General features: G+C 43.3%; 108 protein-coding genes, 1 pseudogene and 1 riboswitch (1 of these 110 running past the window's edge). Of the genes and pseudogenes, 33 read left to right on the top strand and 76 right to left on the bottom strand.

Annotated elements, in window-relative coordinates; all coding sequences use genetic code 11:
* The 4 genes in view from BLR84_RS24935 to BLR84_RS24920 are tightly spaced (at most 18 nt apart) and all read left to right on the top strand, a layout consistent with a single transcriptional unit that may run on beyond the window.
* Positions 1-713: the 3' portion of an ABC transporter ATP-binding protein gene (locus BLR84_RS24935; protein ID WP_090472984.1), read on the top strand. It extends 250 nt beyond the left edge of the window; only the last 713 of its 963 coding nucleotides appear in the window; its start codon lies beyond the left edge, outside the window; its stop codon occupies positions 711-713.
* Positions 706-2,280 carry an ABC transporter permease/substrate-binding protein gene (locus BLR84_RS24930; RefSeq protein WP_090472983.1) on the top strand — a complete coding sequence of 525 codons (1,575 nt, stop codon included), beginning with the start codon at positions 706-708 and terminating at the stop codon, positions 2,278-2,280. The genes BLR84_RS24935 and BLR84_RS24930 overlap by 8 nt, the downstream gene beginning before the upstream one ends.
* A 4-nt stretch (positions 2,281-2,284) precedes the next feature.
* Entirely contained in the window at positions 2,285-3,433 is a 1,149-nt protein-coding gene (gene egtB, locus BLR84_RS24925; RefSeq protein WP_090472982.1) for an ergothioneine biosynthesis protein EgtB, read from the top strand.
* 18 nt (positions 3,434-3,451) lie between these two features.
* Positions 3,452-4,444 (top strand): L-histidine N(alpha)-methyltransferase, encoded by a 993-nt coding sequence (locus tag BLR84_RS24920; protein ID WP_090473102.1) that lies wholly within the window; start codon positions 3,452-3,454, stop codon positions 4,442-4,444.
* A 177-nt stretch (positions 4,445-4,621) separates the two neighbouring features.
* Here the strand turns inward: BLR84_RS24920 and BLR84_RS24915 are convergent, their stop codons facing one another.
* The gene (locus BLR84_RS24915; protein WP_090472981.1) at positions 4,622-5,443 is read right to left on the bottom strand and encodes a phytanoyl-CoA dioxygenase family protein; all 822 of its coding nucleotides are present in this window, start codon (positions 5,441-5,443) and stop codon (positions 4,622-4,624) included.
* Between the two features lie 126 nt (positions 5,444-5,569).
* Here BLR84_RS24915 and BLR84_RS24910 point away from each other — a divergent pair, with 126 nt between their 5' ends.
* Positions 5,570-6,466 carry an AraC family transcriptional regulator gene (locus BLR84_RS24910; protein ID WP_090472980.1) on the top strand — a complete coding sequence of 299 codons (897 nt, stop codon included), beginning with the start codon at positions 5,570-5,572 and terminating at the stop codon, positions 6,464-6,466.
* Between the two features lie 352 nt (positions 6,467-6,818).
* On the opposite strand, the gene BLR84_RS24905 is transcribed toward BLR84_RS24910, so the two are convergent.
* The 15 genes from BLR84_RS24905 to BLR84_RS24835 form a co-directional block, all read right to left on the bottom strand.
* On the bottom strand, positions 6,819-7,472 hold the full coding sequence (locus BLR84_RS24905; protein WP_090472979.1) for a response regulator transcription factor: 654 nt from the start codon (positions 7,470-7,472) through the stop codon (positions 6,819-6,821).
* Positions 7,473-7,672: 200 nt separating this feature from the next.
* Positions 7,673-8,455, bottom strand: a complete 783-nt coding sequence (locus BLR84_RS24900; protein ID WP_176852151.1) for a sensor histidine kinase — start codon at positions 8,453-8,455, stop codon at positions 7,673-7,675.
* Complete coding sequence (locus BLR84_RS24895; RefSeq protein ID WP_090472977.1) at positions 8,431-9,069, bottom strand: hypothetical protein; 639 nt, start codon at positions 9,067-9,069, stop codon at positions 8,431-8,433. The genes BLR84_RS24900 and BLR84_RS24895 overlap by 25 nt, the downstream gene beginning before the upstream one ends.
* A 22-nt stretch (positions 9,070-9,091) precedes the next feature.
* Complete coding sequence (locus BLR84_RS24890) at positions 9,092-9,601, bottom strand: hypothetical protein (RefSeq protein ID WP_090472976.1); 510 nt, start codon at positions 9,599-9,601, stop codon at positions 9,092-9,094.
* 398 nt (positions 9,602-9,999) lie between these two features.
* Complete coding sequence (locus BLR84_RS24885) at positions 10,000-10,557, bottom strand: hypothetical protein (protein ID WP_090472975.1); 558 nt, start codon at positions 10,555-10,557, stop codon at positions 10,000-10,002.
* Between the two features lie 88 nt (positions 10,558-10,645).
* Entirely contained in the window at positions 10,646-11,602 is a 957-nt protein-coding gene (gene metF, locus BLR84_RS24880; protein WP_090472974.1) for a methylenetetrahydrofolate reductase [NAD(P)H], read from the bottom strand.
* Positions 11,603-11,638: 36 nt separating this feature from the next.
* Positions 11,639-12,001, bottom strand: a complete 363-nt coding sequence (locus BLR84_RS24875; protein WP_090472973.1) for a four helix bundle protein — start codon at positions 11,999-12,001, stop codon at positions 11,639-11,641.
* A 47-nt stretch (positions 12,002-12,048) separates the two neighbouring features.
* The gene (gene metH / locus BLR84_RS24870) at positions 12,049-15,738 is read right to left on the bottom strand and encodes a methionine synthase (protein ID WP_090472972.1); all 3,690 of its coding nucleotides are present in this window, start codon (positions 15,736-15,738) and stop codon (positions 12,049-12,051) included.
* Positions 15,739-15,933: 195 nt separating this feature from the next.
* A riboswitch (SAM riboswitch) is annotated at positions 15,934-16,044 on the bottom strand.
* 420 nt (positions 16,045-16,464) lie between these two features.
* The gene (locus BLR84_RS24865; RefSeq protein WP_090472971.1) at positions 16,465-17,196 is read right to left on the bottom strand and encodes a Bax inhibitor-1/YccA family protein; all 732 of its coding nucleotides are present in this window, start codon (positions 17,194-17,196) and stop codon (positions 16,465-16,467) included.
* Positions 17,197-17,437: 241 nt separating this feature from the next.
* A complete protein-coding gene (locus BLR84_RS24860; protein ID WP_090472970.1) occupies positions 17,438-18,427 on the bottom strand; it encodes a YihY/virulence factor BrkB family protein in 990 nt (329 codons plus the stop codon).
* A gap of 212 nt (positions 18,428-18,639) precedes the next feature.
* Entirely contained in the window at positions 18,640-19,320 is a 681-nt protein-coding gene (locus tag BLR84_RS24855) for a M15 family metallopeptidase (RefSeq protein WP_090472969.1), read from the bottom strand.
* 10 nt (positions 19,321-19,330) lie between these two features.
* Entirely contained in the window at positions 19,331-20,560 is a 1,230-nt protein-coding gene (locus BLR84_RS24850; RefSeq protein ID WP_090472968.1) for an alanine dehydrogenase, read from the bottom strand.
* Positions 20,561-20,698: 138 nt separating this feature from the next.
* Positions 20,699-21,115, bottom strand: coding sequence for a tRNA (adenosine(37)-N6)-threonylcarbamoyltransferase complex ATPase subunit type 1 TsaE (gene tsaE, locus BLR84_RS24845; protein ID WP_090472967.1), 417 nt, complete (start codon positions 21,113-21,115; stop codon positions 20,699-20,701).
* Positions 21,116-21,379: 264 nt separating this feature from the next.
* Positions 21,380-23,893 carry a TonB-dependent receptor gene (locus BLR84_RS24840; protein WP_090472966.1) on the bottom strand — a complete coding sequence of 838 codons (2,514 nt, stop codon included), beginning with the start codon at positions 23,891-23,893 and terminating at the stop codon, positions 21,380-21,382.
* Positions 23,894-23,960: 67 nt separating this feature from the next.
* Positions 23,961-24,302 carry a hypothetical protein gene (locus BLR84_RS24835; RefSeq protein ID WP_090472965.1) on the bottom strand — a complete coding sequence of 114 codons (342 nt, stop codon included), beginning with the start codon at positions 24,300-24,302 and terminating at the stop codon, positions 23,961-23,963.
* A 193-nt stretch (positions 24,303-24,495) separates the two neighbouring features.
* Here BLR84_RS24835 and BLR84_RS24830 point away from each other — a divergent pair, with 193 nt between their 5' ends.
* From BLR84_RS24830 to BLR84_RS24820, 3 genes are all read left to right on the top strand, one after another.
* Entirely contained in the window at positions 24,496-24,843 is a 348-nt protein-coding gene (locus BLR84_RS24830; RefSeq protein WP_090472964.1) for a hypothetical protein, read from the top strand.
* Positions 24,844-24,993: 150 nt separating this feature from the next.
* Positions 24,994-25,680 (top strand): peptidylprolyl isomerase, encoded by a 687-nt coding sequence (locus BLR84_RS24825; RefSeq protein WP_090472963.1) that lies wholly within the window; start codon positions 24,994-24,996, stop codon positions 25,678-25,680.
* A gap of 178 nt (positions 25,681-25,858) precedes the next feature.
* The gene (locus BLR84_RS24820; protein ID WP_090472962.1) at positions 25,859-26,626 is read left to right on the top strand and encodes an exodeoxyribonuclease III; all 768 of its coding nucleotides are present in this window, start codon (positions 25,859-25,861) and stop codon (positions 26,624-26,626) included.
* A gap of 538 nt (positions 26,627-27,164) precedes the next feature.
* Here BLR84_RS24820 and BLR84_RS24815 read toward each other — a convergent pair.
* From BLR84_RS24815 to BLR84_RS24785, 7 genes are all read right to left on the bottom strand, one after another.
* Positions 27,165-27,533, bottom strand: coding sequence for a DoxX family protein (locus tag BLR84_RS24815; protein WP_090472961.1), 369 nt, complete (start codon positions 27,531-27,533; stop codon positions 27,165-27,167).
* A 491-nt stretch (positions 27,534-28,024) separates the two neighbouring features.
* The gene (efp, locus tag BLR84_RS24810; RefSeq protein WP_090472960.1) at positions 28,025-28,588 is read right to left on the bottom strand and encodes an elongation factor P; all 564 of its coding nucleotides are present in this window, start codon (positions 28,586-28,588) and stop codon (positions 28,025-28,027) included.
* Positions 28,589-28,724: 136 nt separating this feature from the next.
* Complete coding sequence (locus BLR84_RS24805; RefSeq protein ID WP_090472959.1) at positions 28,725-29,345, bottom strand: ABC transporter ATP-binding protein; 621 nt, start codon at positions 29,343-29,345, stop codon at positions 28,725-28,727.
* Positions 29,346-29,468: 123 nt separating this feature from the next.
* Positions 29,469-30,254: an acyl-ACP--UDP-N-acetylglucosamine O-acyltransferase gene (gene lpxA / locus BLR84_RS24800; RefSeq protein ID WP_076371333.1), complete on the bottom strand. Its 786-nt coding sequence runs from the start codon at positions 30,252-30,254 to the stop codon at positions 29,469-29,471.
* Positions 30,251-31,660 (bottom strand): bifunctional UDP-3-O-[3-hydroxymyristoyl] N-acetylglucosamine deacetylase/3-hydroxyacyl-ACP dehydratase, encoded by a 1,410-nt coding sequence (locus tag BLR84_RS24795; protein WP_090472958.1) that lies wholly within the window; start codon positions 31,658-31,660, stop codon positions 30,251-30,253. Before BLR84_RS24795 ends, lpxA begins: the two co-directional genes overlap by 4 nt.
* 100 nt (positions 31,661-31,760) lie before the next feature.
* A complete protein-coding gene (gene lpxD, locus BLR84_RS24790; RefSeq protein ID WP_090472957.1) occupies positions 31,761-32,804 on the bottom strand; it encodes a UDP-3-O-(3-hydroxymyristoyl)glucosamine N-acyltransferase in 1,044 nt (347 codons plus the stop codon).
* A gap of 151 nt (positions 32,805-32,955) precedes the next feature.
* Positions 32,956-34,182, bottom strand: coding sequence for an HD domain-containing protein (locus tag BLR84_RS24785; RefSeq protein ID WP_090472956.1), 1,227 nt, complete (start codon positions 34,180-34,182; stop codon positions 32,956-32,958).
* A 266-nt stretch (positions 34,183-34,448) separates the two neighbouring features.
* On the opposite strand from BLR84_RS24785, the gene BLR84_RS24780 reads away from it, so the two are divergent.
* On the top strand, positions 34,449-36,002 hold the full coding sequence (locus BLR84_RS24780) for a T9SS response regulator signal transducer PorX (protein ID WP_090472955.1): 1,554 nt from the start codon (positions 34,449-34,451) through the stop codon (positions 36,000-36,002).
* A gap of 186 nt (positions 36,003-36,188) precedes the next feature.
* On the opposite strand, the gene hisS is transcribed toward BLR84_RS24780, so the two are convergent.
* The gene (gene hisS, locus BLR84_RS24775; protein ID WP_090472954.1) at positions 36,189-37,646 is read right to left on the bottom strand and encodes a histidine--tRNA ligase; all 1,458 of its coding nucleotides are present in this window, start codon (positions 37,644-37,646) and stop codon (positions 36,189-36,191) included.
* Positions 37,647-37,784: 138 nt separating this feature from the next.
* On the opposite strand from hisS, the gene BLR84_RS24770 reads away from it, so the two are divergent.
* Positions 37,785-38,291, top strand: coding sequence for a GNAT family N-acetyltransferase (locus BLR84_RS24770; RefSeq protein ID WP_090472953.1), 507 nt, complete (start codon positions 37,785-37,787; stop codon positions 38,289-38,291).
* A 35-nt stretch (positions 38,292-38,326) separates the two neighbouring features.
* Here the strand turns inward: BLR84_RS24770 and BLR84_RS24765 are convergent, their stop codons facing one another.
* The 6 genes from BLR84_RS24765 to BLR84_RS24740 form a co-directional block, all read right to left on the bottom strand.
* Entirely contained in the window at positions 38,327-38,794 is a 468-nt protein-coding gene (locus BLR84_RS24765; RefSeq protein ID WP_090472952.1) for a low molecular weight protein-tyrosine-phosphatase, read from the bottom strand.
* A gap of 74 nt (positions 38,795-38,868) precedes the next feature.
* Complete coding sequence (locus BLR84_RS24760) at positions 38,869-39,663, bottom strand: S1/P1 nuclease (protein ID WP_090472951.1); 795 nt, start codon at positions 39,661-39,663, stop codon at positions 38,869-38,871.
* 81 nt (positions 39,664-39,744) lie between these two features.
* Positions 39,745-40,281 carry a fumarate hydratase gene (locus BLR84_RS24755; protein ID WP_143013993.1) on the bottom strand — a complete coding sequence of 179 codons (537 nt, stop codon included), beginning with the start codon at positions 40,279-40,281 and terminating at the stop codon, positions 39,745-39,747.
* A gap of 68 nt (positions 40,282-40,349) precedes the next feature.
* Entirely contained in the window at positions 40,350-41,747 is a 1,398-nt protein-coding gene (gene fumC / locus BLR84_RS24750) for a class II fumarate hydratase (RefSeq protein WP_090472949.1), read from the bottom strand.
* Positions 41,748-41,836: 89 nt separating this feature from the next.
* Positions 41,837-42,493 carry a DUF6624 domain-containing protein gene (locus BLR84_RS24745; RefSeq protein WP_090472948.1) on the bottom strand — a complete coding sequence of 219 codons (657 nt, stop codon included), beginning with the start codon at positions 42,491-42,493 and terminating at the stop codon, positions 41,837-41,839.
* Positions 42,494-42,543: 50 nt separating this feature from the next.
* The gene (locus tag BLR84_RS24740) at positions 42,544-43,548 is read right to left on the bottom strand and encodes a tetratricopeptide repeat protein (RefSeq protein ID WP_090472947.1); all 1,005 of its coding nucleotides are present in this window, start codon (positions 43,546-43,548) and stop codon (positions 42,544-42,546) included.
* 108 nt (positions 43,549-43,656) lie between these two features.
* Between BLR84_RS24740 and BLR84_RS24735 the strand changes: the two genes are divergently transcribed.
* The 3 genes from BLR84_RS24735 to BLR84_RS24725 all read left to right on the top strand — a co-directional run bounded on the left by BLR84_RS24735 (position 43,657) and on the right by BLR84_RS24725 (position 46,549).
* On the top strand, positions 43,657-44,871 hold the full coding sequence (locus BLR84_RS24735) for a serine hydrolase domain-containing protein (RefSeq protein WP_090472946.1): 1,215 nt from the start codon (positions 43,657-43,659) through the stop codon (positions 44,869-44,871).
* A gap of 123 nt (positions 44,872-44,994) precedes the next feature.
* A complete protein-coding gene (locus BLR84_RS24730; protein ID WP_090472945.1) occupies positions 44,995-45,300 on the top strand; it encodes a YbaB/EbfC family nucleoid-associated protein in 306 nt (101 codons plus the stop codon).
* A gap of 568 nt (positions 45,301-45,868) precedes the next feature.
* The gene (locus BLR84_RS24725) at positions 45,869-46,549 is read left to right on the top strand and encodes a metal-dependent hydrolase (protein ID WP_090472944.1); all 681 of its coding nucleotides are present in this window, start codon (positions 45,869-45,871) and stop codon (positions 46,547-46,549) included.
* 176 nt (positions 46,550-46,725) lie between these two features.
* On the opposite strand, the gene BLR84_RS24720 is transcribed toward BLR84_RS24725, so the two are convergent.
* From BLR84_RS24720 to BLR84_RS24695, 6 genes are all read right to left on the bottom strand, one after another.
* Complete coding sequence (locus tag BLR84_RS24720; RefSeq protein WP_090472943.1) at positions 46,726-46,908, bottom strand: hypothetical protein; 183 nt, start codon at positions 46,906-46,908, stop codon at positions 46,726-46,728.
* Positions 46,909-46,983: 75 nt separating this feature from the next.
* On the bottom strand, positions 46,984-48,246 hold the full coding sequence (locus BLR84_RS24715) for a glucose-1-phosphate adenylyltransferase (protein ID WP_090472942.1): 1,263 nt from the start codon (positions 48,244-48,246) through the stop codon (positions 46,984-46,986).
* Positions 48,236-49,669, bottom strand: coding sequence for a glycogen synthase (locus tag BLR84_RS24710; RefSeq protein ID WP_090472941.1), 1,434 nt, complete (start codon positions 49,667-49,669; stop codon positions 48,236-48,238). Before BLR84_RS24710 ends, BLR84_RS24715 begins: the two co-directional genes overlap by 11 nt.
* A 991-nt stretch (positions 49,670-50,660) precedes the next feature.
* On the bottom strand, positions 50,661-53,468 hold the full coding sequence (polA, locus tag BLR84_RS24705) for a DNA polymerase I (protein ID WP_090472940.1): 2,808 nt from the start codon (positions 53,466-53,468) through the stop codon (positions 50,661-50,663).
* A 152-nt stretch (positions 53,469-53,620) separates the two neighbouring features.
* Complete coding sequence (locus BLR84_RS24700; RefSeq protein WP_090472939.1) at positions 53,621-54,202, bottom strand: DNA-3-methyladenine glycosylase I; 582 nt, start codon at positions 54,200-54,202, stop codon at positions 53,621-53,623.
* A 183-nt stretch (positions 54,203-54,385) separates the two neighbouring features.
* Positions 54,386-54,730, bottom strand: a complete 345-nt coding sequence (locus tag BLR84_RS24695; protein ID WP_090472938.1) for a carboxymuconolactone decarboxylase family protein — start codon at positions 54,728-54,730, stop codon at positions 54,386-54,388.
* A 422-nt stretch (positions 54,731-55,152) separates the two neighbouring features.
* On the opposite strand from BLR84_RS24695, the gene BLR84_RS24690 reads away from it, so the two are divergent.
* Together BLR84_RS24690 and BLR84_RS24685 are read left to right on the top strand one after the other, a co-directional pair.
* Positions 55,153-56,409, top strand: a complete 1,257-nt coding sequence (locus BLR84_RS24690) for a hypothetical protein (RefSeq protein WP_090472937.1) — start codon at positions 55,153-55,155, stop codon at positions 56,407-56,409.
* A gap of 97 nt (positions 56,410-56,506) precedes the next feature.
* Complete coding sequence (locus tag BLR84_RS24685; RefSeq protein ID WP_090473101.1) at positions 56,507-56,866, top strand: VOC family protein; 360 nt, start codon at positions 56,507-56,509, stop codon at positions 56,864-56,866.
* On the opposite strand, the gene BLR84_RS24680 is transcribed toward BLR84_RS24685, so the two are convergent.
* From BLR84_RS24680 to BLR84_RS24605, 14 genes are all read right to left on the bottom strand, one after another.
* Positions 56,861-57,193: an MGMT family protein gene (locus tag BLR84_RS24680; RefSeq protein ID WP_090472936.1), complete on the bottom strand. Its 333-nt coding sequence runs from the start codon at positions 57,191-57,193 to the stop codon at positions 56,861-56,863. The genes BLR84_RS24685 and BLR84_RS24680 overlap by 6 nt on opposite strands.
* Positions 57,194-57,379: 186 nt before the next feature.
* Complete coding sequence (gene trmB, locus BLR84_RS24675) at positions 57,380-58,030, bottom strand: tRNA (guanosine(46)-N7)-methyltransferase TrmB (RefSeq protein ID WP_090473100.1); 651 nt, start codon at positions 58,028-58,030, stop codon at positions 57,380-57,382.
* A 206-nt stretch (positions 58,031-58,236) separates the two neighbouring features.
* Complete coding sequence (locus tag BLR84_RS24670) at positions 58,237-58,680, bottom strand: hypothetical protein (protein WP_090472935.1); 444 nt, start codon at positions 58,678-58,680, stop codon at positions 58,237-58,239.
* A 3-nt stretch (positions 58,681-58,683) separates the two neighbouring features.
* Complete coding sequence (locus BLR84_RS24665; RefSeq protein ID WP_176852150.1) at positions 58,684-59,034, bottom strand: phage holin family protein; 351 nt, start codon at positions 59,032-59,034, stop codon at positions 58,684-58,686.
* Between the two features lie 143 nt (positions 59,035-59,177).
* On the bottom strand, positions 59,178-59,444 hold the full coding sequence (locus BLR84_RS24660) for a YtxH domain-containing protein (RefSeq protein ID WP_076371278.1): 267 nt from the start codon (positions 59,442-59,444) through the stop codon (positions 59,178-59,180).
* A gap of 159 nt (positions 59,445-59,603) precedes the next feature.
* Positions 59,604-60,647 (bottom strand): AI-2E family transporter, encoded by a 1,044-nt coding sequence (locus tag BLR84_RS24655; protein ID WP_090472933.1) that lies wholly within the window; start codon positions 60,645-60,647, stop codon positions 59,604-59,606.
* Positions 60,648-60,805: 158 nt separating this feature from the next.
* Complete coding sequence (locus BLR84_RS24650; RefSeq protein WP_090472932.1) at positions 60,806-61,009, bottom strand: hypothetical protein; 204 nt, start codon at positions 61,007-61,009, stop codon at positions 60,806-60,808.
* 1 nt (position 61,010) lies between these two features.
* Positions 61,011-62,435, bottom strand: coding sequence for a sigma-54-dependent transcriptional regulator (locus tag BLR84_RS24645; protein WP_090472931.1), 1,425 nt, complete (start codon positions 62,433-62,435; stop codon positions 61,011-61,013).
* Between the two features lie 171 nt (positions 62,436-62,606).
* A complete protein-coding gene (locus BLR84_RS24635; RefSeq protein ID WP_090472929.1) occupies positions 62,607-63,212 on the bottom strand; it encodes a hypothetical protein in 606 nt (201 codons plus the stop codon).
* A 353-nt stretch (positions 63,213-63,565) separates the two neighbouring features.
* A complete protein-coding gene (locus BLR84_RS24630; RefSeq protein WP_090472928.1) occupies positions 63,566-64,348 on the bottom strand; it encodes an enoyl-CoA hydratase/isomerase family protein in 783 nt (260 codons plus the stop codon).
* Positions 64,349-64,361: 13 nt separating this feature from the next.
* On the bottom strand, positions 64,362-64,781 hold the full coding sequence (locus BLR84_RS24625; protein WP_090472927.1) for a cobalamin B12-binding domain-containing protein: 420 nt from the start codon (positions 64,779-64,781) through the stop codon (positions 64,362-64,364).
* 611 nt (positions 64,782-65,392) lie between these two features.
* Positions 65,393-65,791 (bottom strand): hypothetical protein, encoded by a 399-nt coding sequence (locus tag BLR84_RS24620; protein WP_090472926.1) that lies wholly within the window; start codon positions 65,789-65,791, stop codon positions 65,393-65,395.
* 812 nt (positions 65,792-66,603) lie between these two features.
* The gene (locus tag BLR84_RS24610; RefSeq protein ID WP_090472924.1) at positions 66,604-67,293 is read right to left on the bottom strand and encodes a response regulator transcription factor; all 690 of its coding nucleotides are present in this window, start codon (positions 67,291-67,293) and stop codon (positions 66,604-66,606) included.
* Position 67,294: 1 nt separating this feature from the next.
* On the bottom strand, positions 67,295-68,899 hold the full coding sequence (locus tag BLR84_RS24605; protein ID WP_143013992.1) for a sensor histidine kinase: 1,605 nt from the start codon (positions 68,897-68,899) through the stop codon (positions 67,295-67,297).
* Positions 68,900-69,355: 456 nt separating this feature from the next.
* Here BLR84_RS24605 and pdeM point away from each other — a divergent pair, with 456 nt between their 5' ends.
* The 5 genes from pdeM (at position 69,356) to BLR84_RS24580 (ending at position 74,496) form a co-directional block, all read left to right on the top strand.
* On the top strand, positions 69,356-70,021 hold the full coding sequence (gene pdeM, locus BLR84_RS24600) for a ligase-associated DNA damage response endonuclease PdeM (protein ID WP_255367040.1): 666 nt from the start codon (positions 69,356-69,358) through the stop codon (positions 70,019-70,021).
* Positions 70,022-70,415: 394 nt separating this feature from the next.
* The gene (locus BLR84_RS24595) at positions 70,416-71,198 is read left to right on the top strand and encodes a succinate dehydrogenase cytochrome b subunit (protein ID WP_090472922.1); all 783 of its coding nucleotides are present in this window, start codon (positions 70,416-70,418) and stop codon (positions 71,196-71,198) included.
* Between the two features lie 65 nt (positions 71,199-71,263).
* The gene (locus tag BLR84_RS24590; RefSeq protein WP_090472921.1) at positions 71,264-73,198 is read left to right on the top strand and encodes a fumarate reductase/succinate dehydrogenase flavoprotein subunit; all 1,935 of its coding nucleotides are present in this window, start codon (positions 71,264-71,266) and stop codon (positions 73,196-73,198) included.
* 102 nt (positions 73,199-73,300) lie between these two features.
* Positions 73,301-73,654, top strand: coding sequence for a four helix bundle protein (locus BLR84_RS24585; protein WP_090472920.1), 354 nt, complete (start codon positions 73,301-73,303; stop codon positions 73,652-73,654).
* 53 nt (positions 73,655-73,707) lie between these two features.
* Complete coding sequence (locus BLR84_RS24580; protein ID WP_090472919.1) at positions 73,708-74,496, top strand: succinate dehydrogenase/fumarate reductase iron-sulfur subunit; 789 nt, start codon at positions 73,708-73,710, stop codon at positions 74,494-74,496.
* A 144-nt stretch (positions 74,497-74,640) separates the two neighbouring features.
* Here the strand turns inward: BLR84_RS24580 and BLR84_RS24575 are convergent, their stop codons facing one another.
* The 5 genes from BLR84_RS24575 to thrA form a co-directional block, all read right to left on the bottom strand.
* On the bottom strand, positions 74,641-75,246 hold the full coding sequence (locus tag BLR84_RS24575) for an HAD family hydrolase (protein ID WP_090472918.1): 606 nt from the start codon (positions 75,244-75,246) through the stop codon (positions 74,641-74,643).
* Positions 75,243-75,602, bottom strand: coding sequence for a hypothetical protein (locus tag BLR84_RS24570; protein WP_143013991.1), 360 nt, complete (start codon positions 75,600-75,602; stop codon positions 75,243-75,245). Before BLR84_RS24570 ends, BLR84_RS24575 begins: the two co-directional genes overlap by 4 nt.
* Positions 75,603-75,770: 168 nt before the next feature.
* Complete coding sequence (thrC, locus tag BLR84_RS24565) at positions 75,771-77,081, bottom strand: threonine synthase (RefSeq protein WP_090472916.1); 1,311 nt, start codon at positions 77,079-77,081, stop codon at positions 75,771-75,773.
* A gap of 208 nt (positions 77,082-77,289) precedes the next feature.
* Positions 77,290-78,288 (bottom strand): homoserine kinase, encoded by a 999-nt coding sequence (locus tag BLR84_RS24560; protein ID WP_090472915.1) that lies wholly within the window; start codon positions 78,286-78,288, stop codon positions 77,290-77,292.
* Between the two features lie 45 nt (positions 78,289-78,333).
* Complete coding sequence (thrA, locus tag BLR84_RS24555; protein ID WP_090472914.1) at positions 78,334-80,784, bottom strand: bifunctional aspartate kinase/homoserine dehydrogenase I; 2,451 nt, start codon at positions 80,782-80,784, stop codon at positions 78,334-78,336.
* A 376-nt stretch (positions 80,785-81,160) separates the two neighbouring features.
* On the opposite strand from thrA, the gene rsgA reads away from it, so the two are divergent.
* Complete coding sequence (rsgA, locus tag BLR84_RS24550; protein WP_090472913.1) at positions 81,161-82,081, top strand: ribosome small subunit-dependent GTPase A; 921 nt, start codon at positions 81,161-81,163, stop codon at positions 82,079-82,081.
* 146 nt (positions 82,082-82,227) lie between these two features.
* Here rsgA and BLR84_RS24545 read toward each other — a convergent pair whose 3' ends face one another.
* The 3 genes from BLR84_RS24545 to BLR84_RS24535 form a co-directional block, all read right to left on the bottom strand.
* Positions 82,228-84,654 (bottom strand): hypothetical protein, encoded by a 2,427-nt coding sequence (locus tag BLR84_RS24545; RefSeq protein ID WP_143013990.1) that lies wholly within the window; start codon positions 84,652-84,654, stop codon positions 82,228-82,230.
* Complete coding sequence (locus tag BLR84_RS24540; RefSeq protein WP_090472911.1) at positions 84,617-85,621, bottom strand: hypothetical protein; 1,005 nt, start codon at positions 85,619-85,621, stop codon at positions 84,617-84,619. Before BLR84_RS24540 ends, BLR84_RS24545 begins: the two co-directional genes overlap by 38 nt.
* 83 nt (positions 85,622-85,704) lie before the next feature.
* Positions 85,705-86,940, bottom strand: coding sequence for a cystathionine gamma-synthase family protein (locus BLR84_RS24535; protein WP_090472910.1), 1,236 nt, complete (start codon positions 86,938-86,940; stop codon positions 85,705-85,707).
* 197 nt (positions 86,941-87,137) lie between these two features.
* On the opposite strand from BLR84_RS24535, the gene dtd reads away from it, so the two are divergent.
* From dtd to BLR84_RS24515, 4 genes are all read left to right on the top strand, one after another.
* The gene (dtd, locus tag BLR84_RS24530; protein ID WP_090472909.1) at positions 87,138-87,596 is read left to right on the top strand and encodes a D-aminoacyl-tRNA deacylase; all 459 of its coding nucleotides are present in this window, start codon (positions 87,138-87,140) and stop codon (positions 87,594-87,596) included.
* A 120-nt stretch (positions 87,597-87,716) separates the two neighbouring features.
* Positions 87,717-88,091 (top strand): GxxExxY protein, encoded by a 375-nt coding sequence (locus BLR84_RS24525; RefSeq protein WP_090472908.1) that lies wholly within the window; start codon positions 87,717-87,719, stop codon positions 88,089-88,091.
* A gap of 67 nt (positions 88,092-88,158) precedes the next feature.
* Complete coding sequence (locus tag BLR84_RS24520) at positions 88,159-88,485, top strand: nucleotide pyrophosphohydrolase (protein WP_090472907.1); 327 nt, start codon at positions 88,159-88,161, stop codon at positions 88,483-88,485.
* 115 nt (positions 88,486-88,600) lie between these two features.
* On the top strand, positions 88,601-89,482 hold the full coding sequence (locus tag BLR84_RS24515) for a DUF4349 domain-containing protein (RefSeq protein WP_090472906.1): 882 nt from the start codon (positions 88,601-88,603) through the stop codon (positions 89,480-89,482).
* Positions 89,483-89,630: 148 nt separating this feature from the next.
* Here BLR84_RS24515 and BLR84_RS24510 read toward each other — a convergent pair whose 3' ends face one another.
* From BLR84_RS24510 to BLR84_RS24440, 15 genes are all read right to left on the bottom strand, one after another.
* A complete protein-coding gene (locus tag BLR84_RS24510) occupies positions 89,631-90,347 on the bottom strand; it encodes a 2-phosphosulfolactate phosphatase (protein ID WP_090473098.1) in 717 nt (238 codons plus the stop codon).
* Positions 90,348-90,441: 94 nt separating this feature from the next.
* On the bottom strand, positions 90,442-91,521 hold the full coding sequence (gcvT, locus tag BLR84_RS24505; RefSeq protein ID WP_090472905.1) for a glycine cleavage system aminomethyltransferase GcvT: 1,080 nt from the start codon (positions 91,519-91,521) through the stop codon (positions 90,442-90,444).
* A 98-nt stretch (positions 91,522-91,619) separates the two neighbouring features.
* Entirely contained in the window at positions 91,620-92,819 is a 1,200-nt protein-coding gene (locus tag BLR84_RS24500) for a glycosyltransferase family 4 protein (RefSeq protein WP_090472904.1), read from the bottom strand.
* 57 nt (positions 92,820-92,876) lie between these two features.
* Positions 92,877-93,473, bottom strand: coding sequence for a ribonuclease HII (locus BLR84_RS24495; RefSeq protein ID WP_090472903.1), 597 nt, complete (start codon positions 93,471-93,473; stop codon positions 92,877-92,879).
* A gap of 170 nt (positions 93,474-93,643) precedes the next feature.
* Positions 93,644-94,882, bottom strand: coding sequence for a PP2C family protein-serine/threonine phosphatase (locus BLR84_RS24490; RefSeq protein WP_090472902.1), 1,239 nt, complete (start codon positions 94,880-94,882; stop codon positions 93,644-93,646).
* A 39-nt stretch (positions 94,883-94,921) separates the two neighbouring features.
* Positions 94,922-96,121 (bottom strand): ABC transporter permease, encoded by a 1,200-nt coding sequence (locus BLR84_RS24485; RefSeq protein WP_090472901.1) that lies wholly within the window; start codon positions 96,119-96,121, stop codon positions 94,922-94,924.
* 79 nt (positions 96,122-96,200) lie between these two features.
* Positions 96,201-97,331 carry a glycosyltransferase family 2 protein gene (locus BLR84_RS24480; RefSeq protein ID WP_090472900.1) on the bottom strand — a complete coding sequence of 377 codons (1,131 nt, stop codon included), beginning with the start codon at positions 97,329-97,331 and terminating at the stop codon, positions 96,201-96,203.
* The gene (locus BLR84_RS24475) at positions 97,315-98,289 is read right to left on the bottom strand and encodes a lysylphosphatidylglycerol synthase domain-containing protein (RefSeq protein ID WP_090472899.1); all 975 of its coding nucleotides are present in this window, start codon (positions 98,287-98,289) and stop codon (positions 97,315-97,317) included. Before BLR84_RS24475 ends, BLR84_RS24480 begins: the two co-directional genes overlap by 17 nt.
* A gap of 80 nt (positions 98,290-98,369) precedes the next feature.
* Positions 98,370-99,215, bottom strand: a complete 846-nt coding sequence (locus tag BLR84_RS24470; protein ID WP_090472898.1) for a dienelactone hydrolase family protein — start codon at positions 99,213-99,215, stop codon at positions 98,370-98,372.
* Between the two features lie 631 nt (positions 99,216-99,846).
* Positions 99,847-100,236, bottom strand: a complete 390-nt coding sequence (locus tag BLR84_RS24465) for an RNA recognition motif domain-containing protein (RefSeq protein WP_090472897.1) — start codon at positions 100,234-100,236, stop codon at positions 99,847-99,849.
* 214 nt (positions 100,237-100,450) lie between these two features.
* Positions 100,451-100,903, bottom strand: coding sequence for a 3-oxoacyl-ACP synthase (locus BLR84_RS24460; RefSeq protein ID WP_090472896.1), 453 nt, complete (start codon positions 100,901-100,903; stop codon positions 100,451-100,453).
* A 421-nt stretch (positions 100,904-101,324) separates the two neighbouring features.
* The gene (locus BLR84_RS24455; RefSeq protein WP_090472895.1) at positions 101,325-101,954 is read right to left on the bottom strand and encodes a gluconate 2-dehydrogenase subunit 3 family protein; all 630 of its coding nucleotides are present in this window, start codon (positions 101,952-101,954) and stop codon (positions 101,325-101,327) included.
* Positions 101,955-101,976: 22 nt separating this feature from the next.
* The gene (locus BLR84_RS24450) at positions 101,977-103,713 is read right to left on the bottom strand and encodes a GMC family oxidoreductase (protein ID WP_090472894.1); all 1,737 of its coding nucleotides are present in this window, start codon (positions 103,711-103,713) and stop codon (positions 101,977-101,979) included.
* A gap of 128 nt (positions 103,714-103,841) precedes the next feature.
* Complete coding sequence (locus BLR84_RS24445) at positions 103,842-104,513, bottom strand: 3-keto-disaccharide hydrolase (protein ID WP_090472893.1); 672 nt, start codon at positions 104,511-104,513, stop codon at positions 103,842-103,844.
* A 158-nt stretch (positions 104,514-104,671) separates the two neighbouring features.
* The gene (locus BLR84_RS24440; RefSeq protein WP_143013989.1) at positions 104,672-105,571 is read right to left on the bottom strand and encodes a hypothetical protein; all 900 of its coding nucleotides are present in this window, start codon (positions 105,569-105,571) and stop codon (positions 104,672-104,674) included.
* Positions 105,572-106,015: 444 nt separating this feature from the next.
* Between BLR84_RS24440 and BLR84_RS24435 the strand changes: the two genes are divergently transcribed.
* From BLR84_RS24435 to BLR84_RS24425, 3 genes are all read left to right on the top strand, one after another.
* Positions 106,016-106,444 (top strand): CBS domain-containing protein, encoded by a 429-nt coding sequence (locus tag BLR84_RS24435; RefSeq protein ID WP_090472891.1) that lies wholly within the window; start codon positions 106,016-106,018, stop codon positions 106,442-106,444.
* Positions 106,445-106,634: 190 nt separating this feature from the next.
* Complete coding sequence (locus BLR84_RS24430; RefSeq protein ID WP_176852149.1) at positions 106,635-107,873, top strand: DEAD/DEAH box helicase; 1,239 nt, start codon at positions 106,635-106,637, stop codon at positions 107,871-107,873.
* Positions 107,870-108,871 carry a glycoside hydrolase family 43 protein gene (locus BLR84_RS24425; protein ID WP_090472890.1) on the top strand — a complete coding sequence of 334 codons (1,002 nt, stop codon included), beginning with the start codon at positions 107,870-107,872 and terminating at the stop codon, positions 108,869-108,871. The genes BLR84_RS24430 and BLR84_RS24425 overlap by 4 nt, the downstream gene beginning before the upstream one ends.
* A gap of 754 nt (positions 108,872-109,625) precedes the next feature.
* Here BLR84_RS24425 and BLR84_RS24415 read toward each other — a convergent pair.
* The 3 genes from BLR84_RS24415 to epsC form a co-directional block, all read right to left on the bottom strand.
* On the bottom strand, positions 109,626-109,817 hold the full coding sequence (locus BLR84_RS24415) for a DUF5808 domain-containing protein (protein WP_090472888.1): 192 nt from the start codon (positions 109,815-109,817) through the stop codon (positions 109,626-109,628).
* Between the two features lie 36 nt (positions 109,818-109,853).
* Entirely contained in the window at positions 109,854-110,726 is an 873-nt protein-coding gene (gene cysM, locus BLR84_RS24410; protein ID WP_090472887.1) for a cysteine synthase CysM, read from the bottom strand.
* 160 nt (positions 110,727-110,886) lie between these two features.
* The gene (gene epsC / locus BLR84_RS24405) at positions 110,887-111,696 is read right to left on the bottom strand and encodes a serine O-acetyltransferase EpsC (RefSeq protein ID WP_090472886.1); all 810 of its coding nucleotides are present in this window, start codon (positions 111,694-111,696) and stop codon (positions 110,887-110,889) included.
* 442 nt (positions 111,697-112,138) lie between these two features.
* Here epsC and BLR84_RS24400 point away from each other — a divergent pair, with 442 nt between their 5' ends.
* From BLR84_RS24400 to arsB, 5 genes and pseudogenes are all read left to right on the top strand, one after another.
* The gene (locus BLR84_RS24400; protein WP_090472885.1) at positions 112,139-112,468 is read left to right on the top strand and encodes an ArsR/SmtB family transcription factor; all 330 of its coding nucleotides are present in this window, start codon (positions 112,139-112,141) and stop codon (positions 112,466-112,468) included.
* Positions 112,469-112,519: 51 nt separating this feature from the next.
* A complete protein-coding gene (locus BLR84_RS24395) occupies positions 112,520-113,086 on the top strand; it encodes a DUF6428 family protein (RefSeq protein WP_090472884.1) in 567 nt (188 codons plus the stop codon).
* Between the two features lie 18 nt (positions 113,087-113,104).
* A pseudogene (gene arsN2 / locus BLR84_RS30450) lies at positions 113,105-113,509 on the top strand (arsenic resistance N-acetyltransferase ArsN2); the annotation flags it as partial.
* Between the two features lie 30 nt (positions 113,510-113,539).
* Complete coding sequence (locus BLR84_RS30445) at positions 113,540-113,971, top strand: arsenate reductase ArsC (protein WP_255367044.1); 432 nt, start codon at positions 113,540-113,542, stop codon at positions 113,969-113,971.
* On the top strand, positions 113,961-115,028 hold the full coding sequence (gene arsB, locus BLR84_RS24385; protein ID WP_090472882.1) for an ACR3 family arsenite efflux transporter: 1,068 nt from the start codon (positions 113,961-113,963) through the stop codon (positions 115,026-115,028). Before BLR84_RS30445 ends, arsB begins: the two co-directional genes overlap by 11 nt.
* The last annotated feature ends 315 nt before the right edge of the window (positions 115,029-115,343 follow it).

Genomic DNA, 115,343 nt, shown 5'->3' with positions numbered 1-115,343 from the left:
ATGGCCTTTTCCCACATTATACTGTGGCTGAGAATATTGCTATAGTACCACAATTGCTAAAGTGGGATAAAAAGAAAATCTCCGACCGCACAGCCGAGCTGATGGAGAAACTACATCTCAGTTCTGATTACCTGCATGTTTATCCCAATGAATTAAGTGGCGGTCAGCAGCAGCGTATTGGCTTGGCCCGGGCTTTGATATCTGACCCGCCGGTTTTATTGATGGATGAACCTTTTGGCGCTTTGGATAATGTTACGCGGGCTGCTATCCATAAAGAATTTAAGGCGCTTGATGAGTTGAAAAGAAAAACTATTATCATGGTTACCCATGATGTGCAGGAAGCTTTTGAATTGGGCGATAGAATATGCCTCATGGATCAGGGAAAAATCGTACAATCAGGCACACCGGCCGATTTGCTGTTTAAGCCCACCAATAAATTTGTGAAGGATTTTCTGAAAGATCAGCGTCTACAGTTGGAATTTAAGGCGATGCGATTACTGGATATTTGGAATCTGTTGCCTAATCACCATAAGGAAACCCATACCTCCCCATTATCAGCCCATACGGACCTGTGGACAGCGCTGGAACACTTTAAGTTTACCGATTCAGAGACAGTCTGCATCAGCAAAGATAAAAACGAATTAAAAACCGTTGGGTTTGAGCAACTCATGTCGGCATTTAATCAATATAAAAACAAGCAAGGGCATGAATGAACATCAGCAAACCTTACTGGAATTCATGCAGCAGCAGGCCGATAAGCTGGCTGTACAAACCATGCAGCACATCGGGCTTACCTTTATTTCGCTCTTTTTCGCGGTGCTTGTGGGTTTGCCCCTGGGTATTATTATCGCCCGCAAAAGAAAGCTTTCCGGTACTGTTTTGGGCTTTGCCGGGATATTGCAAACCATCCCGAGTATAGCCCTGCTGGGCTTTATGATCCCCCTGTTGGGCATTGGACCAAAACCAGCCATTGTTGCTTTGTTATTGTATGCCCTACTTCCCATCATCCGGAATACCTATACCGGCATTACCGGTATCGACGCCGCGGTGAAAGAAGCGGCAATGGCCATGGGCATGAGTAAATGGCAAATATTGATCAAGGTAGAGCTACCCCTGGCTATGCCTGTTATTTTGGCGGGTATCCGCACCGCTACGGTCATCAATGTGGGTGTGGCAACATTGGCGTCTTTCATAGCAGCGGGCGGCTTAGGCGAGTTTATTTTCGGCGGCATATCGCTTAATAATACCAATATGATCTTGGCCGGAGCTATCCCGGCAGCTTTACTGGCCATTATTTTCGATTTCCTGCTATCACTGGTACAAAAGCTCAATTTCAGGAAATTAAAACGCAGTAGTTATGCTTTGCCCGTTGTATTGCTCTTGCTATCATCTTTTTATTTTATTCCTACTGCATACGGCAGTAAACTCACAGCGGGCTTTACACCCGAGTTTATGGGTCGGCAGGATGGCAACCTGGGGCTGGAGAGTAAATACGGTTTAAAGATACATACCATTGTGATAAGCGATGCCGTAATGTACAAGGCTGCTTATGAAAAAGAATTGGATGTGATCAGCGGATATTCTACCGACGGACGGTTAAAAGCTTACGGCCTGGTAGTTTTGAATGATGATAAAGGCATATTCCCACCTTATTATGCCGCGCCTATTGTAAGGGACGATGCATTGAAGAAATTCCCCGAGTTGGAAAAAACACTGAATTTGCTATCCGGCAAAATAAATGATTCCGTGATGACCGATTTAAATTACCGTACTGACTATCTTCACCAAAGCCCTGAAAGGGTGGCCAAAGACTTTTTAGTAAACCATAAACTGTTTAAACCAGCCCGCAAGAGCAATGAAGAGAATATTGTACGCATCGGCTCTAAAATATTTGGCGAACAATATATACTGGCCAATATGTACAGCATGCTTATAAAAGGATATACCAATTATGATGTATCAACAAAAACAGGACTGGGTGGTACCAAAATTTGCTTTGATGCTTTAACTAATGACCAGATAGATTTTTATCCGGAATACACGGGCACTGGTTTACTGGCCATATTACAAGCCTCAGCAAAAACAATAAATGAGGTAACAAAAAATAAGGATAGTACTTACAATTATGTGCAGCGGGAATTTAAAAAACAGTACCAGATAAGCTGGCTAAAGCCCATCGGGTTTAATAACGCTTATGCTTTAATGATGAGAGAGCAACAGGCCAAAAGTTTAAATATTAAAACAATTTCTAACCTCAAACGATATTTGAATAGTAAATAGTTCCATGAATTTAGTTGATTGTTATAAAAAAGTGCGTCAGCGTACCGAATATATTTGCAGTCCTTTGCAAACGGAAGACTACGTGGTGCAACCTGTTGTTGACGTTAGTCCGCCTAAATGGCACATCGGTCACACTACCTGGTTTTTTGAAACTTTTATTCTAAAGCCTTATTTTATGGGCTACCAGGAATTCAATCCTAACTACAATTATGTATTCAACAGCTATTACGAAACTGTTGGTAATCGCGTTATTCGTACAGACAGGGGCAATTTAAGCCGCCCAACGGTTAACGATATTTACCAATACAGGGCTTATGTAGATGAGGCCATGGAAAGATTTTTAAGCGTGGAACCTACTGCGGATGTTAAAGAGCTCCTGATACTGGGCTTCAATCACGAAGAACAACACCAGGAACTATTACTAACCGACATTAAATATATTTTAGGTCATAATCCTTTGTTTCCGCCATATTCAAGCGGCTACCACTCTCCAAAGGTAGAAGCCGTGGAAACTGATTTTATTAAAATAAACGAAGGCATTTATGAGATAGGGTTTACCGGTGAGGGATTTTGTTTTGACAATGAACTAAACCGGCATAAGGTTTATTTGAATAGTTATGAAATAAACCCAAACCTGGTAACCAATGCCGAGTATCTGGAGTTTATCAATAGCGGGGGCTATCATGATTTCCGTCATTGGCACGCCGAGGGATGGGATTGGGTTAAAACCAACAAGGTCGAATCACCGCTTTACTGGCATTTAATTGATGAGGAATGGCATAATTATACTTTCCACGGCCTGGAATTGCTTAACCCGAACAATCCGGTATGCCATATCTGTTATTTTGAAGCTTACGCGTATGCCTCGTGGAAAGGCCTTCGTTTACCTACCGAGTTTGAATGGGAAGCCGCGGCAACACAATTTAGCTGGGGCAAAAGCTGGGAGTGGACAGAAAGCTCTTACCTGCCTTACCCTGGCTTTGCGAAAGCCCCGGGCGCCATTGGCGAGTATAACGGCAAATTTATGGTGAACCAAAAAGTATTGCGAGGTGCTTCGGAAGCTACATCTCCGGGGCATAGCCGCATTACTTATCGCAATTTTTTTCAAACAAATTTACGCTGGCAATTTACTGGCATCAGGCTTGCAAGGTAATTGCATAAATACGGAGATATGGACTCAACCTTAGCACATACGGACTTGAACGGCCCATCAAAAACAAAAACCGATTTGTTTTTCAACGATGTAATAACCGGTTTAAAATCAACACCAAAGCGGTTAAATTCAAAATATTTTTATGACGCCAATGGCGATAAGCTTTTTCAGGAACTCATGAACAGCCCGGAATATTATCCAACCGATTGTGAGTTGGAGATATTTTCTGAAAAAACCGCCGAAATTGCAGATGCCCTTATTGCCGAAGGCGACGCCTTCGACCTGATTGAATTAGGCGCAGGGGATGCTACTAAATCAACTTACCTGCTTAAATATTTACTGGAGAAAAAGGCTGATTTCACCTATCTGCCTATCGATATTTCAGAAAATGTAATAGCCTATCTGAACATGACCTTGCCCGTTACTTTACCGGGCCTGCAAATTACAGGGCTAAACGGCGAATATTTTCATATGCTCACCAAAGCAGCCTCTATTTCTTCCAGGCGCAAGGTGGTTTTGTTCCTGGGATCGAATATTGGCAACATGCCTATAAATGATGCTATTGAATTTTGCAGGGAATTGCGTAAACATTTATCACCCGGCGATATGGCCTTGATTGGGATGGATCTTAAAAAAGACCCTAAAGTTGTGCTGGCTGCTTATAACGACAAAGAAGGTATTACCAAACGGTTTAACCTAAATCTGCTGGAGCGTATTAACCGTGAACTAAACTCCAATTTTGATATCTCTAAATTTGAACATTACCCTACCTATGATCCGGAAACAGGAGCCTGTAAAAGCTATCTGATCAGTACCGTTGATCAGCAGGTAACCATTAATGGTAAAGAAACTATCGGCTTTTTAAAAGACGAGTATATTTATATGGAGATATCTCAGAAATTCACCATTATGCAAGCCGATCAAATAGCTATCAATACGGGATTTGTGCCGGTAGGGCAATTCTTTGATACCAAAAAATGGTTTATTGACGCTATTTGGGTAGCCGCCTAATTGTTTGAACAGCCGGGCCATTTTATCGTAAAGGTGGGTTTACATGGTTTACACTTTTTATGGTTAACATAAATATAACTAATTAATAGTCAATAAATTAATTATATTTATCATCGAATAGTGGGTTTACAGTGTAAACCATCCTATAACCAGAAAATCATGGTTCAGACAAAAATATTATAATAATTTCGGGTTCAATTCCGAGTCGATCAGTCCGCCTATAGGTTTGCCCATGAGCCATTTGTGATGGTCATTTTTTTGCCATTCGTTTTTGTACGGAGTTATCCGGGCCCCATCGGCCACATAAATAATGGTCATTACCTCGCGCATCTGATCAGAATTATTACCCGGCGCGTTGTGTATGGTAAAACCCCGATGCCAGGTGGCATCACCGGCCTTCATGGTGTTGGCCCTACTAATTTCAAATTGCTTTTCCTTCACATAATCATCAAATAACGTTTCCGATTCATCAGAAATTTCATGATTAAAAACGGCGCCGTTAATATATGATCCCGAAGCAAAAGTTAGCATACCCATATCTACATCAATATCAACCAAAGGCATCCACATGGTTACCGTATTATGAGTATCAATAGGCCAATAGTACTGATCCTGATGCCAGGGGGTAGGCCCACCGCCTGGCTCCTTGAACAAAGCCTGATCATGATAAATCCTCACATTGTCAACCCCCATCAAATCAGCCGCTATTTTTGCCATCCGTTTGGCAGTAACAAACTTTTTACTGTCCGCATCAACCCGCCACAAGTTCATGATCTGTAAAAACGCCTTGCCGTAAGTATCCCTTTCTTCCAGTTTACGTTTTTCCGTATTATATCTTTCTGCAGCACCCACAATCACAGGCCTGTAGGCCTTTACCTCCTCTTCTGAAAGTACGTTTTTTATTAAGGTATGCCCTTTTTCAAGGAATTCCTGGATGTTTTCGGCTGATAATTTCTTAAGATCATCCAGCCCAGGCAGATAAGTAAATGCACTAATCATAATTTTATTAGCTTTTTTTTCAAAGGAAGCTTATCTTTATATAAAAAAAAATGAAATGAATGGCAGGAAAGTGGCGTATATTATCCACCACCCAATAAAATTCATTACTTTACGTTAAAATATGCAATGATCAAAGCCTCTTACGAAGTCCTTCAGCCCGCAAACAGTCAATCATTCCTCGTCAGGAAATTTGATAAACTGGCATTTGATGCCCCTTACCATTTTCATGATGAATACGAACTGACATGTGTTATAAGAGGCACCGGCAAACGCTATGTGGGCAGCCACATGGAAGATTTTGTTTCTGGCGATCTGGTATTGCTTGGCCCCAATCTTCCGCACTGTTGGAAACTGGAATCCGGAGAAATACCTATTGAGGACGCCAGCGCTATCGTGATACAGTTTAACGATGCTTTTTTGGGCGATGAGTTTTTTAACAAATTTGAATTACAGCATATTAAAAAGCTTTTTCAAAAAAGCGGCAGCGGCATTTTATTTCACTCCGATACCCAGAAGGAGGTAAAAGAACTTTTGTTGAGCCTGGCTAATGAGAAGAGCAATTTCAGGATACTGATATCCCTGCTGGAAATATTACAACGTATGGCTTCGTCTGACGAGTATATATTGCTTGATCAGCACCGGGTGATAGCTGAGCGCTCCCTGGCCGAGCGTGAGCGGATAAATCCGGTATTGGCTTACCTGGTTGAAAATTTCAGAAAGCAGGTTTCATTGGATGCTGCGGCAAGCATAGCTAACATGACCACCAACGCGTTTTGCAAGTACTTTAAAAAGGTTACCCGTAAAACATTTATGGAAACCATTATTGAGTACAGGCTGAACTATGCCATACAGCAGCTGGTACAAACAGATAAGCCCATATCAGAAATATCGTTTGAAAGCGGATTTGGCGATGTATCGCACTTTTACAAGATGTTTAAGGCTAAAATGCACCTGAGCCCTTTGAATTACCGCAAAAGATTTATGCGTAACCTGCTCAACGGCGATAAAAAACTATCTGCTTAACACCAAAGGCTACTATACAGTTTAAGTTACCCCACAAAATCTAAATGTGGACTAAACAGCACCTGGAAAGCAAGTTTATCATCAGGAGACTCCGCTGGAGTCCACGATTTCTTTAAATTTTAACTATAAACAGGGGGCCTCTATGAGGTCGAATGGTAGGCCTGGTATATCTTTAACTATAAACAGGAGGCCTTATGAGGCCAAATGGCAGGCCTGGTATTCTACTATAGGATAAAGCATTGCCGGCCCCAGCGGGGCCGCATGTTTATAGCGCTAAAAGAGCAGGTTCTTTGGCTCCGTAGGTGCCTCCTGTTGAGCTTTTAGGCTGGTGAATTTTGTGGATTAACTTAAACTAAACACTGATTATACCACGCTTTATAGCGTATATAACCAGGCCTACCAGGTTTTTGGAACAGGTTTTTTCAAACAAACGTGCCCGGTACCCTTCAACAGTTCGCACGCTCAGGAATATTTTGTCGGCAATTTCCTGGTTGGAGTATTCCTGGCAAACCAGTTTTAACACCTCAATTTCACGCTCATTAAGGTCGGCTTTATTGTTAGGAATAGTATCACTATGCTCATTTGTGACCAATTGCTTGATCAGTGTTATAGACAGGTGTTCATTAAAGTAAAAGCCCTTGTGATATACGGTAGATATGGCCTCAATGATCTCCTCGGGTTCGGCATTTTTCAGGAGATAGCCCGATGCCCCGGCCTTCATCATATCCACAATGTACTTGTCTTCATTAAACATGGATAGCGCCAGGATCTTGATGTGCTTATAATGCTGATGCACATAATCAGCAGTTTGGATGCCATCCATCTCGGGCATCTTGATATCCATCAATAATACATCCGGCGATTTATCCACCAATAAACCCACCAGCTCTTTGCCATTAGATGCTTCCAATATCAGGTCAAAATCCTCACAATCTTCTAACGTTGCTTTTAATCCGTTCCTGAAAATTTTATGATCATCAATAATGCCTAATTTTATCGTACTCATTGTGTAACAAATAGTTGGGCTAATATAGCAAATAGTTAGTATCAAGTCGCTAGTATCAAGTATCACGATTATCCGCGGCTTTAAAACAAATATACCTTATAATCAACATATTAGTATCAAGCATCACGATTATTAGCGACTTTATATACAGCACCATACAAGAATGTCTTGATACTTGATACTAGCGACTTGATACTAAATTATGCTATTTTTAATTTTATAGTGGTAAACGTACCAGCCGTGGGCTTGCTTATAATGTTAATTTCGCCGTTGATGAGTTGTACACGACTCTCCAGGTTTTTGATGCCAAAGCCTTGTTTTACTTCATTTAATTTAAACCCCACGCCATTATCCTTAAACTCCATGATCATAAAATCGCCTTCCTGTTTTACCGAAAGGTGGATAATGGTAGCATCGGCATGTTTAATGGCATTCCCAAAAAGTTCCTGGGCTATTCGGTATAGTGCCAGCTCAACTTCATTTGGAAAGCGCTGATCGTTTATTTTTTTTTCGAACCTTACCTTAATACGCGTGGCCTGCTCTACTTTATTGCCCAGGGCCTCCAGGGCTATCAGGAAGCCATAGTCGGTGAGTACCGGCGGCAAAACATTGTGGATAATATTGCGTATCTCCTGGATGCTTTCGTCAATAAGCCTCCGGGTATCTGCTAGCAGGGGCTGGGAGTTTTCATTGATGCAATTTTTATCAAGCCGGTGCATATTGAGCTTAATGGCTGATAGTACCTGCCCCACGCTATCATGCAGATCTTCGGCAAGGCGCTTGCGTTCGCTTTCCTGTGTTTCAAAAACAGCGTTCATCAAATCGCCTTGCCGTTGATCATGCAATGCACGTAATTCTCCTTGATTCTTCATCATTTTGCGCTGATAAATGATCACGAAGAAAAACAAACAAGTAATTAGTATAACAACTACTAATGTTCCGATAATGAGTACCGGGATCAAGTTGTTTTCTGTGGTTTGCAAAGTAATCCTATTGAATATAATATATTGGCAATAATGTTAGTTACACTGTTAATGATATAATAGTTAGGTCTATCCCCAAGAGGAATACGCGTAAATATCATAAAAAGAAAAATATTAACAGCAAAATAAAATAGCACACCCGCATTTATCCAAAAAAGCCCTTGTTTCTCTATATCAACATACTTTAACGGATTTAACAGTTGATAAAAATAAAAGAGCGATAGCATAATCATCATAATACCTTCTGCTGTTCTTGAAACAGAAGGATATTCCAGCATATTAAAATTATAATAGAATGTAATAGCTAGTGTTATTACTGCAAGAATAATAGTAATCTTTTTAAAACTCGACTTTAAAAATAATTTATAATAGATAACCGTAAAGAATATGACAGTTACTATAATATTAATATGCATTAATGGCATATTATTACTTATCCCCCATAATCCGGGTAAGATCCACATAATAGGATCAAAAAAAGATTCCACAAGAAAAAAAATAGCAGCTATTTTTAATACCTTATCGAGTCGTTTGTAATTATATAAAGCCGCAAGCACAGGAAATACTCCAGATACTGTAGAAATAACGTCTAAAGTAGTATCAATAACAGCCATATACTTTTACAGATGTTTTTTATTAATACCCTTGCGTCAAAGCGTTTTGCGGGCAGCCGGATGAGCCAGGACAAGGATGAGAATCATCTCCCAAAGAACTATCGTCTTTCGCCGCCATTAATTTATATGTCTTTTCATGTGTTGAATACGTTGTGGACATAACCGTTTCACCTTTCATATCAGCTGGTAGCATATCTTCGCCATCTTCGGTAACACCCGATATTACAAAGCGCATATCACCATCAGCATTGGCAATGGTCTTGATAAAGAAATTACCTATCGCTACAAAAAAGCGCTGAAAACCGCTTAGCTGCTGCCTGTTGGCATAATAAATACGAAGAGCAAGGCAGCCCGGCTGAGCAAGGATTTTATTTACAATAACCTGCCCAAAAAGCTGAGAAATAGCAGCCCCTTTAGGGATACGATGCCTGTGATTGGCTGTATACAATGCAGCGCTTTCAAGGCTTATGACGGCGCCTTCGTTGCCGGTAATAACACCTCTTGCTTGTTGTGTTTCTGTTGTTGTTTCCATGATTCTAATTAATAGGGTTTGGGATTAGTTGATAAAACTAACATTAATTAGTAATTAATTCAACAAACCCAAGCCGGGAACTAAAACTTATCCCAGCATTAACAATCACGTAACACACTCATAAACAATAAATAAGGAATTTTAATCAATCATAAGGCGCTGCAATATCACGTAATTTTACGTATCAAAAACTGTAATATTACGCGGGTAAAATATCTGCACTTATTATGCAATATAAAGCAATAATCCTAAATCCTTATACAATCGATACAAACACTTATTAACAATATTTAGTAAGCAAATATTGCCCTTATTGATTTTATTATTTAGGTTTATGATAACTATTAACTGATCCTATAAAATAAGGGCGATACTTTACAGCATCGCCCTTTTACATTTTAAAACAATCGTAATATATAGGAAAACTCATACACAATAAAAACAATTACCAGCACGGCATGGAACACCCGGTTGTTTACTTTCATGGCTACCATACACAGTACAAAGTGGGTAATGTTACGGATGGGGTATTCGATGCCGTAGTGATGTAGGTAAGTGCTGCCTTTGATCAGGGTGTCAATAATATCCAACAGATAGCTAAAGCCCAATATACCGAAGATCCATTTGCGGCGGGAATAAAAATAATCTTCGTAGTCTTTATAATCGTTCAGGTCATCGGGATATAGTAAAGCGCAAACACTATAGTATACCACTATGTAAATAATCACAAAAAGGTATTCGGCAAAAAGCCAGTGTTTAATATCGTGCAGGTTATACTCCCACCACCAAAAATGGAGCAGTAAGATAAACAGGTAAAACGACCACAGGGAATGTACCCAATAAGGTTTACTGCGCCCCGGGTGCTGAATTTGCTTGGCCGCCCCTCTGAGCAGGTGAGTAATACTCAAACCCAGTATAATACCAATTGCAGACTTAATGTGGCTGAAAATATCCATAGGCAAATGTTATGGAGGATAATAAAACTAAAAATATAAATTTTTAGTCAGCATTTTAACTCCAAAACATTTAGGGTACAGCCAATTACTAAAATATAGCCTCGGCTATACGCTTGGTTGGCCCGGCGTTGCTCATGGTATAAAAATGCAATACGGGTACACCAAACTTCACCAACTCCTTACATTGGTTGATCATCCATTCAATACCCATGTCTTTGACGTCTTTTTCTGATTTACAAGCATGAATAGCATCGCACAGATCTTCGGGCATATCAATATGGAAGGTTTTTGAAAGGTTAACCAACTGTTTTGATGTGGTGATAGGTTTTAAACCGGGTATAATAGGCACATGGATACCATTGGCCCGGCAGTTATTCACAAAATCAAAATATTTCTGATTATCAAAAAACATCTGGGTAACAATAAAACTGGCACCCATATCCACCTTTTGTTTCAGGTATTTAAAGTCGGTTTTAAGGTTTGGGGCCTCAAAATGTTTTTCGGGATAACCGGCCACACCAATGCAGAAATTGGTTTTGGCGATATTATCATAATCTTCATGTAAATAAACGCCGTTGTTCATGTTCACTACCTGCTGCAGCAGATCGGTAGCATAAGCATGCCCGTTGGGAGTAGGCACAAACGACGAATCACTATTCCGGGCATCTCCGCGCAATACCAGCACATTCTCGATACCCAAAAACTCCAGCTCTATCAGGGCGTTCTCTGTTTCGTCGCGCGTGAAACCACCACAAAGCAAATGCGGAACGGTATCTACCTTGTACCGGTTCATGATAGCTGCGCAAATGGCGATAGTGCCGGGACGTTTGCGATAACTTAGTTTTTCCAACAAACCATTAGGGTGCTGCTTATAAATGTAATCCTCACGCAGCGAGGTCACATCAATAAATGGCGGCTTAAACTCCATTAACGGATCAATAGCGTTGTATATGCCCTGGATGCTTTGTCCCTTTAGTGGTGGAATTAGCTCAAAAGAGAAAAGTGTTTTGCCGTTAGCGTTGGCTATGTGTTCGGTTATTTTCATTAGTATTTAGTGCGAGAAGCGAGTGAGAGTGTGTGATTAATTGGTTATTTGATTTTTTTGGTGATTTATTAATCCGGCTAATAACATCCTTATTTTTGTAAGCCGGTCAGTTAATAATTTTAGTGCTACTTCATCAATAAAACCCAGGTCAAAGGAAAGATAAAGTTGCGTTTCCAATTCATATGCTGAACCACGTGCGATAAAGAAAAACCGCATCGAATCTTTAGGGTGACTACGACCACAACCCTCCGCAATATTGGATGGAATAGAAATAACTGCTCTTTTTATTTGCGATTGTAATCCGTACATCTCCTCCTTAGGAAATGCCAAAGTAAGATCATAAACAATTTTAACTAATAGCCTTGCTTCCTTCCAGGCTTCTAAATCTGTAAATGTCATTTTTTTATTTATTGTCTGGCATCCCGCACTTCGCTCTCACACCCCACTTAATAGTTAATGTTCGGGCCAAGCCAGCGTTCAACCGTTTCGAGATCCATGTTCTTGCGAACAGCATAATCCACTACCTGGTCTTTGCTGATCTTACCTAAGCCAAAATACCTTGCTTGCGGGTGCGCGAAATAGAAACCGCTTACCGAGGCTGCCGGCAGCATAGCCAGACTTTCGGTGAGGTGCATATGGGCGTTATCTTCCGCTTTTAGCAGATCAAACAAAGTAGTTTTCTCGGTATGATCCGGGCAAGCGGGATAACCCGGTGCCGGACGGATACCCTGGTATTCTTCTTTGATCAGGTCTTCATTACTTAAACGTTCCCCTTTTGAATATCCCCAGTGCTCTTTACGTACCAATTCATGCATCTTTTCGGCAAAGGCTTCAGCCAGGCGATCGGCCAGGGCTTTGGCCATAATGCTGTTATAATCGTCATGGTCGCGCTCAAACTCTGCTACCAGCTCATCACAACCCAAACCCGTTGTTACAGCAAAGCCGCCCATGTAGTCAGGCACGCCGCTTTCTTTTGGGGCGATAAAATCTGATAACGCATAGTACGGCTCACCTTTCATTTTTTCGGTTTGCTGGCGCAGGGTATGTATACGGGTTAACAGCTGCGTACGACTTTCATCGGTATACAGTTCAATATCATCGCCCACACTATTGGCTGGCCAAAAACCGATCACCCCACTGGCTTTTAACAGTTTCTGATCTACAATCTTTTTCAGCAGTTCCTGTGCATCGTCAAACAGTTTTTTAGCCTCATCGCCCACAAATTTGTCGGCAAATATTTTCGGGTAGCTGCCACGCAGTTCCCAGGTATGGAAAAACGGTGTCCAGTCGATGTAGGGTACCAGCTCATCCAGCGGATATGATTCAAATACTTTTGTACCGATAAATGCGGGTTTTATAGCTACATCGCCATCCAGGCTGATCTGGAATTTTGATTTGCGGGCGTCATCTATAGTCACAAAACGCTTGTCCGATTTTTTGTTCAGATGCGCTTCACGGGCTTTGGCATACTCCTCTTTGATACCCTGAATATAGGCATCCCGGTTATCCTTGCTCATTAAATTACTGCACATGGTAACACTTCGCGAAGCATCTATACCATGTATCACCGGTCCGGAATAGTTCGGGTCAATCTTCACAGCCGCATGTATGCGTGATGTGGTAGCACCGCCCACAATCAGCGGGATGGTAAAGCCCTGCCGTTCCATTTCTTTGGCAAAGTGTACCATTTCATCCAACGATGGAGTGATCAATCCGCTTAAGCCAATAATGTCTACATTCTGGGCTTTGGCCTCTTCAATTATTCGTTGTGCAGGCACCATCACCCCCAGGTCAATGATCTCGAAGTTATTGCAGGCCAACACTACACCTACTATATTTTTACCGATATCATGCACATCGCCTTTAACGGTAGCCATTAATATTTTACCCGCATTGGCACGGTTCCCGCTTGAATCTTCACCGGCATCAATAACCCTTTGCTTCTCGAGTTCGATAAAGGGCAGCAGATAGGCCACCGCTTTTTTCATTACCCGGGCCGATTTTACCACCTGGGGCAAAAACATTTTACCCGCGCCAAACAGGTCGCCCACGATGTTCATGCCGTCCATCAGCGGCCCTTCTATCACTTCCAGCGGCTTGCTGTAAGCCAAACGGGCTTCTTCCACATCGGCATCCAGATATTCGATGATACCCTTTACCAGCGCGTGTGAAAGCCGCTCCTGAACGGGGCCATTGCGCCATTCTTCATTACGCACTATCTCTTTACCTTTACTTTTGATGGTATCGGCATATTCTACCAGGCGTTCGGTTCCATCCTCCCGGCGGTTCAGTAGTACATCCTCAACCAGCTCCAGCAGGGTTTTATCAATTTCCTGGTAAACCTCCAGCATACCGGCGTTCACAATACCCATATCCATACCCGCCCTGATGGCGTGGTATAAGAATGCCGAGTGCATAGCCTCGCGCACTACATTGTTGCCCCTAAAGGAGAATGAAATATTACTTACCCCACCGCTCACTTTGGCATAAGGCAGGTTTTGTTTTATCCAGCGGGTAGCTTCAATAAAGTCGACCGCGTAGTTATTATGTTCTTCGAGGCCGGTAGCCACGGTTAATATATTGGGGTCAAAAATGATGTCCTGTGGTGGAAAACCGACCTCATTTACCAGGATATCATACGAGCGTTTACAGATCTCGATACGACGCTGCAGAGAATCGGCCTGACCGGTTTCGTCAAAGGCCATCACTACTGTAGCTGCGCCATAGCTTAATATTTTACGGGCCTGCTCCCTGAACTTATCTTCACCCTCTTTTAGCGAGATAGAGTTCACGATACCTTTACCCTGGATACATTTTAAGCCAGCCTCGATAACCGTCCATTTAGAGGAGTCGATCATGATGGGGAGTTTGGCAATATCGGGTTCAGAAGCTACCAGGTTCAGGAATTTCACCATCACCGCTTCCGAATCGATCATACCCTCATCCATGTTGATATCGATCACCTGGGCGCCGCCTTCTACCTGTTGCAGGGCCACGGCCAGGGCTGCTTCATAATCTTCGGCCAGGATCAGTTTCGAGAATTTAGGCGATCCGGTAATGTTGGTACGCTCGCCCACGTTCACAAAAATACTCTCAGGAGTTATGGTAACCGCCTCTAAGCCGCTCAATCGCAGATTCGGATCAACAGAGGGGACTATTCTTGGTGAGTATTTAGCAGCTTTTTCGGCAATACATTTAATGTGTTCGGGCGTAGTGCCACAACAACCACCTACAATGTTTACCAGTCCGGCTTTTATAAAATCATCCAGCTGATGAGCGGTTTCGTGCGCGGTTTCGTCATACTGACCAAACTCATTGGGTAAACCAGCGTTGGGATAGGCAGATATAAACACATCGGCTTTTTCGGAAAGCTCGGCCAGGTGAGGGCGCATTTCTTTGGCGCCCAAAGCACAATTTAACCCTACCGAAAGCAGGTTGGCATGACGTACCGAGTTCCAGAAAGCCTCCACCGTTTGCCCGGATAGGGTACGACCAGAAGCATCTGTAATGGTACCGGAGATCATGATAGGCAAATGTTTACCCGACTCATTCGCGTACCGGTTAATGGCAAATAAAGCAGCCTTGGCGTTCAGGGTGTCAAATATGGTTTCTACCAGTAACAGGTCGCTCCCGCCGTCAACCAGGCCACGTACCTGGTCATAATAAGCTTCGGCCAGGTCATCAAATGTTACCGCACGATATCCCGGATCATTCACATCTGGTGATAATGAGGCTGTACGGTTAGTAGGCCCCACGGCGCCGGCCACAAAACGGGGCTTAGCCGGATTTTTGGCGGTATATTCCTCAGCCACTTCGCGGGCCAGGCGTGCACCCTCGTAGCTTAGCTCATAAGCCAGTTCTTCCAGCTTATAATCGGCCAGGGAAATTATTTGTGTGCTAAAAGTATTGGTCTCAATAATATCGGCACCGGCGTCCAGGTATTCGGCATGTATAGCCTTGATAATATCGGGGCGTGTAATGTTCAGCAGGTCGTTATTTCCTTGCAGGTCGGAGTTATGATCTTTAAAACGCTCCCCACGAAAATCCTGCTCGGTTAACTGGTACCGCTGTATCATGGTACCCATCGCCCCGTCAATTACCAGTATGCGTTTCTCTAATTCTTTTCTAATATCCATGTTTGAGATGTGAGATATGAGATTTGAGACTTGAGATCAGGACAAAATCCGTGATCTGAAACTCATTTCCCTATCTAATAAACAAGGTACTAAATGTGATAAACGCAAAAGCCGAAGCTGTCTCATATCTCACATCTAATATCTCAAATCTAAAAAAACAGCTTATCTCGAAAAGTCGGGTATATGACTGACTTTCGCTTATCTTTCCCAACGCTTTTTGTGTTGTTGAGTAGAATGTAGCACCTTGTATAGTACAGGTTGCTAAGACATCGCAGGGTCTAATCCCTCCGCCTTTCTCTATAAGCAATGCAAAGGTGCACAATAAAGCTTTAATATGCAATAGTTTTGCCCCCTTCTGTTGCATACGCCAAACGTGTTTACAATTGCATGAATATTCGGCCTGGGATATTGATGGATTATGTCATGAAAACTCAACGACTATGGCTCCTGAAAAACTTTTTAAACCTAAAATTTTAACACTTTTTTAGTCAAAAACGCGGGTAAAAGGTTTGCCCTTTGGTCATTTCAACAGCTTTTTAATGCCGTTTTAACACTTTTTAACAAATTTTTGATGGGGTTTTGAAGGTTTAAAAAGATTAATTTATTGGCTATCAAAGAACTACTTGCCAAATGGTCTCTTTTTGTGCCTGTTTGGGCCTTAACTAAACAGCCCGGTTCTCTTTGCAAAGAACCGGGCTGTTGTATAAAAATACCTTTTGTTGGCTATTATCTTCTTCTGCCGAATAAACGCAGGATCATCAGGAAAAGGTTGATGAAATCAAGATATAGGGTTAATCCACCCATCAATGCCATTTTTGAGGCCGATGCATCACCATATTCTAAACCCGCGCCAATGCGTTTTAGTTTTTGTACATCATAAGCGGTTAAGCCTACAAATACAGCTACACCTACATAGCTAATGATATAATCTAGGCGACTGCTGTGCATAAACATATTCAATAAAGATGCTACGATAATACCAATCAGTCCCATCATCAGGATTGGGCCAAATTTGGTCAAATCGGTATTAGTAGTATAACCGGCGATGGCCATTACACCAAATACTACCGATGTGGTAATAAATACGCCTAAAACAGAGCCTGCAGTAAAAACCAATAGTATATAGCTTAAGCTAATACCCATTATTGCTGAAAACGCAACAAAAAGGAACGCTAACACCCCGTAAGATAGTCGGTTAAAACCAAAAGAGATGATCAACACGAATGCAAGCGGTGCAAACATCGTAATAGTACCCAAACCGGTATTACGGCCTGTGGCCGGATCAATAAGCATATTAAGCAGGGCCTGATTCTGAGAAAATAAGAATGCACAAACTGCCGAAAGCCCCAGGGCAACAAACATCCATAAAAACACATTGGCTATGAATTTACGGGAAGCGTCTGTTTCGTTTAATTGTATTACGTTTTTATAAACGTATTCAGGATCTTTAGTTTCCATTTTATATTAAAATAAATTAATACTCAAATTTACGAATAAAATGTGAATATCATGTGAAGAGAGGGGGAGGAATAGAGTCAAGAGATAAGAGTCAAGACGGGTGTCAAGGAGCTCCGTTGAAGTATGGTGGACAGGCCTCTACGCTCCACCCTTCGACGGAGCTCAGGGTGACACCTCTTTTTTTATATTTTCTGTGTTGCCTTAGTAAGAAATCCTGAGTAACCTCAAATCCATGCTCCACCTATCCTTGTTCTTTGCTCTCCAAATCCTTGCTCTTCTTTAGCAGTTCAGGGTTTTGGGCGGGCAGCTCTTTTACATGCCGTTCTACTTCGGTTTGCTGTACGTGTACGGCATATTCCGCAGGTTCAATGTGGCTGCCGCTGGCTTCGGCATAAACCTGGGTAAACTCGGCGCCAATGTATAGTATGGCCGATGTATAATAGATCCACACCAAAATAACAATAAGCGAGCCCGCGGCACCATATACCGACCCCTGTGCTGTATATTGAATATACAGACCGATCAGGTATTGCCCCAGCATAAACAGCAAGGCGGTAAAAAACGCGCCACTACGTACATCCTTCCACTTGATCTTTACATCGGGCAAAAATTTAAATATGATCCCGAATAAAACGGAGATTACAATAAGTGTTACACCCAGGTTTATTCCCTGTACCAGTAATTTGGTAAACTTTAGGGCTGGCAATAATTCCTCTATTTTACCCCCGATAGCATCTATAATAAAATTAACCAACAACGAGGCCAGCAGCAAAAACCCCAGGCTGATAATGAGTGAAAATGATACAAAACGGTTTCGGAGCAGTTTGATCCAGCCGCTTTTGGGTTTGGCTTTCACCCGCCAGATGATATTTAATGAATCCTGTATCTCCACAAATATGCTGCTTGCACCCACCATTAAGGTAACAATACCTATAGCAAAACCAAACCCGCTTTTGCCGTTTAGTTTAAGGCTCGCTACCGTACTATGTATCTGGTTGGCCGCATTAGCGCCTACATAAGTACCTATTTGCTGGTAAAGCGTATCTGTTTTGGCAATAGGTACAAGGCCTACCACCGCTATCAGCAAAAACAAAAGCGGAGCTATCGAAAAAATGGTATAATAAGCCAGCGACGCGCTTAGCTTTAAGCCGTTATCGCTTATAAAGCCGCTAAAAGTAGCTACCAGTATTTTCCACAATCGTTTTAAACGTTCTTTACCTAAAAAATTCATTTGCGCTTATTTAATTGATGCATCGAACCAAAGCTTAGCAATTTTGATGCCTTCTTTAGGAGCAAGGATTTGGGGACTTTTGGAGCAAGGACTTTTTAGAGCAAGGAACAAGGATTTATGGAGCAAGGACAGGAATAAAGATTTTTCCAATCCTTACTCTTTATTCCCTTAATCCTTGCTCCAAAAGTCCCCAAATCCTTACTCCCAAAATCCTATAGTCCAGAAAAAGGGATATCGAGTAATTCGTAACTGGCCCAGCCGTTAAAATCGTAATGCCACCATTCGGTACTCAACACTTTAAAGCCATGGGCCTGCATTATTGTTTTTAATAATTCGCGATTGTCCAGCTGTTGTTTACTGAGGGTGGGATAATTGGCCGCGGCCTTTCTGCTAAAGCTATCAAAACCTGTAGGCATATCCAGTTCTTTTCCTGTTTTAAGGTCAATCAAACTCAGGTCAATCGCGCACCCCCGGTTATGTTTGGAGCCTTTACGCGGATCGGCCACAAAATTGGTATCACTGGCCATTTCATAAAATTTAATGGTAACCGAGTAAGGGCGGTAGGCGTCATAAATTTTAAGCCCCAGGCCACGGGTTTGCAGGTCGGCCTCTACCTGTTGCAAAGCTTTTACAACCGGCAGGCGGGCATAAGCCTTAGCCTGCTGATACATGCGCCTGTGCATAAAATTATTGGTGGTAGCATACCTGATATCCAACGCAATCTGCGGGATGTAACGCTTTATCTCGACCAGCTGTTTATCGGGATTAGCTTTGATTTGTTTTTTATACCGGGCCGGACCGCTTATTTTGGTGCTATCAATGTACTTGTAATGCTGCGCGCTGGCGTTTATACCGGCTAAAACAAAAAACAGTACGATGATATAACGATGCATAGGATAGGATTTACCGGTGCGACACGATGAGCAGATCCAGATCTTTACAGGGAATGGAAAAACGCTCGCCGATATGTTTATTGGTTAAATGCCCATGATAAATGTATACCGCATTACGCACACCCGACTTTTGCCATATCACGTTTTTAATACCGCCCTGATCGCCGATATCCAGCAGTATGGGGGCAAATATATTGGTAAGTGCATAAGTAGCTGTGCGGGCCACACGCGAAGCTATATTGGGTACACAGTAATGGATAACATCGTGCTTGCGGAACACCGGATGGGTATGATTGGTAACTTCTGATGTTTCAAAACAACCACCCTGATCTATACTCACATCGATGATTACCGAGTCGCGTTTCATACGACTTACAGTAGCTTCAGAAATGATACACGGACTGCGTCCATCCTCGGCCCTCATGGCGCCAATGGCCACATCACAGGTGGTAATGGCCTTTTCGAGCACAATAGGCTGTACTACCGAGGTAAAAACCCGGCTGCCAATGTTATTTTGCAAGCGGCGCAGTTTGTATATCGATGGATCAAAAACTTTTACTTCGGCACCCAGGGATATGGCGGTGCGGGCTGCGTATTCACCAACGGTACCTGCTCCCAGGATCACAATTTCGGTAGGGGGTACGCCCGTGATACCTCCCAGCATCAGGCCTTTGCCGTCAAACACATTGCTTAAATATTCGGCCGCTATCAATATTGATGTGGCGCCTACAATCTCGCTCATGGCACGTACCACGCTCAGGGTATTTCCCTCGTCACGCAGGTGTTCAAAGCTAAGCGCGGTAATTTTTTTGGCCATCAGCGCATGCAGACACTCGGCCTTTAAGGTGGCCAGTTGCAGGGCAGATATCAATATCTGTCCGGGTTTCATCAATTCGATCTCCTGCATGGTAGGGGGAGCTATTTTGATGATGATATCAGCCCCTTCGTATACTGATTTATGATCGTAAACAATGCGGGCACCCTGCTCGCTGTAATCCTTGTCAGAAAAATTGGCGGCCTGGCCCGCGTTGCTTTCTAAAATAACGTCGTGCCCGTTATTAACCAGCAAAGCTACCGACAGCGGGGTTAAGGGAATACGGTTCTCCTGGAACGAAACCTCCTTTGGAATGCCGATGTATAACTTATTCTTCTTATTCTTAACCTCCAGCATCGACTCCTGAGGCTGCATCATTGCCTGTTTGGCAATGTCAGAAAACCCACTGTATATCCCTGAACTCATGATGTTTTAATTGTGGCTGATGAAGATAAATATAATTAATGATTTATTGAATTATCGATTTAGTGAATTACTGCTTTTTTATGCATTCCAGAACCCCATCTGCACGTCTGATATCCGCACATTCGTTCTCTTGTTTTACTAAAAATTTTCAATATTAACCTGTCGCGAACCATCGTTTAAAGCTTTGATCCTGATGTTGGTATAATGCGGCGGCAGCAGGTCGGGTATCTTTTCGGGCCACTCAATAAAACAGTAGACGCCCGCGTAAAAGTATTCTTCATAACCCATATCCAGCGCTTCTGTTTGGTCTTTAAGCCGGTAAAAATCAAAATGATATATTTTATCTTTCGGGCCCTGGTACTCATTCACGATGGCAAACGTAGGGCTGGTAACCGCGTCCATTGTACCTAAAAAACTGCACAGGCTTTTGATCAGGGTGGTTTTGCCGGCCCCCATATCGCCATAAAAAAGAAATATCCTGTTATTGGCCGCTTGGGTTATGATCGCTTCGGCGGCGGCAGGCAGACCTGCCAGTGATTGAACAGTTAAGAGCATTTAATTTTATTATTTACTGGCCTGTCATCCTGAGCTTGTCGAAGGATCGCGCGGAGATGCCCCACGCACCATGGTTCGACAGGCTCACCATGACACCCCTTCTTTTACTTTTTCCCTCAAAAATACCTAAATACTTTGACCTTGTAAATCACAGAATCATCAAATATTTTGATGATTCCCTTTAAATGCTTTCACCAGTATACAAAAAAAGCTCTGCCTTTGACGGACAGAGCTTTTCATGTTTTTCAAAAGGTATAAAATAACTTATGATTTTTTACCGGTGTTGAAACCAAATGGTACAACCACCTTAAAGCTGATATTACGGCCCATATTAAAAATACCATGATTAATACCATCAGGGGCGGTAGGATTACCGAAATATTTAAGCCTGCTCATGTTTGATTGGTAATTTATATTAGCCAGGTTAGTGCCTTCAATAAACAGTTTCAAAACCGGCTGACCTGATTTGTTGACAATGTTACCACCAAAGCCTGCACTTAGCAAATTGTAACCCGCGGTGGCAGTCTCTGTACCGTAAGCGGAAAAGAAACGGTTTTGGGCGCTGTAATGATCAAAGCCAACAAAAACATACAGATTTTTAAAGTCGCCAAAGCCGCCGTTAAACGCTCCGCGCAATTCTGAGTGGGTATGCAATGGTGGGATGAACGGCAAGTATTTTAAGCTATCGGGCACTGGACCACCGTTTCCTTTGTTCTCACCGTAAGTTAAACTCAGTGAGTTTTCAAAATGCAACCATGGCAATGGGTGCAAATCGACATTAACTTCGCCGCCATAGATCCTGGCTTTGCTTTGTACATAGGTAAAAGTATTATAACCTTGGGTGATCACCGGACTGCCATCGGGGTTCAGCTCCTGCTGTTGAAATATGTAGTTAGAGATCTCATTATTAAACAACTCCACGCTGGCAGAGATATTTGGCAGTGTTAAGAACGCGCCGATATCCTGTTGAAAACTGAACTCCGGTTTAAAGTTCTTATCACCTACGTGATAGATCTGTGAACCTGGATCGGGGCCATTGGCAGATAGTTCGGCAATACTCGGCGCCCTGAAACCACGGGCAAGATTAGCCTTGAACAAAAACTGGTCGGATACATTGTAGGTTGCACCAAAACTGCCCGAAAAGCCGGTGAAAGTTTTGCTAAGGGCGTCAAACTGTGATGTAACGTTAGGCGCGGTGGTTGGGTTGGGACCTTTGTATAACTGAGGGAAGCCATGAGGCCCGCCAATAGTATCTACGTAAGCGGCATCGCCCTTGAAAGAGCGTGAATCAAAACGGGCACCGGCCGAAAGATCGAGTTTACCAAAGCTTTTCTTGATCACAAAGAAAGGCCCGATATCAAACTGGTGATAGGCCGGGATAGGAAAATCAGTGGCGCCATCGATCGTATTTTTACCATACTGACCATTTACACCAAAGGTGGTTTCATAATCATCGCCGATGTTAAAGTTGTATTTAACATCATAGGTGTAAGTGTGCAAATGCAGGTTTAAGCCTGGAATATCTCCATACTCAGGATGGGTATACTCCCGTCTGTGACTGAGTTGATAGCCCAGGTTAACCAGCAGGTTGCCATTACCTAAAATAAAGTTACTGTTGTTATAGATGCGGTAAAGCTGAACGCGTTGATGTAGGGTCGGGATGCGGTAGGAGTTTAGTTCAGATTCCGGAACGATAGCAGTGGCGCCGTCTTCGGTTATTTGCTTGGTGAATTTACGGGTAAGCGAGTCGCGGCTGCCATCTGGGATATCCTGCTTATCATCAAAAACAGAAGCGTGTAAATAAGAGTAGCCCCATGATTTGTTCAGACCCACCATTACACGGGCATCTTTTTCCTGATAACCGGTAGCATATACCCGGCCGTCTTGCTGGTTCTGATAATTCTTAGCTTCTTTAGCTGATATTACCGTTCCCCAGATCAGGCCGTTCTGGTTGCCCTGTAATCGGAAAGAGCCATTGAGCAAACCCTGGTTGGTACCATAAATACCTTGTACCGAACCTAATATTTTACCTTCAGGAACGGGTGCCGGGGTAATCAGGTTAACCACACCACCGATTGCGTCAGAACCATAGGTTAAACTGGCCGGGCCTTTGATGATCTCTACCCGGTCAATCGAGTTTTGATCAACTTCGATACCGTGCTCATCGCCCCATTGCTGACCTTCCTGGCGTATACCATCCTGTAAGGTAATTACCCGGTTATAGCCCAGGCCATGGATAAATGGCTTGGATACGTTTGGACCGGTAGTAACCGCGCTTACACCTGGCAGGGTAGCAATCTGATCAATAATATTACCCGAAGCTGCGCGCTGTTCCAGGTAGGCTTTACCTACGGCTATCATAGGTACGGGACTGCGTTTTATCTCGGTAGCTTTACTTACACCGGTTACCACTACTTCACCAGCCTCCAATGACGAAGCTTGCAGCTTTACATCAAACACAGATGTTTTTGAAAGATCAACCTTTTGGTTGAAAGTGGCATATCCAAGATAGCTTACCTGTACCAGGTAAACGCCACGGGGAACATGGTTTAACACGTATTTACCATTTACATCGGTAATAGCTCCGGTATGCAGATCGGGGATGCTTACGGTAGCACCAATAACGGGTTTGCCGTCGGCTTTGTCGGTAACCGTACCGGTTAAAGTGCCCACGGCCTCTTCAACAGCCGCGTTTTTTGTTGTAATTGTATGCGCATTCGCAAAAGCAGAAAAACCTATAAAAAGCAATAATAAGCTACTAATTAGCTTTAATTTCATAATAAAAGAATTTGGGGATCAATAAATACCACACCAATGGTGGCCTATTTTGCAGGAAAAAATGATATTATGAAAGTACGGGAGGGGCACGACCGGCAGCCAGCACGAGCGCAATGCTTACGAAGCTATAGTCGCTGGCTTTAAAAAAATGCAGGGTAGCTACTTGTGGCACTAAACAAAATGCCTGATCAATAACAGCTGCCTGGTGATGCATGGCATCGCACAGATAACATTTTTCCTTAACTGTTTGTTGTTGGTGGCTATGGTCGGCGGTTGCGTAAACCGAGCCGGTAGTTTTAACAAGAAGGTGTTGATGAGTATAAACAACATACTGACCGGCTATAAAGCAAATAAGCAATAGCCATGAGTATATTATATGTAACCTGTTTTTCTTCACCTTAAGTGTCATTAATCAAAAGATCACACAAAAATAGTTAATAAAATGTTAAAAATAACGCAACATTGTAACATTTATGATAACCGCACATTTGTTTATTAGCTTATAGTCGATAGTTCATGGTTCATAGCCTTTTACTATGAACTATCATCTATGAACCATCTGCCCTCAACTATGAACAAATTTATCACTTATATTTGCCGGTATGACACCTGCCGAAATTAATGTGAAATGGGATGCGCTGCAGCAACGTATTGCCCAGGATTTTGATAACGAAAAACCCGATCTGAAAGTAATGCTGTTTTTAATTGGTGTGCAGGAATTGGGCCAGGGACCACGCAAATTCAGCAAACGCCAGAAGGAAGAGCTGATGCATATTGCCAATTGCCGCCTTTTTAGTATGCTGGGTTTTTATGAGCTGGAGGGCCTTGACCAGGACGGTTGGCCGCATTGGAAAAGAACAAAGGTTATCCCTAATTATACCTTGCTGGAGCAGGAGATGATCCTCAAATCACTGATGATCAGTTATTTTGAAGAACTGGAGGGAAATTAGATGCTTTTTGCGGCTTCACTGCAAAAAGCGTAAAAACGTAAAAAATAACGTCATTGCGTAGCGTAGCAATCCCCGATTTGTAGAGCCGCTCTGTATATTAGGGATTGCCACGCTACGCTCGCAATGACGTACTAACCGATCTAACGATATATGAAAAAACTCTTTACTATAACTCTGCTCCTGCTGAGTATTGCCGCCTTTGCCGGGCCACCTAAAAACCAGTATGTACGCATTAGAACCAGTTATGGCGATTGTATCATCCGCTTATATAATGAAACGCCTCTGCACCGCGATAATTTTATAAAACTGGCAAAAAAAGGCTTTTATAACGGCACTTTATTTCACCGGGTGATACAGAACTTTATGATCCAGGGTGGCGACCCTGATTCAAAAAAGGCAATACCTGAATTGGAACTGGGCGATGGCGATGTGGGTTATACCGTACCTGCTGAGTTCAGGGACAGCCTGTTTCACAAGCGGGGTGTACTGGCCGCGGCACGCGACGAGAACCCGAAAAAAGCATCAAGCGGATGCCAGTTCTATATCACCGAAGGCAAACGTTTTACTGATGGCAAGCTGGATACACTGGAGAAAACCCGTTTGAAAGGCCGCAAGATACCGGCATGGCAAAGGGAATGGTATAAATCTGTTGGCGGGGTGCCTCATCTCGACCAAAATTATACTGTTTATGGTGAGGTAATTTCGGGGCTTGATATGGTGGACCGTATTGCTGCCGTAAAAAAGGATGCGTGTGATCGCCCACTAACGGATGTTCCTATGACAGTAGAGATTCTCAGTAAGAAAGAGTGCCGGCAATTGGATAAAATACTACGTTGATATCGGGTTTCGGATGTATTTGTTTGAACCATGATTAAGGGATTAAATGATGGCCCTGATTACGATTTGACTAGAAAATCCTTTTATTCCCTAATCAAGTAAATCGGGGTTCTGACAATTCCCAAAATCAAAAAAATCGTACCTTAGTCGTTCAAAAATCCAACATCTAAATTCCAAAATGAAAATAATAACCTATAATGTTAATGGTATCCGCTCGGCCATCAGTAAAAACTGGTTGGCCTGGTTACAGGCTACTGATGCCGATGTGGTTTGCCTCCAGGAAATTAAAGCGACCCCTGATGTATTAACCGATCTTGGACTGGTAGACCAGCTGGGGTACAAACACTACTGGTTCCCGGCCGAAAAAAAAGGATACAGTGGTACCGCTATCTTTAGTAAACAAACACCTAAACATATTGAATATGGCTGCGGCATCCCTGATTTTGACCGTGAAGGCCGTTGTATCCGCATTGATTTTGACGAAGTATCCGTCATGAGCGTTTATTTTCCGTCGGGTTCCAGCGGCGATGAGCGCCAGGTGTTTAAATACCGGTTTTTAGATGAATTTGGCAGATACCTTACACTGCTCAAAAGCCAATATCCCAAACTGGTGGTATGTGGTGATTATAATATCTGTCACCGTCCTATTGACATCCACAACCCTAAATCAAACGCCAACTCTTCCGGCTTTTTGCCCGAAGAACGCGAATGGATGGAGAAATTCATCGAAGGGGGCTTTATCGATACCTTCCGTCACCTGAACAAAGAACCGCATAATTATACCTGGTGGAGTTTCAGAGCGGGTTCAAGAGGCAAAAACTTAGGTTGGCGTATTGATTATGCCATGGCCAGTACCGAACTGGAGGCCACCATTAAACGTGCCGCCATTTTACCCGAAGCCAAACACTCCGATCATTGCCCGGTGTTGTTGGAGCTGGAGTTTTAGTCCCCCGGCCCCCTGAAGGGGGGGTGCATGAAACAATTAATAACCCACACGTCATTGCGAGGTACGAAGCAATCCCCGATAAGCAGATTCGCTCTGTATAGCATAGAGATTGCTTCGTACCTCGCAATGACGCGCGGAGACAGACATAAAAAGAAAGAGGCCGTCTCATAAGTAATTATGAGGCGGTTTCTTTTTATTGAGATAGTTTTGGCAGCTCATTAGGCAGTAAAGGTATATCTGCTTAAAAGCGGCTGTTTGCTTGTTGTGTAGGTTGATTTTTTGACGAAAAGGGACGAATAAGCCTTTAGGCTTTCCATTTTCTGAGGTTATGAGCGATAGAAAGTAACCCGATCTTGATCTATTTATTTAAGGATCATAATGAGTTCTGGTGATGTGTTATTTCACGCTGAATTTATAACTTCAAGTTGTTACAAAAGCAAGACGAAAGTACAAATGTTAATGCACTTCCGTCTGCTTCAAAATTGCCAAATAACCTGCTGGCTGATGCTGTTTTTTGCCCCTGGGAGGGAAGGTATTGCTATGCTAACGCAGCGAACCTAAGATATACCACAGCTGCTGACAGTATAAAAACTATAATCAACATTGGGAGCATTTTGTATTCTTGCTTTTTAGTATGAACAAACATACCTGCTACCATAATTATGCAAAAGCAAACGGCTGTGATTGGCGTTAAAATTGGCACAATACCTGTAAGCCACGGAATTATAATACCAAAACAACCTAACAACTCAAAAATTCCTAATATTCGGATTGGTATTATAGAATCATTCGGTGTCAAATGTCCGTCTGAAACGTGTTTTTTTTTGCTGCCACTTATTTTCCCATAACCAGGCATAATAAAAAAAGCAGCAAGAAGTCCCTGTATTATCCACAAAATTGTATTCATTTTTGTTCATTATGAAGTTAAAAATTAGCTATTGAAAACGTTGATGGATAAGCATAAAAAATTGCCTTGAAAAAAATCAAGGTTGCTCTCCAGTAGATTTTGTTTAAACAAAATCTCTTTTTTCTTAACTTCTTTCTAATCTTTTTTCGGATGGTCTAACCAAAGATTTACATCTTCCATGTAATGAACTTATTTGTGGTAATGATGCAAAGATAGTAAAATGATTATGCACCAACGGTTCGCCAAAAATGACGAGTTCAATCATTTCTGACCTGTATTGTTCCTTTTCCTTCATTTTCATTCAGGGCACGGACGGTGTTGTTTGATTGAAAAACTTTAATCTTGCAGTAAATCTATACCATGGAAGCTGCAATATCCCGCCCGGTTAATGAATATAAAGAGGCTATCCTTTTGAGACAGCCTCTTTCTTTTTATCATGTAACGTAATATGTAATTCAAAAGTTCTCCGCCAGCCGGCGAAGGTTAGGGGGCTACGCTTTCACACGCTCAACGTAAGTGCCGGTAGCGGTGTCTACTTTTACTTTATCACCAATGTTAATGAACAGTGGCACACGGATCTCGGCACCGGTTTCAACGGTAGCATTTTTTAGTGCGCCGCTTGAGGTATCGCCTTTAACAGCAGGCTCGGTGTAAGTAATTTCCAGTTCGGCAGAGCCTGGGATAGAACCCATGATCGGTTCTTCGCTTTCAAAAGCAACAATCACGTTCATGCCTTCTTTTAAAAATTTAACCGCGGGACCAAATAATTTTTTAGGGATACTATGCTGATCATAAGTAGTATTATCCATTACTACCAATGTTTCGCCCTCGTCATATAAATATTGATAATCGCTTGTTTCAACACGGGCAATATCTACCTCTTCGTCGGTACGGAAACGGTATTCAACCAATTTTCCTGATTTTACGTTACGCATACGGGCCTGGTAAAATGCACGTAAGTTACCTGGTGTACGGTGTAAAAACTCTTCAACCTGCACTAATTCGCCGTTAAAGCGAAGCACATTTCCATTCTTAACATCTGATGCTTTAGCCATAAAAAAATATTGAGGCCGCAAAATTAGAAATTTGATTTGAGATGTTAGATATGAGATTTGAGATTTTTTATAAAGCCAGATGAATAAATATTTGATAATCACATGTCTCAAATCTCATATCTAACATCTCAAATCTCTATTGTTTGTAATCCGAAATGCCCAGGCGTTCATTACAAAAGCCATACTCGTGCTCCTGGTTTGAGCAGATGATGGTTAGGCGGTTGTGCGCAAACTGCTCCACGAGGCCCAGGTACCAGTCAACACCCTGCGTATCCAGATTGGATGTGGGTTCATCCAACATCAGGATAGGGGTATCGGCACAAAAGGCCAGTATCAGCTTCAAACGCTGTTTCATACCTGATGAAAAATACCTGATCAGCTTGTTTTCGCTTTTGGCCAAACTTAACAAACCGATCAGTTCCTTTTTGTCGATACCGGGTTTGTATTGTTTAAATTTAAAGTGAAAATCAACCATCTCGGTGAGGGTAAACTCTTCTATCAGCTCCAGGTATGGTGCAGCAAGACTCAGATGCTGAAACACCTCCGTTGCCTCAACCGGTTTATCCTGAAAAGTATAGCTGATGGTACCTGCCGAGGGTGTGAGGCTGGCGTTTAAAACCTGCAGCAGTGTTGATTTGCCAGAGCCATTAGGGCCTAATATGGCGTAAGCCTGACCGCTGTTAAAAGTATAATCAACCCCCCTGAAGATCCAGTCGCGGTTAAATCTACGGCCGATGTTTTGAAGGGTGATGTTCATATTGTCTGAATCAGAATTTACAGAATTTCAAGATATACAGAATAATAAAAGATCCAATTAAAATCAGAATAGTAAGAATTCAGCTAATTCTAAAATTCTGTAAATTCTGATTCAGACTAAAAATTAAGTATTCCCAAAGCCCTTCATGATACCTCTTTGCGAGTTTTGCAAAAAGTTAATGATCTCATCGCGTTCGATGCTTGGGGTAAACTCGGCCTCGATAATATCAAGGGCCTTGCTCACATTATATTTTTTCAGGAATATGATCCTGTAGATCTCCTGGATCTCGTTAATGGTTGCTGCTGAAAAGCCTCTGCGGCGTAAACCAACGGAGTTGATACCTACGTATGATAGCGGCTCGCGACCCGCTTTGGTAAACGGAGGAACATCTTTACGTACCAGCGACCCACCAGATATCATACTGTGCGCGCCGATCTCTACAAACTGGTGTACGGCAGATGAGCCACCCACAAAAGCATAATCGTAAATATTGATATGTCCGGCCAGTTGTACCGAGTTGGCAATGATCACATTATCACCGATAACGCAATCATGCGCTACGTGCACATAAGCCATCAGCAGGCAATTACTGCCAATAGTGGTGGTATTTTTATCCAAGGCGGTACCCCGGTTAAGCGTAACGCACTCGCGTATGGTGGTATTATCACCTATAGATACGGTGCTTTGCTCGCCTTTATATTTCAGATCCTGCGGAGGGGCAGATACTACCGCGCCGGGGAATATGCGGCAGTTTTTACCGATGCGGGCGCCATCCATAATTACGGAGTTGGAGCCGATCCAGGTACCTTCGCCAATCTCCACATCCTTGTGGATAGTCACAAAAGGTTCAATCACCACGTTGTCGGCTATTTTAGCCTGCGGGTGTATGTATGCTAAGGGTTGGATCATGCTTCGTTGGTTTTATTAACTTTTACAATTTGCGCCATCAATTCGGCTTCTACCACAATACGTGAGCCAACCATACCAATACCTTTCATTTGGGCAATACCACGTCTGATAGGGGCAAGCAGGTTGCAATGGAATATGATGGTATCGCCAGGCACAACCTTGTCCTTAAAACGGGCGTTCTCTATCTTCAGGAAAAGGGTAATATAATTTTCTGGATCAGGTACAGTGTTTAGTACCAGGATACCACCGGTTTGCGCCATGGCTTCTATCTGCAATACGCCAGGAAAAAGCGGCGAACCCGGGAAATGCCCCATAAACAGGTCCTCGTTCATGGTCACATTCTTTAATCCTACCACATGGCTTTTTGACAGCTCCAGGATCTTATCGATCATCAGCATTGGCTGCCTGTGTGGCAATATCTTCATGATTTGAACGGTATCATATACCGGTGTCATGTTAGGGTCATACACCTTTACGTGTTTGCGGCTCTTTTCTTTTTTGATAAGCGCCTTTATCTTTTTCGCAAAAGCCACGTTAGCCGCGTGACCGGGCCTTGCGGCCATGATATGTCCTTTCAGCGGAACACCAACCAGGGCCAGGTCGCCTATCATATCCAGCAGTTTATGCCTTGCGGGCTCATTCTGGTGGCGTAATTCAATATTATTTAATATACCCTGCGGCGCTACTTTTATGTCTTTACGGTTAAAGAGTTTGGCCAGGTGGCTTAGTTCTTCCTCATCGACCTCTTTATCCACCACTACAATGGCGTTGTTCAGGTCGCCGCCTTTAATCAGGTCGTGCTTTAACAACATTTCCAGTTCATGCAAAAAGCAAAAGGTACGGCATGAGGCTATTTCCTTTTTAAATTCGGCAATGGTTGAGATACTGGCATGTTGACTGCCTAATACTTGTGAGTTATAATCAACCATGCAGGTAAAGCGGTAATCATCAAGCGGCATAGCCACCATCTCCACTTTACGGTCGGGCTCAGAGTAATGTATATTGTAAGGTATATGATAGTATTCGCGGTCGGCATCCTGTTCAATCAGGCCGGTTTCCATGATCACATCAACAAACTGTATAGAGCTGCCGTCCATAATGGGTGTTTCTGGGCCATCCATATCTATCAGCACATTGTCTATCTCCATACCTACCAGCGCAGCCAACACATGTTCAACCGTGTTTACGGTGGCCCCATTTTGTGAAATGGTGGTACCACGCGAAGTATCGGTCACATTATCAACATCGGCATCAATGATCGGCGCACCAGGCATATCAATCCTTCTGAATTTATAGCCATGGTTTTCTGCCGCCGGGTTAAAGGTCATGGTTACACGCTGACCAGTGTGTAAGCCTGTACCCGAAACCGATACCGGCGCTTTAATAGTTCTTTGTTTTACATTCATATTTACAACGTTCAGTCGTTCATTAGTTCAGTTGTTCATTGCTAAAATAATTCATCAGTAATCGCGGGAAAAACTTCCGTAAAACTAATGAACCTGCGAACTAATGATTACCTTTTCTGAGTTCTTCAATTAATTTTTCGAGTTCATAAACCTTGCGGTCAATCTCAGGCAACCTCCTTAATTTAGAGTGCGCCTTCAGATAATCCTTAAACGGCATATAAGGCGTACCGCCCCAAACCATACCCTCTTCGGTAATGGAGCTGTTGATGCCTGTTTGTGCTGATACCTGTGTGCGGCCGGCAATATTTAAATGACCGGAAATACCCACCTGGCCGCCAATAACGGCATTTTTGCCAATTTTTGTACTGCCGGATATACCCGCCTGGCCTGCAATAACCGTATGCTCGCCAACCTCAACATTGTGCGCTATTTGCACCAGGTTATCAATCTTTACACCTTTACCTATAAGGGTTGAGCCCATGGTGGCCCTGTCAATAGCGGTATTGGCTCCCACCTCAACATCATCCCCGATAACCACATTGCCAATCTGTGCAATTTTTGTATAAGTACCATCGGGATTGGGTGCAAAGCCAAAACCATCGCTGCCAATCACCGCTCCCGAATGTATGGTAACGTTATTACCTAGCACACAATCGAAATAAACAGTAGCCCCCGAAAACAAGGTAACATTATTGCCGATAGTAACATTATCGCCAATGTTAACATTAGGATATATTTTACAATTATCGCCAATTTTTGTGTTGGTGCCGATGTAAGCGAACGCGCCTATATAAGGGTCGGCGCCAATTTGAGCTGTTGGGTGTATAAAACAAGGCTCCTCGATGCCTTTTTTGTTTAGTTTAAGGGTATTATATTGTTCCAAAAGAACCGTAAACGCGCTGTAAGCATTTTCAACACGTATCAAAGTAGCCTTTACCGGCCCGCTAAGCTGCTGATCCTGATTGATGATAACCACAGAAGCGTTGGTGGTATATAAAAACTGTTCGTACTTGGGATTGGCCAAAAACGTAAGACTTCCGGCATCGCCATCTTCTATCTTAGCCAGCTTATCAACCTTCACAAAAGCATCGCCCTCAACAGTTCCGTTGAGTAATAAACTTATTTCCTGAGCACTAAATTGCATCGACAAATTTAAATGTTAAAATTAAAGCAGCAAATTATTAATTAGTTGTTAGTTATGCGTACCGGCTTTTGTATTAAATATTAATCATATCTTCATTTATCGGGCCAAAAGTCAGTGCTCAGCGTTAGGACACCTTGCCGGTCATTTACCCCTACAACAAATCTTTACTATAACAGGTAATATGTTTTTTAACCGTTTTGATCAGCGCTTCCAGGTTTGAGTTGTCGCTGGCTTTGGTTATATCACATACCTCTCCATCTTTCATCAGTATGCCTATATTACCATCCCCGGCTGTATAAGCATTGTTACGTATGGATGTGGTAAAAACAAAATAGGAGGCATCCTGCTCGCTGATACCATATTTTTCCATCGCCTTTTTGGTTAGCTGCGCCACAAATGCGGCATCCGGTTCTTCATTAGTAATATCAACATGGTAAAGATTTCGCTGAACCAGGTTTTTGGCCAGGGTTGACAACAAAAAATCCGGGTGGCTGGCCCAAACTTTCACTGCCGACATAATATCGGCATCATCCAAACTCGCGAAAATATCCAGGTGATGATCCTCTTTCTTAAAAACCTCCCGGCTGATATTGCTTTGGATAAAATGCTTCAGTGCGGGTGTGGCAAACAGATCCTCACCCTGTAATATCAACTCGCGACCGCGTTTAAATACTTTCACCAGCAATTCCTCACCGGCTATAACGGTTTTATGCAGATAAACCTGCCAGTACATGAGCCTGCGTGCTATCAAAAATTTTTCGATAGAGTAAATCCCTTTGGCTTCTACCACCACATGATCGTCTTTCACGTTCAGCATCTTGATGATACGGTCTGAGCTGATCACCCCTTCGGATACACCGGTAAAAAAACTATCGCGGTTCAGGTAATCCAGCCTGTCCATATCCAACTGACTCGATACCAATTGATGCAAAAACCGGCGTGGATAAGTATCGTTAAATATATCAATCGCCATGGTTAAACTACCGCCAAACTGCTCGTTTAGTTTGTTCATCAACATGGCCGATATGTCTTCATGCGCTACACCTGCTATGATGGTACGCTCCAGCGCATGTGAAAACGGGCCATGACCAATATCGTGCAGTAATATGGCTATGGTTAAAGCTTCTTCCTCGTCATGACTGATCTGATGCCCTTTGTTACGCAGCGTTTCAATGGCCATGGCCATCAGGTGCATAGCGCCCAGGGCATGATGGAAACGGGTATGCAAGGCCCCCGGGTATACCAGGTGGGTCATACCTAACTGCTTGATATATCTTAACCGCTGAAAATAGGGGTGTTCTATCAGGTCAAATACCAGCTCGGTAGGGATACTGATAAAGCCATAAACAGGGTCGTTTATAATTTTCTTTTTATTCAAGTTGGATGTTTACGATGCAAAAATGTAAAACAAAGGTAAAATAAGCGCATGATGTTTGTTAATTTTTGTTAATACCTTTACTTATCAACAACAAATCGCTCCCTTTGAGGTTTATTGTCTGAATCAGAATTTACAAAATTTAAGAATTACCAGAATATCCTTGTTTAAAAGTGGATATTTGATCAACTTAATCTTATTCATACCATTCTGAAAATTTTCAAATTCGGAAAATTCTGATTCAGAATACTTTAAATACAGATACTACTATGCAAGACACCACCATTTTATGGGCCGATGACGAAATTGACCTTTTAAAGCCACATATACTTTTCCTGAACGAAAAAGGATACAAAGTAACTACCGTAACCAACGGCAACGACGCCGTTGACGCTTTTAAACAGCATTATTTCGACCTGGTTTTCCTGGATGAGAACATGCCGGGCTTAACCGGTCTGGAAACCCTGCAGCAGATCAAGAATCTGAATAATGATGTGCCCATTGTGTTGATCACCAAGAACGAGGAAGAATACCTGATGGAAGATGCCATCGGTTCCAAGATCGATGATTACCTGATTAAACCGGTGCATCCTAAACAGATTCTGCTCACCATAAAAAAGCTGACCGAAAACAAACGGCTGGTTACCGAAAAAACAACCATGGCCTACCAGATGGATTTCCGGACGCTGGGTATGACGCTTAACGACAACCTGAGCCACCAGGAATGGGTAGATGTATACAAAAAACTGATATACTGGGAGCTGGAGCTTGAAAAATTGGAAGACGCCGGTATGCACGAGATATTAACCCTGCAAAAAGCCGAAGCCAACGTGCAATTCTGTAAGTTTGTTGAGCGTAATTATTTAAACTGGATCAAAAATCCGGAATTTGCCCCAACCAGTTCTCCGCAACTCTTTAAAAAGAAAGTGTTCCCTAAACTGGATGGCAACGGTCCGCTGTTTTTTATCCTGATAGATAATTTGAGGTATGATCAGTTTAAGGTGATCAACCCTATTATATCTGAGTATTTCCGTTTGGAAGAAGAAGATACTTACTACAGTATTTTGCCTACCGCTACGCAATATGCCCGTAACTCCATATTCTCGGGCCTGATGCCTTTGGAAATGGAGAAACGCTACCCTACCATGTGGCAGAACGACGAGGACGAAGGTGGTAAGAATTTATATGAATCGGAGTTTATTGCTGATCACTTGAAACGTGTACTACGCAAAGAGTGCAAATACTCCTACCACAAAATACTGAACATTGATGAGGGTCGTGCCTTGAACGAGTCAGTAAGCAACCTGATGAACAACGAGCTGAACGTGGTGGTATACAACTTTGTGGATATGCTATCCCACGCCCGTACCGACATGCAGATGATCCGTGAGCTGGCGAGTGATGATGCCGCATACCGCTCACTCACATTATCATGGTTTGAACACTCGCCTTTATTTGACCTGCTGAAGTTTTTGGCCTCCAAACAGGTACGTGTGGTGATCACTACTGACCACGGTACCATCCGCGTTAAAAACCCAAGCAAAATTGTGGGCGACCGTAATACCAATACCAACCTGCGTTACAAACAAGGCAAAAACCTGAATTATAACGCCAAGGAGGTATTCCACATCCGCAACCCGCATGATGCCATGTTGCCTAAACTGCACCTGAGCTCGAGCTTTGTATTTGCCAAGGAAGACAGCTATTTTGTATATCCAAACAACTACAATCACTTTGTGAATTTTTATAACGAAACCTTCCAGCACGGCGGTATTTCGCTTGAGGAAATGATCATCCCGATAGTTACTTACGGGCCTAAATAACCCCCTAGCTTCCTGAAGGGGAGCTTTTGAAAAATAAAAACGGCCATCACTTTTTGAAAGTGATGGCCGTTTTGTTATTTATCCTGTCATGCCGAATTTATTTCGGCATCCCACACGCAAGGTTTACAACATGCTGGTTAATTGTCCTGTGAGATCCTGAAACAAGTTCAGGATGACCCGTATTTCTTAGTATTTACCAACCATACGCTTCACAATATCATCAGCACTCAGCTTTTCCTGTTCGCCGGTTTCCATGTTTTTGAAGGCCAACAAACCGCTTTGTATCTCCTCGCTGCCGATCACTACGGTGTAGGGGATATTTTTATTGTTGGCGTACTCCATCTGTTTTTTGATCTTGGCGCCAGCGGGGTAAAGCTCGGCATTGATATTCTGGCGACGTAGTTGTTGCAACAGGGGCAGGCCGTATAACTCGCCTTCTTTGTCGAAATTACAGATCAATACCTGTGTGCTTTGGTTGGCCGCGGCCGGGAATAAATTCAACTCTTCCAACACATCATAAATACGATCGGCACCAAAAGATATCCCAACACCGGTTAATCCTTTAAGACCGAACATGCCGGTCAAGTCATCATAACGGCCACCACCACCGATGCTGCCCATGTTTACTTCGTTGGTTTTTACTTCGAATATGGCGCCGGTATAATAGTTTAATCCGCGGGCAAGGGTAATGTCCAACTCCAGCTTAGCGGTTTGCAATGGGCATTTTTCGATATAGCCAAACACCGTTTCAATTTCGTCACAGCCTTTCAGTCCCACTTCCGACGAAGCCAGTGCCAGGCGCAGGCTTTGCAGCTTTTCGGTATTAGATCCTTCCAGTAAAATAACTGGTTTTATCTTGTCGATATCGGCCTCGGTAAAGCCACGTTCAAGCAATTCTTTGATCACGCCATCAAGTCCGATCTTATCCAGTTTATCTATAGCTACAGTTAAATCAATGATGTTATCAGCTTTATCTATAATTTGCGCGATACCTGATAGAATTTTTCTATTATTAATTTTAATGCTGAAATCTTTCAATCCAAGCTTGCTCAAAGCCTCGTCATAGATCATCACAAACTCGGCCTCGTTCAATAAAGAATCAGAACCAACTACATCTGCATCGCACTGGTAAAACTCTCGGTAACGACCACGCTGCGGCCTGTCGGCACGCCAAACCGGCTGTACCTGGAAACGCTTGAACGGGAAAGTGATCTCATTCTGGTGTTGTACTACGTAACGCGCGAAAGGCACGGTGAGGTCGTAACGGAGGGCTTTTTCGGGTTCTACAAGTTCCCTAATTTTCGATCTTAAATCAAAAACTTCTTGAAGATCAAATAACTTAATACAATCCCTGCCCTCTTCATCTTTATAAGAAATTTGCTTCAGTCGTTCCTCATATTCTTTTAATTTACTTTCATTCCAAAAATTGCCACTGTTCAATACTTTAAATATCAACTTATCCCCTTCATCTCCATATTTACCAGTAAGGGTTGACAGATTCTCCATCGTCGGTGTTTCTATCTGCTGATAGCCGTATTTACGGAACACGCTTTTAATGGTATCAAAAATATAGTTGCGTTTCACCATTTCGGTTGGTGAAAAATCGCGGGTGCCTTTGGGTACAGATGGTTTGATGGATGCCATGCCGCAAATGTACAAAAAAGCAAATTATGGCTTTATTATAATCCAGCCTCTGTAACACGTCCGCTTCAAGCCCAGTATTAACTTAAATGACACTCTTTTTACCTAAGCACTTGCGGAAAAAATATATTTTTGAGAACCATGAACATTATTGCCCAAACGCCGCGCTTGCTGATACGTGAATTTACACCCGAAGACGAAACCCTTTTACTTGACCTTGATGCTGATGCGCGTTTAACCCGCTACGTAAAAAAACGCACCGAGCAGGAAAGCAAAAAGGTTTTTAAGGATACTCTGCGGGATTATCAAAAGCAATCGGGTATGGGGCGCTGGGGTATCTTTAACCTCGCGGATAATGATTTTGTGGGTGTTTGCATCCTCAACTATAGTGAATTTGATAGCAACAGCATTGAACTGGGCTACCGCCTGCACCTCAAATACTGGGGATCGGGCATAGCTACGGAACTTGCCCAGGCATTGGTATCGTACGGGTTGAACGAAATCGGACTTAAAGAAATATGCGCGGTTACGCATCCCGAAAACAGGGCATCACAAAAGGTTTTATTTAAAGCAGGTTTTCAGCCGCACGGTCGTGCTTTTTGGTATGGCGAGGATCTTCCTTTTTTTAAGGTGAGCCACCCCCTCTAAATCTCCCCCGACGGGGAGACTTTAAAAAAAGCACTTTAAGTCCTCTCCTTTGGAGAGGGTTGGGTGAGGTTCTTCAACTCTTTAATAATATCCTTGCAACCACCTTCAATCAGTTCAAAAACGGGTTCAAATTGGTTATCATCGTAATAAGGATCAGGAACTACTTTATCGCCAAGCAATAGTTTTACTTTTTGGGCGTCATCGTCATCACGGGCCATGTTCAACACATCGCTCAGGTTGTTTTTATCCATCACAAAAATATGATCAAAACGATCAAAGTCTTTTGTTTTAAACTGACGGCAAACCTGTTTGCTGATGTCGATGCCGTGGTTACGTGCGGCACGAACAGAACGCTTGTCGGGTCCTTCGCCCACATGCCAGCTACCGGTACCAGCCGAATCCACCGTCCAGTTTAAACCCTGCTCATCACTCAGGTGCTGCATAATGCCTTCTGCCAGCGGCGAACGGCATATATTGCCCAGGCAAACCATTAGTATTTTCATTCGATTAAGCTTAAAGCACAAAGCCGAAGGCCAAAAGCTTTTTGCTTTAAGCTTTCGGCCTTTCGCTTAAAAATTTATCCAAATATCTTATTCAATACACCAGCAAGACGTACGCCTGCTTTCAGCATTTGATGATTCAATATGTCGATGTATTTAAAATTGTATTTATAGCTCAGGCTATCTCCGGTTTTGGTATCGGCGTATAATTTTTCGGCCAGTTGATTGCTTTCGAATAACCATTCGCTTATTGGGGCGCTTTGCAATTTGACACGCTCTGCCGCGGTGGAATGATTGATCATGGCTGCATATTCGGTATAGCTCAGTTGCTGAATATCGATCAGTCCGCTGTCCCAAACCGAATGCAGATTGCTTTCCTTACCAAACCATTGTACTTTAACATCGTTACCGCCCTTATCGTTGGTATGGCCGGTATGTAATGGCTGATGCACATCCTCCACAATATGGATCAGCATGTGCAGGTAGATCAATTTATTAGCCTTGGCAAGTCCCGGTTTTTTTAACTCCGCTATCAAGAAATTAAGCTTAGTATAGGCATCGGTAGCAGTATCCGCTTTTAAATAAGCCTGTAGCTCCGGATACGTATAGCCTTTATCCAGATCAATAAAATGCCAATTGTACATGTAGTTGTAGGCTGGGTCTGATTTAATAAAATCGGCCCAGTTACTACCAATGGCTATCGACTCATAACCTAAAATTCCTTGTATAGCTTTGCGCGCTTTGGGGGTTAAATAACTGTCGGCTATCTGTCCGCAAACACGGTGACCGGTAGGTCCCCAGGCCATACTTTGCAATGGAATATAAAATACAGCGATAAGCAGGATGATCTTTTTGAAAAATTGGGTTTTCATTATTTTAATTTTTTTAATGACAATAAAGCTATCATAAGTCTTTTATATTTTATTCAAATGAATACTCATGATGGATTATTGTTACAATGGTTTTGGTGAGCAGCTTGTTCGTTTTATTAAATGGGCGTTGATGGGTATAACGTTGGATGTACTGGCAAATTGGATAAGCGAATCCGTTTTTTGTTTCACCTTAAAATATTCTTCATAATCGCCGGAACGGAAGCAACCTTTCTCATCTTTATAACTGCCATCAGCATTACAAAATTCCCCTTTCAGGTGTATGGTATCCTGCCGTTGAGTATAGGTTCCTTTGATGTACTCGGCCCAGTGGCCGCTGTTCATACAGCTATCGGCGCCGTAATTTACTTTGCTATAGGAACTGATCTTTACAAAGAACGAATCGCAGCTGAATTTAAGATCATAAAGCGAATAGGCAACTAATCGTTTTTGCGCCGGTACAGAATCCTGGCGCCATTCGCCCTGAACATATTTTTCGCCCGGCTTTTGTTTATCCGGATTCATGGTACAAGAGTAGAAAGCCAAAAGCAGAAAGCTTAAAGCCAAAAGCTTAAAGCGCGAGGTGGAGGATGGAAAGTAAAAGCTAAAAGGCTTTGACATAAAATTTGCTATAAAAGCAGTAAATAAAAAGCCCCTCTCCTTCAGGAGAGGGGTTTGGGCTGAGGTTCTTATTTTAATGAACCTATCATATCTTCGGGCCTTACCCATTGGTCAAATTGCTCGTTGGTTAACAAGCCCAGGCCTATGGCGGCTTCGCGTAGTGATGTGCCTTCTTTCAGCGCAGTTTTGGCAATTTTAGCCGCGTTTTCGTAACCGATGTGCGGGTTAAGCGCGGTAACCAGCATCAGCGAGTTTTCCAGGTGCTTTTTAATGCCTTCGTAGTTAGGTTCAATACCAACTGCGCAGTGGTCGTTAAATGACACACAGGCATCACCAATTAAACGGGCCGACTGTAAAAAGTTGGCAGCCATTAAAGGCTTAAATACGTTCAGTTCGTAATGTCCGTTTGATCCGCCAATAGATATAGCCACATCATTACCCATTACCTGGGCTGCCACCATGGTAACCGCCTCGTTTTGGGTTGGATTAACCTTACCCGGCATAATTGACGACCCCGGCTCGTTATCAGGGATATGGATCTCGCCGATACCTGAACGCGGACCAGAAGCCAGCATCCGGATATCGTTAGCTATTTTCATTAGAGATACGGCTATCTGTTTCAATGCACCATGGCTTTCCACAATGGCATCATGCGCAGCAAGAGCCTCAAACTTATTTTCGGCTGTAATAAATGGCAAGCCTGTAAACTTGGCAATGTATTCGGCCACTTTTACATCATAACCTTTAGGGGTATTGATGCCTGTACCTACAGCGGTACCACCCAAAGCAAGCTCAGATAGGTGATCCAACGTATTACGCAAGGCTTTAAGACCGTGATTTAATTGCGATACATAACCTGAAAATTCCTGACCAAGTGTTAATGGCGTAGCATCCATCAGGTGGGTACGACCGATCTTTACCACGTTTTTAAACGCCTCTACTTTAGCCTGCAAGGTATCACGCAGTTTTTCAATACCGGGGATGGTTACATCGATCAGTATTTTGTAGGCCGCGATGTGCATAGCGGTTGGATAGGTATCATTTGATGATTGTGATTTGTTCACATCATCATTCGGGTGAATGAAGGTTTTGCCTTCGCCCAGTTTATTTCCCTGAAGCACATGTGAACGGTTGGCCACTACCTCGTTCACGTTCATGTTTGATTGTGTACCTGAGCCGGTTTGCCATATCACCAGCGGAAATTCGCTGGCTAAAGCGCCGGTTAATATTTCATCGCAAACCTGTGCTATCAGGTCGCGTTTTTCGGCGGGCAATACGCCTAGATCAGTATTGGTATAAGCGGCAGCTTTTTTCAGATAGGCAAACGCATCGATGATCTCTTTAGGCATAGATGCCTCCGGACCAATTTTAAAGTTATTGCGTGAACGCTCTGTTTGTGCTCCCCAGTATTTATCGGCAGGTACCTGTACCTCGCCCATGGTATCGTGTTCGGTTCTGAAACTCATGGTAGTATTAAAATTTTAGCAGGGCAAAGTTATGGTTTTATATGAAGTAAGGGAATGGCTAAGCGTAATCTTTTTAATACAGGAATTGGTTATCTAACCTCCGCTATGGTAATCACTTTATAATCCACATCCATCCTTTTCGCGTTCTGTTCAACCGTTTGATCAAAACCCGCCTTCTTGCGACGGGCATTTACATTGGCCACATCCTTAATAGGCCAAATGTACCAACCGATATCCTTTCCGTTTTTAAGTGGTAGGCATGAGGCCTGTGTGCCGTAGATCTGTTCTTTACCATGATTAGATAATTGCCTGTCAAGCATCATAGCATATAGCCTATAAGGCAATTCTCCCTTATCCGCAGCCTTTTTAATTATGGGTAAATATTTATCAATTTTAGACGAATGTTGAATTACATTCCATGCAGCTTCATTTGTGGGTTCACCTACCAATGTTTTGCCAGGATAGCCGAATTTTTTAAACACCTGTTCCACAAAATCAATATTCATCGAATCCAGGTGATGTTGCAATTTCCAATAATAATTCATCGCATGCGCAATTGAAAGAGATACACTTTTAGCTACAGAATCCCTTTTAGATGGCTCCATTAAAAAAGTTAATGCTTCCCGGTACTTCTGATCGAGCACAATCACACTGTCCATTTGCCGCTTCAAAGTAACATTCAGCTTATGCTGCCCAATGGCAGCATGGCAAACAAAAAGAAATAGAATAAGGATTACCAGTTTCATAGATTTAAGCTTGTGATTGATAACGTTATAAAGCTTAAAACTATTGCATCTCAAAACTTTCTTTCCTCACCAGCTACCCATACTTCCAATGCCTTGCGCTTGTCCTCATTCTGTTGCAGCCATTGCGTATCGGCAGCCTTATTAGCGCTCAGGTCCATCAACCGGGCAAAAGTGGGCATGTGTTCTGTTTGGGCTAGTTTGTAAAAGAACTCTGTGTAATAATTCGTGAAGAACTCATTCCCGGTTTGTTTTTCGGATAGCTGGCCTATGGCTATAAATATGGCCTTTAACTGGGCGGCCAGTAAATCGGCAGGGGAGGCATATCTTCTGTTGTTGGTAGTGGCAGCCGCGGTGAATATTGCTTTATTTAAGGCGATGTTAGCTGCATCTGTTTTCCCTTCAGTTTTTAGTACTCCTCCTTTTAAAATACTTTGCATATTGGTATAAGCCTCTGCAGAGCGTGGGCCATCGGGCTCCAGCAATAAAAAATTGCATAAGGCTAGCAGGGCAGGAGCACGTTTGTTTTGATGGAATGTTACCAAACCATATAACCGCTGACTATTGGCGTGCTTAGGATCAAGCTTAATAGCTTCCATGGCGGCCAGTTCAGCATCGGCATATTTACCGGACCTGAAATAGGCCAGCCCTATGTTAAAATACAAGGGCTGGTAATCCGGCTTTATATTTATTCCTGCTTTATAAGCATCTATAGCTTGTTGTGGTTGTTTAGCGGCATCATAAATGCTCCCCAGGAGCTCGTAGGCCGGCCCCGTAAAGTTGTTACTTGTTTTAACTACTTTATTTAAATATGGAACTCCATCCATACCCTTACCGGATGAAAATAGTGAAAAAGCTACCTGGTAATTAGCCTGGATATTTTCCGGATCAGCGGTTAGGGCTTGTTTGTATTTTTCAATAGCGGCGGTATAGTTATGCGCGTTGTTAAGCTCAATCCCCTCTTTTACCAACGCGCTTACATCTGCATTTTGGGCGTACGTGGCAATCGACAACAACAAAAATAAAATAATGAGTTTGAGTTTTTTACTTAAATCCATACCTAAACATACAAAGAGAATCTACTTTAAAGAAAAATTTAAAACTTTAATTCGTACCTGCGTTATAATTTCTAATTTTCGCATTCGTTTAAGTTGAGAAATTCATTTATGAGATTAGTGTACCAAAGCATTTTAACAGCTACCGCCTCCCTGCTGATATTAACATCCTGTTCGTCAAAAAACAATGATAAAAATAAAAGTGTAAGTCCCGCCGAAAGCAAACCTTTAGATACCGCCGCCCTGCTGGCCTATAACCCCAAAAACGCCGATAAAAAGATAGATGAGGTGATGAAAGAACTTCACCGCACCCGTGGCTTTAACGGCAACGTGCTGGTGGCTAAAAAAGGGAAAATAGTTTATGAAAATGCGATAGGCTGGGCCGACTATCTACACCGCGACAGCCTGAAACTAAGCTCGCAATTTGAACTGGCTTCTGTTACCAAAACCATGACCTCCACCGCCATTTTAATGCTGATGGAGCGCGGTAAGCTTACTCTTAACGATGACGTAAAGAAGTTCTTCCCAGATTTTCCATACGATGGCGTTACTATACGCCTGCTGCTTACGCATCGCTCGGGTATGATGAACTATGTATATTTTATTGATGAGATATACCGCAGTCAGCATTTGAACCAGAAAAAGGGGCTAACCAATGCCGAGGCCATGAAAATGATAGCCGACTATAAACCGCGCCCGTTTAATGTACCTAATAAACGTTTCCTGTATAATAACTCCAACTTTATGGTGCTGGGCGCTATTATTGAAAAAGTGAGCGGAGTGAGCTATGCCGATTTCATGAAACAGAATGTATTTGCCCCGGCCAGCATGGTGCATACCCATGTATATTCCAAAGCCGTGTACGACAAGATACCGGTTGACGTTGTAGGGCATGATCGCGGGCAATGGCGATATTCTGTAGCGCAAAATTTCCTGGACGGCCCGGTAGGCGATAAAGGCATTTACAGCACCGTTGGCGACTTATTTTTATTTGATCGTGCTTTGCGGGCTGGTCGTTTATTAAAGCAGGCCACGCTCGATTCGGCTTATGTACCGCGCAACCCGATGGTGCATGGCCACTTTAGTTATGGTTATGGCTGGCGTACGTTTACCGCGCCAGGACAGCAGGTTATTTACCATACCGGCTGGTGGCATGGTTTCAGGCACATTTATTTGCGCGATATGAAAAACGATATCACCATCGTATTGTTAACCAATTTAGCCAATGGCAGTTTGTTAAAACTGGACGATCTGTTTAAGGCCGCGGGTATGCCTGTTGTACGCAAAAGCGCTTACAGTGGCAACGGTGATACCACTGATGATTAAGGACCGGATGTGCAGATATGCAAATTTCAGATGTGCAGATGAAAACATTTACTCATCTACACCTCAGTTAATATCATCTGCACATCTGAAATTTGCACATTTGCACATCTAATTTTAAATACCATGTTTGATAAACTAATGGAAGCCCAGCAAAAGGCTGGCGAAGTAAAAAAACGCCTGGATGCCATCAGCGTATCCGGAGTGGCCGAAGGTGGTAAGATCACCGTTACTGCGAATGCCAATAAAGTAATACAATCCATCCATATCGATAGTGCTTTCCTGGCCGATGCCGATAAAGAAGAAATTGAAGAACTATTGGTAGTGGCCATGAACAAGGCGCTGGAGCAAGCCGAAAATATCAGTCAGAGCGAAATGGCAGCCATGACCAAAAATATGTTTGGCGATCTGGGCGGTATGTTTGGGAAATAAGCCCCCAAATTGGGTTTACATGGTTTACACTTTTCTGGGCTATCATTTTTATATTTAATTGATAATCAAGTAATTAATAATTATTTGTGCCGTTTTGTGGGTTTACACTGTAAACCATGTTTTAGGGCCTCCGCAAGAGACGTTGAGTAATAATCCATGATTAGGCATAGTATATTAATAATATTACAAAATGTGGCTGTCACCCTGAGCTCCGTCGAAGGGTAGAGCGCAGAGGCCTGCCCACCATGCTTCGACAGAAAGACAAGCCGCAGATTCGACTCACCCGGTCTGCGCTTTGCTGGACCATCCTCTCTCCGGCTTCGCCGCAAAGAGGGTTGAGAAAAAAGAAATGAAAATCCCCTCTATGCGCAAAGCGGAGAGAGGGGTGACGAGCGCAGCGATGTCGGGGTGAGTGGATATGCGTCTAATTTTCTCCTTATGTCTACTCACGGTCTATTACCCTAAAAGCGATCATCTTTGTAACTTTTCTGCCATGAGATACTTATGTGTTGCAACATTCAGTTATAAGTATTTAGCTTTGACCCATTCAAACAAATTAACGACTAAAATGAAAACTACCTATTACGGACAATCGACCATTGAGATAGAGGCAGGCGGCAAAAAATTGCTATTTGATCCTTTTATCACCCATAACGCATTGGCTAAAAATATTGACATCAATACCATTAAGCCAGATTATATCCTGGTATCCCATGGCCATGGCGACCACGTTGCCGACCTGATCGAGGTGCAAAAAAATAGCGGCGCTAAAGTGATCTGCATAGCCGAAATCGCTAATTGGTTGAACAGTAAAGGCATCGACAACGTGCACGGCATGAACATTGGCGGTGGGTTCAACTTCGAATTCGGACGGGTTAAAATGGTTAACGCCATACATTCCAGCACTATGCCCGATGGTGCAGCAGGCGGCAACCCTGCCGGCTTTGTGATCTATACCAACGAGGGTAAAAACATATACTTTGCCGGCGATACCGCGCTTACCTATGATATGAAATTGCTGGCAGATGATAACCTGGCCTGGGCTTATTTACCTATTGGGGATAACTATACCATGGGTGCCGACGACGCCATAAAAGCAAGCGAATTTATTAACTGTAAAAACATTATCGGTATGCACTATGATACGTTCCCGGTAATTGAGATTGATAAAGATGAAGTGGCGGAGAAATTTATCAAAGCCGGTCTTAACCTTAAGTTACCTGCGGTTGGCGAAACTATCGAGTTGTAAGAAGAATCTCCAGAACCGTCATGCCGAACTTGTTTCGGCATCCCACAAGCTGGTTGTAAACCTATGGGTGAATGTCCTGTGAGATCCTGAAACAAGTTCAGGATGACTTGGGAATTACCCAACAAAAAGGCCTCCTGGTAGTATCAGGAGGCCTTTTTGTTGGTGAAAGAGGGTCACTACGCTTTCGTAGTATCCTTTTTAGTAGAATCTTTCTTTTCTTTTTTGTGTTTCCACTTTTTCTTGCTCTTGGTTGTATCAGTTTGCATGGTACTGTGCACGGTTTTTACCGGTACTCCATAAGCAAAAACGCTTCCGAAAGAAATCGCTGTTAGGGCGATTATACAAAGTGCCTTTTTCATAGTTGTTACGTTTTAATTAAATAGTTTTACCTATCTATAACAAATCAAGCACCGATTGTTTGTGTTAATTTTTAATTAAATAATTGTTCCGTCTGGTATAACCGCGCGTTTTTTGATCACCACAATGCCATCCTGTACGGTGTGCGTGTCAAAATCACCATCAGGTAACGTTTTACCCATGTTTATTTTAACATCGTTACCGATGTAGGTATTTTTATCAATAATGGCATTTCTGATCTGGCACCGTTCACCTATACCCATTATCGGCTCCTTATTTAATTTCAGTTCGGCTATCTGCTCCAGGGTTTGATAACTGTCGTTACCCATTACATAGCAGTTTTCAATGATCGTTTCTACACCAATACGGGTACGGATCCCGATCAGCGAGCGTGTAATTCGTTTGGCATTAATGATACAACCATCGGCAATAATGGATTTTTCCATCGTTGTACCCGATATTTTTGATGGTGGCAGCATACGCGCCCTGGTGTAGATATGATTTTCGCCAAACAGGTTAAACTTGGGTATATCATCTGTTAAATCAAGGTTGGCCTCAAAAAACGATGGAATAGTACCAATATCTGTCCAATAGCCTTCATATTGAAAACTGGCCACCTTGTGTTCGTTGATGGATTGCGGGATGATCTCTTTACCAAAATCGGTACGGTCGTTGCCTTCCAGCAGCTCATACAAAAGCTTACGGTTAAAAATATAAATACCCATCGAAGCCAGGTAAACCCTGCCCTCGGCTTTCATTTCATCGCTTACCTCTGATGCCCAACTTTCAAAATCCGATTGTGGCTTTTCAATAAAAGCGGTAACCATACTATTCTCATCGGTTTTTAATATACCAAAACCCGGAACGTCGGCAGCATCAACCGGAATGGTAGCTATGGAAATATCGGCTCCTGTATCAATATGATGATTAATCATTTCCTCAAAATCCATTTGGTACAACTGATCGCCCGACAGGATCAGCACATATTCAAATTCATGAACAGCCAAATGGTGCAAACTTTGCCTCACTGCGTCGGCTGTACCCTGAAACCAGGCTCCGCTTGTTGGCGTTTGTTCGGCTGCCAAAATATCAACAAAAGCATCACTAAAGCTGCTAAAGTGATAAGTGTTTTTGATGTGCTTATTTAACGATGCCGAGTTAAATTGCGTTAATACATAAATACGGGTAATTCCTGAGTGCAGGCAATTGGAGATAGGAATATCAACCAACCGGTATTTGCCGGCAATAGGAACTGCGGGTTTAGAGCGTGTTGCCGTAAGGGGGGATAAACGACTGCCCTGGCCACCGCCAAGTACAATTGAAATTACTTTAGATGTCATATCTCGTAGGGTTTAAACTTTCATACAGATCAATATATTCTTTTGCCGAACGGTCCCACGAAAAATCGAGCGCCATCATGCGTTTGCGCAACTGTTGCAATTGAGCCTGGTTTTGATAAAGTGTACTGGCACGGAAAATAGCATAACCGATGTCATCAACGCTGGCATTATTAAAACGGATACCATAGCCATTCTCGTCGCCAAAATCAATTACCGAGTCGATGAGGCCACCGGTACTGCGCACCAGCGGCATAGTGCCATATCTTAAGGAATACAACTGGTTAAGACCACATGGTTCAACCCGCGAAGGCATCAGTAAAAAATCGGCACCGGCATAAATCAGGTGGGCTAATGCTTCGTCATACCCGATAAACACATTGCATTGACCGGGGTATTCCTCTTTCAATTCGAGCAGGGCGGTTTCCATTTCTTTATCACCAGAGCCCAGGATCAGGAAGCTAGCCTGCCCTTCGTTATCCGTAATACTGCGTTCAATGGCTTCCGGAAGCAGATCGGCTCCTTTTTCAACTACTAAACGACCAATAAATACAAAAAGAGGTTTATCAGCATCCAGGCCAAACCTTTCGCAGATCACGCTTTTATTAGCTTGCTTTCCTTTGGCTATTTGTTTGGCCGTAAATTTAGTGGCTATCATGGCATCCGTTTGCGGGTTCCATACATCGGTATCAATACCGTTGATAATACCGTAGCCTTTTCCGCTTTCTACCCAGAACAGATATTCCAGCCCGTTGGAGTTCACCGTAAGCTCATGCAGGTAAGTAGGCGATACTGTGGTATACTTCCAGCAGCATTTTACAGCCGCCGCCAGTGGGTTAATGCCACCGGCCCAATCCAGCAAACCTGTTTTTGTCAGGTCGATCTCGGGCAGGTAGGATAGATTATCCCAGCCAAAAGCGCCATGATACTGCCCGTTGTGAATGGTGAATACCGTAGGCGTATTAGCCAGTCGCTGGTATAATTTGGAGTGGTACAGTAGGAACGGTACCAGGCCGGAGTGATGATCATGACAATGGATCACATCGGGTGTTTGCCCGCTATAACTTATCCAATCTAAAAAAGCCAGCTGAAAAGCGATAAACTGCTCCCGTTCATCCGGATAGCTGTATACGTTTTCACGATCAAGCAGTCCGGGTATTTTTACCAGGTACAATTCAAAGCCCAGCTTATCCGTTTTTTCTTTTAATATCTCAAAAAAAAGCCTGCGGGTGCCCAATAAAGTAGCGGCGCTGAAAACCACTTCAAATTCGTTTTCACGGGTGAATTTGCGGTCGTAAAAAGGCATAACAACAGCCGCCTGCAAACCCGCCTGATTTTGGTATTTGGGCAATGCCCCAACCACATCAGCAAGCCCGCCAACTTTGGCAACGGGGTAACATTCGGCACTCAGATGGAATATTTTCATTAAGGTTTTATTGGTTCAATTTAAGCAAAGATTGCTAAAAGAGAAACCTATCTGAATTAATATAGTTTTTGAAATTTAGACAGATTATTGTAAAAAACTTATTAAGGTTTTGAGCCTTAAATTGCGGTATTTGCACCAAAAACATAGAAAATAGCAAGTGCGGGGTTGAGCCTCCGGGTACACTGAGCGGGCTTTGCTATTCTAAAAACTCTTATATTTTATCTTATCTGTAAATAAATTGCCGTCAACACTTGGGACGCCACCCTATTGGCACAAGTCTTAGGTTGAGAGAGTAATATATAACAAACAAGTAATATCTCTAAAGAGAAGGCTGTCACCCTGAGCTCCGTCGAAGGGTCGAGCGCAGAAGCATGCCCACCATGCTTCGACGGAGCTCATGACACCCGTCTAACCGCGGACTATTACTGTTGAGAGGTGGAGGTGAGCGCGGGCCGACTTGTGACTAACTCCAAGAACCAGGGGAACAAGCACAAGTCATCTCCCCACTAAACATCCGCACGAGACTTGCGCTAAAGAAGCGGTCTGATAACGCAGGCCGGAGGCCCGGGTAATAATGGTCACTCGGCTGGACTCGCAAGTGTTGGCAAGATATGAACACTATGTTAGGCTAAAGCCAATAACTGTTCCCTTATAGCCCGTTGGTTAAAACCAACGGCAATGAAAGATAAATCAACTGTTTTTTATTCATTGCCGTCCCATTTATGGGGCGGATAATAGCTGTATTTCCTGGCTTTAGCCTAAACAATCCTCCCAACACTTCCCGGCTGAAGCCGAGTGATGTATATTTACAGGCCTCCGGCCTGCGTTATCAGAATATCGTTATATTCTACCCGTGGATAGATATATTTAATTAGTAACTGCGGCCGGAGGCCGGGTAATAGTCGTCACTCGGCTGAAGCCGAGCGACTGTAGGATCTAATTTATAATCCCAGATTATATCTTATTTCTGGATTCTTACCTCTTGACTCTATTAGTGCGCTTCCAGCCAGTTCAATCCCGTGCCAATTTCCACCATAATAGGCACTTCGGTTTTGATAGCGGTTTTCATGTTGTGCATAATAATGGGTTTTATCAGCTCAATTTCGTGATTGGGCACATCAAACACCAACTCATCATGCACCTGCATGGTCATTTTGGCTTCCAGCTTTTGTGCTTTTATTTCCCGGTGGATGTTGATCATGGCTATCTTAATCATATCCGCTGCTGAGCCCTGTATAGGGGCGTTAATGGCATTTCGTTCGGCAAAACCACGTACGGTAGCATTAGCCGAATTAATATCTCGCAGATACCTGCGCCTGCCCATCAGTGTGGTTACATAACCGTTTTCGCGGGCAAAGTTCATGGTATCGGTCATGTATTGCTTAATACCGGGGAACTGGGCGAAGTACTGGTCAATGATATCGGCAGCCTCTTTACGCGGGATACCCAGGTTTTGCGATAAACCAAATGCCGACTGCCCGTAGATGATACCAAAGTTTACCGCTTTGGCATTGCGGCGCTGGTCGCTGGTTACTTCATTCAGGGCTATGCCGTATACGTTGGCGGCTGTTGCTGTGTGGATATCCAGGTTATCGATAAAGGCCTGCATCATGTTGGGATCTTTACTGATCTCGGCAATAATGCGCAGCTCTATCTGCGAATAATCGGCAGATACAATACTGTGCCCGCTATCGCGGGGAATAAAAGCTTTCCTCACTTCGCGACCACGCTCGGTACGGATAGGGATATTTTGTAAGTTAGGATTCACACTGCTCAAACGTCCGGTTGCTGCCACTGCCTGGTTGTAGGAAGTATGCACACGACCGGTTTTAGGGTTCACCATAGTTGGCAACGCATCTACATAAGTAGACTTGAGTTTTTGTAACTGGCGGAAATCCAGGATATCCCTAACAATATCGCTTTTGGCCGCCAGGGATAATAATACATCCTCGCCGGTTTGGTATTGCCCGGTTTTGGTTTTTTTGGCTTTGGGATCAAGCATCAGCTTTTCAAACAGCACCTCGCCCAGTTGTTTTGGCGATGCGATATTGAACCGCACACCAGCTTTTTCATATACTGTTTTTTCAAAGCCGGCAATGTCGGTTTCCAGTTGTTTGGAGAATTCACGCAGGGTATCGTGGTCAATTTTTACGCCCTCAAACTCCATATCGGCCAGCACATATATCAGTGGATGCTCAATTTCATTAATCAGCTTTTCACTCTCTACCTGTTTTAATTTAGGCTCAAAAATGGCCTTAAGCTGTAGGGTGATGTCTGCATCCTCTGCCGCGTATTCTTTTATTTTTTCGATCTCTACATCGCGCATATTGCCCTGGTTTTTCCCTTTGGGGCCAATAAGCGTAGTGATAGAAACCGGTTTATAACCCAGGTAGTTTTCTGAAAGGATATCCATACCATGACGGGTATCCGGATCGATCACATAGTGGGCCATCATGGTATCAAACAGGCTGCCTTTTACCTGGATGCCATACCATTTCAACACCAGGACATCATATTTAATATTTTGCCCTATTTTGCTGATGCCTTCATGCTCCAGTACCGGCTTAAATTCGGTCGCGATACTCCTGGCATCATCCTGATTTTCCGGAACGGGTACATACCAGGCCTCACCAGGTTTTATCGCGAAGGATAGGCCCACCAGCTCACAATTGTTGGCATCGGTGCCGGTAGTTTCGGTATCAAAGCAGATGGTTTGCTGTTTGAGCAATAGGGATATTAGCTCCGCGCGTTTCTCTAATGTATCCGCCAGGTGATACTCATGCGGTACGTTATCAATGTTTTTGGCAGCGGTGACAGGTGGTTCATAAATATCCTCCACATCAACAGTCATAGTGGTGCGGGCGGTGGCTACCGGATCGCCAAACAGATCTGTTTGAACTGAAACGGCCTTCATCTCGGTAACGCTGAAATCGTCGCCAAAAACACGGCGCCCTAAAGTACGAAACTCCAGTTCGGCAAAAAGTGGCTCCAGTAGGTCTTTGCTTGGCGCGCCCATTTCCAGGCCTTCTTCATCCAGTTCTACAGGCACATTTAACAGAATGGTAGCCAGCTTTTTAGATAACAGGCCCTGCTCCGCGAAATTTTCTACATTTTCACGCTGCTTGCCTTTTAACTCGTGGCTATGGGCAATGATCTCCTCCATCGACCCATATTGTTTGATGAGCGCTTTGGCTGTTTTTTCGCCAATACCGGGAATGCCGGGAATATTATCAACCGCATCGCCCCATAAACCCAAGATATCTATAACCTGTTCTACGCGTTCAATTTCCCATTTCTCCAGTACCTCCTTCACGCCCAGGATCTCCATTTCGTTACCCATACGGGCCGGCTTGTAGATGCGGATATTTTCGGATACCAACTGCGCGAAATCCTTATCGGGTGTCATGCAATACACCTGGTAGCCTTTTTGTTCGGCCTTTTTGGCCAGGGTTCCAATGATATCATCAGCCTCATAACCATCAGAAGTGATCACCGGGATGTTGAAACCCAGTATCACCTTGATCACATAAGGCAGGGCTTTGGACAGATCCTCGGGCATGGCCTCACGGTGAGCCTTGTATGCCTCATAATCGGTATGGCGTTCGGTTGGGGCTTCGGTATCAAATACTACAGCCATATGTGTTGGCTTTTCTTTTTTCAAAACATCCAGCAGAGTATTGGTAAAACCCATTACAGCAGAGGTGTTCAAGCCATTCGACGTAAACCGCGGACTTTTACTTAAAGCAAAATGCGCCCGGTAAATAAGGGCCATGCCATCCAAAAGAAATAGTTTTTTCATTGATATTTTACACTAATTGCACTTATTTATTCGAATTACACGAATTTAGGGTACAATGGTTATATGCAAAAATAGTATTTATAGACACAAAGGAATCATTTATCAGCTCTATAATTAATTCGTGCAATTCGATATCATTCGTGTAATTAGTGCTATCTAAAATCGCAGCTGGCCAGGTGATCATTCACCATACCGGTAGCTTGCATGTGCGCATAGCAAATGGTAGTGCCGAAAAATTTAAAGCCCCGTTTTTTCATATCCTTGCTGATGGCATCAGATATGGGCGTACTGGCAGGAATATTTCTTTCGGGGTGATTGATCAGGGACATGCCATCGGGCATAAAGCCGTACAGGTATTTATCAAACGAGCCAAACTCCTCCTGTATTTTGATAAACAAGCGGGCATTGCTAATAGCAGCCAGTATCTTTAGCCGATTACGGATGATACCAGTATCCTGCATCAGGTGCTCTACATCCTCATCCGTAAAGGCGGCTACTTTTTTTACGTCAAAGCCGGCAAACGCTTTCCGGTACCCTTCCCTGCGGCGCAAAATAGTGATCCAGCTTAAGCCAGCCTGTGCGGATTCGAGTATCAGAAATTCAAACAGCGTTTTATCATCATGAACTTCTTTTCCCCATTCTTTATCATGGTACTCCATGTACAGCGGATCAGTCCCAGCCCAGGAACAACGTTTTAAGTCGGAAGTCGAAAGTCTTGAGTCAGAAGTAGCCATATCTATTGATTTAAAGTTATAATATTCGTCATTGCGAGGCACGAAGCAATCCCTAACTATACAGAGCAAACTTACAGGGTTGCCTTGCCTATTGGGGATTGCTTCGTGCCTCGCAATGACGTGGTGGTGTTTTATCTGGAGTTAAAGTTAACTTCCAATTTACATACTCCAACCCGAAACTTGCTACGCTTCATTCAACTCATCCCAATACTCCACCGCTCTGCGGTAATGAGGTATTACGATGGAGCCGCCTACCAGGTTGGCTATCATGAATATCTCGTTCATTTCATCGCTGTTTACACCGGCTTCATGGCATTTGCCCAGGTGGTATTTGATGCAATCGTCGCAGCGTAAAACCATACTGGCTACCAGGCCCAGCATTTCTTTGGTTTTAACATCCAGCGCGCCATCGGCGTAGCTTGTGGTATCCAGCGCGAAAAAGCGTTTAATATTGGTGTTGGCGGTCTCCATGATCCTGTCGTTCATTTTGGTACGATAGGCGTCAAATTCTTCTACAAGTTTTCCCACGGGTGTTTAATTAGTGAATTACTGATTTATTGAATTAGTGATTTTTTAAAACTTTTTAAAGGTATGATTTTAACATTTTTTAGGCTAAAAAGGGGGCAAAAACGGACAAATAACCACTTAAAATTTATCCAAAACCATCGATTTTAACACTTTTTAACAAATTTTTGGCATATTCTAAAAGATTTAAAAAGTATCAATAAATTAATAATCAATTACATATACACCAAACTACCGGTTTTTGTTATCTTTTTTCCTTAATTAAACAGCCCTGCTTTCTGTAAAAAAGCAGGGCTATTATCCATACAAATTTACTAAATTAATTAGCATTTACGATTGCGGATTCATTAAATTTTTTAGATGAATTTTCGCGCCCGGTACTTCTGTTACTTTATTTGATACTTTTGTAAACCTAATTCTTATAAATGAAACAATTATTTTGCCTGCTGCTTTTGTTGTCACAGGCCCCGCTTTTTTTACACGCCCAAAGCAATTACAAACCCGGCTACGTTATTGACAGTAAAAATGACACCCTTAAAGGCTTTGTAGATTACCGCGAATGGGTCAGAAACCCTCGCGAGATCACCTTTAAACAAACGCAGACTGCCACCCCACAAAAGTTCACAGTGGTAAACGCCAATGGCTTCGCGATAACGAATGCCGAGTATTACGACAAATTTATAGTTAACATAAGCACCAGCCCGATTGAACTGGCTCAACTAAGCCACACGTTGGATACCGCTTACACCACCGATACCGTTTTCCTGAAGAACTTAGTTAATGGCAGAAACGTTTCGCTTTATATGTGGACAGACAAAGTGAAATCCTGCTATTATTTGCTTAACAAGCATACCCATACCATTGAATATCTGAGGCAATACCAGTATTTAAATGACGAGCGCCAGTCTGTTGCCAGTGTTAATGGCTACATCAACCAGTTATTAAGACTGGCCTATCAATATCTGCCAGGTGATACTAAAATTCTTACCAGGATACAGAAGGCCAATTATGCTGAAAGTGACCTTACATCAGTTGCCGTCGCGCTAAACGGCGGTAAAGCAAGCCAGCAAACCGTCACCTCCACCTCTGGTATTCGTTTTTTCGCAGGAGCGGGTGTTCGTTACAGTAAGCTTCAGTTTAATAGTTCTGCCGGCGCAGGCCCGTTTAGTAATGGTGTACATGACAATGTTTTTTCGCCAGTGATCGCAGCGGGGATGGATATCCTGGTTAATAAATATACAGAAAAGCTGCTTTTCAGACTGGAACTCACAGGGGCTATTAATCATTACCTGCTTTCTGAAGCCTTAACCGGTCTTAATTCTACCGTAAACGCCCTTGATGTTAAAATATATCACTTTGCTGCCATACCGCAGGTAATGTATAGTTTTTACTCTACCGATAAGTTGAAAGCTTTTATTGACCTGGGCCTGGCCATGAATATTTATAAATACAACAATTACAATTATTCAACCACTTACAACTTTGGCGCCGTTGTAAATCAAAGCAATTACCCCTCTTTTCAGAGTTTTGAATTTGCAGTGCCGGTAAAAGCAGGGGTACAGATCAATAAGCGGATAGAGGTTTACGGAACTTACTGGCTGCCATCATCACTCACCAAATACATTTATTATTCGGCAGATCAGTCTGCATTGCAAGCAGGCGTAAATTATATTTTCCGATAGCTGACCTATATTTCAGGGCCGTCTTTTTTATCTTTGGATTATCCGGGTAAAGAAGGCGGCTTTTTTGTACCTGTTGAATTTTATCAAACATAAGCCCATGATCAACTTTAAACGTGCCGACCATATACACATCTGTGTCACGCCCGAACGGCTGGAAGAAGCCAGGTTATTTTACACCGATATTATCGGACTGGAACCAACCAAGCGCCCGGATGTATTTTCATCGGCCGGATATTGGTTCAGGATAGCAGACATCGAACTGCATATCGGGGTAGAGGAAAGCCATCCGCGCTCTATCAGGCATACAGCCTTTGAAGTCAGCGACGCGCTGGCCGCGCGCAAATACCTGGAAAGCCATGGATTAGAAATAATGGAAGAACCATTGATCACCGGCCGCAAGCGTTTTGCTTTTATCGACCCGTTTGGTAACCGCATGGAGTTGCTGCAGCTATTATAAAGCCAGTTCGATATTCGGATCCCAGAACACGGTTTTAAAATCCTGTACCTGGTCGTCCTTTACCTGTACGCCTTCACTTTCCAGCAATTCAGCCATCAGGTTGCCGCCGAAATGAAATTTAGCGGTAAGTAAACCCTGGCGGTTCACTACCCGGTGGGCTGGCACTTTGGGCACTACCTTACCCGCCGCCTGCATGGCATAACCTACCATACGCGATGAGCCTTTTGTACCCAGATAGCTGGCAATGGCGCCATAGGAGGTTACCCTGCCCACCGGGATGAGGCGGGCCACCTGGTATACTTTATCGAAGAAATTAATGTCGTCCATGGTAAAAGCTAAAAGTCGAAAGCAGAAAGCTTAAAGCTAAATTACTATTTATAAATTCAAGAACCATGTCATTGCGAGCGTAGCGCGGCAATCTCCTCGCGTTTATACATGTGAGGAGATTGCTTCGTCGTTCCTCCTCGCAATGACATATTTTCTATTATACGATCAAACAGTTTTAGTACCCTCCTACGCAAACGAAAACTTAAGATAGTTAATGTTCTTATTATCCTTTAAATATTTCTTTTCGTAATATGTTTTGATCGACAACACCTCATCGGCATAAGGCGAATGATACAGGTCTTCGGTTCTGATGTGGAGCTTGAGTTTCAGTTCTTCTATCTTTTCGGCAGTATAAGCATGCAGACCATCATTGTCAGTTTTTAAATTCACACAACCGCCCGGTTTTAATATTTCGATATACTTGTTTAAAAATCGGGGAGAGGTGAGGCGTTTCTTTTCGCGGCTCAACTGGGGCTGCGGATCGGGGAAGGTAATCCAGATCTCATCCACTTCGCCGGCAGCAAAGTAGTCGAGCAGATTTTCTATCTGGATGCGCAAAAAGGCTACGTTGGGCACATTTTCTTCCAGCGCGGTTTTAGCGCCCCGCCAAATGCGGTTGCCTTTATAATCAATACCAATAAAATTTTTATCAGGAAACAACGTGGCCAGGTTCACGGTGTATTCGCCCTTACCGCAGGCCAGCTCCAACACTACCGGGTTATTGTTCTTAAAAAATCCTTTGCTCCATTCGCCTTTAAAAGGTTTACCGGCATCTAATTGTAATACATTGCTAAAAGTATCAATTTCAGCAAAACGTCTTATTTTATCTTTTCCCACTTTTTTAAATAATTGCAAAAATAGGCTTTTCTGCAAACTGTGGAAATTTGGGAGGTTTTGTTAAATCTGTGGAATAACCGCTTATTGTAGAGACGCATATTTGCGTCTCCCGCCAACCACGGCATCCGGGCAATAAAAAAGACGCAAATATGCGTCTCTACATCAATACTTAAGACTTTCTACTTCAGGCTTAAGACTTAAAAGCATTACATCACCACCGGTGGTGGTACATCGGGCATGCCTCCTTTACGAGGGGCTTCCGGTTTGCTTTTAATAACCGAAAGAACTGTCGATTTTACGGTATCCCATAAACCATGGATCGAATCGCCGCTGATGTAGTTAGAGGCTTTTTGAGATACCAATCCAACCAATGTTTTAACTAAAAAGTTGGAGCGCTTGAACAATGTTTTATTCAACGTAACCGGCAATACGATCCTGGATAACAAACCAAAAAAGTCCTGGTTAAAAATCCCAGGTTGATCATCGCCGGCATTTCTGTTACCTGAGTTCAATAACGACATAACGCTGGCAAATATGGCCGAAGGGCTACTAAAGCGCTTGGCTAATTCTGTACCTTGTTGCGCTTCAATAACGCGTATCCTCGCAATCTCTTCCTGCAGATCTGTAATATTTTTTATTGAAACGTCCATACTTTATTTTTTAAACAGTTTTTGTATGAAAAGGTTGATCAGCGGCTTTTCAATACGCTCCTTATTCATTTTTATAACAATGGCTATTATTAAATAAATAAGCGCTACACAGCCAAAACCTTCCCAATCTGAATTTAACAAATAGGCCAAATAAAAAGCTAAAGTAAGACTGGCAAACATGAAGGCCAGTACCATGCTTATAGCCGTAATGGCATCCGTGATCATACTGGCTAAAATTGAAGTTCCACCTTCAATTGCCTCATATTTCAAAAGCTTGAAACGCGTTTCGGCATATTCCTTCAGCTGGTCAACAATGGGAGGTAGTGGTGGTGGTGTTTCTTTTTTGGCTTCCATAGATGTAGTTTTATATTCGACAATAAGAATCAAGATATTAGAGTCAAGAATCAAGACAGAAGACATCGGCAAATCGCCAATTACGCTTCTTGATTCTTGACTCTAATATTCTTGGCTCTCTTTTACCGAAGGATGAGGTAAAATTAAGCGTGTTCCAGATCGTCCTGATACTCTTCTTCGGCTCCCCTGATCTTTGATTTTATATTTTCAACCACTTTATCTTTTAAACCTACCAGGTTATCGATCTCAGCTGCTGCGGTATCTTTGATTGATTCGCCCAGGTTTTTTAATGATTCGGTAAGCTTGTCGCGTGTTTCATTACCTTTATCTGGTGCAAACAAAATTCCCAGGGCTGCTCCTGCTGCCAAGCCTGCAAGCAATGCAACAACTACTTTTGTGTTATCATTCATTGTAATATAATTTTAAGTTGAACATTTGTTGTAATATGATTAAATATCCTGCCAAATATTACAGATCGGTCAATTTTTCTGCAATTTCTGTATAATTTATTTTTTTAACTCCCGATAGTGCTTTGTTCCTCTGTTCACAAAAGTGTTCAATTCAATCTGTCAGCTTTCGGGTGTTGTATGTATCCGTTCCAATCTGTCGGCTGCCATTCTGTTCGTTTCGTATATCTCCAGCAATAATAAAAAATAAGACAATAACACCGGTCCGAAAACCAAACCCAGTATCCCAAAAAGCGGCAACCCTATAAACACCCCTATAACAGATATAATAGGGTGCGTATTAGCAATACGCTTGTTAATGATCATGCGTAAAACATTATCAATATTACCAATAACCAGCAAGCCGTAAATCAGCAGTAAAACCCCTTTTAGCGTATGTCCCTGCGCAAATAATAAAATACTGGCAGGTATGGAAAGCGTTGGCGCGCCTACCACCGGCAAAAAAGATATAAAAGCCCCTATTACGCCCCAAAACACGGCATCGGGTATCCCAAACGCATAAAAGCCTATGGCCAGCAACGTACCCTGTATAACGGCTATTATTCCCTGCCCTAAAACGTTAGAATAAGTAGAATCGCGTAGGGCCGATGCAAATTTTAAGGCATGCTGCTCACGAAATGGGGCATATTTTAACAAACCGGCCTCAAATTCACGTATTTGCGTGAGCATAAAATACAACAGAAAGTACAATACCAGCAAGGTGATAATGATATTGGCCGCGCTGCTTAAAATGGACGGAAAAAGCTCGGTACCAAAAGACCCCAGCTTTTGAAGGGTATCTTCGGCAAAGTGGGGTTGGTTCAAATTGGTTGCCGCAAAGGCATCTATTTTAGATGTCCACTGTTCAATAGGTAAGGATTTAATGTCGATGCTCGATATTTTACCCACCACCATGATACTTAGCAACAGAAAGGGGATAACAATAACTATAAGGGATGCAAATATGATGAGCAAAGCCACCGCCACGCGATTCCATCCTTTGTTTTCGACCAGGTAAAGGTACAGCGACCTGAAAATGGTGAACAACACAATAGCCCCTAATATGGAACTGAATAAACCATGTAGCGCGTACAGCAAAAAACAACCCAGTATAATGATACTTACCAGGATAATGTTATTGCGTTGCTTATAATTAAAAATTGACATTTAGTATCAAGTAGTTAGTATCAAGTATCAGGACTTTAATTGTACAGTTGCCCAATAAAATTGTTTTGATAATGTTTGACAATTGGAATATCAGGCCTTGAGTGCCAATTTACAAATATCTTGATACTTGATACTAACTACTTGATACTTAAAAAATGTTAATCGGCGTTGTTTAGTAAATTGTTTATCTGGGTGGAGCTTGTTAAGATGGTATCCAGGTAAAATAAACAATCCTCGGAAAGATCGGGTATTTCATATTTCAACTGCTCCAGTGCCAGGTGGATATTGGAGAGCTGGTTTTTAATATCGTGCTTTAATTTACGCAAGTTGTCGTCAGCACTCCTTGCTTCCAGATCTTCCATTCTATTTCAGGTTGATGGCCTTCATTTTGTTGTACAACGTTTTACGGTCGATATTTAATATTTCGGCCGCCTTTGTTTTATTAAAATTCACTTCTCTTAAAACTTTAATAATGGTTTCGTATTCGGCTTCGAGGGCCGCGTTTTTCAGGTCATGGCGCGGCTCTTTTACTTCTGGTGCTTCATAGGCCTGGTGGTTGTAAGCCTGCTCAAACGAAGGTGCTTTAAAGTTGGAGATCTCCAGCGGCAATGCCTTCATCGTGATCTCGTTATCTTCGGCCAGTAAAGCCGCCCGCCTGATCACATTTTTCAGCTCGCGGATGTTGCCCGGCCACCGGTAGTTCATAAAACAATCAATCACTTCGGGTGCAAACGTGGTTACATTGCGGCCCAGCTCATTATTGGCTATTTTTAAAAAATGTTCGGCCAATAGCATAATATCGTTGCCCCGCTCGCGCAATGGCGGCATGTAGATGGTAAATTCATTAAAACGGTGGTACAGGTCTTCCCTGAACTTGCCTTTTAATATGCCATCCTGCAGACTTTCGTTGGTGGCTATAATAATGCGCACATCCAGATCGATCTCTTTGGTGCTGCCTATCCTTTTAACCTTGCGTTCCTGAACGGTGCGCAGCAGGGCGGCCTGGATCTCATAGGAGAGGTTGCCCACTTCGTCCAAAAACAAAGTACCGCCGTTGGCCATTTCAAAATGCCCTATTTTAGTATACAATGCACCAGTGAACGATCCTTTTTCGTGTCCAAAGAATTCGCTGGCTGCCAGCTCTTTGGTTAATGAACCGCAGTCCATCGCGATAAAAGGCTGATTATGGCGCTGACTGTTCAAATGTATACTTTTAGCAACCGACTCCTTGCCTGTACCGCTTTCGCCCAATATAATTACACTATAATTGGTGGGCGCCACCAGCTCTATCTGGCGTTGTAGTTCTTTGGATGATTTGCTGCTGCCGGCTACAAATTCGCTGGCGAACACCAGCTTTTTATTATCGCGGCTTTTTGATTTTTCAGTAACGATATTATTATCGATCCCTGTATCTTCAACCAGGGCGTAATGCGTTTCAACGGCCTTATTAATCGTATTTAATATTTCGTCGGGATATAAGGGCTTGGTGATATAATCATAAGCGCCCATTTTTATCAGCTCAACCGCCATTTTAATATCCGAGTAGCCCGTAATAATGATAACCCCGGTTTTAGGATATTGGGTTTTGATATTCCTGAGCATTTCGCGGCCATCGGTATCTTCTAACCTAAAATCGCATAACACCAGGTTAAATTCGTCATTTTTAAGGGCTTCCATGCCGCTTGTACCACTGGAGGCGGTACTCACATCAAAGCCGTTACGGGTTAAAAATTTAGATAGCAATAAAGCCACATTAACTTCATCATCAATGATGAGGATTTTCTTCATAAGAGCAATACTGATAACGGTAAATGTACTAAACGCGCTTAAGTTACAAACAATGTTGCTAATTTATGGAGCTTTATTTAAAAACAGGCCTTTAAACACAAAAAAGGCGCAAACAAAAAGGGCAGCCAATTGGCTGCCCTTTTTGTTAATTAGGTATATGTAGGGCCATATTTAGAAGCCGTATGCTACACGGATACCTAAAAAGCTTACTTTGCTTTGATCAACGCCAGTAGCATATTTTGTAGTTGCTTCATAACGGATACCAGCATCAATAAAGTTACCATTTGCACTGATAGGGAATTGAACACCTACTTGCGGAGCATAAACAAATGCGGTTGATTTATTAACACCAACATCTTTTTTGTTTAACAAAAATGCTGCACCAGCTTCACCTTGAACATAAAAGTTTGGAATAACAAAGTATTTTAAACCAGCTTTTACAGGGATCAATTGAAAGTTTGTAACATCAGCACCAGCAACACCACCGATATCTTTTTTACCAAATATGTTGTTATAACCTGCATTAACAGTAACAAATAATTGGTTTGAAATAACCGGGATATCCGCTTGTACCGAACCACCTAAATTCCATTTGTAGTTATCTTTAAAGTTACCCAATGGGATACCTGCGTCAACACCAATGCTGTAACGGATACCGTTGTTGGTGGTGGTTGATGTAGTAGTAGTTGTTGTTGGGGTAGTTGTTTGTGCTTTAGCGCCAAATGCAAATCCTGCAAATGCTAAAACCAGGGCCGAAATTTTAAATGTATTTTTCATAACAATTGTGTGTTTTTGATATATGTTTTTTAAACACAATGCAAAGTAAAGCACAGAATCATATATGATTTTTCATCCAAAAGTCACGAATATTTAATCGATTGATTAACAATGATTTATTTTTTGACCATTCGGGTATTTTGGTCAGGACAATGTCAAATTGAAAGTTTACACACCTATTTGTGTCAAATTAACATGGAATTAACATAGCTTTTCAGCCGGCAAAAAGCCCCTTTTCTGCGTGTTTTATAGCTAATTTCAGTTTTAAGAGATAAAGGGCTCTATAAATTACAATCCAAACAGCCTGGATCGTGAATACTGTTAACAAAATTTTAACACGACAGGTAAGCAGGTTACTCCCCTTTAAACGCGGCTTTACGTTTTTCCAAAAAGGCTGCAACGCCTTCTTTAAAATCTTTTGTGCCAAAGCATTTTCCAAATTGCGCTATCTCGATGCCGTAACCATCCACACCATCGGTAAATCCGGCGTTTACGGAGTTTATAGCTGCAGCAAGGGCCAGCGGCGCTCTCAGTAATATTTTTTGTAGCAACTCCTCAGCTTTGATCAATAGATCTTCCGGGCAAACCACATGCGTAACCAGGCCGTACTGATGGGCCTCCACAGCGGTGATCATATCGGCGGTCAATATCATTTCCAGCGCTTTGCCTTTTCCAATGAGTTGAGCCAGGCGCTGGGTACCACCGTATCCGGGTATTAAACCCAGGGTTACTTCGGGCAGACCCATTTTGGCGGTTTCGGAGGCTATACGGATATGACAGGACATAGCCAGTTCCAAACCGCCGCCCAAGGCAAAACCATTAATGGCCGCGATCACGGGTTTATTGCCATTGGCGATCAGGTTAAATACTTCTATTTGTCCTTTGCGGGCAAGGGCTGTGCCCTCATCAACATTCAGATTGGCAAATTCACTGATATCGGCACCAGCCACAAATGCTTTGGCGCCGGTTCCGGTGATTATAATACCACCAACAGCGGGATTTTTAAAAGCCGCATCAAAAGCTACATGCAATTCGGCAAGGGTATCCCTGTTCAGGGCATTAAGCTTGCTTTCGCGGTTAATGATGATGTATTGTATCCGTTCTTTATTTTCTATCAGCAGATTGTGAAATTCCATAGGGTTGTTTTATTTAAAAATTACGATGCTCATGCACCCAATCTGTAATATAAGCTACAATGTCCTGTGTGCTGGTTCCGGGCGGAAAAAGCTCGCCCACGCCCGATTGTTTCAGCGCTACCATATCTTCATGCGGGATAATGCCCCCGCCGGTAAGCAGCACATCATCCATCTCTTTTTCCCGGAGCAATTTAATAATGCGCGGAAAAACGGTCATATGCGCGCCAGATAATATGGATATGCCAATGGCGTCCACATCTTCCTGCAGGGCGGTATTCACCACCATTTCGGGGGTTTGGCGCAGGCCGGTATAAATTACTTCCATCCCGGCATCGCGCAGGGAGGTGGCAATAATGCGTGCGCCGCGGTCGTGCCCGTCAAGACCTACTTTAGCTACTAAAACGCGTATGGGGCGGTTAAAGGTATTACTCATGTAAAACCGTATTGGTTGCCGTAAAAGTAATAAGAAAGCCGGGAATATTTCGGATGTCGGATGTTCGATGTCGGATTTATATTACAGGACATCGAAGCTCATCTCCATCCGGCAAAAAAACAAACTTATAAAATTCAAACTGCCGTCTCTTAACAAAAACTTTTTAAAGCTCTATTTTAACACTTTTCGGATCAAAATGAGGGCAAAAACCGGTTAAAAACTGTTCAAAACTCAATCAAAACTCTCCATTTTAACACTTTTTAACAAATTTTTGATGGGTTTTGAAAGGTTTAAAAAGTATTATATAATTGATATTCAAATAACTACATCAACAACAGTTGATTTTTGAGCCTTTTTATCTCTTTAACCAAACAGCCCTGCTTACAATTTTCAAGTAAGCAGGGCTGTTTGGTGTATGTACTTAAAGATACAAAAAATATCCAGGGATTACAATAGAATACGTTATAATTTGTCTGGCGGCATCGACTCACCCGCCCATTGCTTCGTCCGGGCACCCTCTCTCCGGCTGCGCCGCAAAGAGGGGTTTGGGAGACTCTTTTTCTCAACGCGTCATTGCGCCTGATCGATAACTTACACCTTGTAAAAACAAACTACTGTCTTTTTAACCTGTAAGTATAATTATAACCCGTGCCTTTTTTCACCAGGATCAAACTATCACCTTTGGTGGTTGAGGTGTAGGTACCGTTCAGTAACAAGCCCCAGTCGAAATTGGCGGTATGTACCGTACTGTCTGTAAAAGCTATTTGATTGTTGCTGGTCACGTAGCTGCCTCTGCTCGAAACGCCGAAAGCGGTATTTAAAGTAGCCTCGTAGGTTTTACCTGTAATAACAACTTTGGCCGTAGCGTTAGTTGCACCAACGCTTGTGGATGTAAATGCACCGGTATACGTTCCGTCTAATTTTTGTGGGAGCGGGGTTGCCTCATTTTTGGAACAGGCAGCAAAACTTAACGTAGCAGAGAGTAAGATAAAAAAGATAGGGGTTTTCATAATTTGGTTTTTTAATCATTACGGACAATTGAGCAATGATGTAACAGGTTGATGAAAAATCCTTATCGGAGAGGCATGTATGGCGCAGACCCGCTCTTGGCCGCGGGAGGGCCTTTACTTCAGCTTGGTGGTCGGTGTTATTACCGTATCCATACATAGACTGCCGTATAGGGGGGCATACATGGTGCAGACCCGCTCTTGGCCGCGGGAGGGCCAGTCACGTTTTTCGTTGTTGTTTGTTTTTTTATAGGTACTCAAGATGGCTTCGCCGTATGTCGCCACAAAAGTAACCAAAAAGGCTTTCAGGAGGCTTCTTTGCCGCACTTGGCCTTTACCCTGCAAACCAGACAGAACCACGGGCTGCTAAACCTTACCTTTACTTCGTTCCCTCATTCCTCCGCTTCGGCAAGGTTTGCTAATGCCCCTACAGCCCCACAAGTCCATCATGTTCTGTCCGCTTTCTTCCGAAGCTTATCTGCTGACTAAGAGAATATTTGTTTTGTTTAATCAATAATTACCAAATCCTGGTAATCCCAAAATCCGATAAATCATGGTTCAAACAACTGCCCGCTTTCGTCCGAAGCTTATCTGCTGACGGAGAAAGGAAATTCATTAATTAAAGCGTGGTCAGCCACGGGGTTCACTTGGGCTAAAGCCCATAGCTATTTACTTGTAATCCGTTGGTTAAAACCAACGGCAATGAAGGGTAAATCAATTAGTTTTCCATTCATTGCCGTCCCATTTATGGGACGGATAATAGAAGCATTTGATGGCTTTAGCCAAAAACGATCTTCCGAACACCTGTAGTTCCATCACCAGACCAATTTGTACCCATGTCCTCTTACGGTAATAATCTGCACGTTGGGGTCGGCTTTTAAATGTGTTCGGAGTTTGCTGATAAATACATCCAGGCTCCGGGCATTAAAAAAGCTATCATCGCCCCAAATGGTTTCCAACAAGGTTTTTCGTGGTAATATATGGTGTTGATTTTTACACAACAGCCTCAAAATATCACTTTCACGGCTGGTTAATTGCCATTGATTGATGCCTTGCTGAACGGTATTTTTTAGCGGGTTAAACGTAATACTGCCTATCTGGTGACTTTCGCCCGCAGGCTTGCCGGTACTCAACAAACGGTTATCGCTCAGCAACACTTTAATGCGCACCACTAGTTCCTCTACACTAAAAGGCTTTTTTAAATAGTCGTTAGCGCCCGACTCAAACCCGGCCACCACATCCTTGGACTGTGATCGCGCCGTTAAAAAGATGATCGGTGTTATTTTGTCGGTTTCGCGTACCTGGCGGGCTACCTCAAAGCCATCCATCTTGGGCATCATAATATCCAGCACTAAAATATCGGGCCTGTCGCTTTTGTATTTTTGCAGAGCTTGTTCGCCATTGGCGCACAGTATTACCCCGAAGCCGTTTTCTTCCAGGCTTTCGCGCACTATATGGGCCAGGGCCTGCTCATCTTCGGCCAGCAATAAGCGTATTTTACTCATCTTACATCGGTATTGATATCATAAACTGACTACCCGTATTGACTTCGCTTTTTACAGCGACATGGCCGCCATGCGCTTCTGCAATATACTTCACATAACTTAAACCAAGCCCGGTACCTTTCACATTGTGCACATTACCGGTAGGTACCCGGTGAAATTTTTCAAAAATTCGCCCCAGGTGTGCCGCCGGGATGCCCATACCCTTATCGCTTACGGAAAAAACGATCATATTGCCATCCCGGTATACATCTATCTTGATATCGGCCGGCTCATTGGAATATTTAACTGCATTGTCCAAAACATTCAATATGGCGTTACCGAAGTGCAGTTTATCCGCCGCAATATAATCAACCTGATCCCTATTATTATAGGTGATGATAGCTGTTTCACCGGCTTTAGCTCTTTCGGCGGTTATCAGCTCATTCATCAGGGTATCAACCTGTATTTTTTCTTTCAGCAAAGTTATTTTATCGCGTTCAAAGGCCGCCACATCCAGTACTTTGCCCACCAGCTCGTTTAGTTTGGCCAGTTCATTCCTGGAGGTTTGCAGGTAGCGCTGTGTTTTTTCGGGATCATTCAGGGCATTAAATTTTTGCAGGCCTTCAATAGCGACGGTAATAGTAGCGATAGGCGTTTTTAATTCATGCGTCATGTTGTTTATAAAATCATCCTTTAACTCTCCCAGTGCTTTTTGCTGATTGATGGTTTTGATAATATAATAAAAGCAATATATGGTGAACAATACCAGCAGTGCCGATAATACGAGGGTGATCATCATTCCTTTGATAATGGCATATTGCGGATTGCTAAAAACAGCACGGGTATGCAAATGATTAAAAATGGAATGATCCAGGAAAACGAACCCGTGATAATCATATGGATAGTCGTTAGTTTCAGCGTAGCGCATACTGGGTGAGCCCGCCGGTGTCCCCTTTTCAGAAAACAGCAGATTAAAACCGGCGCGAATATTCATTTTATCAAGCGTGGTAGTAAAATACCTGTGCAGCTTTAAACTATCGGCCTGCCTGTAATTGGGCGGCAGCTCATACATACCGCTTTTTACAATTTGATGATGAGCGAATATGCTATCCTGTGGAATATTGCTATGCGCCTTAACATATGCCTTTATTTGGTCGTCATGAGCCGAAATATCTGACATTCCCCATAGCAGGGTAAGCTGGTTCATTAAAAAGGGCACATAAAAGGAGGTTTCGGTTATCAGCTCGGGCAAGGTTGCCCTATGGTTTATTTTGGTTCCGTAAAAATCAAGCGCGTTACTGGTGATGTGAAATGGTTCTCCTAACCATGAATGAGGAAGCGAGATACGGATGCTCAATTGTTTATGTATCGTATCGGCCTCATGAAGGGTGTCAATTTTAATGATGGTTCCAGGGGTAGAAAGCCGCTTCACCATGACAACCCTGATAGAATCAAAATAATCCTTTTTACAGCTGTCTAAAGCCTGTTGCATAGCCATATCAACATTGGTGTCGAAGTTTTTTTTATTTACCTGATAGGCATTGACACTCCAGTACAGCTGGAAAATGATGATGCCGCTTAACGACAGGGTGATTAAGATCAGTACAATTTTAAGTTTCCTTTTCATGATTAATGGATTGATGAAGATAAAAGTAAATACATCAATATCTGCCGGCACTTTCTGTTAACATTGCTTAACATTAAATAATAAAAATTAAGGTTGGGGGTTTAAAAAGAGGTGTCATGCTGAGCCTGTCGAAGCATGGTGGGCAGGCCTCTGCGCTCTACCCTTCGACGGGGCTCAGGGTGACAGCCTTTTCCATCCATCGTCTGTGTCCTCACAGACGATTTGCTTTTACGTTTGGGAGCAATAAGTTGCCTGTGAGGACACAGGCAACGGGAAGAAAATCGCAGAGCCGACTCACCCGGTCTGCGCTTCGCTGGACCACCCTTCTTCGCCTGCGGCGGAAAGAGGGTAAAAAAGCCCCTTCTATGCGCAAAGCGTAGAGAGGGGTGACGAGCGCAGCGATGTCGGGATGAGTCGATATACATCTCCGGAAATAAATTTTAACTTTGTTTTGTTATGATGATCTGTGTGGCAACTCCATTTACTTTACTCGGGCAAAACCTGTTGTTACTCCCTCAGAAAGCGATCTATTGGGAGCAGCAAAAGACCCTGATCATTGCCGATGTGCATTTGGGCAAGGTTGGTCATTTTCGCAAGGCGGGCATTGCCATTCCACGGGATATGGAGCAAAGCGACCTGGCTACCCTGTCGGACCTGATCCATGAATACCAGCCTCAAAAGTTATTGTTCCTGGGCGACCTTTTTCACAGTGATATGAATAACGACTGGGATTGGTTTATTCTTTGGCGAAGTCAGTTCCCCGGTCTGCAGATCATCCTGGTGCGGGGCAACCATGATATTATACCAGATAAGCACTACCAGCAATTAGATATCGAACTACATGATGAATTGCTGATGCACCCTTTTTTGATGCAACACCATCCATGTGACGATGCACGGCTGCAAAACGCGGAAGGCTACGTTTTTTGTGGACATATTCATCCGGGCGTTAATCTGAGCGGCCGCGGCAGGCAATCTATCACGCTGCCTTGTTTCGCCTTTGGCGGTAAACAGGCCGTGCTCCCTTCATTTGGTCAATTCACCGGCAAGGTGGCTATCCGCAATCAAAAAGCCGACAGGATCTTCGCGGTTTTGAAAGATAAAGTGCTGGCTATTGATTAAGAAAGAGAATCAAGAGATAAGAGTCAGGAGTCAAGAAAAAACTTTCGTACTTATTTCCGCGCGTCATTGCGAGGTACGAAGATAACCGACCGCAGGGAGCTCATTAATACAGATATAAAACAATCAAAATATTAATAATCCCCGATTAGCAGAGTCGCTCGGTATAGCATAGAGATTGCTTCGTACCTCGCAATGACGCGTTTTTTAGATTTTCCCCTTCCGATACAGCCTATCTTACCTCTTGATTCTTAATTCTTGACTCTTCCTTCCTGTGTAATTTGAATGTAATTTCTTAGATTGATTCTAAATAGACTTTTCACCTCCAATAAGCCGAAAGCATTTCTATCTTTTGGCATATAATAAATACTTTTGCCTAAAATAAATCTATTTCATAATGAGCGAATTCAAACAAACCTTTAACTCATCACTGGGAAAAAAGCTGATCATGGCTTTAACAGGCTTGTTTTTGTGTACTTTTTTAATTGTACACCTTGGGGGCAACCTGCTGTTGTTTAAGGACGATAATGGTTTTGGTTTTAATGTGTATGCAAACTTCCTGACACATTTTCCACCAATTGAGGTTATCGCGTGGCTCTTGTACGCGTCGATAGCGGTACATGCCATATATGCACTTATCTTAACTGTAAAAAACCGCAAAGCGCGTCCGGTAGGTTACGCCGTAGCGGCAAAATCAGATGCAAGCTGGTCATCAAAAAACATGGGGCTGTTAGGCTCAATCCTGCTTGTATTTATCGTGATACATATGGGCGATTTCTGGTTCAAATACAAATACACCCATGAAGTTGGCTTTAAGGAGTACCGCACCGACCTGGCTACAGACCAAACTACTGTATCAGACTATACACCTGTATCTGCCGATTTCAACCACTCTGTTTCTACCGAAAACAATGTAGAGATAGTAAGGGTAAAAGACCTGCATGCACGCGTGGCGCATACCTTTGGCAACATCTGGTATGTATTGATCTATGTAATTGCCATGGGTGCGTTATCCTTCCACCTGTTGCATGGTTTCCAGAGTGCTTTCCGCACCCTGGGATGGGTACATCGTAAGTATACACCTATAGTATACGGCATTGGCGCATGGTTCTTCGCGGTTATTATACCTATAGGTTTTGCCCTTATGCCTCTATGGTACTTTTTTATGCACAAAGGGTAATTTAAGTTGATTAAGTTAAATGGTTGAGTTACATCAGCCACTCACTAATATAAATTATACGAGAAATGAGTTTAGATGCTAAAATTCCTCAAGGCCCATTAGCCGAAAAATGGAGCAAGCATAAATTTAACCTGAAGCTGGTTAACCCTGCCAACAAGCGTAAATACGATATTATTATTGTAGGTACCGGTTTAGCGGGCGCATCGGCCGCGGCTTCACTGGCCGAGTTGGGTTATAACGTAAAATCTTTTTGCTTTCAGGATAGCCCACGCCGCGCGCACTCTATCGCGGCGCAGGGTGGTATCAACGCAGCAAAAAACTATCAGAATGATGGCGACAGTGTTTACCGTTTATTCTACGATACCATTAAAGGTGGCGATTACCGTGCCCGCGAAGGAAACGTTTACCGTCTGGCCGAGGTATCTGTAAATATCATCGATCAATGCGTGGCACAGGGTGTTCCTTTTGCCCGCGAATACGGTGGCTTGCTGGATAACCGCTCATTCGGTGGTTCGCAGGTATCACGTACATTTTATGCCCGCGGTCAAACAGGACAACAATTGCTGTTAGGCGCGTACTCAGCCTTAAACCGTCAGATACATGCCGGCAAAGTAAAAATGTATACCCGTACCGAAATGCTGGATGTGGTTGTGGTTGATGGTCATGCCAAAGGTATTGTTACCCGTAATATGCTTACCGGCGAAATTGAAACCCATGCAGGTCACGCGGTATTATTATGTACAGGCGGTTACAGCAACGTGTTCTACCTGTCGACCAATGCTATCGGTTCAAACGTAACAGCTGCCTGGAGGGCTCACAAACGAGGCGCTTTCTTTGGCAACCCATGCTATACCCAAATTCACCCAACCTGTATCCCGGTAACCGGCGATCATCAGTCGAAACTGACGCTGATGTCTGAGTCGTTACGTAACGACGGACGTGTTTGGGCGCCAAAAACTGTTGAGCTTGCCGAGCAATTGCGTAAAGGCACACTGAAAGCCGATCAGATCAAAGAAGACGACCGCGATTATTTCCTGGAACGTAAATATCCCGCCTTCGGTAACCTGGTTCCGCGCGACGTGGCTTCACGTAACGCTAAGGAAATGGTGGAAGATGGTCGTGGTGTTGGTGGTTCTGGTTTTGCCGTGTTCCTTGATTTTGCCGACGCTATTAAGCGCCTTGGCGAAGAAACTGTTAAAGCTAAGTATGGTAACCTGTTTGATATGTATATACAGATCACTGACGAGAACCCATACAAACAGCCGATGCGTATTTACCCTGCGGTACACTATACCATGGGCGGCCTGTGGGTTGATTATAACCTGATGACCACCATACCGGGTTTATATGCCCTGGGCGAGTGTAACTTCAGCGACCACGGTGCTAACCGCCTGGGTGCATCCGCACTAATGCAGGGTTTATCTGATGGTTACTTTGTGATCCCTTATACCCTTGGTGATTACCTCGCTAACATCGGCCCTAAAAAGGTGGATACTAATCATCCAGCTTTTGAGCAAACCCAAAAAGACGTTATTGAGCACGTTAATAAACTATTGGCTTTAAAAGGCACCAAAACGGTTAACGAATACCACCGCGATCTTGGCCACATCATGTGGGAGTATTGCGGTATGGCGCGTACCGAAGAAGGTTTGAAAAAAGCCAAAGGCTTGATCCAGGCCCTGAAAGCTGATTTCTGGAAAAACGCCATTGTAACCGGTGAGAATGAAGAAGTAAATGCTTCTTTAGAGCGCGCCGGTCGTATTGCCGACTTTATTGAACTGGGCGAATTAATGGTTGATGACGCTTTAATGCGTGAGGAATCATGCGGTGGCCACTTCAGGGTAGAGTCGCAAACACCAGATGGTGAAGCTAAACGTGATGATGAAAATTTTGCATTTGTTGCTGCCTGGGAGTTTAAAGGTGAAAACCAACCAGAAGTACTGAACAAAGAACCACTGGTGTTTGAATCAGTGCATTTATCACAAAGGAATTACGCGTAAGGTAGATTTGAGACGTGAGATTTGAGATTTGAGACAAAAAAATATACTACTTAAAACAGCTAAAGCTCTCACATCTCATATCTAAAATCTCACATCTAAAAAATGCATAATCTAAAGGAATTGAAAATTTGGCAAAAAGCGATTGATCTGGCGGTAGATGTATATAAAGCTACAGTAAGTTATCCAGCCGATGAACGGTTTGGATTAACCAGTCAGATAAGACGGGCCTCAGTTTCAATTTCTTCAAACATTGCAGAAGGAGCCGGCAGAAATTCAAAAAAGGAGTTCTGTAACTTTTTAGGTATAGCTAATGGTTCTGCTTATGAGTTACAAACACAATTGATTATATCAAATAAGTTAAATTTATTAAAAGATGATTTGTTGAATGACTTGCTTAAACAGATTGAAGAATTGCAAAAAATGAATTATGCATTTCAAAAGATGTTATTGAACTAGTAAACAAACAAAATGTCTCATATCTCAAATCTCATATCTCAAATCTAAATAGAATGAACGGAAATATGAACCTGACGCTTAAAGTATGGCGTCAAAAAAATGCGCAAGCCGCGGGCAAATTCGTAACCTATAAGGCCGAAAACATTTCGCCTGATATGTCATTCCTGGAAATGCTTGACGTGGTGAACGAAAGCTTAACCCATAAAGGCGATGAGCCCATTAACTTTGATCATGATTGCCGCGAAGGTATTTGCGGTATGTGTTCACTATATATCAATGGCCACCCACACGGCCCTAAAAGAGGCATTACTACTTGCCAGCTGCACATGCGTACCTTTCATGATGGCGAAACTATCACGATAGAGCCATGGCGCGCTTCGGCATTCCCGATTGTAAAAGATCTGGCTGTTGACCGCTCTGCGTTCGACCGTATTCAGCAGGCTGGTGGTTATGTATCGGTAAACACCGGTGGTGTGCCTGATGGTAATGCTATAGCCATACCAAAGGTTATTGCTGATGAGGCTTTCAACTCGGCTACCTGTATTGGTTGCGGCGCTTGTGTTGCTGCCTGTAAAAATGCTTCGGCTATGCTTTTCGTATCGGCCAAGGTTACACAGCTGGGTTTATTACCGCAAGGTCAGCCAGAGCGTTACCGTCGCGCACAATCTATGGTAGCGCAGATGGATGAAGAAGGTTTTGGTAACTGTACCAACACTGGTGCTTGCGAAGCGGAATGCCCTAAAGAAATTAAGCTAACCAATATCGCACGGATGAACAGTGATTTTTTAAGCGCTAAACTGTTCCGCCAGGAAGAAATTCACGAAGAACAACACGGTGGGTAATCCGCAATAGCGAACAATATGCAAAAAGGCTTTGGAGATTTTCCAAAGCCTTTTTTTTATGTGGTGTCATGCTGAGCCCGTCGAAGCATGGTGGGTGGGCCTCTGCGCGCGAGTCTTCGACAAGCTCAGACTGACAGGCCTATTCTACAACAAATCCAATGCTTCCAATTCCTTTTCCAATTCCCCGGCCGAGGTAAAGTGTATACTTTTAATACCTGCTTTTTCAGCGGCCAATATATTACGGTAGTTATCATCGATAAACAAGGCGGTTTGTGGATCAACCTGGTAACGATCAAGCAGGATCTGGTAAAACTCCGGTACAGGTTTACGCATCTTCTCGATACCTGATACCACAATGCCATCAAACCAGCCTAAAAAATCATAACGCGCCAAAGCCACCGGGAAAGTTTCGGCCGACCAGTTGGTGAGCGCGTATATTTTATATTTACCACTTGTTTTTAGCCTCCTGAACAGCTCCACTGTATCATGGAAGGGCTCACCCAGCATTTCTTCCCAACGACCGTAAAACGCACGAATATTGGCCTCGTGCTGCGGATGTTGAGCCACCAACAAATCGGTGCCTTCCTGTAAGGAGCGACCGGCATCCTGTTCCTCGTTCCAGTCAGACGTACAAACCGTTGCCAGAAAATCTTTCATTTCCTGCTCATTGGTAAACAAGGTACGGTACATGTAGTGCGGGTTCCAGTCGATCAAAACCGCACCCAGATCAAATATGATGGTATTGATCATTTCTTTTTATCGGAATGTTCGTAAACTTTAACATCAGTAACTACCGAATCCTTCAGGGAAAGGATCAGTTTTTTAACATACGTGGTTTTACCTTTTTTGGTTATCTCATCAATATCATACACCATTTCGGTGGTATTGCTCAGCTGCGGACGGTGCAGCAGGTGGATCACCTCCTGATATTTTAAACCCTTGAGTTTATAGCTTTTTAACAGGTCCTCCAGCATTTTATCCCTGTTGGGAAACTCCAGTCCATCGCCGTAATCCCAGTTTTCACGATCAAATTTTATGTTGCGTTTACAGGCCGCAAAAGACAGGGCGATTACACAGAATAGTAAGATTGCTTTTTTATTAAACATAGTGCCAAAAATCATTGATCAAATATAGCAAGATTCGATTAACGAGCTTTTTATAAAAGAAAATGTCATTGCGAGGAGGAACGACGAAGCAATCGCGAACAATACAAGGCGACCCTGTAGCGTATGCGATTGCCACGCTTCGCTCGCAATGACATAATGGAGAGTATTTTATTCAGCTCCTAACAAGTACGCCTTAAAATCTGCAAAATCCTTGCTCAACGGTACGGCCAGTTTTGTTTTATGCTGCAGCTCTTTTACCTGTTCTGGTATCTCGATCTTAGCGGTTATGGCTTCACTGAAAACATCCGGGAACTTGCAGGGGTGAGCTGTTGATAAGAACACGCCGGCGGTATCCACACTACTATGATCTTGTTGATAATCGGTAAGCGCCTGCCAGGCTATAGCTGTATGCGGGCACACTACATAGCCGTAGATATCAAATACCCAGTTAATGGCCTTTAGGGTTTCTTCGTCGTTATATTTAAAGCCGACAACCAGTTTTTTCAACTCGTCCATGTCATCTTTAAACAGATCGGCAATGCGCACCCAGTTGCTTGGGTTCCCCACATCCATAGCATTAGATAGGGTAGCTACCGATGGTTTTGGTTGATAAACACCTGTTTTTAAAAACTCCGGAACGGTATCATTATCGTTGGTCGCCGCGATGAATTTTTCGACAGGCAAACCCATTTTCCAGGCCAGTAAACCTGCGCCGATGTTACCAAAGTTTCCGCTCGGTACCGAGAAGATCACTTTTTTAACACCTTGTCTTAATAACTGGGCGTAAGCATTAAAGTAATAAAAGGTTTGGGGTACCAGACGTGCTATATTGATAGAATTGGCCGATGTTAAACGGAATTTCGCGTTCAGCTCGGCATCTGTAAAAGCTTGTTTTACCAATGCCTGGCAATCGTCAAAAGTACCGTCCACTTCCAGTGCGCGGATGTTTTGGCCGTTGGTAGTTAATTGCTGCTCCTGCACACCGCTTACTTTGCCTTGCGGGTATAATATGGTTACCCGCGTATTAGGTACACCTAAAAAGCCCAACGCTACTGCACCACCTGTATCGCCACTGGTAGCTACCAGTACGTCCAGTTGTTTTTCGCCTTCTTCTAAAAAATAGCTCATCACCCGGCTCATGAAACGGGCGCCGAAATCTTTAAAGGCCAGTGATGGGCCATGGAAAAGCTCCAGCACATGCACGTTATCATCTAGTTTTACCACAGGAGCCGGGAAGTTGATCGCATCATCGATCAGTGCTTTCAGATCAGCTTCCGGAATAGAATCGCCAAGTAAATTTTGCGCTACCTTAAACGCGATCTCGGGCAGGGAATATTTATCCAGGTTATTGATAAAATCCGCATCTAAGTGAGGGATGCTGTAAGGCATATATAAACCTTTATCCTGCGGCATGCTGTTAAAAACCGCGTCTTTAAAGGATACTTCTGATAAGGTGTTGTTGGTACTGTAGAGTTTCATTTTTTATTTCGGATGTCGAAATTTCGATTTTTCACTTTTGTTTACACCCAATGGTGTTCAAGAGAGCTTCGCTGTTTCGGATTTATTTAATGGCTGTCATGCTGAGCTCGTCGAAGCATGGTGGGCAGGCCTCTGCGCACGCCCTTCGACAGGCTCAGGATGACACCCCTTTATTTTTTGAATTTTAACTTTTGAATTTTGACTTAAATTAAAATCTCGCTATTACCTTCGGTCCGGCATCATTAATCGTGGATACATAAGTGTTCGAGCCAATTTTCAAGCCGGTTAAATGCTGCTGTAGTTTTTGTGTAATGAGCGCGGCCGTTTCTTCGTCCCTGGTAAATGCAAAAACAGATGGACCAGAACCGGAGATGCCAAAGCTCACCGCGCCCATGCCCATGGCTATCTCGCGCATTTTATAAAAATCAGGGATCAGCATGGAACGTACGGGCTCAACCAGTACATCTTTCATGCTGCGCCCTATCAGATCAATATCCTGCATAAATAAACCGCTTACCAGGCCGGCAATATTGCCCCATTGGGTCACGGCGTCTTTCATCTGTATATTCTTACGGATGATCTGGCGGGCCTCCCTTGTGGGCACGTCTACATCAGGGAATACGATGGCGCAGTAAAGATCCTTAGGATGCGGCAGCCTTACCACATCCAACGGCTCGTAGCTACGAATCAGTACAAAGCCACCAAATAAGGCCGGGGCAACGTTATCGGCATGACCCTGACCGCAAGCCATTTCCTCGCCTTTCATGGCAAAAGGCAGCAAATTTATCGGATCAGATTCATCGCCCAATAACGTTTTAATGGCAAACAAACCCGCAACGGTACTGGCCGAGCTGGAACCCAGTCCGCTGCCTATCGGCATTTTTTTGTGCAGTTCTATATCCAACCCAACATCGGTACGACCAATGCTCTGCAAATAATGCAGCACGCTTACGCTCACCGTGTTTTTGGCCGGATCAAGCGGCAGGCGACCGTCATCACCGGTAATTTTGCTGATGGTGATGCCTGGTTTATCAGTCATCCGCATGATCACCTCGTCGCCGGGTTCATTAACGGCAAAACCCAGTACATCAAAACCGCAAACCACGTTGGCTACTGTGGCCGGGGCAAAAACGTGAACCCCCCTGCCCCCTGAAGGGGGAGCTATATGCGAGGGGTTTTTTAATTCTTCTATTTTATTATCTTCCATTTTTTTATCAAACTATAGTTCCCCCTTCAGGGGGTTAGGGGGCTTTTAATTAGCGCCCAGATTTATCAGATCAGCAAACACACCGGCTGCGGTAACTTCAGCACCGGCACCAGGGCCTTTTACCACCAGCGGGCGTTCTTTATACCTATCGGTAGTGAAGGAGATGATATTATCACTGCCCGATAGCATATAGAAAGGGTGGTTTTCATCAACCATTTGCAGGGTGATGGTTACTTTACCATTCTCCAATTTGCCTATATAACGCAATACCTTGCCATCTTTTGCAGCCTGGTCTTTCAGTTTGGCAAAGTGGGCATCCTCTGTTTTTAGTGTGGCGTAAAAGTCATCTACCGATTTTGCTTCCAGGCTGGCTTTTGGCAATACGCTTTCGATCTCTACATCCGCTTCTTCCATAGCGTAACCGGCATCACGGGCCAGGATCAGCATTTTGCGCATAAAATCCTTGCCGCTCAGGTCATCGCGAGGATCGGGTTCGGTATAACCTTTTTCCTGTGCTTCTTTTACCACATCGTGGAAATTAGCATCGCCCTTAAAGTTATTAAAAATGAAGGAGATGGTACCCGACAGAATCGCTTCGATGCGCTGTACCCGGTCGCCACTGTTCATCAGGTTTTTTAGGGTGTTGATGATCGGCAAACCCGCACCTACGTTGGTCTCGTAGAAAAAGTCGACCCCATGACGGCGCGCGGTATCCTTAAAGGTTTTGTATTGCTGATAGCTGCCGGAGTTCCCTATTTTATTACAGGTGATCACCGAGATATTGGCTTTAAACACCTGCTCATAAAAACCTATCGGCACCGGGCTGGCGGTATTATCAATAAATACACAGTTGGGCAGGTTCATCTCTTTCATCTTGCTGATGAAGCTCTGAAGATCGGCCTCATAAGGCGAAGCCTGCAAATCATCCTGCCAGGTATCCAGTGATACGCCATCGCTGTTGAAAGTCATTTTGCGGGTATTGCTGATGCCCGCTATTTTTACCTGTATGCCATTATTATCTTTTAAATACTGGCTGTGGGCGTTCAATTGATTAAACAGTGTTTTACCGATGTTCCCTGTACCCAGGCAAAAGGCATGCAGCGTTTTGGTGAGCTGCACAAAAAAGGCATCATGCACGGCATTCAGCGCTTTAGAAAGATCATTAGCCGAGATAATCACCGAGATATTATATTCTGATGAGCCTTGCGCGATGGCCCTTACGTTAACGCCATTGCGGCCCAACGCATGGAACAATTTGCCCGACATGCCCGGGGTTTGTTTCATGTTTTCGCCCACGATGGCCAGTATGGCCAGGTTTTTTTCGATCACCAGGTGCTCCAGTTTTTTGGCCAGCAGCTCCAGTTCAAACTCTTGTTCTATCACCTGTTTGGCACGCTCGGTATCCTGTGGTTGTACCGCAAAGGTGATGCTATGCTCTGATGATGATTGGGTGATGAGGATCACATTGATCTGCTCACGGGCCAGCAACGAGAACAAGCGACCGCTAAAGCCCGATTTACCCACCATGCCGCTGCCTTCCAGGTTCAGAATGCTGATATTATTGATAGAAGAGATCCCTTTAATAGGCAGGCTTGACGCTTTACAATCATGACGGATCACCGTACCTTCAAACTCTGGTTCGAAGGTGTTTTTGATCACGATAGGGATCTTTTTCAGGAAAGCCGGGATCATGGTTGGCGGATAGATCACCTTGGCGCCGAAGTAGGAAAGCTCCATCGCCTCGGTATAGGTAAGCTCCGTTAACGAGAAGGCCTTTTTCACCATCCGCGGATCGGCGGTCATCATGCCGTTAACGTCTGTCCAGATCTGTATCTCCTTGGCATTAAGCGCCGAGCCGAATATAGCCGCGGTATAATCGCTGCCGCCTCGGCCCAGGGTAGTGGTTTGCCCCACATCATTACCTGCTATAAAGCCGGTTACAATGAGCATTTTATCTTTATTGGCCTCGTACAGGTTACGGATCAGCATTTCAGACAGCTCGGTATTCACTTTGGCATTACCAAAAGCGCTGTCGGTTTTGATCACTTCGGCAGCATCAACAAAAAGCACATCTTTAAAATGCTGAGCAGCTATTTTGCTCACCATAATGGTGGAGCAGCGCTCGCCATAGCTTAATATCTGGTCGCGGGTTTTGGGGGTCAATTCCCTGAGGGTCAGTACGCCCTGCAGCAACTCCTCCAGCTGGTTAAAATGAATTTTTAAACGGGTAAAAGCCGGATTTTGGTTTTGCACATCCAGTAGGCTTTTCACCACATCAAAGTGGCGTTTTTCCAGTTCGGCCAGGGCCGCGGTAAATTCCTTGCCTTCGGAGGCATCCTCGGCCATTGATGCCAGCAGGTTAGTTACCCCGCCCATGGCCGATAGTACCACTACCGGTTTTTCCGGTTTTTTAAATTCATCGCTCAGGATGTTTAAAAGAGTTTGGATGCTTGCTATTGATCCTACGGATGTACCGCCAAATTTTAGAACTTTCATTTATGGTTTAGTGTCAATAATATTTAAACAAAAAAGCCTTCCTCTTTGCGGAGGAAGGCTTTCATTTGGTTTCTTTTTTATGTTTTTACACCATACGATTATCTTCCTCCGAGGTTTATGCCGGTGGTAATAATAATGGTAATAATGGTGTTGTTAAGTGTCATATATAATGTCTGTAAAGTAAGTAGATTAATCTTTAAATAGCAAGGATTATTTTATTTTTTATGAAAAAGCGAATAAAAAGGCTGATTTGTATCATATAATTGCTTGAATGCTAAAAAAGCAGATACAAACTGCCGGCTTTTGCCATAATTTTTGAGCATTACACCCTAAAATAAAGCGATGGCAAATTAATTATTACTTTTGGGGCTATAATATGCAGGGATTAATCACCAAATCAACAGGAAGCTGGTACCAGGTACAAACCCCCGATGGGCAATGTATAGATTGCCGCATTAAGGGGAAATTCAGAATGAACGGGATCACCACCACCAACCCGGTGGCTGTTGGCGATGTGGTTGATTTTGAAATGGAGCCCAATAGCGAAAACGGCGTGATCACCAATCTCCAGCAGCGTAAAAATTATATTATCCGTAAGGCCATTAACCTGAGCAAGCAGGCGCAGATCATCGCCGCCAATCTCGACCAGGCCCTGCTGGTGGTTACCCTGGCATCGCCCCGTACCTCACTGGGCTTTATCGACCGTTTCCTGGTAACCGCCGAAGCTTATGATATACCCGCGCGATTGATATTTAACAAACTCGACCTGTTTAGCGATGAGGGCCTGGAGATACTGGCCGATTACAAGGCCATATATGAAAATATAGGCTACCCCTGCTTTGAGGTATCGGCGCTTGATGGCACCAATATCAACCAGGTGCAGGAATTGTTAAAGGATAAAGTAACCCTGTTCTCCGGACACTCGGGTGTGGGCAAATCAAGCCTGATCAACAGTCTGCTGCCCAGCCTCGACCTTCGTACGCACATGGTATCTGAATGGAGCGACAAAGGCATGCACACCACTACCTTCGCCGAAATGTTTGAACTGCCTCAAGGCGGTTTCATTATTGATACCCCCGGCATCCGCGAGTTAGGCGTAATCGATATTGAGAAACAGGAGCTGGGCCACTTTTTCCCCGAAATGCGCGAACGTATGAACGAGTGTCGCTTCAACAACTGCCGCCATATTAATGAGCCAGGCTGCGCCGTACTGGAAGCCCTCGAAAACGGCGAGATCGAACTATCCCGCTATGAAAGCTACCTGAGTATTTATCATGGTAACGATACCAGGGCGTAGTTCTCAGAATCAAGAAGTAAGAGTTAAGACAATAAAGTCCCGCCCGTCATCCTGAACTTGTTTCAGGATCTCTCAGGACAAGCCTTATGCGACCGGGCGTATGGGATGCCGAAACAAGTTCGGCATGACTTCATTCATATTATTAACTACTTTCTGCCAGCCTTCAAAAAGTCCCTCAAATAACTGCAATCATTTACCGCCAGTTTATAATAGGCTGTTTTGCCATAGTTTTTTTGCAATTCGGCAAAGTAAGGATTGCGCCTTACGGCTTTATCATAACCCTTTTCGGCATTTTGCAATTTGGTGTAATTATAATCCGGAAAATCGGAGTAGGATGGCAGCTTGATTTGCTTTTGACGGCATTTGGCAGCCATAAAGGTGCATTTGGCTTTAAACTCCGCACTGGCACTCAACTGCCTGGCTTGTAAAAACAGTTTTTCGGCATTGCTGGTTTTTATATAGTCGGCGTCATAATAGTATATGGATTTACGGCCATAATCTGTCGACGACCAATCATAGCTGATCAGGTACCAGGCATTACCATAGGTTGAGGTATTGTATAAAGCCGTAGCCATAGCGAAGTAACTGGTCGCGGCATTTTTAGGATCGGCTTTAATTTGTTTTTGATAAGCCACCATGGCCTGTGCAAACTGGCGCTTATTATATCCTTTACCGTTTTTATTTAACAGCAGTTTAGGGTAATCGGGCATCTGACTGATGAATGGATCGGCACCGGTTGCTTTTTCATCGTAAAAATTGGTTGGGAATTTATTCAAAGCTTTTTCATTAACCTGGTTTAAAGCAGCAACAGCTTCGGGATATTTATGCTCCCGCAGATAGGCGGTACCCAACAGCCCGTACAGATCATCCGTTTTATAAATAACCAGTTTCTTTGTCATAAAATTAAGATACGGGGTAGCTGGCGGGCTTTTTTTCCAGGCCACCAATTTATTGATGGCCGATGAATGCAGGTAGTTTTGCCAAAAGCTGATGGTTTGATAACTTAGCTCTATCACTTTTTTTATGGTGGCATCACCCTGCAGCATGGCCAAAGCGGCTTTACTGGTATCGCGCTGTTTAAGATAGACTGGCGCCATAATGTTCTGATAAAAATTGCGCGCGGTAGCTGCAAATGGATATTGCCCATAAAAACCCCAATCGCGACTGGAAGTATTGACTTTAACCTCATGGGCAACTTTTCCATCGAGCCATTTGAGCGATGGTAATAAAGCAGCTTCGTTTACCTCATTATATTGCTGCATGCCCTGCGCGGTAAGTAGCAGCTGGATGATCTGTTTTTGATCATTAAATTTATCGCTTAGCTTTTCGCCTTTAAGCGCGTCAAGGTAGGCCATACCGCCTTTGGTATCTTTTTGCATCCAGGCCATGTAGGCTTGTGCCAACTTAGCCAGGCCATATTCAGGGTATTTTTTTTCTGATGATAGTTGTTCACAAAAAGCATTCAACTGTTTCATGTGGTTTTGCGCACGGAGCCTGCTGCTATCGGCCAGTTTGCCGTAGTAAGAATTAACCAGGATAGAATTACCTTCCGTTGTGGGCGTAAGATATTCTTCTTCCAGTTTATTAATCTCACGCACCAGCAATACACCCACCATATCAGATGTTGGTTCATACTGATAAACTTGTTTTAAGGAGTGGCTATCTAACTCTGAATTACTGAAACCATCAATAGCCATAATCGCGGCCTTCTCGCTTTTACTGGTAGTTAAAGCCAAAACCTGCGCGCTTTTTACACGGATATAGTTATAATTACGATAGGCCTGCACGCGTCTTTCGGGATATTGGGCAAATACCTTCGAAAACAGGTAAGCGGCCTGTACCGTATCCTTCAGCCAGCGCTCTTCGCCAGCCTTTAACGCCAACGACCATCCTTTTACATGGCTGCCTGATTTATAATCTGCAATGTATTTATCGTACACATTAACCGCATCTTTATCATTGCCACCATAATGCAGCAGGCGTTGTGCCTGGTACAGGAAACGCAATTTGATGAATGGATCTTTCTCAGCAACCGCATATTGCATAGCTTCTTTGCCGGCGGCTTCCAGACTTGCGGTATCTTTGGGTTTGGGATCCCAGTAATCAGATTTTACATTCGCTATCGGTTCTACACTTTTGGCAAAACGATAATATTTCAACGCGCTTTTGTTCGATGGGAGCGCCTGCAAAAAAGTGTTATTCTTTAAACTATCTGGCAAGTTCCCTTTACCATCTAAGTATCCTACGTATAAAGCGGTATCGGCACTGCCTTTTAGTTGGTACATGGCTTTCTGTACGTCGGCCGCTTTAACGCTGCCACTTAAATACGCTGCCCATTCGCGCGAGTTAATTTCGGCCTCGCTTACCCGTTCATCATCGTCATACAGAAATTTATATCCTGTAAAATAAAAAGGCTCATACTCCTGCGTACGCTGTAGGTTGTTGTGGAAAAACGAAATGTAATAATCGTACGGATCAGCCTCCGGACCGCAGGCAATATTAATAGCAATTTCGGCAAAAAAGCAAATGATCAAACTAACGGAACAGATGAGTAGTTTTTTCGAGGTCGTCATAGGTATAGGTTTTTATAGTAGCTTCATCCAGGTGAAAATAAATAACGTTTACCGTATCCGCCTTTATAAGCGGCGATAAATAGCTGGCTGTAGCCTGCAAATTACCCGCCGATGCGTTTTCCCAGCGCAGCTCATCGTTGGTTTTTAAACCGTAATCTGGTAAATTGGTTTTAGCCCGGTAAAGGTTATTTTTTATAAATATAAATTGATTTTTATTATTCAGATCATCGGATGAGATCCTTTTAGCTATACCGATATATTCCTTATTCCGGAAAGCTACGGCCCAGCTGAACAGAGGTAAACCGATATCAACAGGCATGGGATAAGCGGTCACATTATCGCCCAGGTATTTTTTTAATTCGCTTATTTCCAGGATGGAGTTTTGCTCCCCGTACTTGCGCAGGTTGCCCATATTGTAGCACATCAGCATTACGCGATTTACAGGAGGGATACCACTCCCTTTTTGATTTTTTAACTGATGCAGCCGCAGGGTAGCCGAAATAGTTTTTGTTTTCAGTTCTTTAACCTGGCGCAATTGCCCAAGCAGATAAAAATAATTTTCGCGGGTTGAGGCCGTCCAATCGCAATCTATCTGTAATTCGGTAAAAGAGGTTTTGCCGGCCTGCTGCACTTTCCCATTTACAAAGCGAACAATGTTACCAGCCAATGCATCAAGCTGTGGGCGAGTCGTAGTTTTTAGTACATTGTTAACGATGAATATTACGGGCACCATCTCCACCGTATCCGGAAGCTTGTTTTGAAATGTTATGGGCGATACCGGGGCCGGATTGATGCCACTCTCGTCCATATCCACATCCATGATACGCATATACAGTTTATGCGCGTGCAGCCTGTTCAGATAGCCGGATTCGGTTTGGTTACTTTTATAAACCGTTTTCCAGAAATAAAAAGAAGTGTTGATAACCCGGTTGTGCCGGCAAGAAGAGAAGCAAGATTCAAGAATCAAGACTGTAAGAAAAAGGACTAAGGTTTTTTGTGCCGATCTCATCCCTGTATCTTCTCTTGATTCCTGACTCCGGTATCTTCGGTCTAATCCAAGGCAGCTTTAAAATCAGCCATCAGGTCTTCCAGGTCTTCGATACCTATCGAAAGGCGGATCATGGTTTCCGGGATACCCATTTCGGCGCGTTTATCGGCACCCAACTCAAAAAATATAGTTTGAGCAACCGGGATAGATAACGTACGGGTATCGCCCAGGTTGCTTGATTTTACAACCAGTTTCAGCTTATTTAAAAAGGCAAGGCAATCAATACTTTCATCCAGCTCGATGCTCATCAAACCGCCAAATTTTTTGAATAGTTTGCCTGCACGCTCATGCTGAGGATGGCTTGCAACCCCCGGGTAAAATACCTGTTTGATCTTAGGATGCGCCTCAAAATACTGAGCAAGCGCCAATGCATTGCTACAGGCGCGCTCCAAACGCAGGGCCAGTGTTTCGGCCCCAACAGAAATAGTATGCGCGGCTTCGGGCGATAATGTACCGCCAGAATCTCTTAGTCCTTTTTTGCGAATCTGGGTAAGGCCTAATGTCTCAGGTTTTACTTGTTTTTTAAAGGTCTCGAAAATATTAGGATAAGTAGTCCAGTTAAATAATCCGGTATCTGTAACACAGCCGCCCAGCGCATCGCCATGGCCACCAATGTATTTAGTTAAGGAGTTGATCACCAAACTTGCTTTAACATCAATAGGGTTAAACAAGTAAGGCGAGGTCATGGTGTTATCCACAACATATATGATCCCTTTTTGTGCGCAAAGCTCACCAATAGCTTCCAGGTCGGCAACCTGTGTAGCTGGGTTAGCAATGGTTTCAACAAACACCATTTTGGTGCTGGCTTTAACTTCGCTGCGTACATTTTCAACATCGGTAGCATCCACAAAAGAAATATCCAAACCCATATCAATATAAGTTTGAAAGATACTGCGGGTGTTACCAAACAGGAATGAACTGGCTACAATATGATCGCCATGTTTTATAAGGGCCATTACCGTTGCCGAAATAGCCGCCATACCGGTTGAAAAAGCGATAGACGATAATCCTTTTTCCATATTGGTAACCTTATGCTCCAAGGCGGTAACAGTAGGGTTACCCTGGCGCGAATAAGCGTATCCTTTTTTCTTGTTCTGGAAAATATCAACCAGGTCCTGCACATCCTCATGCCCATAAGTTACCGAAGTATGTATGGGTTTGTGTAATGATCCATGCTCTGGTTTACCTAAGCGGTCGGAGTGTAAAATGGTGGTGGTAAAGCCTCTTTTTGTTGTCATTTTGTACCTATTAATTAAAAAACATAATAGCGGTTGCGAACTTAGTTTTTTTTGAGCAAAAAATAACGGTTTTGTTGCATAAGAAACAGGATATGAGAATCAAGAGACAAGAAAAAGCCATGAATTAAATAAAAAATCCTGTTTCTTATCTCATGATTCTTGACTCTTACTAACTTGCTGCTTTAAAATTTAAAACAATGAGAGCTGTTTTACAACGCGTTACTGAGGCCAACTGCAAGGTTGATGGCAAGATCACAGGCGAGATCAAACTGGGTTTCCTGGTTTTATTGGGCATTGAAGAGGCCGATACTGATGATGATTTGAATTGGCTGGCCAATAAAATTACAGGCATGCGTGTTTTTGGAGACGAAAACGGGCTGATGAACAAAGCGCTGGCTGATGTTGACGGGGAGATCCTGCTTATCTCGCAATTTACCCTGTTTGCCCAGACAAAAAAGGGCAACCGGCCGTCCTTTATTAAGGCAGCCAGACCAGATAAAGCTATACCGATGTATGAGCAAATGATCAAAACATTGGAAACACTTACCGGCAAAAAGATAGCTACGGGTATTTTCGGTGCTGATATGAAGATCAGCCTGGTGAACGACGGACCTGTCACCATCATCATGGATACAAGGGATAAAGATGACCACTAATTACACGGATTGGATCGAATTACACTAATTTTTTTATTCGTGAAATTGGTCTTAATTAGTGAAATTAGTGTCCACCGTTATTCGTGAAATTCGATCCCATTCGTGTAATTAGTGTTAATCATGGCTGATTTGTTATTTAAGGAAGAGTCCTATAAAATTATTGGTGCCTGCTTCGAGGTACATAAAATACTTGGTCATGGATTTAAAGAAGCCGTTTATAAAGACGCTTTGGAATTTGAGTTTATCAGATCAGGAATTCCTTTCATCCGGGAAAAGCCTTACACCATCTTTTATAAAGAACAAAAGCTTAAACACTTCTTTGTTGCCGATTTTGTGGTTTATGATAATATCATTCTCGAAATAAAGATCAGCAACGTCATCGGTGAACCGCACATTAAACAAACGCTAAACTACCTAAAAGCCTCAGGTCTCAGATTGGGTGTCGTTATTAATTTCGGTGCACCGTCTTTAACTTATCAAAGAGTAATATTCTAATAATCAGGCTATATACCAGCCAATTCGTGTAATTCGACAAAATTCGTGTAATTAGTAAAAAAATTTTATGGAAATTAAAGAAGCGCAGCATCTTGTAGATAAGTGGATAAAAACCATGGGTATCCGGTATTTTAATGAGCTCACCAATACAGCCATTTTGATGGAAGAGGTGGGTGAAGTGGCCCGCATTATGGCGAGGCAGTATGGTGAGCAATCATTTAAAAAATCGGATACAGAGGTTAACCTGGCAGATGAAATGGCAGATGTGTTGTTTGTATTGATATGCCTTGCTAACCAAACCGGAATTGACCTCACGGATGCGCTGGAGAAGAATATGGAAAAGAAAAGCATCCGTGATGCCGACCGGCATAAGAACAATGAAAAGCTGAAATAAAGCAGCAAAACAGAATTATATTTTGAAATAATAATTTATTGGGAATTTAATTTTGTTTTTATGTATATTTACAAGGCTGATCAGAATTTATGGTAACATATTAATTAGCCTTGTTATGAAAGTTTACCTTATTTCCATCTCTTTCTTAATCGCTCTATCGGCTTGTGGACACAAAGCCGATCAACATTTTAAGGTAACTGAAGTTGCTTTAGCCCCGCCAGTAGTAAAAGCAGATAATGAAGTGCTTGAAAAAGCTCCTGTTGCACAGTATGATGCGATTGAAGAGCCATCCGGCAACTCAAATACCACTGATCAAGTTCGTGACACCACAAAAAAGATCATTAAAAGCGGTACTATTCAGTTTGAAGCCAGCAACATTAATGCTGCCCGCAAAAAGATCCTGCAATCGCTCAAAAAATATGGGGGCTATGTGGATGAGGATAATCAGACTACCAACAGCGATATAAACCGTAAAGAGTATAATTTAAAAATAAGTATCCCGGCTAAGTATTTTGATTTTCTGGTTGATTCGGTGTCTGCATCGGCCGATAAGATCGATACCAAAAATATTTCTATAACGGATGTTACCACCCGGTATATCGATATGAAAACCCGGTTGGATAATAAAAAGATCCTTGAAACCCGTTATCTCGAACTGCTTAAAAAAGGAACAAAGATCTCGGACCTGCTGGAGATTGAAAATAAGCTGACCGGGATCCGCAGCGATATTGAATCGGCCCAGGGACAGCTGAATTACCTGAATAAACAAGTAGCTTACAGTTCCCTGGATATCACTTTTTATACAAAAGCAACTACCCAGAATATTGATGATCAGTTTACTTATAAATTTAAATCCTCCATCACTACCGGATGGGACTTTTTAAAAAACCTGTTTTTCGGGATAATTTCAATCTGGCCTCTCCTGGTAATTGCAGGGATTATTTACTTCATGTTAAAAAGCTGGAGAAAGAGAAGAAGGGTAAAAAAAGAGGCGTAAGGCCTCTATCATCTCCACGCGTCATTGCGAGGTACGAAGCAATCTCTACGTAGGCAGTCAACTATGCAAACTTGCTCTGTACAGCATAGAGATTGCTTCGTACCTCGCAATGACGTGATGGTTGTACTATACTAAAGCAGAACTTTACCTAAACCAACCTCACCAACCGCTCTCCCTCCAACACAGGGATTGCGGTTGTAATATCGATTTGCAAGCAAAATTCAATATCTTTTTCGATGCCTAATTTCTTAAGCCGCTCGCCATGGGATGTTTTCTTCAGATAAAGATTAATATCATCCTTACCTAACTGAAAAAGATCATTGGCGGCAATGGCGGCATCATCCAATACAAAATCTTCGGTTTTTAGCTGTTCAATTACGGCACCGGCAAACAGGGTGTCTTCCAGGTTAAAATTATTTTTCCAGCCGGCACATACCAGTAATATATTTTCGTGCTGGGTTTTTAACCAGTTACTTAATGCAGTAAGATTTAAAAATGAGCCAATAACAATACGTTTGGCGCTACGTGATAAATGCAGCGCGTGCGTGCCGTTGGTAGTAGTAAGCACCACCGTTTTACCCGCCACCTTTTCGGCAGTGTAGGAGAATGGCGAGTTGCCAAAATCAAAGCCCTCTACTACTTTTCCATCACGCTCTGCTGCCAGAAGGTAATCCAGCCCTTTCTCTCTATACGCGGAACACTCTTCAACCTGTGATACCGGGATAATAGCCTCAGCACCGTTTTCAATACCATAACATATAGATGATGTTGCCCTGAAAATATCAATAACCACTACAATGTATTCTTCTACATTATAAAGCGACAGCAATGCCGGGGTAAGGCAAACGTTTAAATTTTTAGTCATTTGTGATTTGGTCATTATATCATTTAGTCATCAGGTCATTATTGCAATGAGCCAACAAAAATGACTTAATGACCAAATGACCCGAAGAAAATGACTACTTATAGAAAGGCGGCTTTACAATTTTAGCCTTCACTTTGTTATCCCTGATGCTGATGTATATGTCAGCGCCTTCTTTGGCAAACTCGGTATTTATATAACCCATGCCAATGGCTTTTTGTAATGATGGCGATTGTGTTCCGGATGTTACCCTGCCTATATTGTTACCATCGGCATCAACAATAGGGTAGTCGTGACGGGGGATACCTCGTTCGATCATTTCAAAGCCTACCAGCTTGCGGCTCACACCGGCTTGTTTTTGCTGTTGCAGCGCCTCGGAATTGGTAAATGTTTTGCTGAATTTTGTTACCCAACCCAAACCGGCTTCCAGCGGAGAAGTGGCATCATCAATATCATTACCATATAAGCAGAAGCCCATTTCCAGGCGTAAGGTATCACGTGCGCCCAAACCAATTGGTTTAATGCCGAATGGTTCGCCGGCTTTAAAGATAGCCTCCCAGATCTGATCGGCATATTGGTTATCGAAATAGATCTCAAAACCACCTGCACCGGTATATCCCGTAGCAGATATGATCACATTATCAATGCCGGCAAACTTTCCTCTGTTAAAGGTGTAATACTCCATAGATACCAGGTCGACATCGGTAAGGCTTTGCAATGCTTCAGCTGCTTTGGGGCCTTGGATAGCCAGCAGCGAGGTGCGATCTGATATATTCTTCATCTCCACACCCATGGTGTTATATTTAGATATCCAGTTCCAGTCTTTTTCAATATTGGAGGCATTTACCACCAGCATATAGGTTTTTTCATCTAAACGATAAACCAGCAGGTCATCCACAATACCACCATCCTCATTAGGTAGGCAGGAGTATTGTACTTTGCCGTCATATAATTTGGAAGCATCGTTGCTGGTAACCTGTTGTATCAAGTCAAGGGCATGGTCGCCTTTTAAAATAAATTCGCCCATGTGACTTACATCAAATACACCTACCGCTTTACGTACAGTTTCGTGTTCGGCGTTTATCCCGGCATATTGCACAGGCATATTGTAACCAGCAAAGGGTACCATTTTGGCACCGGCTTTAATGTGTGTATCTGTTAAGGCAGTGTTCTTCATCGTTAACGTTTATGGCGCAAAAGTAATTATTCTGACGGGAATTTCTAAGGCCCAATGAGCCTTGATTTTTGAGGTCAAATTTTAAGCGGACTTAAGGACTAACTCAGCTTCTCATAAAACTGCGCCAAGTCATGACTTACCGCGTTTACATCGTGCTGCTGTTCAACCAGCTTTCGCGCGTTTGTGCCTATAGTACGGCAATATTCTTCATCGGTAATGCAACGCTCAATGGCATCATAAAACTCTTCCTGGTTATTGGCTATGATAATATTGGTGCCGTTTTCGAAATTTATACCTTCGGCCCCGATGGATGTGGAAATGATGCACTTTTTCATGGCCATACCCTCCACAATTTTCACCCGCATACCCCCGCCCGATAAAAGTGGCACAATCATAATAGCTTTACTATTTACAAATTCAAACGCATCGTCCACTTCGCCCTGGATAAATATTTTACCCATCACTTCGTAATCGTCAAAGCGTTCTGGAATGTTGTGACCGGCTACATAAAACTTTACGCGCAGATCACCATCAGTAAGGTCCTTGTGAAAATTGTCAATAAACCACTCGATACCTTCGCGATTAGGCAACCAGTCTAGCGATCCCAGGAAAAACAAGCTTGGAAATTCTGTTTTTTCAAAATCGGGCCGGTACAGGGTAAGATCGATCCCTACCGGGAATATTTCAACCGGGATAGTGGTTCCATATGATAGGATGGTATTTTTATCTTCGGTTGTAAAAACGGCAATAGCATCCACTTTATTGAGTTGCTGTAGCTCATAATCCTTTACCCGTCGGGCCAGCATACGCAGATACCATTTTTTAAACAGGTCGCTTTTTTGCTGCGCCAGCCGTTGCCATACCTGGTGCTCAATATTATGTGAGCGATAAATCAGTTTGGCCCTGGAATGCTTACGTATAGCCGCTAAGTAAGGTGTTACAAACAAACCTTCAAACTGCACAATATCATAAGCCGTTTGCCGAAGCTCGCGGATTAATAGTTTTTCGAACTCAGCGTCGTAATACCGGTCAATATCATTTGATTTTTTGCTGATCAGGTTTATTAGTCCATCCAGCATAGATATACTGATGTCGATATTATAGGTGGTATAATTTATTTTAGTCAGCAGGTCATCCGTTACTTCATGTGGGCTTCCGTTATATTTTTTGGCGTTCAACGCCACCAACGATACCTTATGTCCAAGCGCAACCAGGCCTTTTATGGTGTTACACACCACAATGGCATAGCCTCCGTTTTGCGGAAACGGCACTCGGTGAGTTAAAATAAGGATTTTCAATTGGATATCTGGTTTGGTGCAAAAATACCAACCAAAACGCCGTAATCAAAGGTATCGTTAAAAAATACTTAACTGCGGATCGGTAACACGGAAAGTACGGCGATGATATGGGGTATATCCTATCTTCATGACCGTTTCGCGGTGTTTAATAGTAGGGTAGCCTTTATTGCTATGCCAATCATACTCAGGATGCTCGGCTGCTATTTGCAGCATAAAATCGTCACGATAGGTTTTGGCCAATATAGATGCCGCTGCTATACTGAAAAATTTACCGTCGCCTTTGATGATACATTCATGCGGAATGTTAGGATATTTTTTAAAACGGTTGCCATCAATAATCAAAAACTGGGGGGCCAAATGCAGCTTTTCGATAGCCCGGTGCATGGCCAGGAAAGAGGCATTTAAAATATTGATCTTGTCGATCTCCTGGTTATCAACCGATGCTACGGCGTAAGCAATAGCATTTTGCTCTATCTCGGTACGCAGTTGATATCGTACATCCTCAGATAATTGTTTGGAGTCATTCAGCAAATGATGGTCAAAATCTGGCGGAAGTATTACCGCGGCAGCAAACACAGGTCCGGCCAAACAGCCACGCCCTGCTTCATCACATCCCGCTTCAATCAAATCATACTGGTACCTGGCTGATAACATATGGGCAAATATATGTGTTTGGGATTTGGGGAGCAAGGACTTGGGGAGTAAGGATCATGGAACAAAGATTTTTGGAATAAGGAGCAAAGATTACTTAGGAAAGGAATAAAGATAAGGGCTTTTGTCTTTGATCCAAAAGTCCTTATTCCTTGCTCCAAAAATCTTCCCACCTAAAAGATCCTTAAAGTAAGCAGGGTAATATCATCAATGGATTTGCTTTTAACTACGTGGTTTAAATGCTCCAGGAGGGTATCATTAAAATTATCGGGCGATAAATGTCCATGAGTCTTTACAAAATCGAGCAGTTTATCTTCGTTCCAGATCTTGGTGTTGATGGTTTCAAAATCCATGAGCCCATCGGTATAGTTAAATATCAGGCTACCGGGTTCCATATCAATCTCACCCTCATTTAAAAACGGCAGTTCTTCAAAAACCCCGATCATGGTGGTGCCCAATTTTAAATGTATGGCTTCTCCATCTGAGTACAGGATGCTGGGGTTGTGGCCTGCATTAATATAGTTGAGCTTGCGTTTTTTTTCATTGTACCGGGCCAGGAACAGGGTTATAAACCTTTCGCCCTTGGTATTGCTCAACACTATTTTATTGAGGCGGTCAATAATATTGGTCAGGTCTTCCTCTACCGCGGCCCAGGCATGCAAGCTGGCCTGAAAGTTGGCCATAAGCAAAGCGGCCGAAATACCCTTGCCTGATACATCGGCAATGCACCACAAAAATTCGTTTTCGTTCAGCCGGATAAAGTCAAAATAATCACCGCCGATGTTTTGATGCGGTAGGTATTTGGCGCCTATTTCTACACTGTCATCCTTGTGCATGCGCAAGGGGATCAGCATATTCTGCACCTCAACGGCCAGCTCCATTTCGCGTTGAAAACGTTCTGATTGCAAACGTTCCCGAAACAGCTTCTTATTTTCCAACGCCACAATGATCACATTCATGAGCGTTTGAATAAAGTTCAGGTCGTTGTTAAGCATCTCGCCCGAGGTATTAAAATCGCCAATGAGGGCGTAGGCTAAAACTTTGCTTTTGTGATGTATGGGGATAAAGTAATTATATTTTTGGAGTAGGGGATCGTGATGATCAGTTATAGCAACGGGCGATTTAATCTTGCTCAGCTTATTACAGGCTCTACTCAACAGAATGGCAGATTCAATCTCACCGCCATATTTGGAGATACAGACAAACTTATTCTCCTTCTCAATAAAAAAGCGAAGTTTCCCAACCTGCAGATAACTCTGCAAGATCACTTCGAGCATTTGTATAAGTATAGGAGTAGCGGTGTTTTTATTAATGGCCCGGGTAATCTCTAACAGGGAGTTTAACTCCGACTGTCTTTTGAGCAACAAGCTGATTAATTCATCTTCACCAGAATTATCTTCTATGTATTGCATCTGTTGTTAGTAGTCACTGACTAAAGTAAAAAAATATTTTCAAATGCGTGTACTTTGTGATTTTATATCGAAGGCATCGCGCAAGCCAACGGTAACGAGGTTAAAAGCATATACCAATAACATAATGGCCAAACCCGGAATGATGGCAAGGTACGCCGAGTTCATGACAATATAGCCATAATGTTCTTTTATCATTCCGCCCCAGGTGGGCATGGGCGGCTGCGCGCCAAAACCTAAAAAGCTAAGTCCGGCCTCGAGCAGGATAGCCGAAGCAAAATTAGATGATGCCAGCACCAGGATGGGGCCGGTTATATTAGGTAAGATATGCCGGGTAATGATACGGGTATTGTTAAAACCCAGTGCCCTGGCCGCTTCAATATATTCTACCTGTTTAAGACTCATCACCTGGCCACGAACCAGGCGGGCTACTTCAACCCACATGGATAAGCCTACCGCTATAAATATTTGCCACAGTCCTTTGCCTAAAGCAAATGATATGGCAATAACCAACAATAGGGCGGGTAAGGACCATAATATATTCATCAGCCAGCTGAGGCAGGCATCTATCCAGCCACCAAAAAAGCCGGCAATGGCGCCTATGGTTACACCGAGCAACATACTGATCAGTACCGACATCAAGCCTACCGCCAGCGATATACGGGTACCCAGCAACATCCGGCTCAGCATATCCCGCCCGTAAATATCGGTGCCCAACCAAAAGGTGCGGGAAACAATCTGATCGGCCACTATCTTATCCGTAAAACGTTTATAGATCTCCTTGCTCCTGTTGACCGAAATGCCCGGGTTTAATAATACCGAACCATAATGGTACCGGGGCTTGATACCGTTCACCACTTCAAAAATATTATAGGCTTTTCTTTCGGGTTTGTCCTCATCGCCAATGTATTCATTTACAATGATAGAGTCCTGAACAAAACGATATCCGGTAATGGGAACATCCCGGTAAAACGAAGGTTGACCAAAAAGCATCCGGGTAAAGAAACCAACGGTATCAACCGGCTCACTTTTACGTACCTCTAGCATCATAAAAGAGGACCCTGGTTTCTTGATACTGAGCTGTATGGCCATATTATTGGCATGCGGACTCTGATCGGGCATGATCAAATAACCCAGTATGGCCACCAATAAGGTAAGTATAATAAAAACAAGCCCGGCAAGGGCAATCTTATTGCGTTTAAACGCCTGCCAGGTACGTTTTGATGGGGTAAGTTCTGCCAATAGTAATTTTGCTTTCGGCTAAATATCGCTTAAAAAGGATCAATTAACAAACGGGTAAATCAATCTTTACAATGGCTTGTTATTTCACCACCCTATCTTTCCACAAGTATTTGCGATTGTTGCCCATCAGCCCAATCACCACAAAATATACGATGTGCACGGGAATGAGCAAGATAAGCAAACTTACCAGGTAGGTACGCTTAAAAAATGTAGTTATAGGCAGCAGATAAAGGATCTCGAACAGGTATTTCAGTAAAAATTGAACCAGGAATAGCTTTAAAAAATACAGGTCATAAAAGCCCAATGCCGCGTTAACCAGTAACGAAACGTTAAATAACCAGATACACAAACCAAAGACTACCACTTTTTTATCCTTGTATTTGGTTGATTTGGAAGCCCAGCGCCGTCTTTGCTGCATAAACTCCTGCAGGGTATGCTTGGCGTGGGTATATACCACAGCCTCAGTTTGTTTTAAAAAGCCGATCCTGCCGGGATAACGTTCGGCAACTTTTTGCAATAACAGTTCATCATCACCCGATGCCAGATCATCAATACCGGCGAAGCCGCCAACCTCATAAAATACATCTTTTCGATAGGCAAAATTTGCCCCGTTACAGGTTGATGCCCGGCCATTGCCAATAAATGCGGCGCCAATGCCTATTAAGTAGCCAAACTCAAGGGTTTGCATCAGTTCGAACAGTGAACGCTCTTCAAAATAAGTTACCGGCGATGATACCATGGCCAGGTTATTGGTTTCGTAATAACCAACAATGGATGATAACCAGGCAGGCCCCATGCGGCAATCGGCATCGGTGGCAACCATGAGCTCGCCTGTGGATAATTTGATGGCTTCGGCAATAGCTTTTTTCTTATAGGAGTTGAGCGCGCGTTCTTCCTGCAATTGCAACAATTTAACGCCGCGGTCGGCATAACTGCTGATAATGGCTGCGGTATTATCCGTGGAGTGATCATCAACAATGATCACCTCGAACAAATGTTTGGGATAGTCCTGCGCTAAAACATCATCAATGGTTAAACTGATCCGCTCTTCCTCGTTACGGGCGGCTATCAATATGGTAACTTTGGTTTGGAAGGGTGTATTTTTTGCCGGAGTGACCTTTACCCTGCTCCATCCACGTATCAAATAAATTAATAATAGCAGGTAAATACCTGTTAAAAACAGCGAAACGAAACTATGCAGTGCGATCAAAGAATTTGAGTTTAAAAACGAATAAAGACCCTAAAATAGCCGGAATAATTAAATTTATGAGCCATATTGACGACACGCCGGCAATAATAGCTATTTTTTGATCGGTTACATAGGCAAACAAGTGCGAGGCGGTAAAACTGCGCACACCTACATCAAGCAGATCAAGTGAGGGCACGGCCGATGTCACAAAGAAATAAACAAACAGCATCATCACCATCGGAAAAAACGCGAACTGCGGAATAAGCAGGTGAAATACGATACAGTATTGAATGGTGAATGTAACATAGCGGGCCATGCTAAATCCCAGGATCCGAATCAGTTCATCGGTTTTGTACCGCCCCATGATCTCAAAAAACTTATTATATTTTTTGAGAAAGGCTATCCGGTTAAGCAAATTAATAATGCCTTTGATATGAAAAAAGCAGATCAGCAATATGGCCAGGGTTAAGGCCGATATCAGGATGATCACCACAAACAACCAGGTACTTACCTGAATGTATTTATAAAAAAGCCATACGATAGCAATCAGGCCTAAAAGGTTGGTCATAATAATTTGCCCAAAAGCCCCAACAGCCATGGCAAAAACACCATGAATACGTTTGCGATTAGGCAAAAACATAACCCGGCCACCGTATTCACCAACCCTGTTCGGTGTGGAAATAGCCCAGGTAAGTCCGCAAAAAACAGCCTCTATTGATTCCCATATAGAAATATTAACCAGTCTTTTAGCAAGATACTGCCACTTAAACGCCTCCAGTACCCAATTAACCACCATCAATAAAACCACTATGCCCATAACTACAAACACATGGGTACTATTTATTTGAGCGGTTAACGCTTGAAACTGTTTGAGGTCGTCATTTTTTTTATAAAACTGGTGATATATATACCAGCCGGCCATGATCAATACAGCCGCTTTAAGCGAAATGGAAACTATTTTTTTTGTAGAGGTAGTCAAAGGTAAATTTTATGCAATGTTACAAAAAAACCGGGCAAGCTTTTCGCTTGCCCGGTATAACATCACATTAGATGTTTTGTTTATTTTAAACGTGCTTTTAAAAAAACTATTGCATTGGCGTATGCATCTTTGGTTGCGTTGCTATCATAAATGGGGTTGCTTGGGTTTGCAAATCCATGATCAGCATCATATTGGTGCAGGTATAGTTTTTTACCTGCCTTTTTCATGTCCGTATCAAATTTGCCCACTACTTTGGGGTTTATCCATTGATCTTTATTGGCGAAGTTTCCCAACACATCGGCATTTAACGTTTTTAAGCGATTAACATCCTGCTCCGGCATCCCGTAGTACATTACGCAACCGGCGGCTTTTTTACCAGCCAATAAACTGGTCTGCAAGCTCCAGCCGCCACCAAAACACCAGCCAATGGTAGCAATATGTGCTTTAGGACCAGTATAAGCAATAGCTCCGTTGATGATAGCTTTTGCCCGATCTTCATTTACGGCCTGCATAAATTTGCCCGCGTCTTCTTTTGTGGTGGCCACTTTACCATCGTAAAGGTCAAGGTCGATCACATTGACGTTGCCCAAATCGTTGTATATCTTTTCAGATTCTTTCTTTACAAAGTCATTCAAACCCCACCATTCGTGTATCACCAGGATATAGTTATTGGTAGCCTTTTTCGCTTTCAGCAAATACGCGGTTGATTCTTTACCATCAGCGGTTTTATAGGTGATGGTTGTACCAATAGCACTTTGAAAATGAATGGGCAATGGATTTTTATGTGCTGCTCTGAATTTTTCGCTGGAGGCCAGCATGGCAAACTGCCTTGTTGCCGAAGGCTTGCCACAGCAAACCACCTTGCGCTGCGCAAAAGCAACAACGCCCAGGCAAAAAAACAAGGTTAAAAGAATTAATTTTTTCATAGATGATTTTTTTAGTGTTAATAAACTAAGCATTACACTGGCAATACGTTGTTAAACTATTAGGGTTGCGTAGTCGGGAAAATAAATTTTAAATAAACCCTAAAAGCTCGTTATTGCCGACCGGGTATTCTATGCTATGGCTTTACCTGGAGTTATAGATAATTCCCTTAATAATGTTTATTAACGTCCCCCGCAACATATCTCTCGTTTTCGGGCATGACCAGGCTTTCTTTGCTTTCCATAAAAACAGGCTTAATACGATGTTAAGTTAGGTATTTTTATTAAAAAGCATTAATAGTAAAAATGTTTTACATAACCACTGGCAGCAAAAAAGTGAAAGCAGAAGAGAGATTATACAAGTAAGCTAGCAGCTAATCATACAAGATAAGCCAAGTAAGCTTAATGATTTACAAACTTTGTTTTATTAAACAGAATTTTTTGAGAGGGTAGCAAAAAATAGATTTTTTGTTGGAATAAGGGGTGCAGCTAAGGTTTAGCTGACTAATACATATAGAAATATACTGCCGGTAAGTTAACCAGCCATTAAAAATGCCCCAAACCGATCTAAGACAGTACTTTTAAAACAAAACACCGGGTAATGTAGCCCCGGTGTTTTATTTTAACTTATAATTTACCAACGACCGCCACCGCCGCCGCCTCTGTTACTATCTTTTGAGTAGCCGCCGCCACCGCCACCACGGTTTCCACCGCCGTAGCCGCCACCGCCGCCACGGTTTCCACCGTAACCGCCACCACCGCCGCTTCTGCGGTCAGTTGCTTTTTTCTCTTCGGCCTGGCTTACTGCGATTGAACGACCTCTAACTTCAGAGCCATTTAAGCCGGTAATAGCCAATTGGGCAGCCTCATCATCAGGCATTTCAACAAATCCGAAACCCTTGCTTCTTCCGGATTCCCTGTCAATAATTATTTTTACGGTGCTTACTTCACCGTACGCTTCAAAAAGCTCTTTTAAATCGGCTTCCTCTAATTGAAAAGGAAGACTTCCTGCAAATATGTTCATCAATTTTTAATTTATAATAGCAAGGTTCTTTTTTTACTTGCCTCGTTTTGTTAACATCAAATATAGTAATAGATATTTGATGATTACTGCAAGAATTTGTGAATGAACGTTTTTATTTTTTTTAATAATTAAAATATCCTTTAACTAAAACAAAATAATACGCATTTGCGTTAAAGCTTTCCCCAAAACACCTGTATCTTTTGAGCCGAATCTCCTAATTTACAGCCTGAATGATATAAAGTTTGCCATTTAGGTTAAAACTATCACCAGCTGCTTTACCTATGAGCAGGGAGCCGATAGGAGAGGCCGCCGACACCGCAAAGTAGGTTTTTCCGTCAACAGAGAGACTTCCGGCGCTTATAGCCAGGTAAAAATTGCCATTATTCGTCGTGATCACACTGCCGGTTTCAGCTTTTGTGCTCTCACCATTGGTACTGATACGGTTAAGAGCCACCATTAATTTATTGGCTTCATTCAGTTGGGTTAAATTACGGTTGGTTTCCTGTTGCATCATGGCCCGGCCTGTTTCATACTTATCCCCGGCGCTGCTTTTGGTATCTTCGTTTGATGCTTTTTGTGCTTCTTTAATGCCCAATTCTGCCGCATCCATGCTTTTACGTACATAATTTACGCATTGATCATGCAATTTCTTTTTCAGATCGCTCATTTATATGATTAAATTTCACCAGTAAAAGATAGAAAAAGTTATCAGGAGCGTCTTTTCTCTATTTTTCAGGAAACAAATAAAGCAATTTATTATCAGGAGCGGTGACAAAATTGAGCATAAAATAAAAGCCCCCTTGCACTCGCTGCTTGGGGGCTTTAAACCTAAACCTTATCACTATTTGCAGGTGTGAACCTACAAAGTAGATAAACGTATCAAATTGCCAAAATGGTATATTGACCTGCCACTAATTGACAAAATAATGATAATTCAAATACGAAAACCACATCAATCACCTAATTATCAGACATTTGCAAATTTTCTTAAAGGTGAAAAAAATTGCCTTACTTGAATTTTATTGCAAAAAAACGCCGGGTAATTTTATCACCCGGCGTTTTGATATTATTTGTTAGCTGATGCTTTTTTATACATTCTCCATCCCGTAATGTTTCAGTATCTCTGGCGGTACGCCTGTCCATTTTCCGGGGGCATTACCTGCATAGCCAATATCTTTAACACCCATTTCGCTGGTGAAAAAACCTGATGCAGTTAAATCGCGCATGCGGTTAAAAAACGCTACACCCTGAGCCATATCTGGCGTTGCTTTACCCGGGTAAGCGATCAGGTCGATAAGCTCTATTTGTTGCGTATGACTGCTATCGGTAAATGTTTTGCCAAAGCGGTTCAGGCATTGCAGATCAAGCCAGCGCAAACCACCACGTAAGGGAGTTTGGTGCTGGGGTATGTCTTTTACAATAAATTCGATAAAATCAGGCACTTTGGCATCTGTCGCGCTGCCCGATTTTTCGTCCTTAGGGATAATAATATCCACCAATACGGTTATGGTAGCCATTTCCGCAGTTGTAAAGAATTTATCGGCATTCAGCTTTTTATCGCGTTCAACCTCAAAAGGCTGGCGACCAGCTTCGGGCGCTGTAGCTGTGGATGCAGCTTCTTCATCTGTTTTTTTAGTATCGGTTTTACAGGCTTCCAGTAATAATCCTGCTGAGAGTGTACCAAAGCCTATCGCTTTTAGGGAGTCACGTCTGTTCATAACTAATTTTTATTGGGGCTTGTTAAACGTTTAATTTTTTTCTTTCCTGTAAAATATATTCAGCGGTACGCATAGACAGGGCCAGGATAGTCCAGGTAGCGTTTTTATCGCCCTGCTGAACAAACGGAGCCGCATCAACTACAAACAGGTTTTTGCAATCATGTGCCTGACACCATTTATTTAAGGCCGATTTTTTAGGATCTTCGCCCATACGTATGGTTCCTACTTCGTGGATGATCTTGCCGGGGGCCTCTAAACCGTAGTTGGTATCGGCACCTTGCGGGGGACCGTAAATAGCACCTCCCATGTTATGCATAATCTCCTGGAAGGTTTCCTGCATGTGTTTGGCCTGCTTGATCTCGTCATCGGCCCATTTGTAATGGAAACGCAATACCGGGATACCATACTTATCAACCACATTAGGGTCAATTTCGCAATAATTATCATAGCGGGCTATAGCAGTACCACGGCCGGCCATACCAAACTGGGTACCATAAAAACGACGGTAATCATCTTTTAATGAAGCGCCATAACCACCTGCCTCTTTCTTTTTACCATTACGATCCGGTACCGCGCCATTCATATTATGGATGCCGCTTCCAAAACCGTATGATGGCATGTGTAAACCACCACCATATTCGATGTGGTAACCACGAGGGAAATCCAATTTTTTATTATCCAGCCACCATGGCGAGTAAATATGTACACTGCCCACACCATCTTCGTTGTAGCGTTTGCGATCCATCAGTTGCGGCAGGAAACCTCCGGCGCTTGATCCGGTTGAATCATGCAGATAACGACCTACTACACCGCTGTTATTGGCTAAACCACCCGGATGTGCTGCTGATTTGGAATTCAACAGGATCCTGGCCGATTCACCGGCGCTAGCCCCAAGTACTACCGTTTTGGCATTTACCTGGTATTCCTGCATATCTTCTTTACTGATGTATGATACACCTGTAGCCAATCCTTCTTTATTCGTCAATACCTCACGTACCATAGCATTGGTGATCACCTTTAGGTTACCTGTTTTTACCGCAGGGATAACCAAACATGATGATGCCGAGAAATCTCCATAAACTTTACAGCTACGACCACACTGTCCGCAGAAAAAACATGCGCCACGATCCTTATTACCAGGCAGAGCCTCAGTTAAAACCGAACCACGACCAGTAATGGTAGTTACACCTGCTTTTATTGCACCTTGTTTTATATAGAGTTCATTCAACCTTGGCTTTGGCGGAGGTAAAAAGATACCATCGGGCTCATTTTCTAAGCCTTCTTTGGTACCGTAAACACCTATCATACGGTCAACCTTATCATAATATGGCTTTACTTCCTCATAGGTAATTGGCCAGTCATCTGTAAGGCCATCTTTGGCTTTAAAATCATGCGGCCCCATACGTAATGAGATACGGCCCCAGTGGTTGGTACGACCGCCCAGCATACGCGAGCGGAACCAGAAAAATTCTGTTTTGTCTTTAGTGGTGTATGGTTCGCCTTCCAGTTCCCAACCGCCGTAAGCAGCGTCAAAATCACCAAAAGGACGGGTTGTACCCGCACCACGACGTGGCGACTCCCATGGCCATTTTAATTGTTGTGAGTCTTTGGCTGGGTCAAAGTATGCTCCGGCCTCCAGCATTAACACTTTTACACCGGCATTGGCTAACACATAACCAGCCATACCGCCACCAGCTCCCGAACCTACAATTACTACATCGTAAGTTTCTGCTGATTTCTTGATTTGTAAATCGCTCATATAATATCAGGTGTGTCCTCTGTTAAGAGAAGAAAAAATGCACGCACGGGCATGCATTTGCATTCATTTGGTTTTTATGGTATAAATATATTGAACGCAAAGCGTTACAACATAAACATTTTTAAATATTATAACTGCTTGATGTAAATATTGCGGAATGCAACCTCGTGGTTGTGGTCTTGCAGCGCGATATGGCCTTTTGGATATTTCGCGAAATCAGTCCAGTTTTTGAATTTACTGTTATTCAGCAATTCTTTCCACTCGTCGCTGCCAATTTCGGTTTCCACTATTTTAGTACCATTTAACCAAAAAGTAAGATGACCCTCTTTTTTACGCAATACTACCGAGTTCCATTCGCCGGCTGGTTTAGCCACATCGGCCGAAGGGGCTTTCATATCGTATAAAGAACCGGCAAGATGGTTTGCTTTTTTATTATCGCTGGCTTTGGCATTATCCAACACCTGCATTTCGATACCGGTAAGGTAAGTTTCGTTGAATTTAGGGTCTTCGTGTACACCAAAAATAATCCCGCTATTGCCTGTTTCAGAGATCTTCCAATCCAGTTTCAGCTCATAATTTTCGTATTCACCATCGGTAACCAGATCACCCTGACCTTCGGCTTTAGGGTCAAGTTGCAACGCGCCGTCAACAACTTTCCAGGCACCAGAACCGGTTTTTAAATAGGTATGCCAACCAGTGGTTGTTTTACCATCAAATAAGGGTTTAAAGCCTTTGGTTTGGGCCAATACCGCAAAATGAAGCACAGGGATAGCCATAAGGCTCAAAAGTGTCTTTTTCATTATAAATGTTTTAGATTTAATTAAGATATACCATTAGGTTGGGATAAATATATCTGCTTTTTTTCAATGCTAAAACGATTATATGAAAAATAAATTACAAACAGCTGTGAATAGCCGTGTAAAAATCTGGTTATATAAAAGCGCCCCCCTTTTTTGGTTTAATGTTTCCCAAAATTGAAAGAAAGGTCTGATGCCAAACCAACCGTTATGTAGCCATAACTATCCTCAAAAAACTGGTTATAATCATCCTGCCCGCGGTACCCCCCGCCAAACATCAGGGCGGTACTCGGCATAAAAGGAAACTGGTAATAATACTTTAAACTTACGTTAAGGCGCTTCTTGAAATCAACTGCCGAGTAATTGTCATACTTATCAGCAATGTAAGTAAAATCAAAACGGATACGCTGCCAGTTTTTATATACCTTTTTACCCTTCTCCAAGGGATCGTCATAGGCCTTAGCCAGGTTATACATACGACTGCCATTGATCCGGATAAATCCATAATGATCCTTTAATCCTTCAGACACGCCCAGGCCAAATAAGCCGGCGTGTACTTCAAGGGCTATATTATCGTAACGGTTAATAATCAGGTTCTCTTTATCGGTTCGTTTGCCTGTATAATAGGTAAGCGTATAAAAGTTGGTAGTAAATTTCCCGCTATCGCGATTAAAACTGCCATCGGGATTTAATGATGGCCCCCTTACGCCGTTAGAGTGATGCGAGTAGCCAAACGACAGGAACTCTGGTTTATAAGTATCCTCATTCAGCCTGTAAAACACGGTGAGCCCCGGCATAAAACTTGGTGATTTTACCGGCGCCCCTCTTGATGCCAGCAAACGTACTTTAACCCGTGCGGTAAACACGGTAAAAAACCGTGATTTAGGCGTTTGAAATAATATAAAGTTGGGTGCCAGATCGGCGGTTAACTGGGTTTTTACTTTGTTGAAATAATCATTACCCCCTTCGGATACCCGCAGGTTTTGTATAAAAATATTATCAAAAGCGTTATTGATCAGCCGCTGCTTTAACAGGGTGGAGTCGGCTGTGGTATCAGCCATTGATACATATGGCAATTTAGACGCGGTACTTTTAGCTATTGATATAGTTGGCAAACCAAGGCAAAGCAGGCAGCAAATTACTTTTAGGGCAGAGATTATATTAATATGGTAAGCGTTGTTTTTAAACCACGCTTTATGAGGTAAAAAATTGATCAATGTAGTATGTATTATTTTGACCGGTAGTAAATGAATTTTAAATCAATAATTTCCAGTCGTACTATGTTAAAATACTGTTAAAAACTATGGGGGCAATATTAGATATTATTCTTTTTTATGTGGCACATGCAGTGTCAAGCAAACGTAAAAGCTGTTTATTTGCCAATTAGATGACCAAGCTCTGATAAAATGCTGAATTGTTGATATTTATAGCCTCGGCATCGCTTGTTTTTCAATTCTGTTTGTTATATTTGGTTATAGCCAATTCTTCATTTTAACCTAAGAGCCATGATAAAAGTTTCAAATATCCTTGCCCGCAAAGGCGGCCGCATAGTTACCATTGATGCTGGTAAATCAGTTTTGGAAGCATTAAAATTAATGGCTGATGAAAACATCGGCTCGGTGGTTATATTGGAAGATGGCGAATATGCCGGTCTGCTTACCGAACGGGATTATGCCCGTAAAGTGATCCTGAAGGGGAAATCATCTCACGAAACCCTGGTAAGGGATATTATGAGTACCGGCTTACCCCGCATACTTCCCGATAACTCCATTGAAACCTGTATGCACATCATGAGCGAAAGCAATATCCGCTATCTGCCTGTTTTTATTGATGATGCGCTGTGCGGCATTATTTCTATCAATGACCTGGTTAAAGAAACCATATTGTCGCAATTAGAAACTATTGAGCAGTTAAAAAACTATATACACTCTTAGTGGGAGTAAGGATTTTGGGAACAAGGAGCAAGGACATTTAATCATACATCCTTGCTCCTTATTCCAAAAATATTTGCTCTTCATTCCATGCATCCTTACTCCAAATACCCTTATTCCTTGCTCCTTGCTCCAAAATTGCTGTAAAAACAACAATTTTTTATACCTTGCGTAACACACCAAGTAGAACATAGTGACGTTTCAGGATTTCAATTTCAACGAACAATTATTCGAGGGCATACAAAGTATGGGCTTCAACACCCCAACTCCTATACAGGAAATGGCCATACCCGTTGTTTTAAAAGGGCATGATCTTATTGCCTGCGCACAAACCGGTACCGGTAAAACCGGCGCTTATTTGCTGCCCATATTAAATTTCATCAGCAATAGTAATAAACACCATACCAGCGCGCTTGTATTGGCGCCTACACGTGAGCTTGCCCAGCAAATTGACCAACAGGTAGAGGGGCTGGCCTACTTTACAGGCATCAGCTCCATAGCCGTATTTGGCGGTGGCGATGGCGCTGTTTACGAGCAGCAACGCCGGGGTATCCAGAATAATGTAAATATTATTATAGCCACACCCGGCAGGCTGATTGCCCACCTTACATCGGGAGTTTTAAAGCTGAACCACCTTACCCATCTGATACTGGACGAAGCCGATCGCATGCTGGACATGGGTTTTTCTGACGATATCAAAAAGATCATCAGTTACCTGCCCAAAAACAGGCAAACGCTGCTTTTTTCGGCCACTATGCCAGGCCGCATCCGCGCACTAGCCAAGGCCATTATGAAAGAGCCGGAGCAAATCAATATCGCGCTATCGCAGCCCGCAGTAGGTATCGATCAGCAGATCTATCGTTTGCATGATCAGCAAAAGACACCTTTGCTGCAGCTTATCCTGCGCGATTCTGCCTATGCCAGCACTATTATTTTTGCTTCGCGTAAGGAGATCGTTAAATCATTATACAAAGAGCTCAAAGCCATAAAAATTAACGCCAACGCTTTTCACTCCGATCTGGAGCAACGCGAGCGTGAGGAGATACTACTCCAGTTTAAGAACAAACAGTTACCGGTAATTATTGGTACTGATGCCTTGTCGCGCGGTATAGATGTAGAAGGTATCGACCTGGTGATCAACTATGATGTTCCAGGCGACCCGGAAGATTATATCCACCGCATTGGCCGCACTGCCCGTGCAGCAACAACCGGCACCGCCATCACGTTTGTGAATCACCGTGATGAGCGTAAGCTTAAGAACATTGAGCAACTCATAGAACGCCCTATTCGCCTGGTTGGGTTACCCGATGAGCTGGCAGCTATTCAGCCTACTCATAGTCATAGCGCCGATCAATCAGACAATAAAAGAAAACCCAACAGGCGCTTCAATAAAAAAAAGCCAAAGAGTAATAATACCAATACCCAAAAATGAACAGGAGCATAGCCCAAAAGCTGCTTTTAAGCGTACTATTAGGCGCAACACTATTAACATCTGCTGTTAACACCCAGGCACAAAACAAAAAAACATCGGGCAACCCTGTGGTTGAAGGTTGGTATGCTGATCCGGAAGCCAAAATATTTAACCATCAGTACTGGCTGTATCCTACCTACTCCGCCAAATACAATGAGCAGGTATTTATGGATGCCTTTTCATCACCCGATTTGGTGCATTGGACCAAACATCCCCATATTATTGATACAAGTGGGGTTAAATGGGTAAAGCGTGCGCTTTGGGCGCCTGCCGTTACCGAAAAAGATGGCAAGTACTACATTTTCTTTGGCGCTAATGATATCCAGAACAATAATGAAAAGGGTGGCATAGGCGTGGCTGTAAGCGACAAACCCGAAGGCCCTTTTAAAGACTACCTGGGCAAACCACTTATCGACCAGGTTATTAACAAAGCACAACCCATTGACCAGTTTGTTTTCCGTGACGATAACGGCCAGTATTATATGATATATGGCGGCTGGGGCCAGTGTAACATCGTGAAGCTAAAGAACGATTTTACAGGTGTTGAACCTTTTGAAGATGGCGTAACCTATAAGAAAATAACCCCTGAAGGCTATGTAGAAGGTCCCGTGATGTTTAAGCGCAAGGGCAAATACTACTTTATGTGGAGCGAAGGCGGCTGGACCGGTCCGGATTACCGGGTGGCTTATGCCATCGGCGATACCCCTTTTGGCCCATTTAAGCGCATCGGCACCATTTTAAAGCAGGATGCCAGCATTGCTACCGGCGCGGGTCACCACTCGGTGATCAATGTACCGGGTACCGACGAATGGTATATTGTTTACCATCGCCGGCCACTGACCGAAACGGATGCCAACCACCGGGTAATGTGTATCGACAAAATGTATTTCGATATTGATGGTAATATCCAACCGGTGAAAATTACCAACGAGGGAGTGACTGTCAGGAGATTGAGGTAGCCAGAACTTTTTAAACCTTTAATTTTAACACTTTTTTAGTCAAAAACGGGGTGAAAACACATGCCTTTTGGCCATTTCAACAATGCTTTAACACCATTTTAACACTTTTTAACAAATTTTTGATGGGTTTTGAAACGTTTAAAAAGTATTAATTTGCTGATTTTTAAATAATTACGAACATAACGGTCGATTTTTGGCCTTATTTTTCCTTAACCAAACAGCCCGCTTGTCTCCTGAAAAGACAAGCGGGCTGTTTGATATATAAATATACGAAAAATCTGGGAGAATGGCCAATAGAATTTCACCGATAACAAAACGGCCGGGAGGCCGGGTAATAGTGGTCTCTCGGCTGGAGCCGAGCGACTGCGAACATTAAATTTTTTTCCCGTCAGCAGATAAGCTTCAGGCGAAAGCGAGCAGAACAATGATGGCCAGTGCGGCTGCAGGGGCATAGCAAGTTTTGCAGAAGCAGGGGTATTGAGCGAACAAAGTTGGGCAAATAATTGCAACCCTGGTTCTGTCTGATTGGCAGGGTAAAGACCCTGTGCGGCAAAGAAGCATTTCTCTGAAAGCGTTATTCGCTGTTGTTTGTTTTTTATTGGTGCTCATTATCTCGCTTCGCTCGGTCTTGGTTACTTTGTGGCTACAAAATGACTGGCCCTCCCGCGGCCAAGAGCGGGTATACGATAGGCATATCGAAGAAGATCCTTCGTTCCTCGGGATGACAAATATTAGGATAGACAAACGTGACGTGTCACTTTTTAAAAACAATGGCCCATACGATCAAGCCCGCTATAGCCGCCATAATTACATAGCTGCCGGGCCGGGCAAAGTTCAACGTCCAGCCCATAAACCTGATACGTTTGGGAACGATGGTGCGCGGGTCATTTTTATTGAAATAAAACACCCCGTATTTATAGTTTGAGCCGTCTTCGGTTGGTTCCATATCACCTTAATTTGCTTACTCAAATATAAGCTTTAATCACCCAAACAAATCACTACTCAAATACCTGTCGCCACGGTCGCAGCAGATGAATACGATAATGCCTTCTTTTAGCTCGGCAGCCAGTTTGATAGCGGCTGATAGTGCCCCCCCGCTACTCATGCCGGCAAATATGCCTTCGGTTTTGGCCATTTCACGGGCCATTTGGGTAGCTTCTGCTTCGGAGATATCCATTACGCGGTCGACCCGACTGGCATCAAATATTTTTGGTAGATAGGCCTCGGGCCAGCGACGGATACCCGGGATAGACGAACCTTCGGTAGGCTGGCAGCCGATGATCTGTATGTCCTTGTTTTTATCTTTAAAATACCGGGAGCAACCCATAATAGTACCCGTAGTACCCATGGCGCTTACAAAATGGGTTATTTTACCGTCGGTATCGCGCCATATTTCCGGACCGGTAGTTTTTACGTGGGCCATGTAATTATCGGGATTGGCAAACTGGTTCAGCAGGAAATAGCCTTCGGTAGCGCCTTTTTCTTCGGCATAATCGCGACAAAGTTCAATACCTTCCAGCAGGGTTACCTTAGCGCCGTAAGCTTCCATGGTCAGCGTACGTTCGCGGGTTGAGTTGGAGGGCATCACCAGTTCAATCTCCAGTCCAAAAAGTCGGGCTATCATGGCCAGCGCGATGCCCGTGTTGCCGCTGGTAGCTTCGATGAGTTTAGTACCCGGTTTGATGTCACCTCGTTCAATAGCGCTGCGGATCATGTTGAGCGAAGCCCGGTCCTTCACACTGCCGCCGGGGTTATTGCCCTCCAGCTTGGCGTATATTTTTACGTTAGGGTTGGGGTTTAGTTTTTGTATTTCAACCAGGGGCGTATTTCCTATGATATCAATAATGCCAGCCATAATTTTTATTTTATTGTTTTAGTATCAAGTCGCTAGTATCAAGTATCACGACTTTTTCTTTTTGCATACCTAAATGTATCATCACTTTGCAATCTTGATACTTGATACTCGCTACTTGATACTATTCTTTTTAAAATCTTGCGACTTGATACCATTCTTATTACACTTCGTCGCTTTTCAGTGTCCGGTGACTTGGGGTATGGTATACCCTCGAATACGGCGGTACGCTTTTAGTAAGCCATACGTTACCGCCAATGAGGCTGTTATTCCCAATGATGGTTTCGCCGCCAAGTATGGTAGCGCCGGAATAGATCACCACATGATCCTCAACCGTGGGGTGGCGCTTGGTATTGGCCATACTTTTATCCACACTCAGCGCACCCAGAGTAATGCCCTGGTACAATTTTACGTGGTTACCAATGATCGCGCTTTCGCCTATCACAATGCCGGTACCGTGGTCGATATAAAAATATTCGCCGATCACGGCGGCGGGGTGTATGTCGATACCTGTTTTGGAATGCGCGTATTCGGTCAGTATCCGGGGAATCAAAGGCACATTATCTGTATACAAACTATGCGCCAGGCGATATAAGGATATGGCTAAAAAGCCCGGGTAGGTGCGCACTACTTCAAACTCACTTTGGGCAGCGGGGTCGCCATTAAATATGGCCTGGATATCCGTATTCAATATCCTGAACAGCTCCGGCAGCCCTTTAAAAAACCGGCTGGCACGTTCTTTATTATCACAATCATCGCAGCCTTTGGTTACCTCCATCATGTGGCATAGCTCATTCTCGAGCAGGGTAAACTCTGCCTTAAGCGCGGCCACATCAGCAAATACTTTACCGGTTTGCTCCGGATATAGCAAATGAATTACCTGGAGTGCCCAGCGGGTGATCTCCTTGTTCGACGGCACGGCCTCAAGCTTTTGCTGCTTGTTAAAAATTTGCTCGTAAAAATCCTCACTCATGTTTTATGCGGGCCGTTGTAGGAAACAGCCCCTTATTAATGCAAGTTTAGGCAAAAGAATGTGTTTTATATGTAAAAAACGCTACTTAATTGATAGATATAGATGCTTGGCGGTGGGCGTGTTATTGGTGAAGTGGTGTTTTGCCTGACGTAGACGACTCATCCGGTCATCGCTTCGACTTGATTGTTTTTCTTCTATGTCATTGCGAGGAGGAACGACGAAGCAATCTCTTCGCGTTTAAACATGCGAGGAGATTGCCACGCTACGCTCCAATGACATGGCTTATTTGTTATTTAAGACCCCTCTTTCCGCCGCAGGCGAAGAGAGGGTCGGCGAGCAACGCGATGCCGGGGTGAGTCGATGCCGGTTGCTATGTATCCCAAAAAAAATAAAAAATAATTCTTGACAAACCGATATTAATCGTAATATTGCAATATATATTATGGGAATCACCAAAACAGAAATATTTACCGACGAGCAAAACAAGCTGGCTGTGCAGTTGAAAGCCATCGCACACCCGGCGCGTATTGCCATATTGCAGCACATTATAGCGGCTAAAGCTTGCATCTGTGGCGATCTGGCTGATGAGCTGGGACTGGCGCAACCTACCATTTCGCAACATCTTAAGGAGTTGAAAAACGCGGGATTGATACAGGGTACCATAGAAGGCGTTAGCGTTTGCTATTGCATAGAGCCCAATGCCTGGAGTAATTTACAAACGGAATTAAATGTGTTGTTCTCGTCGTACAAGGACCTGAATAACTGCTGCTAAAATTTTTTATACCGATCAATCGCAATATTGCAATAATAAAATATATCAATCATGAACAAAGTAGAAGCCATCAACTGGGCAACATTTAAAGAAACGCTGTTACAACACCCGGAACTGGACCTGCAATTTCAATATGCCGAAGGTAAACTGGTAGATGCCGCTTACCACATCACCGAAATTAAACAGGCGCCTATCACCTCTGTTGATTGCGGCGGTGTAATGAATGCCTGGACAGAGATCATAGTGCAGTTATGGGTTCCGGAAGCCGAACAGCAGGAGCGATCTATGAAGGTAAAAAAGGCTTTGTCGATAGTGGATATTGTTGAAAAAATGCTGCCGCTCAATCCCAACGGAACGGTTAAAATAGAGTTTGGCAATTCGGAATTTGATACCCGCCAGATGTTTCCGGGAGATATGATCGTGAATGGCGAAAGCCTGATCATCGACCTGCGCCCGGATGCCGTACAGTGCAAGGCGATCAGTCGCGGCGGGAGTTGCGGGACTAATGAAAAAGGCGAGGAATGCTGTGCACCAGAGCCTGCAAAACCAAAGGTAGAATTAAAGACCCTGGCCGTTAAAGCCGAAGCATGTTGCACGCCGGGTTCGGGCTGCTGCTAACTCATTACGAATACAGATATGAACATTGAACAGGCACAACCTTACCGGCAGGAGATCATTGCATTACTGGAGTCGCAAAAGCTCCCGGTAAATGATCTTCCGGATAATTTAAATGATTTCCTGGTTGCTACACAGAACCAAAAAGTTGTTGGCGTTGCCGGATTGGAGGTTTATGGAAATTTTGGTTTGTTACGTTCACTTGCCGTACATCCCGAATTCAGAAACACGGGCATAGCGCAGCAACTGCTACAACGCATAGCTGAGGAAAGCCGTTCAAAAGGCCTGGTGGCGCTCTACCTACTCACAGAAACGGCATCAGCTTACTTTGACCGGAAACGCTTTCTTCGCATCAGCCGGGACGAAGTGCCACCCGAAGTGCAGCAATCATCGGAATTCAGCCATGTTTGCCCGGTTTCTGCTATCGTCATGAAAAAAACACTAAAAAATACGGATATGAAGAATGTATTGGTGCTTTGCACCGGAAACAGCTGCCGCAGCCAGATAGCCGAAGGTTATTTACGTCATTTTGCAGGCAATAAGGCCAATATTTACAGCGCCGGGATCGAAACCCATGGCGTTAATCCCCGCGCTATCGAGATCATGAAACGCGATGGTATCGATATATCCCATCACACCTCCAACAATGTTAATGAATACCTGGACATTGATTTCGACTTTGTGATAACCGTTTGTGATAACGCCAAAGAGAGCTGCCCGTATTTTCCAACTAAGGCGGTTAAGCTGCATTATAACTTTCCCGATCCGGCAAAAGCAACCGGCACCGAGGACGAGATCATGGAGCAATTCAGGCAGGTACGCGAAATGATCAGGCAGTATACCCAAAACTTTGTGAACGAAAATTTAAAAACATCCCATGCCGGTTGAACATTGCGCACCGGTGGTGGAGCGTAAAAAGCTGAGCTTTTTGGACCGGTACCTTACGCTCTGGATATTCCTGGCAATGGCCGTAGGGGTAGCTGTAGGCTATTTTATTCCTTCATCAGCCGGGTTCATCAATTCATTTTCCAGCGGTACAACCAATGTTCCACTAGCTATCGGTTTGATCCTGATGATGTACCCGCCATTGGCCAAAGTAAAATATGAAAACATGGGCCAGGTATTCAAGGATACCAAAGTATTAAGCGCCTCTTTGGTGCTCAACTGGATAGTAGGGCCCATCCTGATGTTCTTTTTGGCGATAACCCTGCTGCGCGACCATCCGGCTTACATGGTAGGCCTAATCCTGATCGGCCTGGCCCGCTGTATAGCCATGGTAGTGGTATGGAACGAACTTGCCGAAGGAAACCGCGAGTATGCTGCCGGGCTCATCGCCCTCAACAGTATTTTCCAGGTATTGCTGTACAGTGTGTATGCCTGGGTGTTTATCACCATTTTGCCGCCGCTGTTTGGCCTTAAAGGTTTAGCCGTACATATCACCATGGGCGAGATAGCCAAAAGCGTAGGCATTTACCTCGGGATCCCTTTCGCTGCCGGCATCATCAGTCGGTATACACTCATAAAGATCAAAGGCGAAGATTGGTTCCAGCAAAAATATGTGCCCTTTATTTCGCCGATTACGTTGATCGCCTTGTTGTTTACTATTGTGCTGATGTTTAGTCTTAAAGGTGGTCTTATTGTACACATCCCCTTTGATGTTGTGCGGATAGCTATACCGCTGGTTATCTACTTCGCCGTAATGTTCCTGCTGAGTTTCTTTATTGGTAAATCATTCGGAGCCGATTATTCCAAAAGCACTTCCATCGCATTTACCGCCACGGGTAATAATTTTGAACTGACTATCGCGGTTGCCATCGGCGTATTCGGCATCAATTCTGGCGAAGCTTTTGCTGGTGTTATTGGTCCGCTGGTGGAGGTTCCCGCATTGATCGCTTTGGTTAACCTGGCTTTTTGGTTCAGGAAGAGATACTACTTAAACAGGTAACAAGACAGGGCTGTCACCCTGAGCCCGTCGAAGGGCAGAGCGCAGAGGCCTGCCCACTATGCTTCGACAGGCTATCTAAGTATTTCTCATGTCATTGCGAGGAGGAACGACGAAGCAATCTCCTCGCGTTCTCATCGGCAAGAATAGCTACGAGATTATTAATGCTGTTAATTGTTTTTTAAGGTATTAATGAGCTCCCGCTGGTCGGTTATCCACGCTGCGCTCCTTTAGATTAGCATAATTATTATATTGGACTATTTGATTGAGCAAGAAGCAGGGTAAACTAAGCTTCGCTCCGAGTTAGTGACTCACATT

Origin of the sequence: Mucilaginibacter sp. OK268 (assembly GCF_900103125.1) — a bacterium.
In the GTDB taxonomy this organism is placed as follows: Bacteria; Bacteroidota; Bacteroidia; order Sphingobacteriales; family Sphingobacteriaceae; genus Mucilaginibacter.
Note: the sequence above shows the minus strand (reverse complement) of the source record. Positions and strands in the feature narration are given on the sequence as shown.

What these genes read in the sequence shown, in the direction of transcription:
- BLR84_RS24570 (WP_143013991.1), bottom strand. Translation starts at nt 75,602, where the DNA reads ATGTTTAATAAAAAAGCAATCTTACTATTCTGTGTAATCGCCCTGTCT.
- BLR84_RS24915 (WP_090472981.1), bottom strand. Translation starts at nt 5,443, where the DNA reads ATGATTAGTGCATTTACTTATCTGCCTGGGCTGGATGATCTTAAGAAA.
- BLR84_RS24885 (WP_090472975.1), bottom strand. Translation starts at nt 10,557, where the DNA reads ATGGATATTTTCAGCCACATTAAGTCTGCAATTGGTATTATACTGGGT.
- BLR84_RS24765 (WP_090472952.1), bottom strand. Translation starts at nt 38,794, where the DNA reads ATGAAAATACTAATGGTTTGCCTGGGCAATATATGCCGTTCGCCGCTG.
- BLR84_RS24860 (WP_090472970.1), bottom strand. Translation starts at nt 18,427, where the DNA reads ATGAATTTTTTAGGTAAAGAACGTTTAAAACGATTGTGGAAAATACTG.
- BLR84_RS24815 (WP_090472961.1), bottom strand. Translation starts at nt 27,533, where the DNA reads ATGAATACAATTTTGTGGATAATACAGGGACTTCTTGCTGCTTTTTTT.
- BLR84_RS24665 (WP_176852150.1), bottom strand. Translation starts at nt 59,034, where the DNA reads ATGGAAGCCAAAAAAGAAACACCACCACCACTACCTCCCATTGTTGAC.
- BLR84_RS24580 (WP_090472919.1), top strand. Translation starts at nt 73,708, where the DNA reads ATGAACGGAAATATGAACCTGACGCTTAAAGTATGGCGTCAAAAAAAT.
- BLR84_RS24630 (WP_090472928.1), bottom strand. Translation starts at nt 64,348, where the DNA reads ATGGAATTTCACAATCTGCTGATAGAAAATAAAGAACGGATACAATAC.
- BLR84_RS24610 (WP_090472924.1), bottom strand. Translation starts at nt 67,293, where the DNA reads ATGAGTAAAATACGCTTATTGCTGGCCGAAGATGAGCAGGCCCTGGCC.
- BLR84_RS24725 (WP_090472944.1), top strand. Translation starts at nt 45,869, where the DNA reads ATGAAAACTACCTATTACGGACAATCGACCATTGAGATAGAGGCAGGC.
- BLR84_RS24445 (WP_090472893.1), bottom strand. Translation starts at nt 104,513, where the DNA reads ATGAAAAAGACACTTTTGAGCCTTATGGCTATCCCTGTGCTTCATTTT.
- BLR84_RS24490 (WP_090472902.1), bottom strand. Translation starts at nt 94,882, where the DNA reads ATGCAATACATAGAAGATAATTCTGGTGAAGATGAATTAATCAGCTTG.
- BLR84_RS24735 (WP_090472946.1), top strand. Translation starts at nt 43,657, where the DNA reads ATGAGATTAGTGTACCAAAGCATTTTAACAGCTACCGCCTCCCTGCTG.
- BLR84_RS24710 (WP_090472941.1), bottom strand. Translation starts at nt 49,669, where the DNA reads ATGAAAATATTCCATCTGAGTGCCGAATGTTACCCCGTTGCCAAAGTT.
- BLR84_RS24715 (WP_090472942.1), bottom strand. Translation starts at nt 48,246, where the DNA reads ATGACATCTAAAGTAATTTCAATTGTACTTGGCGGTGGCCAGGGCAGT.
- BLR84_RS24620 (WP_090472926.1), bottom strand. Translation starts at nt 65,791, where the DNA reads ATGAAAACCCCTATCTTTTTTATCTTACTCTCTGCTACGTTAAGTTTT.
- BLR84_RS24770 (WP_090472953.1), top strand. Translation starts at nt 37,785, where the DNA reads ATGAACATTATTGCCCAAACGCCGCGCTTGCTGATACGTGAATTTACA.
- BLR84_RS24650 (WP_090472932.1), bottom strand. Translation starts at nt 61,009, where the DNA reads ATGGAAGATCTGGAAGCAAGGAGTGCTGACGACAACTTGCGTAAATTA.
- BLR84_RS24605 (WP_143013992.1), bottom strand. Translation starts at nt 68,899, where the DNA reads ATGAAAAGGAAACTTAAAATTGTACTGATCTTAATCACCCTGTCGTTA.
- BLR84_RS24425 (WP_090472890.1), top strand. Translation starts at nt 107,870, where the DNA reads ATGAACAGGAGCATAGCCCAAAAGCTGCTTTTAAGCGTACTATTAGGC.
- BLR84_RS24575 (WP_090472918.1), bottom strand. Translation starts at nt 75,246, where the DNA reads ATGATCAATACCATCATATTTGATCTGGGTGCGGTTTTGATCGACTGG.
- BLR84_RS24890 (WP_090472976.1), bottom strand. Translation starts at nt 9,601, where the DNA reads ATGGAAACAACAACAGAAACACAACAAGCAAGAGGTGTTATTACCGGC.
- BLR84_RS24595 (WP_090472922.1), top strand. Translation starts at nt 70,416, where the DNA reads ATGAGCGAATTCAAACAAACCTTTAACTCATCACTGGGAAAAAAGCTG.
- BLR84_RS24635 (WP_090472929.1), bottom strand. Translation starts at nt 63,212, where the DNA reads ATGAAAAATACATTTAAAATTTCGGCCCTGGTTTTAGCATTTGCAGGA.
- BLR84_RS24895 (WP_090472977.1), bottom strand. Translation starts at nt 9,069, where the DNA reads ATGGCTGTTATTGATACTACTTTAGACGTTATTTCTACAGTATCTGGA.
- BLR84_RS24435 (WP_090472891.1), top strand. Translation starts at nt 106,016, where the DNA reads ATGATAAAAGTTTCAAATATCCTTGCCCGCAAAGGCGGCCGCATAGTT.
- BLR84_RS24525 (WP_090472908.1), top strand. Translation starts at nt 87,717, where the DNA reads ATGGCTGATTTGTTATTTAAGGAAGAGTCCTATAAAATTATTGGTGCC.
- BLR84_RS24745 (WP_090472948.1), bottom strand. Translation starts at nt 42,493, where the DNA reads ATGAAACTGGTAATCCTTATTCTATTTCTTTTTGTTTGCCATGCTGCC.
- BLR84_RS24660 (WP_076371278.1), bottom strand. Translation starts at nt 59,444, where the DNA reads ATGAATGATAACACAAAAGTAGTTGTTGCATTGCTTGCAGGCTTGGCA.
- polA (WP_090472940.1), bottom strand. Translation starts at nt 53,468, where the DNA reads ATGAAAAAACTATTTCTTTTGGATGGCATGGCCCTTATTTACCGGGCG.
- BLR84_RS24910 (WP_090472980.1), top strand. Translation starts at nt 5,570, where the DNA reads ATGATCAAAGCCTCTTACGAAGTCCTTCAGCCCGCAAACAGTCAATCA.
- BLR84_RS24760 (WP_090472951.1), bottom strand. Translation starts at nt 39,663, where the DNA reads ATGAAAACCCAATTTTTCAAAAAGATCATCCTGCTTATCGCTGTATTT.
- thrA (WP_090472914.1), bottom strand. Translation starts at nt 80,784, where the DNA reads ATGAAAGTTCTAAAATTTGGCGGTACATCCGTAGGATCAATAGCAAGC.
- thrC (WP_090472916.1), bottom strand. Translation starts at nt 77,081, where the DNA reads ATGAAACTCTACAGTACCAACAACACCTTATCAGAAGTATCCTTTAAA.
- BLR84_RS24465 (WP_090472897.1), bottom strand. Translation starts at nt 100,236, where the DNA reads ATGAACATATTTGCAGGAAGTCTTCCTTTTCAATTAGAGGAAGCCGAT.
- BLR84_RS24520 (WP_090472907.1), top strand. Translation starts at nt 88,159, where the DNA reads ATGGAAATTAAAGAAGCGCAGCATCTTGTAGATAAGTGGATAAAAACC.
- BLR84_RS24865 (WP_090472971.1), bottom strand. Translation starts at nt 17,196, where the DNA reads ATGGAAACTAAAGATCCTGAATACGTTTATAAAAACGTAATACAATTA.
- BLR84_RS24850 (WP_090472968.1), bottom strand. Translation starts at nt 20,560, where the DNA reads ATGAGTTCAGGGATATACAGTGGGTTTTCTGACATTGCCAAACAGGCA.
- BLR84_RS24830 (WP_090472964.1), top strand. Translation starts at nt 24,496, where the DNA reads ATGACACCTGCCGAAATTAATGTGAAATGGGATGCGCTGCAGCAACGT.
- arsB (WP_090472882.1), top strand. Translation starts at nt 113,961, where the DNA reads ATGCCGGTTGAACATTGCGCACCGGTGGTGGAGCGTAAAAAGCTGAGC.
- BLR84_RS24585 (WP_090472920.1), top strand. Translation starts at nt 73,301, where the DNA reads ATGCATAATCTAAAGGAATTGAAAATTTGGCAAAAAGCGATTGATCTG.
- cysM (WP_090472887.1), bottom strand. Translation starts at nt 110,726, where the DNA reads ATGGCTGGCATTATTGATATCATAGGAAATACGCCCCTGGTTGAAATA.
- BLR84_RS24875 (WP_090472973.1), bottom strand. Translation starts at nt 12,001, where the DNA reads ATGACATTTACAGATTTAGAAGCCTGGAAGGAAGCAAGGCTATTAGTT.
- BLR84_RS24820 (WP_090472962.1), top strand. Translation starts at nt 25,859, where the DNA reads ATGAAAATAATAACCTATAATGTTAATGGTATCCGCTCGGCCATCAGT.
- metH (WP_090472972.1), bottom strand. Translation starts at nt 15,738, where the DNA reads ATGGATATTAGAAAAGAATTAGAGAAACGCATACTGGTAATTGACGGG.
- BLR84_RS24730 (WP_090472945.1), top strand. Translation starts at nt 44,995, where the DNA reads ATGTTTGATAAACTAATGGAAGCCCAGCAAAAGGCTGGCGAAGTAAAA.
- BLR84_RS24395 (WP_090472884.1), top strand. Translation starts at nt 112,520, where the DNA reads ATGAACAAAGTAGAAGCCATCAACTGGGCAACATTTAAAGAAACGCTG.
- epsC (WP_090472886.1), bottom strand. Translation starts at nt 111,696, where the DNA reads ATGAGTGAGGATTTTTACGAGCAAATTTTTAACAAGCAGCAAAAGCTT.
- BLR84_RS24545 (WP_143013990.1), bottom strand. Translation starts at nt 84,654, where the DNA reads ATGACGACCTCGAAAAAACTACTCATCTGTTCCGTTAGTTTGATCATT.
- BLR84_RS24645 (WP_090472931.1), bottom strand. Translation starts at nt 62,435, where the DNA reads ATGAAGAAAATCCTCATCATTGATGATGAAGTTAATGTGGCTTTATTG.
- BLR84_RS24670 (WP_090472935.1), bottom strand. Translation starts at nt 58,680, where the DNA reads ATGGACGTTTCAATAAAAAATATTACAGATCTGCAGGAAGAGATTGCG.
- rsgA (WP_090472913.1), top strand. Translation starts at nt 81,161, where the DNA reads ATGCAGGGATTAATCACCAAATCAACAGGAAGCTGGTACCAGGTACAA.
- BLR84_RS24930 (WP_090472983.1), top strand. Translation starts at nt 706, where the DNA reads ATGAATGAACATCAGCAAACCTTACTGGAATTCATGCAGCAGCAGGCC.
- lpxD (WP_090472957.1), bottom strand. Translation starts at nt 32,804, where the DNA reads ATGCAATTTAGTGCTCAGGAAATAAGTTTATTACTCAACGGAACTGTT.
- BLR84_RS24455 (WP_090472895.1), bottom strand. Translation starts at nt 101,954, where the DNA reads ATGAACAGACGTGACTCCCTAAAAGCGATAGGCTTTGGTACACTCTCA.
- efp (WP_090472960.1), bottom strand. Translation starts at nt 28,588, where the DNA reads ATGGCTAAAGCATCAGATGTTAAGAATGGAAATGTGCTTCGCTTTAAC.
- metF (WP_090472974.1), bottom strand. Translation starts at nt 11,602, where the DNA reads ATGAAAATAACCGAACACATAGCCAACGCTAACGGCAAAACACTTTTC.
- BLR84_RS24825 (WP_090472963.1), top strand. Translation starts at nt 24,994, where the DNA reads ATGAAAAAACTCTTTACTATAACTCTGCTCCTGCTGAGTATTGCCGCC.
- BLR84_RS24515 (WP_090472906.1), top strand. Translation starts at nt 88,601, where the DNA reads ATGAAAGTTTACCTTATTTCCATCTCTTTCTTAATCGCTCTATCGGCT.
- BLR84_RS24590 (WP_090472921.1), top strand. Translation starts at nt 71,264, where the DNA reads ATGAGTTTAGATGCTAAAATTCCTCAAGGCCCATTAGCCGAAAAATGG.
- BLR84_RS24805 (WP_090472959.1), bottom strand. Translation starts at nt 29,345, where the DNA reads ATGAACATCACCCTTCAAAACATCGGCCGTAGATTTAACCGCGACTGG.
- BLR84_RS24690 (WP_090472937.1), top strand. Translation starts at nt 55,153, where the DNA reads ATGAAACAATTATTTTGCCTGCTGCTTTTGTTGTCACAGGCCCCGCTT.
- BLR84_RS24740 (WP_090472947.1), bottom strand. Translation starts at nt 43,548, where the DNA reads ATGGATTTAAGTAAAAAACTCAAACTCATTATTTTATTTTTGTTGTTG.
- lpxA (WP_076371333.1), bottom strand. Translation starts at nt 30,254, where the DNA reads ATGATCCAACCCTTAGCATACATACACCCGCAGGCTAAAATAGCCGAC.
- BLR84_RS24400 (WP_090472885.1), top strand. Translation starts at nt 112,139, where the DNA reads ATGGGAATCACCAAAACAGAAATATTTACCGACGAGCAAAACAAGCTG.
- BLR84_RS24440 (WP_143013989.1), bottom strand. Translation starts at nt 105,571, where the DNA reads ATGGCTGATACCACAGCCGACTCCACCCTGTTAAAGCAGCGGCTGATC.
- BLR84_RS24495 (WP_090472903.1), bottom strand. Translation starts at nt 93,473, where the DNA reads ATGTTATCAGCCAGGTACCAGTATGATTTGATTGAAGCGGGATGTGAT.
- BLR84_RS24680 (WP_090472936.1), bottom strand. Translation starts at nt 57,193, where the DNA reads ATGGACGACATTAATTTCTTCGATAAAGTATACCAGGTGGCCCGCCTC.
- BLR84_RS24415 (WP_090472888.1), bottom strand. Translation starts at nt 109,817, where the DNA reads ATGGAACCAACCGAAGACGGCTCAAACTATAAATACGGGGTGTTTTAT.
- BLR84_RS24625 (WP_090472927.1), bottom strand. Translation starts at nt 64,781, where the DNA reads ATGAGTAATACCTTTAACCGCCCCATACGCGTTTTAGTAGCTAAAGTA.
- BLR84_RS24855 (WP_090472969.1), bottom strand. Translation starts at nt 19,320, where the DNA reads ATGCATCGTTATATCATCGTACTGTTTTTTGTTTTAGCCGGTATAAAC.
- BLR84_RS24780 (WP_090472955.1), top strand. Translation starts at nt 34,449, where the DNA reads ATGCAAGACACCACCATTTTATGGGCCGATGACGAAATTGACCTTTTA.
- BLR84_RS24535 (WP_090472910.1), bottom strand. Translation starts at nt 86,940, where the DNA reads ATGACAACAAAAAGAGGCTTTACCACCACCATTTTACACTCCGACCGC.
- tsaE (WP_090472967.1), bottom strand. Translation starts at nt 21,115, where the DNA reads ATGCTCTTAACTGTTCAATCACTGGCAGGTCTGCCTGCCGCCGCCGAA.
- BLR84_RS30445 (WP_255367044.1), top strand. Translation starts at nt 113,540, where the DNA reads ATGAAGAATGTATTGGTGCTTTGCACCGGAAACAGCTGCCGCAGCCAG.
- BLR84_RS24920 (WP_090473102.1), top strand. Translation starts at nt 3,452, where the DNA reads ATGGACTCAACCTTAGCACATACGGACTTGAACGGCCCATCAAAAACA.
- egtB (WP_090472982.1), top strand. Translation starts at nt 2,285, where the DNA reads ATGAATTTAGTTGATTGTTATAAAAAAGTGCGTCAGCGTACCGAATAT.
- fumC (WP_090472949.1), bottom strand. Translation starts at nt 41,747, where the DNA reads ATGAGTTTCAGAACCGAACACGATACCATGGGCGAGGTACAGGTACCT.
- BLR84_RS24835 (WP_090472965.1), bottom strand. Translation starts at nt 24,302, where the DNA reads ATGACACTTAAGGTGAAGAAAAACAGGTTACATATAATATACTCATGG.
- gcvT (WP_090472905.1), bottom strand. Translation starts at nt 91,521, where the DNA reads ATGAAGAACACTGCCTTAACAGATACACACATTAAAGCCGGTGCCAAA.
- BLR84_RS24560 (WP_090472915.1), bottom strand. Translation starts at nt 78,288, where the DNA reads ATGGAAGATAATAAAATAGAAGAATTAAAAAACCCCTCGCATATAGCT.
- BLR84_RS24460 (WP_090472896.1), bottom strand. Translation starts at nt 100,903, where the DNA reads ATGAGCGATCTGAAAAAGAAATTGCATGATCAATGCGTAAATTATGTA.
- BLR84_RS24685 (WP_090473101.1), top strand. Translation starts at nt 56,507, where the DNA reads ATGATCAACTTTAAACGTGCCGACCATATACACATCTGTGTCACGCCC.
- BLR84_RS24720 (WP_090472943.1), bottom strand. Translation starts at nt 46,908, where the DNA reads ATGAAAAAGGCACTTTGTATAATCGCCCTAACAGCGATTTCTTTCGGA.
- BLR84_RS24510 (WP_090473098.1), bottom strand. Translation starts at nt 90,347, where the DNA reads ATGACTAAAAATTTAAACGTTTGCCTTACCCCGGCATTGCTGTCGCTT.
- BLR84_RS24795 (WP_090472958.1), bottom strand. Translation starts at nt 31,660, where the DNA reads ATGAATGTAAAACAAAGAACTATTAAAGCGCCGGTATCGGTTTCGGGT.
- BLR84_RS24840 (WP_090472966.1), bottom strand. Translation starts at nt 23,893, where the DNA reads ATGAAATTAAAGCTAATTAGTAGCTTATTATTGCTTTTTATAGGTTTT.
- BLR84_RS24470 (WP_090472898.1), bottom strand. Translation starts at nt 99,215, where the DNA reads ATGAAAAAATTAATTCTTTTAACCTTGTTTTTTTGCCTGGGCGTTGTT.
- BLR84_RS24755 (WP_143013993.1), bottom strand. Translation starts at nt 40,281, where the DNA reads ATGTCAAAGCCTTTTAGCTTTTACTTTCCATCCTCCACCTCGCGCTTT.
- BLR84_RS24655 (WP_090472933.1), bottom strand. Translation starts at nt 60,647, where the DNA reads ATGTCAATTTTTAATTATAAGCAACGCAATAACATTATCCTGGTAAGT.
- BLR84_RS24700 (WP_090472939.1), bottom strand. Translation starts at nt 54,202, where the DNA reads ATGGCTACTTCTGACTCAAGACTTTCGACTTCCGACTTAAAACGTTGT.
- BLR84_RS24450 (WP_090472894.1), bottom strand. Translation starts at nt 103,713, where the DNA reads ATGAGCGATTTACAAATCAAGAAATCAGCAGAAACTTACGATGTAGTA.
- BLR84_RS24905 (WP_090472979.1), bottom strand. Translation starts at nt 7,472, where the DNA reads ATGAGTACGATAAAATTAGGCATTATTGATGATCATAAAATTTTCAGG.
- hisS (WP_090472954.1), bottom strand. Translation starts at nt 37,646, where the DNA reads ATGGCATCCATCAAACCATCTGTACCCAAAGGCACCCGCGATTTTTCA.
- dtd (WP_090472909.1), top strand. Translation starts at nt 87,138, where the DNA reads ATGAGAGCTGTTTTACAACGCGTTACTGAGGCCAACTGCAAGGTTGAT.
- pdeM (WP_255367040.1), top strand. Translation starts at nt 69,356, where the DNA reads ATGATGATCTGTGTGGCAACTCCATTTACTTTACTCGGGCAAAACCTG.